We start from the raw sequence: 115,343 nt of genomic DNA, 5'->3' as shown, positions 1-115,343 counted from the left end.
TGGTCGCCAGAGCAGATCGTCGGGCATCTGAGACTGCGCCATGCGAATGAAACTGAGCTGACGATCAGTCACGAGACGATCTATCGCTCGATCTACACCACACGCTGGGGCGTCATTCCGCAGAAGCTGTGCAAGAAACTTCGGACCCGTCGACCGATCCGAAAGAACAAGCGGCACATTGTCAAAGGGCAGTGGCGCTCCCAAATCGTCGATGCACGACCCATCGAGGACCGGCCCGCCGATGCGCAGAACCGCAGCGTCAGCGGCCACTTGGAAGGCGACTTGGTCATTGGTTCGAGAAACAGTCAGGTAGCGACCCTGGTCGATCGCAAGTACCGCTATCTGACCATTGTGCAGACACCAACCCGGCACACGACGTCAGTTGTCCCTGCGCTGGTCAGGGAGTATGCACGGATGAATCCGGTGATGTGCCGGAGTTTGACCTGGGACCGAGGGATGGAACTTGCCGGCCACAAGCTGCTTACCGCCGCGACAGGCATCGAGATGTTCTTCGCTGCACCGCGCAGTCCCTGGCAGTGAGGAACGAACGAGAACACCAATAAGCTCTTGCGCCAATATCTTCCGAAGGGAACATACTTAGGAGATTTGACTCAGCAAGACCTCAATTCCATTGCAGCCAAACTGAACAACCGTCCACGAAAGTGCCTTGGATTCAGGTCACCCGCAGAGTGCCTTGCCGGGGAGCTTGTTGCGTTGACAGGTTGAATTTAAGGCCTCGTACTTCGCGCGGGAGCCACGGTAGTGGCGAAGTACGAGTTCATCGATTCCTATGTCCCCGGCGACTCCGCGAACGTACCTGTCGTCGATCGTTGCCGTTGGCTCGAGGTGTCGACCTCAGGCTTCTATCACTGGCGCAGCCGGCCGCAGTCGGCAACATCGAAACGTCGAGATGCTCTGGCAGGGCAAATTCGTGTGTTTTTCGACGCGGCGCACGGTACCTACGGGTATCGGCGTATCCATGCCGACCTACGCGCCGTCGGCGTCGAATGTTCCGCGGAGTTGGTCCGCTCGATCATGCGTGAACACGAACTCGTCCCGTGTCAGCCGCGTCCGTTTCGGACCACCACCGAATCCGGTGACGACGACTCGGTGCCGGACCTGGTCAAGCGGGATTTCACTGCCGATCGGCCAGGGGCCAAGTTCGTCGGCGACATTACTTACATTCATACCTGGCAGGGGTTCGTGTACTTGGCCACGGTGATCGACTGCTTCTCCCGGAAAGTCGTGGGCTGGTCGATCGCCGATCACATGCGCACCGAGCTCGTCGCGGCCGCACTCAACAATGCTGCTGCGACCAGTCTGATCGAGCCGGGAGCGATTTTTTCACTCCGATCGTGGCAGCGTCTATACCTCTCATATCTACCGGGCCCTGGTGACCGGTTTGATGATGAGGTCCTCGATGGGGCGGACCGGTCAATGTTGGGACAACAGTATGGCCGAAAGTTTCTTCGCTGCACTGAAGAACGAGTGCGTATACCGCACCGTCTACGCCACGAAATCCCAAGCGCGACATGATGTCATCCGCTATATCGAGGGTTTCTACAATCCCCGACGGAGGCATTCAGCACTCGACTACCGCGCTCCGAACGATGTCCATTACAGTTACCGGCAGCACGTCAACGCGGCCTGAAATTAACCATCTCCAGTGTCCGAAATCCCCGCGGCAGATCATACCGACTGGCCATCGGTTAAGTGCGGTCGGACAAAATCTACCGCCTAATCGTTTTCGTAGAGGGTCCGAGAGCAACTGGCTGAACTACCGAGGTCGCGCACGTTGATCGAAGTATCCCTGCCGAAGACTGCTAGCCATGCTCGTCGATCACGACGACACGCTGAGACCACCCTGCTGGGGACAACCTCCGGAGCGCATCCTAAACCTCGATCCACCGATGAATCTGGGAGGTAGTGGGGTGTCGAACTGAAGAAAGTGCCCTCCGACCTGGAATGATTTGAGTTCTCACACAAAAAATCGGACCAGACCAACAGGACACTTCCAGTGCGATCATCCCACACCTTCCACCCTGATTCCGCGAAGTTCGACGACGATCACCTCGTGTCCTGCGCGGGACTGCTGCCGATCATGGCCCTTGCCGACCAGACCGGATTGACCAAACTGCTGGCGGACAAGGTGTCGATCACCGCCCCGAAGATCACATCGGGTACCGCAAATCTGGCACCGAAGTTGACGACGTTGATCGCGGCGATGTGCGCGGGTGCTGACAGTATCGACGACATCGACCTCCTCCGGTCCGGCGGTACGAAACACCTCTTCGACTCCGTCTACGCACCCTCTACCGTCGGAACATTGTTGCGCGAGTTCACGTTCGGCCACAATCGGCAACTCGAATCGGTCCTGCGCGAACACCTCGTTGCTCTCGCTCACCGCACCGAGATCCTGCCCGGCATCGCGGACCGCGCATTCGTCGACATCGACTCGCTCCTGCGCCCGGTCTACGGTCACGCCAAACAAGGTGCCTCCTACGGTCACTCCAAAATCGCGGGCAAGCAGATCCTCCGCAAAGGACTTTCACCGCTCGCGACGATCATCAGTACCGCCGACTCGGCTCCGGTGATCACCGGCATGCGGCTGCGAGCAGGCAAAGCAGGGTCCGGTACCGGAGCCGCTCGGATGGTCGCCCACGCCATCGCCACCGCCCGGATGGCCGGCGCGACGGGAAAGATCATGGTCCGCGGCGACTCCGCCTACGGCAACAGCCGTGTCGTACGTGCCTGCGTCAACGCCTCCGTCGAGTTCTCGTTCGTCCTGATCAAGAACCGCCTCGTCCAACGAGCCATCGATTCCATCACCGACGATGCGTGGACGGCCGTGCGATATCCGGGCGCGGTCCGCGACCCCGATACCGGTGGCTGGATCTCCGACGCAGAGGTCGCTGAAACAGCTTTCACCGCTTTCTCTTCCACCGCTCATCCTGTCACCGCACGGTTGATCGTCCGGCGGGTCAAAGACGCCCGCTACCGCGATGCACTGTTCCCGGTGTGGCGGTATCACCCGTTTTTCACCAACAGCACCCTGCCGACGACGACCGCCGATGTCGTTCACCGGGCACACGCGATCATCGAAACCGTGTTCTCGGATCTGATCGACGGACCGCTCGCGCACATGCCCTCGGGATCGTTCGGCGCGAACTCCGCGTGGGTGCAGTGCGCAGCGATCGCGCACAACCTACTGCGCGCTGCCGGAACCGTGGCAGGCGGGCGGCACGCGAAGGCCCGCGGAATGACGCTACGGCGGAAGATCGTCAACATTCCCGCGCGTTTCGTGCGGCCGCAGCGCGCACCCACGCTGCACCTGCCGCGAAAGTGGCCATGGCTCGACGCATGGCTTCAACTATGGCGCAACATCATTGGGTTCAGTCCACCTTCGACTGCCTGATCCTGACCGACACGCCGACTCGGCCCGAACAACGACAATCGTGGAAACGCTGGGTAGACCAGCGGACGACACACGCCCAGAAGACCCCGACCCCACAATTCAGTCACCGACCACAATGCATCACCTCAGTCGGTGGATCGAGGCTAAATGCTGTCGTACCCCGCCGATACAGTGGCGCTGTCGAATCGATCTAAAGCACAAGGAGACCCGTTGCCCGCTCTCAACGACAACGATGCTGCGCGTAACCTCGGGGGCCGGTCATCTCGATCGCAGCCTCCGGCACCAAAGTCTGTCTGCCCACGTTGGCAATTCGCCTCGACAGTCAATGCAGACCGCTATGCCGTGATTGCCGACCACGACCACGACTACTCCGGATGGGCGGTGGAGATCGCCCACCGGGGTGACACCCATATCGGTCAATTCTCGCCGAAAACTTTGTGGTGCAACGATAAGGAAGACTTCAACCTCCTCGGGCTGGGCCCGTCCGCAGCCGGATGGGCGGCACCCATTGAAGGCGGCGCGATCCTCGAAGCATTCATCACCCCGACTGGCACGCGCATCGAGATCGACAAGTGGGTCTACACAATCGAATGGCTCGTCGAGTCGCTCGCCGACCAGCCCGTCGCGTTGATTATCGACCTCGGTCCGAACGACTACGTTCAGAACGAGGACGATCCCGACGACGTCCCGTGTGCTCAGCTGCAGGTCATGGCCGACGACGTGTACATGGTTCGCCGCTCACGCACCGAACTGGGCCATCTCATGTTGGCCGACTACTCGACTGCCAGCGTCACCCTCGACAAGTGGTACCTCCAGGAGCACTTCGATGACTGCACCGACGGTTACATGTTCACCAGAGATCGCCGCCTGGCCGCGGAAACGTGCGCAACCTGGTTCCGCGACAACCAGGGAGCCAAGATGGCCAGCGAACTCGGTTGCAACTACCGCTACGCCGACGAACTGCTGCCCGAGTATCCGACCTTGTTCTGAGGTGGTCACCTCAGAGGACGCAGCAAACGGCGGTCAGTTACCGCACAGGTTGGGATCGATGATGTAACCAGCCTCGCAGCCAGACTGGGTCTGCTATCGCCCGATGTTGGCGGCTCGCCGCACGCAATACCACACCTATCGGCACCAAAGACGACCGATCCGTCGGGCCTGTAGCAGCTATCGGTGGAGCAGGAGAAACTGCGACTGGACGTAATGCCCACTGGGGCTTGACCGTTGCGGCAAGATCTGGATAGCTCGAGCCATTGGACGAGTTCCGACATGTAGTACCATCACACTGGAAAGTATTGGCTTCTCGCTCCGAGCGGTGGTAGCTCTCGCCGTCGAGCTCGTCGAAGCACCACTGAAAAAAGCACCTTCGGTGGCGGCGATGGTCGCCGAGCGAGACACAACTCAAAACCTGGCGCAGTTCATAGAATCGAACGATCTCACCAGGGTCCGAACCCGCTATTTATTAGACCGATAGCAATGTCGTGGGAAACGCCCCACGGCTTCCACGGTTCAAGTCCTCTCCATTGCCCAGTCACTAGATCAGAGGTGTTCCATCGTCGTAATGTTGGAAATCCTCTCGCCATTCCTGTACCGCGAAGAGTCAGGTACATGATCCGAAGAATGAGAGACACGAACGCTAGAAACGGCATCCAGTCGTTCGACATCTCGAATAGAACAAGTCGAGATCCAGGTCTTCAACTCTGCGTCGTGCTCAAAAGTCCTGACGGTTTCGACTCCGCCAGCAAGGAAGGGCTACCTCGCTGCTAGCACTGAAACTATTCCAACCACGACTTACGCCCGAAGTACCCGTCAACATCGTCCCGCTCATCAATCATGCGGTGGCCGGAAGAGTGCCCTGTCAAACTTTGATATTCCAGGCTGGCCAAGTCAGGCTGACACAACTCGCCAGATAGCGATCCCCGTGTCACAGGCGCGGGTCTTTGATCAGCGTGGGTGTCGGCCGCTGGACTGTTGCCGATGGTCGCGTCTGCGATACGAGCAACGATCGGGTCGTCGCGAAGTTCAGCCATGATCGCTGTCGAGCGTTGACGGACATCGTCGGCGGCCTGTCGGTAGGCGCGCGCAATCAGGTCGGCCAGCGCTTCGGGCCCGCGTGACCACGCGTCGTGAGCGATTGAGAGTTCGGTGAGTCGACCGTTGGCGTCTGTCCGAACGTTGACACCGTCGAGTTGCGTTTTTCCATGGACTTCGGCAACCGCCTGTTGAAGTCGTCGAACTTTGGCACCAAGTTCTTCGCGGGTCACAACGATTGTCTCCTAGGAATCACGTAAGTCATTCGGGGCGTGGTCAATTGCTACCGTCCGGCCATCCTGGGTAGGCCGGCTGCACCGGGGGTGGAGTGTCCCTGGCGTACGCATCGCGAGGGATGACGGTTGGCGCATCCGGATATAGCGACCGCGCCCAAGGGACGCATCGACCAGTTCCTGAAGTGATCGGGTCGATATCGACGAAACCGTCTATTTCCCAACCCCTGAATTCGTTGCCGGTCGGTGCCTGCCAGTTCGGACGATCGGACGCTGGTACCGACGGTGAAGACGAGGGTCCCGATTTGAGGACGCCGGTACGGATGAACCTCGATCGTTGCTCTCCTCCATCACCCTCAGTAATGCGCGACGGAACGAACCGGCCATCCACGAGTTTGTCCAGGCCGACGGCGAGCACGCAAGACAATACGTCGAAACCGACTTCAGTCGGGATAATTTGCTGAATATGACCGTGAATCGTCCCGGCGAATGGGCCTTCTCCTGTGTCATCCTCGAACCCCCCGAACAACCCGCCGCCGCCCCGACTGTTCGAGTTGTCCGCGAAACCGAGATAGGTGTAATCGAGACCGATCATCAGCCCGATAGCAAACGACTCTTCAGATGCGCGAACCAAGGTCCCCTCGGCAGACAAGAGGTCGATTCCGGGTTCAGCAGACCAGACCATCGTGGCGTCACGCAGTTGATCTGGCACTTCGTAGAAATCGGTGGCGGGCCAACGCGGTACCGAAGTTGTTTCTAGGGCCAGGCGGTCATCAACGGCAGAATCGCACGCTGTGACAACGGTGAGCGTCATCGCCAGAACGGCGACGAACATCCGGGGCCATTTAAGTACCCTCATCCGTAAATCCTCGTTGGCCATTTGTTGTTCAAGCTTCGGGATGCTTCATCACTTGCCAACCAATCCAAAATTTCTCCGCTGGTCGGATTATTTCCCACGGGGCGAATCGCTGTCGCGAGAGGGTATCGCTGTCCATCACCTGTAGCAGTACTGACGTATTCGTCAAGATGCGTGATTCCGGCACCGTTGATCAATTTCAAAACGACTTGGGATTGTTCGTAGCGCACCTTCGGCGCGTCCTCGCCAAGATACGCCCTTTCTGCTTCGGAGTACGGAAGTAACGACGCACCGCCGTCGCTCTTGTACACATCTGGTACGTCATTGATGTCGATCCCGCCATTATTGACAAGCGCATCCAGAATATTTAGCGTCCTGAAATCTTCGCTGCCCCAAGTACTTGCCGAGTACGAGTCGCCGCTCGAATCGAACTCGAATTGCGTTGCGTCAAGAGTGATTTCCCGGGCAGCTGGAGCAGCGAGGTCGTCCACAGACAACACATAGGGCTTCAGGAACTCGGAACCAGCTGCGACGGCAATCCCTCCCGGACCCATTCCACCGGCAACTATTTGCCCAGCGGTCCACGCCGCGGTGAACTTCGAGTTCCGTGCTTCGGCGGCTTCCTGCTTGTCGAGCCCGTCTTGCACGCGCTGGTCCATTTCCGTACTGAGACCGTGATCGACGAGCCACTGCAACCGGTAGGCCTGATCTCCGAGATCGCTGTATCCGGTTGTCGCGAATAGTCGATCCATCCGCTGACTCTCGGCCAGCGCAGTGCCGTTGATGATCTGACTGGCCTGATCATCGGTGTCGAGGATGCTGAAAATACGAAGCGGCTCGACGGGTCCGCCAATGTAATCCTTGCTGCCGCCGAACTCACCGAATCCGTTGGTTTGGGTGACGTCGCTGGTCATACCGGTCATGTCGCCGACGAAGGGGGCAAGGGCTTCGGCGACCTGTCCTGCAGTCCCCTCCCCGATCTTCCCTTCACCGGATAAAAGTGTCGTGTAATTGTTCGTTCCATCGGATGATTCGGTACTGGCCAGAATCTCTGCCAAGCCTCGGGCGGCGGACCCAGCGCGCACCGAATTCTCGTATTCCGGTGTCCCTTCGGGCGCGGTCGAGTGTGCCTCGCGCGGAATCCAATCCGTGAGAGATGCCATGGCCGTTCCGTCGTCGCGCTGCAGCAACGGCATCACAGCAGTGTCAGCGTGGTATCCGGATCCGAGGATATCCGGTCCTCCTTCGCCGGTGAGAATCGCGTGCACGCCGTCCGTATTACGGGAACCAAGCTCGATCGCCTTCTCGAGGGTTTCCGCGTGACCAGGATTGTCTACGGGATCGTTGCTGAAGGGCAGGGCTCCGCCATGGGCATCGATCGCCGCAGTGTGCATGCCCTGCCGAATCAGTTCGGTCGACAGCTTCGTCCCGGGCTCATTGCCCGCTTCTGCCAACGCCATGGCGTCGAACAGTTTCCTCTGGCCCTCGACGAAGTTCTTCTGGTCGTCCACGATCGGACCGTCATCGGGATACGTCATCGCGTTGCTGTCCAGGCCGTCGATACCGCGACTTGGACGAGTCGAAATGAGGTCGCGTATGTCCTGCGGCAAGTTTTCGTAACTACCTGCACCCGTCAGATTGCCGTCGGCATCGCGTCCGGTGCCGACCTTCTCGTTGGACAACACCAGGACGCCATTGGCGAGTGAGGCTGCCGCCTGTTGCCCCGCCGGACCTTGCGATTGCAGCTGTTGGCTTGCGGCCGTGAAGCCGTCGACGCCGGCGGTGTTATAAAACTCTTTCAAATATTGCTGGGTGCTCGCCGGGATCGTTGCCGTATCACCGTTGAGGTATGCCTCAAGCTGCGCAGGCTCCACACCTGTGGCACGCAGGTCTTCGATGAGTTCCGCGAGTACGTCCGCGGGGATCGGCTCACCGTCGTCGACGGCGTCTCGGATCTGGGTGCCGATCTCCTTGCCGTCTTCGCCCGACAGCTCTACCGAACCGAGGCTGGTACCGCCGGGCCCACCGTGTTGTTCGAGGTCGGCCAGACCGCCGTCCACCGCCGATTTCAATGCTGTCAGAGCAGATCCACAGTAAGCCAAATTCTCTTTCAGGCTGACCTGGAAGTCTGCTGCTTGCCGGTCGAGTCGGCCCTGCAGCACTAGGCGGAGGACGTCACCGTCGGTACCGGGAACTGTTGGGCTGGAGACAGTTCCACCAGGTCCCACAGACATGCCGTGGCGATCGACTGCCGCGTCCCGGGTGTTGACTATCACCGAACGGGACGCGTCGATCGTCTGCCCCTGGCTGATCAGAGCGTCCCCGACGATGTCCGTGGCGCGTTTCGACTCCGACGCAGTGAGAACTTCCGATACCGCACGCATCGACGCGGCCGCGCTAGCATCCCCTCGCCAAGTACTCGCACTCTTGTCGACTGCGAGGTCCACTTCCGCCAGGCAATCCGTTAGAGCGATCCCCGCCGACTTCATCGCCTCTCCTGCCGTGACCAACGTCAGCGGTTTCCACGATTCGACCTGAGGGATCGTCGGCATCGTCACTGTCCGAGTCCTTCGGTGAACGAGCCGAGCTGTCTACTGAACGCTTCCTCGACCGCTTCGTAAGTGGCCGCGGACGAGGTCGCCCCATCAGCCAGAGCCTGCACAGCGCTGCGGTGTTTGGCCACAGTGGTCTCCAACGTCGTCACTATCCGCACCAGAAGATCGCCGATACCCGCATCGGGCATCACCACCGCTCCAACGCTTACCTTGGCAGGCCCCGCGATGTCCGCGACCGTGTTCGCCTTGGCACTCAGCTGTGCCCCCAGCGACCTGATCTCATCGAGATCCGCTCCCAGCAATTCCCCCAACAGATTCTCTCCCCCAAGAGTTACTTCACGGTGTGGCCGCCACATTCGCCAGAGTTCGACGAAATTGCCCCGGCGATGGCTTTCCCAAGGCAGCAGTCTGCCACAACTACGAGCCGGTGAGCAGTTTCAGTTCTTCATGGACGTGGTGACCACCCCCGCCGGAGTAACAGCCGGTCCCATTGAAGGCCCTGGTCACTGGACGTACCTTCAGCTTGGATCCAGCAGAACAGCAACAACTTTGCACAAGTCACGCACCTCCGCCATCGTCGGTGACAACTCGTACGCATGGTGGTGGCACACGTTGCTCAGTCTGTTCCATGCAACGGCAGCCGCGTCGGCTCGTTCTGTCGTATCCAGTGACCGCAGGATCACCAGCTTCGAGCGCATGTTCGCGCCGGGCACATCCGCACCCAGGGCTCGGCACCGCTCGTCGACCAGCTCTTCGAGCGCTTGCCGGGCGAGGAATGCGGCGAGGCGCGAAGAACTGCCTGCAGCACCGACAGTTCCGTCGAGCAAACGCTCCGCGTTTCGAAGCCCGACTGCAGGTGAAATCGCGGTCGTCATGACGCCAAAATCCCGTCGACCATTCTGCCCAGATCTTTCACGGCGAGGGCATCGACCGTCACCACCTCACCGTGCGTGCCGGCGTTGGCGAGCTTGAGCGTCGGGCCTCGCTCGGCTCGATAGCTCAGCCACCCGCCCAAGCTTCCCTCGGGATCGTCGAGCACCGCTAACTTCAGCCTGTTCGTCGTCTTGTTCGCTGCCGCCCAGCGCTGCTCCGTGTCCTGCCGTCCCATACCCGCACGGTGCTCCTTGGCGTAGAACACCTGCTGCGCTGCGGATTCGATGGCGAGCCGGAACAGACCCGGCGCTACTCGCCGCTTGACCTCGTCAGGCACGCCCTCATCCTTCACCAGCGCACGCACGTCGTCGACGTACCTCTTCGCCTGATTAAGCGTCTCCTTGACGTGAATCTTCGACCCGGTCTCGCGGGTGACCTCGAGCAACCGCGCATCGACGGTGAGTTGCCTTATGGCAGTGGCTAATCGGTCATCGTGCGAGAAGACGACGACTTGCCGAGTCTTGGCCAGGATCGACAGCACCCGGATGAATCCATCGATCTTGGCCGGGTCCATGGCCTGGATCGGATCGTCGAGAACGATGAACCGGAACGGACTGTTCGGCGTCGTCGCACGAGGGATGAACAGCGCCAACGCCAAGGCGTGCAACTCGCCCTGGCTCATCACCGACAACGCCTCCGACGGTTCACCGTCGACCGTTCCCTTCAAAACAGCTTTACGCCGAGTATTGGTTCCCTCCAAGCTGATCGCACCGATATCCACGTTGCTCTCCTGGCGGAGTTCGCTCCAGATGTCCCGCGCCTGCTCGGCAATCGGTTCGAGCCGCTGGTTGCGTAAGTCGATGGCGTGCGACGTCATCCACTTCTTGGCCGCTTCCAGACTGGTGACGGTCGCGTCCGTCTTCGCTGCCGTTTGCTCCATCTGCACCCACGACGCCAACCGTGACGCGATGGGCGCCCAAGTGTCTTCCCGAGCTTTGATAGCCGCTGCTGCCTCATGACGCAGCAGCCCGCCGGACTCGACAACGGCAGGCAACGTCGCACTGAGGTGCTCTGCGAGCTCCGTGACTTCGTCAGGTGCAGACCGGACCTTCAGGACGGCCTCTTGGTACGACTCCAGCGATGGGAGTTCGACGCCGTCGACCGCTGTCGCGTCGGTCAGGTCGTCGATCAGTGCGGTCGCTGCACGGCGAGCGTCCTCGAAGTCGCGACGAGCCTTCTTGAAGAGCGTGAGCTTGTCTTCTTCGTCGGACATGCGCGTCCGGGCGTGTTCGGCCCACGCGTCGTCGAGAGTCCCGGTTTCGCAGACCGGGCAATCGGTGGTGCCGGTGTCGGCGTGCAGTTCCAGGGCGGACATCAGCAGCGCGTTACGTCGTTCGACGATGGCAAGCGCGTCGGAAGCCAGGTCGACGGTGCCAGCTATCGCCTCCCGGAGCGCTACGACGACAGTGTCGACCTGCTCCTTCAACGGGATTGCCAGGCCGACGATGGCTCGGAGGCCGGACAGCGCCGAGGATTGCGTCGGTGCGGAGCCGGTCGCGAGCGCCTGAACCGCATCGACGTCCGGAGCTCGCTTCTTCAACAGGGTTGCGGCCGACTGGGCCCGGTCATCCGTCGATTCTCCGACAATGTGCTTGAGTTGCGCCAGCGCTTCTTTCGCTTGTCCGCGCGGCACTTTCGCGTCCTTCAACGCCGATGCGAGCCGCTTCTCGGCGTCAGCGATCTCGTCGAGCCCGAGCAGTTTGGCAAGCGCGTCGTACAACGTGGAGGGACTGTCCTCGATGAGACCGCCGATCTCGTCGTACGACAGGATCGGGCGGTGCAGTTCGATCGCCGACTTCCACCCGAGCCCGTTGGTGCCGGGCGAACGTTTGGCCTTGCCGATCTGAGTCCACGTCGAGTTGTCGGGGAGCAATGCGTCCGCAGACCAATCGACGCCGACGACGGCGGGTTCTGAGCCCTCGATGGTCAGGCCGACACGGATCTGGCACTGCGACGACTCGTGCAGGTTCCGCCAGGTGTCCTTCCACAGCTTCGCCTTGTTCTCCCACCGGTAGCTCTTGCCGGTGACCGCGAACTCGAGTGCCTCGGCGAAGCTGGACTTGCCGGATCCATTGCGTCCGCTGACGATGGTGATGCCAGGTGCGGGATGCAGCTTCAGTTCGGACTTCGGGCCGATGCCTCGGAAGCCGGCCACCTCGATGGACGTCAGGAATGCTCCGACGGGCTTCTCGATGACTGCCTGCGCCGCGCGCCGAGTCTGCAACAGCGTGACGCCGTCGAGCTGGTCGCTGAGCTGGTCGGTTCCTTCGAGCGCCGCCAGCACCAAGTACTTCGCGTCGTCGGCCAGCCCGTTGTCTGCGTCGATGGCGTCGAATACGACCTCCACGAGCGGTCTGTCCACGGCCTCATCGGTTCCGGTCACGGCACTCCCCTGTCGTTTCGAACGGTCTCCCCAACCAGACCACACAGTTCCATATCGCACCGACAGTTCGCACAGTGTCCACGGATGATCTCGGGCGATGACGGATTCGATCACTGTCGCCACCTGCTGACGGGCGCCCGAGTGCGCGAAGAACGCTTGTCGGCAGCGTGGTCGCCCTGCACTATCCGCACTCTTGACTAACTTTGACTGGGTCAAAGTATACTAACGAAGCCGCTATTCGACGTTCGGACGAGGAGCCGCCTTGACCTGGCCCACACACCGCTACGAGACGCAGGCATGGAATCCGCAGCAACGGCAGGGCTCGAAGGCCGACCGCATGCTCGAAAGCATCGAGGTGTCGATCCCGCCACCCATCGGCGATCTCAATTATTCGTCTTCCGGCAGCATCGCTCAATCCCAAGAGGCCGCCGTCATCGCAGTCGCTCGACTCGAAGCCGGATTCGGCGACCATCTTGCGCCCCTCGCCGACTTCTTGCTTCGGAGCGAGTCTGTAGCTTCGTCGAAGATCGAACGCGTCGACGCCGGTTGGCGTGCGTTCGGTCGCGCATCGGTCGGAGGTAAAGCCAGTACCGATGCTCTGTCCCAGCTGGCCGCCGTAAAGGCGCTGATTGCGATGGTCGATGCAACCGGCCGTGGTCCGATGACGCTCGCAACGCTCCTCGATGCACACCGCTTACTGATGGCCCCAGATTTCTACGCGGCGCGCGACAGCGGCCACCTTCGAGACGTTCAGAACTGGATCGGCGGCAGCGACTACACCCCCATCAACGCGCTGTTTGTCCCTCCACCACCCGAACAAGTTCCCGCCCTGATGGATGACCTGATGGTTTTCGTGAACCGAACCGACGTGCCGATCATTGCGCAAGCCGCAATCGCTCACGCGCAGTTCGAATCCATCCACCCCTTCACAGATGGCAACGGCCGCATCGGCCGTGCACTGATCAGCGCTGTCTTGCGGCGTCGTGGACTCACACGGCGGATCACGGTTCCGCTCGCTTCGGTGATGCTCGCCGACACCAGTCGCTACTTCGATCGACTCACCGAATACCGCGCAGGTCGAGCCGACGAATTCGTCGAGTACCTCGCATCCGCCGCTGTTCACGCCAGCGAAGCTGCAGAAGAGTCCGCGAGGGCACTTTCCGAACTCCCTGCCCGCTGGAAGCAGCTAGCCGCGCCACGCGTGAATTCCGCGGACGAAGCCATAATCTTCCGTCTACTCGACACGCCAATCCTGAACGCGGACATGGCGCAACAGATCACTGGCACTACCGACGCCAGCACCTATCGCGCGCTCGGACGGCTTACCGATGCGGGCGTCCTCGAACTGATCTCCACGAGCAAACGCAACCAGATCTGGGCCGCTACCGACGTGCTCGCCGAATTGGATGCCCTGAGCAACGCAATCGGCCGGCGCACGACAAGTCACCTCTGACCGCCGCTGGTAAGCCCACCCACGGCCTCAGCACGATCCGGGTGAAGACAGCGAGGCGCGGCACGCTTCCCCCACGCCAGCCCTCGCGCGCACGACCGTTCTCGGTCGGTAGGGGAAACACCACGTTGTCGACAGATGGACCAAGATGACCGTGTGACCTTGTGGATACTTGCAGCCGGAGTCGAACTCGCCGCGATCGTGGCGCTCGGCGTTCTCCTCGTCGTGTCCCAGAAAAAGCTTCGTGACACACGGAGCGCGCTCGAGCGCGCCCAGAGCAACTCACCTCGCCGTCGACGACGTGGGCTCGCCCCGCTTGCTATCAAGACGGCATTCGATACTGCGGATTCCCTGTTCCAGAAAGGGTTCGGCGCGACTGTGCGCAACTCCGTCGAAGACCTTGCGGGGTGGGCCAGAGTCGAACGCCCGGATCTGGCGCGAATGATTGCCGACGGCGACATCGTGGTCGTCTTCTCCGACATCGAAGGATCCACTGCACGCAACGAAGAGTTGGGCGACCGCGGGTGGTTGAAGCTGCTCGAACGACACAACAGGCTCATCACCAAGCAGGCTGAGAACCACGGCGGCCACGTCGTGAAAAATCAGGGTGACGGTTTCATGATCGCCTTCTCCGACCCAGCTGAAGCTGTGCGGTGCGGGCTCGAGGTTCAGCAGGCCTTGCGCGAGAAACCCGATCGATGGAACCAAATTCGGGTGCGCATGGGCGTCCACGTGGGTAGTTCGGTGCGCCGAGGTGACGACCTCTTCGGGCTGAACGTCGCTATGGCGGCGCGGGTTGCAGGACACGCGGATGGCGGCGAAATCCTCGTCAGCAAATCAGTGCGAGACGCAATCAGCGCGGCAGAGGACATCACACTCGGCGCACCGCGGACAGTCGAACTCAAAGGCATCAAGGGTAGTCACCAGTTGTATCCAGTCGAGTTACCTACCGCCGACGCCGTACGACAGTTGAAATAGTCCGCAAACTAGCGAACCGCCTCGTTACCCTGCGCTGCCGACACCACGAGATTGCTTGCAGACAAAGCATTTCCGGATTTCACGGCGTCCGTCCAGTCCGACGTCGTAGCGACCGCGGCGAAGTTCGAGTGGTAGAGCACCATCAGTGCCTTGTGCAGCTGTTCAGCCGAGACGGTACCGGCCTCGTTCGATAGATTGATCGCACCGGTGGCGTCGGAGAGAATCTCGGTCGTCACGTCGAGTACCTCGGCGTCTGCTGCGGATGCCAGGTCGCAGTTGTTCGTCATGTAGCCAACGATCGTGACGGTATCGACGCCCTCGGCCGTCAACCATTCAGCGACGCCGGTACCCGCGAAGACACTGCTGAACTTCTTCTCGACACGCTTGAACGACGGCTGAATCTGCGCCTCGATGTCCGGATGCAGTTCGTACGTCGGGGTCCCCTTCACGAACGCAGGCGCTCCGGCCGGCATCTCATGCTGCACGATCGCGACCGGAAGGTCATGGGCAGCAGCCACTTCGAGGGCACTGACGATGTTGGCCAGCGACTCCGCCCTGGGCGGGTACTGGATCTGCAGGACGCCGTCGAAGTATTCCTGCTGGACGTCGACGACGACAAGGGCTCTGCGTGGTCCGGTCATGGCGTTCACTCCTGAAGTAGTTGTCTCGGTTCGGTTCCTATCTTTCGGCAGCGAAGTTGCACGCGCTAGTGGCACAGATGCATACTTTCGATGGATTTGCGCCAAACTTTCTGGAGGCCCAGCATGAAAATCGCGCTGTACGCGTTCGACGACATCACGATGTTTCACCTCGCCGCACCGCTGATGGTCTTCGGCGAGGTCGCGCGGCTCGGCCTCGCATTCGATTGGGAAACACAGCTGTGGTCCGATCGGGGCGGATCGATCCGGACCGCTGAGGGCTATGCACTCGGCGACCTCTCGGGCCCGAGCAGCGTCGACTGGGCCGATATCGTCATCGTCCCATCGTGGCCCGTCACGCTCCCGCCTATCGGAGATGCTCTGCGGGCCCAGCTGCGCGGCGCGCACCAGCGCGGAGCAGAGATCGCCGGCTTGTGCCTCGGTTCGTTCGCCGTCGCGGACACCGGACTACTCGAAGGCCGCTCAGCCGTCACGCACTGGATGAAGATGTCTGAGCTACGCGAGCGGAATTCGCAATTGGAACTCGACGAGTCGGTGCTCTACATCGATCACGGCGATGTCATGACCTCCGCAGGCACGGCGTCGTCGATCGATGCCTGTCTGCACATCGTGCGCAAGCATCTGGGGTCGGGGGCCGCGACACGAGTCGCGCGTAGCCTCGTCGTCGCCCCGCATCGAGAAGGCGGTCAGGCGCAGTACATCGAGCGCCCTCTCACCCGTGCCGCCGAGGACACGGCCATCGCCAACGTTCTCGAATGGTCGCTCGGCCGACTGAACGAACCGTTGCCGATCGAGCGGCTCGCCGAACGGGCTCGAATGAGCCGAAGGAGTTTCGTTCGTCAATTCCAACTCGCTACCGGGGTCACGCCGGCGCGGTGGGTTCTCGAGCAGCGACTCGCCGAATCACGCACTCTTCTCGAAACGACGACCTGGAGTATCGACGAGATATCGGCTGCCTGTGGCTTCGGGAGTGCCGTCACGTTCCGTCAGAATTTCGTAGCAGCGTTCGCGGTGACGCCGACGGCGTATCGGAAGCAGTTCACTCACGATGAAAAAGATGCACGACGCTAGTACCTCTAGCTGAACACCCAGCCCACTACCGCCGCAACCATGCAGAGGAAGAAGACCATCTCGACGATCCCCTCCGCCGCACCGCTGCTGCCCTTCTTGCTCATTCCCCACGCGCCCGGCGACGATCGGCCTCGGAGAAGCCCGCAACCGGTGGGGCCCCGAGTATCTGAGCCCGCTTACGGTCCTGATAGCTCGCCACCGAATCGAAGGCCGCAGTGACTCCGACAGTCGTCGACACGTAGGTCATCGACTTGTCCCGTGCAAAGCCCAGATCGGTGCCGACATCGACGGCATCGATGTTGGACCCGAGGAACACGAAGTCCCACTGGTAGTCCTTCTCCTGCTGCGCGATCAGCTCGCGCACAGCGGTATTGGTCCACTCCTTGCTCGCGTTCTCGTGACCGTCCGTCATCACCACAACGGTGACCGAGCAGGGGCGCTCGTCCTCGGACACTGCAGCGAGTTCGGCGCCGACGTCGGTGATGAGCCGGCCGATGGCGTCGTACAGCGCGGTGGAGCCGCGGGGCCGCAGTACCAGCGGCGGCACTGTTCGGATCGGCTGCGAACTGTAGACCAGCTCGTACTGCTGATCGAATTGCGCCAGCGTCACGACGGTATTTCCGTCCTGCTCGCGCTCTTTTCCGATGAATGAATCGAACCCGCCGCGGGTGTCGTCGGCAATGGAATGCATCGAGCCCGAACGGTCCAGCAGAGCAACGACGAGAGAGAGCTGTGGATTGGTCACATGAGCCTCCTGAAGAAATGCGTCGAAGCGACGCGATGAAGTGATGTCGAAAACGATACCGAGTGGTACCGACAAGAATCGGAGCTCGCAACGTCCGCCCAGGTCAGGCACGGTCGAGCAAGTAGGCCGTCACCTCATCCCAGGTCTTGTACGGTTCCTCCCCGTACTGAAGCCATTCACCTTCGAATGCGCTGGCGCCATTCTTATCTCGGTCGTCGACCAGAAAGTCCCCGCGGTTCAGGTTCTTGTGGTGCGAGAGAATGAGACGCTTGTACGCGACCGATCCGTCCTCGAGTCCAAGGTGCTTCTGGACCCACAGCACCTTGTCGTGCCATGCGCTCGCGTTCTTCCACGGCGCCGTGGACAGGATGTAGGTGTCGAAAACTGCTGCGAGCGTGCGGTATGCGTCGAGCGCACCCTCGATGGGATCCATCTTCGAGAAGATGTGTGGTATCTCGTCGAGGTCGCCCTCGTATTCGACGAGGTCAGCTGGGTCGGTCTGGTCGATGCCGGACTGGAAGTTCACCAGCGTGTTATCGAGATCTATGTAGAGAATTTTCTTGGCCATGGCAGACACCTTTCGTCGACGCACCGAACGAGGTACATCGGGAGGGGAGGAATGGCGGGAACATCACCGCCGAAATGCAGAACCTGAACCCGTTCTGCATTTCAATCATGACACACGGGGCCGACAACATCCGTGGGTAGGCTGATGCACGTGGCCAGCTGGTTGGTAACGCGGGTTCGCCCGTCACCGATTGATCTTTTACCGGGCCGGAGCCCTCGATGATCGGAGCACGAATGCTGAAGAAGACTCTCGCCGCAGCTGCACTCGCAGTAGGGTTCGCCGCACTCGTCGCGACGCCGGCCGCTGCCGAGGGGCCCTACGACAACATCTTCACAACTGAGGTGACGGAGCACTTCGTCAGTGCGTTCGATCCGGCCGCCTACGGATCACGCAGCGGGGACTCCATGATCATCAGCCCGTTCGGGACAAGTCAGCCGATCTGGTGCTTCAGTTTCCACGGACAGGGTTCGTGCTGGCAGACTGATCCGTCGGGCGTCGACCACACCCTGGGGTCGGTCCAGATCCCGACGGGTTCGTCTGCAGGTAGTTTTCGCACGATTGCCATCTACAACCCATTCTGATCGCATGTAGTAGCAGTGGATTTCAAGGCTGTGGCATTGTGCTCGTAGTCGGGCCACGAGCCGGCCTGTGATGTGCTGACTTCCGTCATGGGTCGTTCAGTCGATTGACCGAATCCGGTCTGCAGCCGTGTGGAGCACTCCACGCTGTACTCGATCGAGTACAGCGTGGAGGAAAATCTGGCATGTTGCGCCCGGGTTCAGCCTCAGCATTCTCCGTCGCAGGCGTGTTTTGCGTTGCGTGACCGGTGATTGCGCGTAACCGAGGCTGCAGGAACGTGGATGCCATCTTGTCGGAGCTACCCGCTACAGTAGAGACATCGGGCCGAGCCTCCAGGCCGCCCACATTCCCCGCACCAACTTTGCAAGGACACCTATGACCTTATTTGGAACTGCCGACGTCGTCGGAAAAACCTTTCGGAAATTGCGACCCCACGACATGGACGCCGCGATGCTCACGCTGTCGATCAACTACGAGGTCGCCGATCGCCCCCTCCTACAGACCGCGATGGGTCTCGCATCCCAGGCGCATCGTGACCAGATCCGACCCGGGGAAAACGGTACCGCCGAACCGTACATAACTCATCCACTGCGAAATACACTGCGACTCATACGATTCAACTGCCGCGACGAAGAGGTCCTCGCCGCAGCAGTCTTGCACGACACCGTCGAAGACCAACCCGTGCGACTCGTCGAACTCATGGATGGCGACCACAGCGCGAGTCCGCCCGCCGAAGCCACACGGTTACTTGCAGCGCATTTCAACACAACAGTGTCGGACACCGTCTGGGCCGTCACCAACCCCCCGCGTCCGGCTGGGCTCTCCAAGGAACAGAAGAACACGGCTTACGTCGAGCACGTGAAAGCCGTCATCGCCGATCCGCGAGCCTTTCTGGTGAAAGTCACGGACTTCATCGACAACGCCGGTAGCCTGAGCGCTCTCACCGACCTCGACAAGCGAAATCGATTGCGCGCCAAATACGCACCGCTGGTGCCGATCTTCCAGCAAATGGCACTAAGCCACGGAACCGAGCTTGGACTGCATCCCGAAGGGCGCGAGCGGCTCACCAGTTGCCTCGACGTGCTGGCCGAATCACTGCGTGAGGAATCCGAATCGTCCCAGGGATCCCAATCCGACTGACCCCTCGCCCTCCGGAATCGACCCTGCCCAGTGTGGGATCAACAGTTGTTGGGCTCGCTAAGTTTCACGACAGATAGGACCGCATCGCCTTCTTCGATCGGCATCCCAACAGCCGGTGTCTGGTCGACGACGATCCAATTCGAGTCGTTGACCTGCATGCGGCCGGCACCGGATGCGTCCTCACTCCGGGAAAAGAAGACCCCTGCATCCTGGATCAAGTTCTGGGCGGCTTGAAGATTCATGCACACCACCGGAGGCATCAGAACCGGGGCTGCCACCGCCTCGGGGGTCACGACTGCCGGTGGCGCCTGCGCTGGCTCAGGAGCGACAACAACGGGACGCGTCGTAGTTGTCGTAGTAGGCGCGACGGTGGTTGAAGCGACACTGGTGGTGTCCGAGGCTGCCGTCGTATCTTCGGCGGAACTGCAGGCAGAGACTATTCCTACAAGTCCTACTGCGGCAGCGACGCCGATTGACCTCACCACGCGATTCCGGGTCCGACTAGCAGCAGAACTCGAACTGTGGCTGAACTTCGTCATGCTCGACGCCTTTCTGATGTCCGCACGTTATCGCAGCGGAGTGACGCGAGATAGATCGCAGTTTGCTCCTCACCGTTACACCGAACCGACCGTCACCTTTGGTCGAGAACCCAGGGCGCCTTCGATCTCCGACCATGTGCACACTCGATTCCGAGCCCAACGAATTCGCAGTCAGTTGTCCCGCCACGCCAATGCAAACTCGATTGTGAGCTCATGTGCCCACTCCGTGACCAAATCCAGCAGCACCACGACGCGTGGCAATGGCAATACAACAATTGGGACCGCCACAACAACGGGTACCCGACCCCGCCGCCACCACGAGGCGGAACTCCGTTGTTCGGCAGCTCCTAACCCGTAGACCCGCCCGACCTCCCTGCAGCCGAGTGGCTGCAGGACTGGGTCGTGCTCACCCCATCAACCGAATCCGATGTTGCACTCTGAGATTCAAGTCACCGATACAGACGGCACCGATCCGACTATGGTGAGCAGGAGTCCTGGCATCGGAGGTAAATCGCATCATGGCATCGAAAATTGTCATTCTCGGCGCGGGTTATGCAGGTATCAGTGCAGCGCATCGGCTTTCCCGCCGCGGCGTCGATGCGGATGTCACGATGGTCAATCCACGAGACCAGTTCATCGAACGAATCCGCCTGCATCAGTACATGTCCGGTACCTATACCGCGGCAACGCGGCTCGATTCGATCCTCCCCGCCTCGACCGAACTGAAGGTCGACGCGGCCGAGTCGATCGACATCCATACCCGACGAATTCAACTGTCCGGTGGCGCTCTCGACTACGACTACCTGATCTATGCGGTCGGAAGCCACAGCCGTACCGAGGCAATTCCGGGTTCAGCGACCAACGCAGTCACGATCGGAACGTTCGAACCCGCACAACGCGCACGCTCGCGCCTCCAACAGCTCCCACCTCGCTCGACAGTCACGGTCATCGGCGGCGGACTCACAGGAATCGAAACAGCAGCAGAGCTCGCCGAGAGCACCGGTCACAACATTCGGTTGATTTCCGACCAGCAACTGGCCCCCACCGTCAGCGAACGCGGGCGACGCCGTCTGTATACCCATCTCATCGACGCAGGCGTCGAGATCATCGACAACACGGCTGTGGTCGGTATCGGCGCCGGTAGCGTGGAATTGTCGGGCGGGACTCGCTTGACGAGCGATCTCACGGTAGACGTGGCCGCATTCGGTGTCCCTGACCTCGCCGAGCGCAGTGGGCTGAACACGGACTCGCGCGGAGCCCTGACCGTCGACGACAACCTCATCAGTACCAGCAGTTCGACGGTGATCGGCGCCGGAGATGCCGCAGCAATCAGTAGTTCCCCACTTCGGATGAGCTGCCAAGCTGCAATCCCAACCGGCGTTCACGCTGCGGAGACCGTTCTGCGCCTGGCAGCTGGCACCACACCGAAACAGCTGCGTCCCAAGTTCGCCGGCCAATGCATCAGTCTGGGGAGGCGCGACGGATTACTTCAGCTGACCAACTCTGCCGATGTTCCACGATCACGCGCAATGCTCACTGGGCGTCAAGCCGCGCTGATCAAAGAGCAAATATGCTCATCCACGATGTGGTTCGGCCACCGCGGTCCATTCAGTTACAGCTGGTCGTAGGTGGCAACAAATTTGAACTCGTGAATCGGGAGGTGAACCCGGCGTCGCCGACGGACCATTCAAAGCTAGATGATGCCCCTCCGAATTCGTTCACGCAACGGCGGCGGCATGAATATCGTCTCAGGCCTGATCTCCAAAATTTCCCGTCGGCTCTCATCGCTCACGGCCATCGCCCTCAGTACAGCAATGAGCGTATTGGGCTCTGCCGCCATCCAGCTGGCGGGTAATTGGAGATAGTGGTCTGTATCCCATCCGAGCCTGCCATCCTTGTCGAGAGGTTCACGAACCCCCAGCCGAATCAGAGGGTCACGGGACGTCCACAGTCCAGTCGTATCGAGCCGGACTGCGTCCGCCACATCCACGATGGAGGCCCAGGGCACCACCAGGTCGGCACCGATTCGGACAAAAGGCTGCCTACCTACCGTTCGTATCACAACATCACGGTAGATCTCGATGCCGGTAGCTGGCCGAAAGAGGCTGAACAGCATGGCAACAACCGCAAGAACAACACCGCAGATCGTAGCGAATATCGCATGAGGGGAGCTGTTGCGGGAATCCGGCAGCATCACTTCGATCCCGCTCCAAAAAGTCAGCGCAACAGCCGCGTAGTACACGCTAGAGCAAAGCATTGAAATGATCAGCACTCTCATTGTCAAAGCTTCCGGGCCTACTCGAATTCCTTTCCCGTACAACTTACTTTCGCAACCGGTCAACCGAGAAGATTGCCTGACCCATCTGAAACCCGCCCCACGGAGCGTCAGCCACCCACCACACCCACATAGAACTCCGATACCTGCGAATCCGATCAGACCGACTACTGACTCCGCCTTCCACGCCAGAATGCACCCCACTGCAGCACCCAGCAAGATCACGAGCGAAGCGAGTATCTGCATCGGCCTCAACGTCTGCGGCCACACTGGTAACCATTCGACGGTTCGTACAATGCCAGCTGGTGTTGTATCCATTTCGTCCACTGCGTTACTCCCAGATCCATTGACCGAATTTGGGAACGCCGTAGGCCAGAGCTGCCCCCATCGCCACTCCTACCACCAATCCGGCCGCGGTGCCTGCGCCGGGGATCACGGAACCGACAGCTGAGCCGGCGATCCCAGCTGCGGCGATTTGACCCAACGCTCCCCCCACAACGACTCCGGTCACCGCTCCCGCACCCTCCGTGACGATCGCCTTGGTCGGATCCATACCGCCCTCGATGTCATTCGAAATTGCAGGTATGGTCCCCAACGCTGCTCCCACTGGTCCCAGTCGACGACCGAGCCCCAGTGCCAGATCGTCGGACGAGGCTGCAGCGGCGGTCTTCAAGGCGTGTCCGGTCGCGTCCGAAAGCGTCCCGATCGTGACACCTGCGGTCATAGCTTGAATATCGGGGCGCCACGAAAATCCGTCGTCTTCGCTCAGCGCCAAGTGGCCAACGATCACCTCTGACGAACTATCCTGCAAATCGAAGGTTCGGCCGCGCACTCGGTCACATACTCCGAGTGCAGCGTGGTTTGCTTGCTGAAGAGCATCGAGTACGGAGAGCGTCGCTTCCTGCGTTCTGATCTGCAGAGCGAGGACCGCGTCCTCCCCCAGTGGCCCCGCAATCTGATCCAGGGAGGCAATTGCTCGGTCGGCCGTCACAACGCCGTTGTCAGCGACTTCGAAACCATTGTCGGCAAGTTCATCGATGACGGCCACCAAGTTCGAGCGCACGGAGTCGACTATCGATGCCGAGGCCGAGAACTCCGTAGCCAACGAAGAAAAGGCATCAGCGAGAGCCGACAAGGTCGAACACTCGGATATGACGCGCTCAGCTGCGGCAACGGCGGCGTCACCGTGCCACGGCTCTGCAAGGACGTTCTGCTCTGCCGCGATGCTTCCACACCGCCCGTAGATCACCCTGGAAATACCGCGGAGCCCATGTGAACCAGCGAGCAAAGACTGACTGTTCCAGGCGCGAACATCCCCAATGCTTAGCGTCATTCGCGACTATTCATTGAGCGAAGCTGAACTGCGAACTCATCATCGGCGACGCGATAGTCCTCGGAAGCTCCTCGTGCAGACCGTGCAATTGTGTCCATACGCTGTGACATTCCATCGAGCGCTGTCGAAGAGATACGCTCGCCCTCGGCGCACAGTATTTGTAGATCTGTCCCGGGCAGCGCATTCTGCGCTGACCAGAACGGTCCAAAAACGTCAATACTTCCCACGGTGTCGCTCGCGTCCTGGGCTGCGGAAGCGAAACGCCTCAAAATTTCCGGATCTACTTCCATCACCACACCCATCGTCGGATCTACGTCACCTACCGTTTGGACGCAGCGAAGGAGCGTCTGGTTCCAGGTGCCGTCTCTGAAAGCACGATGACGGGGCGAAGAAGTGGTCCACGTGATTCTGACCGGGTCACAGTTGACGAAACCCGTCACGCAGCCCGCCACCGCGCCCTCGGATCCGACGGTCCGAGGGCGCGGTGGCGACGAGGTCAGAACCTGATGACGCCCCGCAGGTTGAGGCCTGCGTGCATGTCCTCGAAGCCGCGGGCGACGTCGTCGAGCGTGTAGGTCTGAGTGATCAGACCGTCGAGCTCGAGCTTGCCAGCCTTGTATAGGTCGATCATCCAAGGGATGTCAGCGCTCGGTGCTGACGCTCCGAAAAGTGATCCCACCAAGCGCTTTTGGTACAGCGTCAATTCCATCGGGCTGATGGGGATCCCGACGTCGGTCATCTTCCCAAGACCCGTCACCACGCACACGCCGGCCTTGCGGATCGACGAGAAGGCCTGCGCGATATGCTCGCCGGTAGTGACACCGATAGTGACGATGGCTGCGTCGGCACCCTGTCCGTTGGTCAGCGAACGCGCAACATCGGCCGCCTCTTCTAGAGTCGAGAATGCTTGTGTGGCACCGAACTTCAAAGCACTCTCACGCTTGAAGGCAACAGGATCGACGGCCAGGATGTGCGCGGCACCGGCGTGCGCGGCACCCTGGACTGCGTTGATTCCGATCCCGCCGATACCGATGACAATCACGGTCTGGCCCGGGTAGACCTCCGCAGAGTTGACGGCCGCGCCCCAGCCGGTGCCGACGCCGCAGCCGAGCAGGCACAGAGATTCCAGTGACAGGCTCTTGTCGGCCACCTTGATAACGGAATCAGTACTGACAGTGGTGTATTCGCTGAAGGTGGACAAACCGCAGGTCTGCGCCACGACCTCTCCGTCGAGGCTCAACCGAAAACTGTTCGGGTCGTCGGGGCGACCGCCGGTCATGATGGCGGCACCACGATCGCACAGGTTCTGCATGCCCTTTGCGCACCAGCGACACTTTCCGCAACCCGCGATGAACGAGAACAGCACGTGCTCGCCCTCTTCGAAGCCGATGGTCTCCGGACCGACCTCGACGATCACGCCGGCGCCCTCGTGCCCACCACAGATCGGGTAAACACCTACAGCGTGATCACCTTTCGCTATGTGATCGTCGGAGTGACAGATGCCAGAGGCCACCATCTTGACGGTGATCTCGTTTCTACGGGGCGCGTCGAGGTCGAGCTCGACGATTTCGTATGTGCCGGGGGTGCTGCGAATGATCGCGCCACGGGTCTTCACGGTGTGTGCTCCTCGATGAGAGTTCTAAGGGATCGGTGCAGGAAAGAATTACGGGCTGACTTGTGAAGCCATCGCGGTGTAGAAGCCGTCTGCATACGGGGGCAGCACACCCCAATCGCGGCGTAGTTCCACCGCCGAAGCTTCGAACACCGCACGTGCGTGGCTGAACTCCTCGAAGCCCTCACGGCCGTTGTAGTGGCCCATGCCGGAGGCTCCGACACCGCCGAACGGTGCATCCTGAAGGCCGGGGTGCATCATCACGTCATTGATGGTGACGCCGCCGGACAGAGTGTGGTCCAACACCTTTGCCTGTTCCTCAGCATCGGTGCCGAAGTAGTACAGAGCCAGCGGACGTGGGCCCGAGTTGATCTCGGCGAGGACGTCGTCGAGATTGTCGTAGCCGAGAACCACCATGGCAGGACCGAAGATCTCTTCACTACGGATGACCGAGTCGGAAGGTGGATCGACAACCATCCGAAGCGGACGACGTCCACCCTCGCTGGGCATCGCGCCGGCCGGAGCAATCTCGACACGGGCACCGCGGGCAACGGCGTCGTCGATGTAGCCGTCGACGCGGGCAGCATGGCGCTCGTTGACCACGGAGACGGCGTCGGGGTTGCCCTCGATCGTCGGCAGCAGCTCCGCGTATACCTCCGCGGTCGACGCGACGAACTGCTCGAGCAGTTCGCGAGGAACATACGTCGTGTCCGGGTTGACACAAAGTTGGCCGGCGTTGGTGGTCTTGGCGACAGCTATCCGGAAAGCCGCGGCATCGATGTCGGCGCTGCGGCCGATCACTGTCGGGGACTTACCGCCCAGCTCCAGTGTGACCGGAACAAGATTCTTCGCGGCATTCGCCATGACCAGCTTGCCGACCGAGGAGCTGCCGGTGAAGACAAAGTGATCGAACGGGAGCGAAGTCAGCATTTCGGCCACATCAGGTCCACCGGTGACGATGGCGACGACGTCGGGATCCAAGGACTCCTCGACGATTTCGGCGAGGAGTGCGGCGGTGCGAGGCACTACCTCGGATGGTTTGAGGACGGCACGGTTACCGGCAGCGAGTACGCCCGCCAACGGACTGAGAACTGTGAAGAGCGGAGCGTTCCAGGTGCCGAGGATGCCGACAGAGCCCTTCGGCTGATACCGGACGTGGGCCTTGGCGCCGAGCTGGTCATAAGGGGCGAACACAGCCCGATCCTGCGGAGCCATCCACGTCTCGAGGTTGTCACGCGAGTTCTTCAAGCTGGTGATCGTGCCGAGTACGTCGTTCATCAGGGAGTAACCGCGTGGGCGTCCACCGAAGTCCGCGTCTATTGCTTCGACGAGGCCTTCGTGATGCGCGACGAGCATGTCGATGACAGCCTGAATTCGCTGTCGCCGCAGCTCGGCTGAGGGCTGGCCCTCGGTATTCGTTGCCGCGCGCTGACGATCGAGGATGTCGGTAATGCGCGCTGAATTTGTGCTGTTCTGGGCCATGGCCGAACGCTATGAGCTGGGCCACATCACTCGCGCCCAGGTCCCGGTGAGTGGAACTCGAAACTGACCAACCCGAAACCGAAATGGACCACCATCGACGGAACCGAAGCAGGCGTCTGTGCGTCTAACCCAACGACGAGCCGAACAGATGGGGGTCCCGTGCAGCGCCGATGGTTACCACTTCTCGCGGTGGCCGCTGTCCTCACAGCCTGCGGTCAACCCGTCGATGGAACGGCCGTCGCGGGGGTGCCGGGGCTGGCCGAGCAATTCGAACCCTGCAGCATCCCTGACGACGCCATCGCGGCGACGGGGCTGAATCCGAAAACTGGGTCAGGATGGCTGGAAGGGATAAGCGTCAAGGCCTGGACGGCGTGCGGTTGGGACGGCCCGACAATCAATTCCTGGTACCGCTTCAGTGTCCTGTTCTCGATTCAGTTCACCCTCGACGAGGTTCGACAAAACCCTGCATTTCAGGATTTCCAAGACATCAGCTTGGGCGGAAGACCGGCCCTCGAATTCGGACTCGAAGACATGCCCATAGACGAAGGCTGCGGCACCAGCTTCGACACCACAGAGGGCGTTGTGATGTTCACGCTCAGGACCTTCGGAACAGCCTCACCGCCAGGCGACCCGTGTGAGCTCATCCGCCGACACACCGCCGAGCTCAGTCAGTACTTCCCACCCTCGATCTAGCTGGACGGAATCGAAATGGCTCCAAATTCTCCGATCGAGTACTGGAACGGTCTCGCTACCGCAGCTGACGATGGGCATCTACTGCTCGACCCTGCGGCCGCACGACACTGCGACGCGGCATGCACCGAGTATTTGGCGACCCTAAAATCCAACCAAGAGTCAGCGCGCATGCTGGGAGACGTTCGAGGTATGGGTACTTTCGAATCCGGAATCGCGCTCGCCCGCAAATTCTCGCAAAAGGCCGTGGGTGGCCCGAACAACCTCGTCGACGTCATCCAAAGCCACATCGACGTCGTCACGGCGATGCAAGCAGTATTCCGAAAGTTCTTCGATGCAACGGAGGACGTCGACCAGCAAAATGCAATATCGATCGGGCGGAACGGACCGCGGTAACCGAGTCGCTGTCCGATCCGCCCGCCGGCTTCTCGTGTCCAGATCAGTCGCCGCAGAACCCGGCCGGTGACTGTCCACCTTCGATAGTCGCAAGGAATGCGAGGGTGTCCTTTGTTGCAGCACCCACCGTAGGTACATGATCGAGCCCATCGTAGACGGTGTAACCGACCTGAGATCCTTTCGCGCACAATGATTCAGCGAGAGCCGCGGAACCCGGTTCGGTCACCGAAGTATCCCCGCCGCCCTGCAGGATAAGCGTCGGTACACGAGGACTGAGACGATCGGGGTTTTGCTCGGTCAAGTAGGACACCAGCGGAGTGAAGTCAGCCCCGGGACGGATCACCTTGTCCAGCGGAACCGTGTCGGCGAGCGCCCACACAGCGTCGGTGCAACCGACCTTCGCAGCCTCCAAAAGCGGCGTCATCTCGTCTGTGACGTAGTTGTAAGCGTCAAGAGCGGGATCGGCTGCCTGCGCGCCGAGCAATATCAAGGGCAGGTATCCCAGTACCGCGCGAGCTTCGGGACCGCCGGCCACGAAGTACTCGACAGTGTCACCGAGGTTGTTGCCCGGCGAGATCGACACTGCACCACGCAGTTCGAGTTCCGGTGCTAGGTCCGGTCCCTGGTCAGCGGCGAACAATGTTGCATGCCCGCCTTGGCTATGCCCGGCGGCGTACCAGCCTGTGCCGACGCTGGAATCCAGCTGGCGAGCTGCGCGCACGATATCGGTGACGGCTGCTGCTTCGGAGTCTCCGTTGATGTACGGATGAATCCCCGACGTCCCCAGCCCGACGTAATCCGTCTGCGCAACCACGTAGCCGGCGCGCAGGAATTGGTCCAAGGTCTCGTTGACGTAGCGCAAATATTCACCGTCTGACCCGGGCACTGTTCCGGAGGACGGCGCGCATGCGTCCGAAACCCCGGTAGTCCCGTGCGCCCAGCTGATTACCGGCCAGCCGGCTTCCGGAGCCTCGCCTGCGGGGATCGACACCGAGCCGGACACCTCGACGTCATTGCCTTGCGGCCCACGGGACAGGTAGGTGATTTGCTCGCTACGCGCGGCGCCGGGGAGAACGGCGTCGCCGGTAAGTGGCCGAGTAGCCAATAGCGCGCCGTGCTCTTTCGACTGTTCCGCTACCGAGCCCTCGTCGACTGCGGAGCCACAGGCCACCATCAGGCCGGCCGCCGCAAGGACAGCAGCTAAGCGAACTCCCCGGCGCAAGTGTGTGTCCATTCAATTCTCCCAAGCTGGATTCAGCAATTTAGGCCAAGTGACCTAATCGGGACGTTAGCACTCCAGTACTCTCACGTCCATGCCTGCCTCAAGCACCCGCACAGAGCTCTTGGATGCCGCTGAGCGACTGATTGCCGAGCGAGGACTAGCAGGCGTCTCGGTGCGCGAAGTCATTCGAGCTGCCGGGCAACGCAACAACGGTGCAGTGGACTACTACTTCGGGTCCTGGCATGCACTGTTGATCGAGCTGTGGTCGCGTAGGGCCACCAGCGACGGATTGGTCCGTGAGCTTCACACCGCAGCCGGAGACGCGCAAGACCGTCTCGGCGCACTGGTCGAGGCCTATGTGCGCCCGTTCGTCACCGAGGTCGCGGCCAGTTCGCCCTCATACTGGGCTCGGTTCAACGAACAGTGGCTGGCAGGCATCCGCAGCGATTTCGTCGCATCGCCACAGCCGCTGATGCCCGATGACCCGACCTATCCGCCGATTCCCGGACTGGAAAATTTGCAACGTCTACTTATGGACATCGCCACCGAACTCAGACACCTCCCCACCGGAGACCGCCCGGCCCGGGTGGCACTGGCCGCGCGGTTTGTGGTCTCCGCGCTCGCGTCATGGGAGCGCGATCGGGTGGCTGGCGTGTGGCGCGATCTCGACGCCTTCGAGACCGAATTGTGTGCACTGATGCGCGCCCTGCTGCTTACCGGATCACGCGCCCATTGACTGTCACTAGGCAGGGTTCCCGTGTTCGGAATCGGTTGCCCATCCAAACCCTCAGCTGGCCCGCATTTTGTTCCACACGAAAATTGGGATGGAAAGCGTTGCGGTACAGACGTACTCGATTCTGTCTGGCATCGCCGGGGCCCGGAAGCGCAACTGAATTCAGTTTCGCTGCAACTTCCTGTCGGTACGGGATGTCAAAATGACGACATGTCACGACTCGACGAAGGCTTCGCGCCACCAACCGCCTGTGTGCAGTGGTGCCAGCTCCGCACCTACGACCTGAACGTTCTGGACGATGGCGTCGAGGTCGACCTCGACTGGTGGAACAAGCACCTCGATCGCGCAGGTCACGATATTCGACTTCGTGGGCGCAACCTCGACGGGCACATCGTCTCCGACGGAGTGGCGACAGTACAGCGCAACGACCTTCGAATCGACACTGATCTCGCGGACGGCGAACACGACTCGCTCGGCCTCCTCTTTCTCTGTGCCGCCTGGCAGGGCAGCCACAAGAACCGCAAAGCGATACGGCGATTCCCCGACGTCCACAACCCGCACTTGACGCGTCCGGACGAGAATCCAGTTGCAAAAACATTGACGGTGCTCCAACGGTGCATACGTGACCACGCGGTACCCGAACTCCCGAACGGATCCTGGTCCGGATGGCCCGACACCCCAGGTGTTGGAACATCCCTTATGGCCACGTTTCTCTGGGCTGCCAAAGCATCCGTGGACGGTGGGCGCGCTCAGTTGATCGACCAGTACGGGGTGTCCACCCTCATTCACGAGGGGTGGCTGGAAGATCCCGCTGTCACCGGCTTCACGCGGCGTCGCTACGACCGCTACGTCCAACTACTTTCCAACTGGGCTGTCGATATCGGCACCAGCCCAGAACTGATCGAGATGTGGCTCGTTCAACGGTGGAGCGCTCGAAAGTCCGAAGCACGCTTCGGCAGCCACGCGCAGCCGACTCTGTTCTGATCCGCGCACTGCCGCAGATACCTCGATGATGAAATTCGTTGCACCGCGGCCGCCGGAGAATTGTTAGCCAGAGTGGAACCAAAGCTCGGGTTTCGGCGTCTAACCTATCGACGAGTCCAACGGATGGGGGTCCGATGCAACGCCGATGGCTACCACTTTTCGCGGTCGCCGCTGTCCTTACTTCCTGCAGCCAACCCGTCGAGGGAGTAGCCGTCGCGGGAGTGCCAGGGCAGGCCGACCAATTCGACCCGTGCGCCATCCCGGACGACGCCATCGCGGCGACGGGGCTCAAACCGGAGACTGGGTCAGGATGGCTGGAAGGGATGAGCGTCAAGGCCTGGACGAATTGCGGGTGGGAAGGCCCGCAAGAGGATTCCTGGTACCGCTTCGATGTCTTGTTCTCGATTCGATTCACCCTCGACGAGGTTCGTCAAAACGTTGCGTTTCGGGACTTCAAGGAAGTCAGCGTGAGCGGCAGACCTGCCCTCGAGTACCTGTTCGAGGGCAGGCCCTCAGAAGAGGGCTGCGGTACGAGCTTCGATACCGCCGAGGGTGTCGCAATGATCTCGGTCGACGCACTCGGAACGGCCCCACCCCAGGGTGACCCATGTGAGCTGGTCCGCCGACACACCATCGACCTCCAGCAGTACTTTCCTTCGTCGATATAGCTGAGAAGGAACACCATGGCTTTGCAATCTCCGATCGACTATTGGAACGGCCTCGCAACCGCAGCAACCGACGGGCAACTGCAACTCGATCCGACGGCCGCACGGCATTGTGACAAAGCATGCAGCGAGTATCTAGAGACTCTTGAATACAACAAGGCGGCGGCACGCGAACTGGGAAACGTCGAGGGTTTCGGTCCCTTCGATTCCGGAATCGCTCTTGCCCGCAAGTTCTCGCAGAAAGCCGTCGGTGGCCCGAACAACCTCGTCGACGTCCTGCAAAGCCACATCGACGTCGTCACCGCGATGCAAGCAGTGTTCCGAAAATTCCTCGTAGCTACAGAGGACCTCGACCAACAGAACGCAACCTCGATCGGCCAGAACGGGCCGAAGTAGCCGAGCTCATACACGTTTCGCCAGCCGGCTTTCCTCACGTTTTGCCGAAATCCGTTTGACCGTCGCCACAGTCATTGGTCAATTGACGGAACCGAATCCGCACTGCGTGCGTCTAACCTATCGACGAGTCCAACGGATGGGGGTCCGATGCAGCGCCGATGGCTACCACTTCTAGCGGTCGCCGCCGTCCTCACAGCCTGCAGTCAACCCGTCGAAGGAGTAGCCGTCGCAGGGGTGCCAGGGCAGGCCGAGCAATTCGAACCCTGCAGCATCCCGGACGACGCCATCGCGGCGACAGGGCTGAAGCCGGAGACTGGGTCCGGATGGCTGGAAGGAATGACAGCCAAGGCATGGACGGTCTGCGGGTGGGACGGTCCGATAAAGAACGCCTGGTACCACTTCGATGTCCTGTTCTCGGTTCAGTTCACCCTCAACGACGTTCGCCAAAATCCTGCGTTTCAGGATGTCAAGGAAGTCAGCTTGGATGGGAGGCCGGCGCTTGAATACGGGTTTGCGAACCGGTCGCCAGCAGGAAGTTGCGGATCGAGCTTCGACACCATCGAAGGCGTCGCCATGCTCTCCGTCGACGTGCTCGGAACTGGCCCGCCCCAGGGTGACCCGTGTGAAATAGTCCATCGACACACCACCGAACTTCGGCAGTACTTCCCACCCTCGATTTGAATGAAGGGAATCGCAATGGCCTTGGAATCTCCGATCGACTACTGGAACAGCCTCGCAATCGCGGCTGACGATGGGGATCTATTTCTCGATCCCGCCGCTGCACAACACTGCGACAAGGCATGCACAGAGTATCTGTCGACCCTCGAGCGAAATAAGACCGCGGCCTATAGGTTGGAAAACATGGAGGGCATGGGTCCCTTCGAGTCCGGAATCGCACTTGCCCGCAAATTCTCGCAAAAGGCCGTGGGCGGCCCGAACAATCTAGTGGACGTCCTGCAAAGCCATATCGACGTCGTCACGGCGATGCAAGCAGTGTTCCGAAAATTCTTCGTAGCCGCAGAGGACGTCGACCAGCAGAACGCGGCATCGATCGGTCAGAACGGACCGAGGTAGCCGGCACCCTCGTTGTCGCCTCGCTGCGTCGGGAATCGCTGGTTACCAGGAGTTTACGTGCAGAACGGTCTCGATGGGATCGCGCGGTGCTACCTTGAAGGTCTCACCCGTGTAGTAGGCCGTCGGAATCAGCGCACCTTGATGAAATCCCTCCGGAATTCCGAGAATCTCAGCCACCTCAGCTTCGCGCGCGAGATGTATTGTGGTCCAAGCAGTTCCGAGTCCACGCGCCCGTGCAGCAAGGGCATAGTTCCACACAGCGGGTAGCAATGAACCCCATAGTCCGGCTTGATTGCCGCTCGGCAGCTTCTTGCCTGCCTTGATGCAGGGGATCAACAGCACGGGCACTTCACCCATGTGCTCACCTAGCCACCCGGCACTGTCTCCGACACGTTTCTGTATCGGACCTCGTTCGGGGTCGTCGGCGAAAAGAGCGTTCGCCGAGTGTTTGGACGCCTGATATTCGGCGAACAGTTCTCCGTAGATTGCGCCGATCTGTGAACGTAGGTCCGGATCGGTGACCACCACCCACTGCCAACCCTGTTGGTTCGATCCGGACGGACCTTGCAACGCGATCTCCAGACACTCCTTGATCAGGTCCAACGGCACCGGCCGCGTCAGATCCAGACGTTTACGGACGGTACGCGTCGTAGTCAGCAGTTCGTCGGGTGTCAGGTCGAGAGTCGGGTACGAAGTCATCTTTCGATCATGCCCCAGAGCTTGGGTGTCCAGCATTCGCACGGCCGGCGAGCCGGACCACCGGGGGCTGCAGTCACCACCGTCGCGGGGCTCGTAGCCGCCCCAGCACCGGGGCCGTTCACACCCACAGACAGCCGAAGGCGAAGAGGAGCGAGGTGACCCGGTGGATAATTGCAGCCGGAGTCGAGCTTGCCGCGATCATCGCGCTCGGTGTCCTCCTCATCGTCTCGCGTCGAGAGCACCAGGAAACTCGACGCGCACTCGAACGTGCCCAGCGTGGGGTGTCGCCCCGCCGGCGGCGGCGTGGCGTTGCCCCGTTCGCGACCAGGAGGGCCTTCCACACGGCGGACTCGCTGATCAACAAGGGCATCGGCGCGACCGTGCGCAACTCCGTCGAGGACCTCGCCTGCTGGACCAAGGCCGAACGCCCCGAGCTGGCCAAAATGACTGCCGACGGCGATATCGTCGACTTCTTCTCCGACATCGAGGGATCCACCGCGAGCAACGAGGAGTTAGGCGAATCGAGTCTGCATTACTGCGGCCGCGTCCATCGCCCGTCCTCGCGTCGCCATAGTGTCGGCTTGTCCTCGATAGTGGTGACAGCGCGATCGAGCCACCATGTTGCATCTGGATCCCAACCACCGAGGACGGTGGCACCATCACTGTCCGACAACGGAATTGCGAGGCCGGGAGTAGTGAGATAGCCGTGGATGCTGAGATGAACAGCGTCGTAGTCTCCGGCCACAGCCACCCAATCCGGGATGACCCACTGGCGATACACACCTGTGGTGTCGAACCAATCCGATCGTTTGGATTCCGGCACTGCCAGCGGATACGAGTCGGCCAGCCGCGCCCAATCCGTCGGGTTGCTGATCTCGTACACACGTGGTTCGCCGACAACGTGAACCGGCCACACTCGCGCTTCTCCCCCACCGGACGAATCCTCTTCCAACATCAATTCCAACGCACCCAACCCCTCCCTGTCGCGGGTAGTCGACAACGCACTGCTCGGTGACGGAATCGACCACCACTCCCCACCAACCCGAGCGTCCGGTCGTTCGACACGATCCAGGCGATACCGTTCTTCCATCGCCACCACGTGTTCACGCCACCCGTCGAGGCCTGCGGACAGCGGCCGATAAGGCACCGTCGACTCGGGCCACCCGTCGTTCGAATACGGATGGACCACCAAACGCTGATTGTCGAGATCCACCGGATCGGACCACCAGTGGGCATGCGGCGAATGCAGGACTGCGACGGCGATCGGCCGCAGAGCGTTCACTATGTGCGGGTGGGCGAACATCACGTCTTCCTCGTCCGGCGGTTGCCAGTAACGGGCCCAATCCGTCGCGAACGAGAGAGCATCGAGTAAATCCAACTCGGACAGTTGCGCGATCCGTCGAACATCCACAGCTTCGATCACCTCACGAACGTCCTCGGGTGTCGACGGCCTGTAGTAGTAACCCTCGGGATCGTCGGTACTGCACTTGTATGCGACATTCGCGCAGAAGAAGCGCCCCCTAGGTGACGCGAGAACAGATTCGACCACATCCATGGCATCCAAAGTATCGGACCGATTCCGGCTGGACGGGGCGATCGACAACGAATGCCGCCGCGGACAAGAATCATGCGTCGCCGAAAAGCTCTGAGCGTCAAACATTCACCGCGGAACGCGGATTCAGCAAGGCTCTATGTTCTCAGCACGCTGCCTGGTCGAAGCCGAAGAGCTCTCGCACTCCGATGCGCTCGCCCAGTCGCGCTATGCTTCGGCCATGGGAAAGTTCAAGAATGCAGTAGAGGGACTTTTCAAACGGAAGAAGGCTATTCCAGGACCCGCGCCCAAGCAGCTCGATCGTTGGGCCGACGAGGGTGGGGCACTTCCGCCTCAGCCACCCAGAGATCCTGGCACTCGGTAAATGTAAAGCAAACGTAACCGGGCGTTCCACGGATCCCTCGTCTCCATGGCTAGGGTCGAAGTTTCCTGCAATAGAGACACGAGGTTGATCGATGCAACTGGTTCCATCGGACACGGAGAAGTTGCTCCTCAGTGTGGCCGGGATGGTAGCCCGCGACCGACGTGAACGAGGCGTTGTCCTCAACTATCCAGAGGCGACAGCGCTGCTGTCCTGCTGGGTAATGGAGAGAGCCCGCGAGGGTAAACGCGTCGCCGAGCTGATGGCCGAGGGCAGGAACGTGCTCAGCCGGGAAGAGGTCATGGAAGGCGTCCCGGAGATGATCGGTGCAATTCAGGTCGAAGCGACGTTCCCCGACGGGCGCAAGCTGGTCACCATCACGGATCCGATCCAATGATCCCCGGCGAGTTTCGCTTACGCCCCGAGGCTGTGGAACTCAATGCCGGCCGGGAGCGCCGCACTCTCCTGGTGGTCAACGCCGGCGACCGGCCCATTCAGGTCGGCTCGCATGTGCATCTACCCGACGCCAACTCGGCCTTGGAGTTCGACCGTGAACAAGCCGAGGGCTTCCGTCTCGACGTGCCTGCAGGCACGTCGGTGCGGCTCGAACCCGGGGTGAGCCGGATGGTCGACCTCGTGGCGTTGGGCGGCCGCAAACGCGTCCCCGGCCTCCAAATCAAGACCGATACCAACGCTCCGTCGCCGAAAGAGAAGTCATGAGTTGGATCGATCGCCTCAAGTACGTCCAGCTGTACGGCCCGACGACGGGTGACCAGATCCGGTTGGCCGACACCGACCTGTGGATCGAGGTTGCCGAGGATCGCACCGTCGGAGGCGACGAAGCTACGTTCGGCGGAGGCAAGACCATCCGCGAATCCATGGGCCAAGGCCATTCGATGCGTTCCGAGGGCGCGCTCGATGTTGTGATCACCAACGCGGTCGTTCTCGATCACTGGGGCATCGTCCGCGCCGACGTCGGAATCCGTGACGGTCGAATCGTGGCGGTCGCCAAGGCCGGCAACTCCGACATCATGGACGGAATTCGTCCCGACATGCAGATCGGGCCTGCTACCGATGTCATCTCAGGCGAAGGCAAAATACTCACCGCGGGTGCCGTCGACACTCATGTGCACTTTCTCAGTGAAATCGAGATGCGTGAGGCGCTGGCGACCGGAACGACAACGGTGATCGGCGGTGGCACCGGGCCCACCGAAGGATCGAAGGCAACCACGGTCACCGGCGGGGTATGGGCGCTCACGATGATGCACCGTGCACTCGACCACATCCCGCTCAACGTCATCCTCTTCGGCAAGGGCAGCACTGTGTCGCACGGAGCATTGCGTGAAGACGCACTGGCAGGCGCCGGCGGATACAAGATCCACGAGGATTGGGGCGCAACTCCGGCCGCCATCGACGCATCACTGCGCGCCGCCGACGAATTCGGTCTCCAGGTTGCACTCCACGCCGACAGTCTCAACGAGACCGGCTATGTCCAAAGCACTCTCGACGCTATCGCCGGACGTGGCATCCACGCATTTCATTCCGAGGGCGCGGGCGGTGGCCACGCCCCCGACATCATCACTGTGGTCAGTGAGCCGAATGTGATTCCCGCGTCGACCAACCCGACGCTCCCGTACACCGTCAATACCGTCGACGAGCATCTCGACATGTTGATGGTCGTTCACCACCTCAATCCGAAGGTGCCCGAGGATCTGGCATTCGCGGAGTCTCGGATCAGAGCCTCGACAATGGCTGCAGAAGACATTTTGCAGGACATGGGTGCGATGTCGATCACCTCGTCCGACGCGCAGGCGATGGGTCGGATCGGCGAAGTAATCTGCCGTACTTGGCAAGTGGCGCACGTGATGAAGAGCCGCCGCGGTGCACTGGGCTCCTCTGAACCCGCCGACAACGAGCGGGCACGCCGCTATGTAGCGAAGTACACCATCTGCCCCGCCGTCGCGCACGGTATCGATCACGAGATCGGATCGGTGGAGAGCGGCAAGATGGCGGATCTCGTGCTGTGGGATCCGGCCTTCTTCGGGATCCGGCCATGGGCGGTCATAAAATCCGGGGCGATCGTCGCAGCGCCGCTCGGCGACCCGAACGGTGCCGTGCCGAATCCGCAGCCGGTCCTGACCCGCCCGACGCTGCCCGCTCAGGCCGCCTCCGCGGCGCACCTGGCAACAACGTTCGTCTCGCAGGCGGCACTCGACGACGGACTGGCCGACCGACTCGGATTGACCCGAAAGTTGGCCGCTGTGCGTCCGACTCGCGATATCGGCAAAGCGTCCATGCCGAACAACACGACGCTGCCGAAACTTGACATCGACCCAGAAACTTTCGCGATCTCCATCGACGGTGAACTGGTTCGACCGAAGCCGGTGGACGTAGTGCCACTCGCGCAGCGTTACACGATGTTCTAGAAGATCGATGACTGGGCATATAGGGGCGCTCCTCCTGGGCGACGCGCGGCTCCCCACTGGCGGACACATCTATTCGGGCGGTTTGGAGCCGGCTCTAGCGGCGGGCATGCCACCCGAGCGGGTTCCGGACTATATACGAGCGCGTTGCCGGACGGTCGCGACGGTCGAAGCATCGGCTGCTGTATTGGCTTATCGTGCAGCACAATCCGAAGACCCGTCGGGACTCGAATCTGTTCACGATGCTCTTCTCGCCCGGACCACCAGCGAACCGCTGCGCAACGTTTCGGGAATGCTCGGGCGCGGACTGGTCCGGATGGCATTGAGACTGTGGCCCGACCACCCTGCGGTCACTGCACTGGTGGCTATCGACCGCGCACCGATGCGCCCTGTAGCCCTTGGCGCCGTCGCAGCGGTGATGGGTATCGGCGAGGCTGCCGTTGCTCGCGTCTGTTTCTACGACGACATCCAAACTGTTGCCTCGGCAACGCTCAAGCTCGCACCCATCGATCCCGTCGACCCGGTGGCGTGGTTACTTTCTCTCGAACCACTGATCGACACATTGGTCGACAACGTCCTCGCCGTCGAAACCATCGACGACATGCTCGCCGCCACCGCGCCAGAAGCCGAACAGTGGTCGCTGAACCACGCTGGAAAAACAAGGAGAATTTTCATTGCCTGACAAGACAGAACAGACCAACGGCGCCGGGGCGTGCTTTGCGCCTCGGCATCGCGGGCCCCGTCGGCACCGGCAAGAGCACGTTGATCGCCACCATCTGCCGTGCACTCGCCGACGAACTGGAAATCGCCGTCGTCACCAACGATATCTACACCGACGAGGACGCCCGGCTGCTCCGCTCGGCGGGAGTGCTTCCCGTCGAACGCATCCACGCCGTCGAGACCGGAGCATGTCCGCACACTGCGATCCGCGACGACATCACCCCCAACCTCCTTGCGGTCGAGGACCTCGAAGCCGAGTTCGCACCACTCGATCTGGTGATCGTCGAGAGTGGCGGTGACAACCTCACCGCGACGTTCAGCCCCGCTCTCGTGGACGCGCAGATCTTCTGCCTCGACGTCGCAGGAGGTGGCGATGTGGCCCGTAAGGGTGGCCCCGGCATCGAACGCGCAGACCTACTCCTCGTGAACAAAGTGGACCTCGCTCCGTACGTGCGCGTCGACGTCGAGCAGATGGTGGCCGACGCCAAGGAGGCTCGGGACGGGCTTCCAGTGTTGGCGTTGAGCTGGGACGACTCCGACGCGATCGCCAGACTCGCGCAATGGGTACGTCAGATCCTCGACGATCACAGGAACGGCCGTCACGTGCCCCGGGATCCGGGTCCGATGGCCCCGCACAGTCACTCCGACGGCACGCAGCACAGTCATACGTGACCGAAACGGTTACGACGAAGGTCCACGTGGAGTTGGTGCGTGGCCGGGCGCGATTCACCGAAATGCGCTCCGGCACATTCCTTCGCGCGCAACCGTTGCACGTCGACGGACCGGTTGCGCGGCTGGCGCTGATCGGGAGCTACGCGATGCTCCTGGCCGGAGACGACCTCCGACTCGACATCCACGTCGGACCTGGAGTGTGGCTCGAACTGGTCGAACCGTCCGGCACGGTGGCCTATCACGCACAAGGCGGTTCGGCGTCGTGGTCGGCGTCGATTCGGGTCGATGAGAATGCGCAATTGGTATGGCGCTCTGCGCCGTTCGTCGTAACCGCCGGAGCCAACGTAAGAAGGCATACCCGGATCGGACTCGCCGACGGCGCCCGCGCCCTGATCTCGGAAACACTCGTCCTCGGACGCACCTACGAGGACGGAGGCGGGCCCCTACGTTCGACGATGCGGGTTGATCAAATGGACAAGCCCCTGTTGGTCGAGGACCTCGATCTGCGTGACACTGCGCATCGCGACCTGCCAGGGGTGCTCGGTAGCAATCGCACAATGGCGTCAGTGCTACTCGTCGGAGCACGGCCGGGTGCAGCCGAGGGCGTGCACGAGACGCGGCTGGCGGGCGAGGGGGCTCTTGCGCGGGCATTGGCTCCGCAAGCGCACGAAGCTCAGGCCGCAGTCGACCTCTCCTGGGACCGCTGGTCGACGGAGTACCTCGATCCGGCGGACCACCGTCGGACATCGGAAATCATTGCCCCGCAGACCGTTTCGCCGACACACTCGGCTCATTCTGAGTGAGTGTGCCGGCCATGGGTCAAAACTGATCGATACAGATCCGATCTGATCGATAGAGGGGTCCATTCATACGATTGCGTCGTATGAATGGACCATTCAAGCGATCGAATTACTGCTGCGCAGCCGCCAACGCGTCGTTGAACGTCTTGCTCGGCCGCATGACGGCAGCGGTGGCTTCGGGATCCGGGTAGTAGTAACCACCGATCTCGACGGCCTTGCCCTGCGCGTCGTTCAATTCCTTGACGATCGTTTCTTCGTTGTCAGCCAACGCCTTTGCCAATCCAGCGAAGTGCTTCGCCAGTTCCGCATCCTCGGTCTGCTCGGCGAGCTCCTGCGCCCAGTACAGCGCGAGGTAGAACTGGCTGCCACGGTTGTCGAGTTCGCCGGTCTTGCGCGAGGGCCCCTTGCTGTTCTCGAGCAACTTGCCTGTCGCCGCATCCAGGGCCTTGCCCAAAACAGTTGCCTTGCCGCCGGTCTTGCTACCCAGATCTTCCAGGCTGACGGCCAAGGCCAGGTACTCACCGAGCGAGTCCCACCGCAGGTGATTCTCTTCGAGGAGCTGCTTGACGTGCTTCGGCGCCGAGCCACCTGCGCCGGTTTCGTACAGTCCGCCACCTGCCATCAGCGGAACGATGGAGAGCATCTTTGCGCTGGTGCCCAATTCGAGGATCGGGAACAGGTCGGTGAGGTAGTCACGCAGAATGTTGCCCGTCGCGGAGATGGTGTCGAGCCCGCGGACCAGACGCTCCATCGTGTAGCGGATCGCACGAACCTGCGACATGATCTGGATGTCCAGACCCTCGGTGTCATGGTCCTTCAGGTACGTGCGCACCTTGGCGATCAGTTCGTTCTCGTGCGGGCGGTACGGATCGAGCCAGAAGACCACCGGCATTCCCGATTCGCGGGCGCGGCGCACAGCCAGCGCCACCCAGTCCTGGATCGGTGCATCCTTGACGATGCACAGGCGCCAGATGTCGCCCTCTTCCACCGTCTGGGTCAGCAGCACCTCGCCGGTGGCAATATCGGTGATGTTGGCGATGCCGGCCTTCGGTGCCTCGAAAGTCTTGTCGTGTGAGCCGTATTCCTCGGCCTGCTGCGCCATCAGTCCGACGTTGGGGACGGTGCCCATCGTCGTCGGATCGAATGCGCCGTTCGTCTTACAAAAGTTCACCATCTCCTGGTAGATGCGCGCGAACGTGGACTCGGGGTTGACGGCCTTGGTGTCCTTGGGACGACCATCGGCGCCCCACATCTTGCCACCGGCCCGGATCATCGCGGGCATCGATGCGTCGACGATGACGTCACTGGGAGAGTGGAAGTTCGAGATTCCGCGTGCCGAATCCACCATGGCCAGTTCCGGCCGATGCTCATGACACTTGTGCAGATCCTCGATGATCTCGTCACGCGTGGAGGCGGGAAGCGTCTCGATCTTGCTGTACAGATCGGACAGGCCGTTGTTTACGTTGACACCGAGCTCTTCGAAGAGGTCTCCGTGCTTGGCGAATGCGTCTTTGTAGAAGACACGGACAGCATGCCCGAACACGATGGGGTGCGAGACCCGCATCATGGTGGCCTTCACATGCAGCGAAAGCATGACGCCGGTCTCGTAGGCGTCCTGCATCTGCTCTTCGTAGAAGTCGAGCAAGGCCTTCTTGCTCATGAACATGGAGTCGATCACGTCGCCGTCCTTGAGCGACACCTTCGGCTTCAGGACGATCGACTCGCCGTCAGCGGTCAGCAGTTCCATCTTCACTTCACGATCGCCGTCGACGACCGTGGACTTTTCGCCATGATAGAAATCACCGCTGCGCATGTGCGCCACGTGGGTGCGCGATGCCATCGACCATTCGGTCATGCTGTGCGGGTGCTTGCGGGCATACTCCTTCACGGCCTTCGGCGCGCGGCGATCGGAGTTACCCTCGCGGAGAACGGGGTTGACCGCACTGCCGAGGCACTTCGTGTAGCGATCACGAATGATCTTCTCTTCGTCGGTTTTCGGATTTCCCGGGAAGTCCGGGATCGCGAAACCCTTGTCCTGAAGCTCTTTCACGGCCGCGATAAGCTGCGGCACCGAAGCGCTGATATTCGGCAGCTTGATGATGTTGGTGTCGGGCAGTTGCGTCAGGCGACCCAGTTCGGCCAGGTTGTCCGGCACCTTCTGATCCTCGGAGAGGTAATCGGGGAACTCGGCAAGGATGCGGTTGGCCACGGAGATATCGCTCGATGCAACGTCGATGTCGGCCGCACTGGCAAACGCACGCACGACCGGCAGAAACGCATGCGTCGCAAGCATCGGCGCCTCGTCGGTCAGGGTGTATATGATGGTCGGCTGTTTCGCAGTCATGTTTCGCCTTTGCCTCAGTTTTCAACGTCGTCTTTTGGATACGTCCCCCCAACTTTAAGCTTTCGATCCGGCGCCGTGCGGAGCAGTAGCGGGATACGACCCCTACTGACCGGTAGCATCTCGCCGCCGCAGCCGAAATACCGGCACCGCCGATCAGGTGCAGCAATGGGGGTCGAGCACCACACGCAGCGCGTCGAGCGCCTCGGTACGTGCGGAGTAGTAGACATTCATGCCCCGACGGACGGCAACGACCATGCCTGCCTTCTCGAGCTGGCCGAGATGATGGCTGACCGTGGACTCAGCCAGCCCTATCGTTGCCGCGAGGTCGCACGTGCAGATCTCCCCCGCAGCGTCGGTCAGTAGAACCGAGAGCAACTTCAGGCGCGCAGGATCCGCGAGCGCCTTCGACCGCACTGCCAATTCGAGCTCCAGTAAATTCAGCTTTTTCTGAATACAGATTTAGATGTGCCGTGAAGGCGTGGACCTACTGACCCATATCTCGGTGCTGTCCCGCTTCGGACATGCCCTCTCCAACGAGACACGCACCCAGGTGTTGCTCGCACTCAAGACCGAGCCGCGATATCCGGAGCTCGCCGATTCCCTGAGCGTGACCCGCCAGAAGCTGTCCAACCACCTCGCCTGCCTTCGTGGATGCGGTCTGGTGGTGGCAGTTCCCGACGGCCGAAGGACTCGATACAAGTTGGCGGACACCAACCGCGGTCGTGCACTCGAAGACCTGCTCGCCGTTGTACTCGCCGTGGATCCGACATGTTGTTCCAACTCCGCAGTCGACGGATGCTGCTGATGCCCGCAGAACTGGGGATACCCTTTTCCCACAGCTTCTCCGACGGCTCAGCGCCGCGCGGTGCTGGGCCGTCGAATCCGATATTTCGTCGCTGCCACGATCACCTACAACGTGATCGAAGCCGCGGTCGCCCTCATCGAGGGCGCACGAGTGTCCTCCACCGCGTTGATCGGTTTCGGCTTGGACTCGATCATCGAGGTCTCGTCCGCCGCAGCAGTGGCATGGCAATGCTCGGCCACGAACCCGGAGTCCCGGGAGAAGATCACGCTCCGCATCATCGCCTTCTCGTTCTTCGCACTCGCTGTCTATGTGGCGATGAATGCGATGCGGGCACTGTTCGGATCGGAAGTGGCGACGCACTCGAAGGTCGGTATCACTCTGGCCGCCGTGAGTGTGGCCGTCATGCCCGTGCTGTCCTGGGCACAGCGTCGGGCCGGCCGGGAGTTGGGATCGGCAACTGCAGTCGCCGATGCCAAACAGACTCTCCTGTGCACGTACCTCTCGGCCGTGGTGCTCGTCGGGCTGCTTCTCAACAGTTTTTTCGGCTGGTCTTGGGCCGACCCCATTGCAGCCTTAGTCGTCGCAGGTCTCGCCGTCAAGGAAGGCCTCGGCGCGTGGAAGGGCGATACCTGCTGCGCAACACCTATATCTGGCCGACTCACCCTGACGGGAAAGGAAACGACTGCTGCGACTGACTCATTTCGTGCTCAGATGCTCGACAGCCGAAATGTCTATGAGTGGCAGCAATTCTGACCAGGACATGCCGATCGTTACCCGTTCGTGTCGAGACCAGCCAATATATGCATTGGTCAGGCATTTCGATGCATCCCAACGCTCGCGAAGCCGTAGGAAACGATCCCAATGACCCGATGAACAACCTGTGAGCATGTTAAGTTTCGTCAACCGAAGAACATTCAATGGGTCGGTAAAAATGCGCGAAATCAGCGGCGCCGCTTCCCGCCGGGGAACTCATCGGCGGTAGTGGCCTCTGTATCCGTGTCGTTGCCGATCGGTGATCGGAAGGCCTCTCCACATGGCACGAACAGTGCGTCACGACATTTCGAACAGAAGGCTCGTCGCAACGCTTGCCGGGGTCTCACTGGCCGCCGCCTCGCTCGTCGGCTGCACGTCGACCGACTCCACCAGCAGCGAGGATCGACTTCAGTCCCTGCAGGACAAGGGAACGATCACAGTCGGATTCGCGGGTGAAGCCCCGTACAGCTTCGAAGAGAACGGTCAGCTGACCGGTGCAACCGTCGCTCTGCACCGCGAGATCTTCGGCAAGCTCGGTATCGACAACGTCGAAGGCGTCAATGCCGACTTCGGTGCACTCATTCCAGGCTTGCAGGCCAACAGATTCGATGTGGTCAGCGCCGGAATGTCGATTCTCCCCCAGCGCTGTGAGCAGGCAGCATTCGGCGATCCCGAGTTCAATTACACGACGGCACTGATGGTCCCTGCCGGAAACCCGGCCAAGCTGACGGACATGCAGTCGGTCAAGGACAGTGGCCTGAAGCTGTCGACGATGACCGGTGCAGTGGAGTCCGATTACGCGGCGGCTCTCGATATCCCGTCCACTCAGGTCGCCACCCCGCAGGACGGGATGGATGCGGTGACTTCCGGTCGCGCAGATGTCTTCGCACTCACCGCGATCTCACTGAACTGGATGAAGGCGAACAATCCAGACGCTCCCGTCGACGTCACCGAGTCCTTCGTTGCCGTCATCGATGGCAAGCCTCAGGTCGGCGCGGGTGCAACCGTGTTCCGCACCAATGACACCGAACTGCTCGCCGCTTACAACGAAGAACTTGCGAAGATCACCTCCGATCCCGACAAGTACCTCTCCATCGTCGGCGAGTACGGATTCACGGCGGAAGAATTGCCCGACCCGTCGCTGACCACCGCGAAACTCTGCGAGGCGGACTCCTGATCGCAGGCCGAGTAATTCGATCGTGAAAGACAACATCGAGACCTTCCTGGATTCGTGGCCACGAATCCAGGAAGGCATCACCACCACCGTTTTCCTGACGCTCGGCGGGGCGGCATTGGCCTTCGTTCTTGCCTTGATTCTCGGACTTGCCGGAGGCAGTCGACTCAAGTCGGTTCGAGCTCCCGCACGTGTGATCGTCGAATTCTTTCGCGGCACATCGCTTCTGGTCCAGTTGTTCTGGCTCTTCTACGTATTGCCACTGTTCGGCTACCAGCTGGATGCGACATTCTGTGCGATCCTGGCACTCGGTCTGAACTACGGCGCCTACGGCGCGGAAGTCGTCCGGGGTTCGATCGCAGCCGTTCCGGCACCGCAGTGGGAAGCCGCGCTCGCCCTCAACTTCTCCTCGGCCCAACGGCTTCGCAGAGTTGTCTTCCCACAGGCGTGGGTACAGATGCTCCCGCCGCTGACCAACCTTCTGATTCAACTGCTCAAAGGCAGTGCTCTCGCGAGTTTCGTTCTCCTCCAAGATCTCACGTACCAGATCGAACAACTCAGACGAGGCACCGGCGACACCCTTTTTGCGTTCGGAATCGGGCTCGTTCTGTACTTCATCATCGCCTACATCCTGACCTTGCTGATGAACGTTCTCGAAGTGCGTGCGAAGGGAAAGCTCGGCACCGGACCTTCGCTGCGTGAAGTGCTGAGCCTGAGGCCGGAGAACATCAACGAGAATGTGGGGGTGGGCCGATGAGCGTGGAATGGAGTTGGGAACGAGCATGGGACTCGCTCCCCTACCTGCTCGAAGGATTCAAAATCACGGTTCTCGCTACCGTGATCGGCTTTTTCGTGGCGGCAGTCCTCGGGCTGATGATTGCTGTCGTACGTCACGCGGCACCCAAGTTCGTGACGGTGCCGCTACGCATGATCTCGGAATTCATCCGGCTCACGCCTCTGGTGGTGCAACTGCTGTTCGTTTACTATCTGCTGCCGCAATTCTCTGCACTGCAGATCGGTATCGCCGTGCTGGGCATCCACTATTCGACCTACATGGCCGAGGTCTACCGAGCCGGCATCGATGCAGTGCCACCTGGCCAATGGGAAGCGGCGCGTGCGTTGTCGCTGCCGACCACTCGCACGTGGCGCGGCGTGGTACTTCCCCAAGCAATTCGCATCACCATCCCTGCCCTGGGCAATTACGCAATCTCGATGTTCAAGGACACGCCGTTCTTGTTCGCGATCACCGTCGTCGAAATGGTCACAGCGGCTCAGCAATACGGAGCGCGAACCTTCCAGTATTTGGAGCCGATCACGATGGCCGGTGTCATCTTCCTGATCGCGAGCTACCCGACGTCGATCCTCATCAGAAGACTGGAGAAGAGACTTGCCTACTGACGGCACGCAGACCATGATCTCGTTCGACAAGGTCGTCAAACAATTCGGCAGTCACGTCGTGTTGGACCACTTGGACTTTCGCGTCGCACGTGGCGAGCGCGTCGCACTGATCGGTCCCAGTGGATCCGGAAAGACCACGATCCTTCGCCTGCTCATGACTATCGAGAAAGTCAACGAAGGCGTGATCTGGATCGAGGATCAACCGCTGAGTCACCAGTACAAAGGTGACAAGCTCGTCGTCGCCTCCGAAAAGCATCTCCGATCCGTGCGCACCAAGATCGGCATGGTGTTCCAGCAATTCAATCTTTTCCCCAACATGACGGTGCTGGAAAACATCACCGAAGCACCGATTCACGTTCTCGGGAAAAGCAAAGCCGACGCGATCGCCCGGGCCCGCGAACTTCTCGAAACAGTGGGCCTCGCGGACAAGGAAAACAGTCATCCCACCAAGCTGTCCGGTGGTCAGCAACAGCGCGTCGCCATCGCCCGTGCACTCGCGATGGATCCTGACATTCTGCTCCTCGACGAGGTGACCTCGGCACTCGATCCCGAGCTGGTCGCCGACGTACTCGACGTGCTGCGCACCATCGCCGAAACAACGGACATCACGATGCTCATCGTGACCCACGAAATGGGCTTCGCACGTGACGTCGCAGATCGGGTGCTCGTCTTCGACAACGGAAGAATCCTCGAAGAAGGCACCCCCGAGGACATCTTCACGAACCCGAAGCAGGAGCGAACAAAGGCATTTCTCAAGGCAGTGCTTTCCAACTGACGCAGCAGGGCTCTCGATGTGCTCGCGCGCGTCGGGGAATCATCAACGCCGAGTGAACAATCGACCAATCAGCCATGGTGGTTCCACCGACACGCCTACCCTCGAAACATGAATTCCTCCGCGGAAGTTCCTGCCGGTTACAACACTCCCGTCCCTGACCAGATCATGACGCCCGACAGCGTCGAGACGCGGCTCGGGACTCTCGAGTTCGCCGACGGCTTCCCCAGTGACGAGACTGCGGCAAAAGTGTTCGATCATCTCGACTTTTCCCGTGCGGTGGAGGTGTTCTTGCAGTGCATTCCGGCGGCCTCGATGGAGGGTCTCCGCCGGGGTTTGAACGAAGTGGGTTGCGTTGCGGCCCACAGAGTCGCGCTCGCAGACCAGTTGTTGGATTCCAGCCCGCTGTTTTTGACGGGCAACACCGACACCGTCTACGCGTTGGCGATGCTCGATCTCGATCGCGACGGCCCGACCGTCGTCGAGATTCCGCCGGGTTGCGGGCCCGGCACCGTCAACGACACCTGGTTCCGGTTCGTGACGGATATGGGTGCGCCCGGTCCCGACCGCGGGGCCGGCGGCAACTACCTGCTGGTTCCTACCGGATACGCCGGTGAAATTCCGGACGGCTACTTCGTGGCCGAGTCCCCGAGCGGCGTCAACTTGCTTGCGCTGCGCGGATTTCTGGTCGACGGCAAGACCGACGCCGCGAAAGCGATGTTCGAGGACGGGGTCAAGATCTACCCGTTGTCGACTGCCGACGATCAGCCGAAGATGGAGTTCACCTCGATCTCCGGCAAGACATTCAACACGATCCACGCCAACGACAAAGATTTCTACGAAGAGCTCGCAGCCGTGATCACGCGCGAACCGATCGAGATGATCGATCCCGAGACCAGGGGCCTGCTCGCATCGATCGGCATCCACAAGGACCTGCCATTCGATCCCGACGAGCGGATGCGCGGCATACTTCGCGACGGCGCTGCGGTCGGCAATGCCACCGCTCGCGCAATCTGCTTCAAGACGAGGGATCCTCGCGCGTACTACTACGCGGATAGGAAGTGGAAGACGGGCTTCGTGGGCGGCGACTATCGGTGGCTCGACGGCGATGGCAGAGGGGGACGCAACTTCGACGCACGGACGCTCTTCTTCTACCAGGCGACGCTGAATACGCCGGCGATGGCGCTGGAGATGGTCGGTGTCGGTTCTCAATACGCGATCTCCGAGCACGATGCATCGGGTGAGTACCTGAGCGGGAGCAACACCTACCGGCTCACCCTTCCGGCGGGCATTCCAGCCAAAGATTTCTGGTCGCTGATCGTCTACGACCCCCAGACCCGCTCGGAGCTGCAGACCGGCCAGCCGTTTCCGAGCCGGAGCAGTGAGAAGAACAAGGATGAGCTCACGTACAACAGCGACGGCTCGATCGATCTGACCTTCGGTTCCCAGCAACCGAGTGAGCGCTGGGGCAACTGGATCGAGACGGTGCCCGGCAAGAGCTGGTACGCCATCCTTCGTTTGTACGGTCCGCTTGAGCCCTGGTTCGACAAGACCTGGGTCCCAAGCGATATCGAGCGCCTTTGATTTGTGCCGCACTCGCTCCCGGACAGGTAGGTTCGAAAACCATGAGCAGCCACACCGATACCTCGCTGTCGACGATCGCCCGCGCCGCCTACACGACGTTCGAGCCGTACCACCTCACCTCGTATTTCAATCCACAGCTGAAGTCGGCCGGTGAGGACACCGGCCTCGACGGCCACGCCTGGTACGTCGGCGCGCGGGCGGCACCGCTGGGTGAGACCACGGCAAGCGTCGTTGCGGCGGCCTTCTACAACTTCAATCCCGCGCTGATCGAACGGGTGTGGCCGCTCGCGGTTGCAGCGGGTTTGGAGACGGTGTCGGATCGACGGTGGTCGATGCTCGACTCAGTTCTCGGCGATGCCCTCGGTTCGCTGGCCACCGATGCCGAACTCGTCGAGCTGGCGAAACGACTACACGATGTCGGCGACACCGCAGTTTTCGCCGGACGCACTCTCTCGGCAGCATGGCACTCGGCGGTCGCCCCGGATGTGCCGCATCTCGAGCTCTGGCACGCCATCGCCGTCATCCGCGAGTGGCGGGGCGACGGGCATCTCGCAGCGCTCATCGACGCCGAGCTGGATCCGGCTGAAGCCATGGTCTTCCATGAAGCCGTCCACCCTGACCCGAATGCTCGCAAAGTGCTCGGCAAGCGCATCACTCAGCTCACCCGGCAATGGTCGGACGACGATTGGTCCGCTGCCGCCGACCGCCTCGCGTCCCGGGGTCTGGTCACGCGATCAGACAAGAACGAAGCTCTCACCGACGACGGGGTTGCACTCGATGCTCACATCGAAGCCCGCACCGACGCCATGGCCTCGGCCATCTGGCGCAACGTTCCTGATGCCGAGGAGCTGATCTCTCGAGTGCGGCCCTACGTCAAAGCGATGATCGTCGCCGGGATTCTGCCGGGAACGAAGAAACGCGAAAAGTAGCGCAGCTCGATCATCGGCCGAGTCGATCGTCGACCAGGTCTTTCGCGTCCTTCAGGCCGAGACCGGGATGGTGCTTGCGGAGTAGTTTGATGGCCGGGATCCGACTGTCCGTCGCGCTGATGGCAGCGAGGACATCATCCGCGGGCACCATCGACGGGTCGACGGGCTCGACCGCTTCCGAGGTCGGCCGGAGCCAGTCGAGCAGCATGACCGCTGCGAAAACGGCGAACGCGACTGCATACCAGTTGCCGTTCGTCAGCCCGTCGAAGGCCAAGAACGCTGCACAGAGCGCGACGACGGCCACGACGATGCGCCTGAGGACCTTGCGCTGAGGGCTGGACACCAGTCGACCTTAGCAAGCGGTCAGGCGGGGTCGGGCGGGCGAAAAATGCCTTCGGGAATTGAATCACTCCTACGCATGTTAGTTGAGTCGAAGACGCTCACCCTTTGTAGGAGGAACTCAATGCCGGCTTACTTTGGACCAGAAGGTCCTCGTCGCATCGATATCAGCCGTCTGATGAGCAGGTCCACCCAGTCCCTCATCGGCGACGCAGCCACGTTCGCAGCAGGTCGCGGCGACGCTGAGTTGGATGCGCTCCACGTTCTGCACGTCATGGCGCAGAACGACCCCATCCGGAACCTGATGCAGCGCGCAGGTTCCCAGCCCGACGCCGTCGTCGACGCCGTCGAACTCCGCCTACCGCAGTCGCGCGCTCAAACACCCGCCAACGCCACCGGATTGAGCAGCACCCTCAAGACCGCCATCCTCGAGGCCCATCACATTGCCCTGACACTGGGCTCGACGTACATCGACCCCGAGCATCTCTTCGTGTCCTTCGCAGCCGACCTCGAGCAGATCGCCGGACGACTACTCGCCTCGGAGGGCATCACACCCGAAGGGCTGCAAACTGCGCTCAAGGGTGGCTCGGTGGCTTCCGAATCGAACTCCGACACCCCGACCCTCGACAAGTACGGCGTCGACCTGACCCAACGCGCTCGCGACGGCGGGATCGACCCGGTCATCGGACGCTCCGACGAGATTCAACAAACCATCGAGATCCTCTCGCGTCGCACCAAGAACAATCCTGTTCTCGTCGGCGAAGCAGGCGTCGGTAAGACAGCCGTCGTCGAAGGGCTTGCACAACGCATCGTCGACGGTGACGTCCCCGATCGCCTGAGCGGCAAGCGAATCGTGCAACTCGACCTGTCGTCCATGGTGGCGGGCACTCGGTACCGCGGTGACTTCGAGGAACGGCTCACCAAGGTGATAGACGAAATCGTCGCGCACAAAGACGAACTCATCGTCTTCATCGACGAGGTCCACACGATCGCCGGGGCAGGCGGTGGCGCCGAAGGCGCCATGGATGCCGGAAACATCCTCAAGCCCAAGCTCGCTCGCGGTGAGCTACACATCGTCGGGGCAACCACACTCGATGAATACCGCACCCACATCGAGAAGGATCCGGCTCTCGAACGCCGATTCCAACCCGTCACGGTTCCCGAACCGAGCGTCGAGGACGCTGTTGCGATCCTGACCGGCCTACGGACCCGCTACGAAGAACACCACGGCGTCCGCTACACCGACGACGCGATCACTGCTGCCGTCGAATTGTCCGATCGCTACATCGGCGACCGGTTCCTGCCGGACAAGGCGATCGATCTGATCGACCAGGCAGGTGCGCGCATGCAGTTGAGCACCCCGAGCATCGACAAGGAAGCGATCGAAAAGCAGCTTGCCGCTTTGGAAGTCGACAAGGGTAAGGCGATATCCGACGAGGACTACGAACTGGCGTCGCAGATCCGCGACGAAGCCGTGAAACTGCAGGGACGCCTGAACGGCACCAAGTCCGACGAGGACGTACCCGAGGTGACGGCGACCGACATCGCCTTCGTGGTTTCCCGTTCGACGGGTATCCCCGCGAGCCAGATGACGCAGGCGGAGAAGGAACGGCTGCGGTTGCTCGAATCGGAATTGCACGAGCGCGTCGTCGGACAGGACGAGGCCGTCAAGTCGATCTCACGTGCGGTGCGCCGCAGCCGGACCGGCATGAGCGACCCGAACCGGCCCGTCGGCAGCTTTCTGTTCCTCGGTCCGACCGGGGTCGGAAAGACCGAGCTGGCAAAGGCATTGGCCGCATCATTGTTCGGTGACGAGAAGAAGATGGTGCGTCTGGACATGAGTGAGTTCGGCGAACGCCACACCGTGAGCCGACTCGTCGGGGCTCCTCCCGGATACGTCGGCTACGGCGAGGCTGGGCAGCTCACCGAGCAGGTCCGGCGCAATCCGTATTCGGTAATTCTTCTCGACGAGATCGAGAAGGCACACCCGGACGTGTTCGACACGTTGCTACAGGTGCTCGACGACGGCCGTCTGACCGATGGCCAGGGTCGCACGGTCAACTTCCGCAACACTGTGGTGATCATGACCAGCAACTTGGGGTCGGAATTCATCTCGAGCAAGTCGGGCGGACTGGGCTTCACCACCGGCGCTCAGGACGAGAAGCCGATTCGAGATCGGGTGATGGGGCGGCTACGGGAAGCAATGCGCCCCGAGTTCCTCAACCGGATCGACGAAATCGTCGTCTTCCGCAAGCTCGACACCGAGCAGCTGCATACCATCACCGATCTGATGCTGCAGGAGAGCCGAGAGCGTCTGTCGGCCAGGGGTATCGAGATCAAGTTCAGCGACGCGGCCGTCGACTGGCTCGCCTCGAACGGGCATCAACCCGAGTTCGGTGCGCGTCCGTTGCGTCGGTCGATCCAACGCTCGCTGGATGACCGTATCGCCGACCTGCTGCTCGACGACGTTCTTGCCGAGGGCGGCTCGGTGTCGGTCGACGTAGCCGATGACGAATTGGCCCTGACCGTAGGTTGATTCCACTCCCCCGCCGGTGGTCGCGTAGTCGGTCTACGCGACCACCGGCGGGTTTGTCGCTATTGACATATATGACTCTTTGTCTCACTATCGATACATGACGACCACAATGTCTTCGAAGGCCTCGTACGTGCCCCCCACCGGCGAGGCCTGGCGAAACCCTTTCGACATGTACGCCGCTCTGCGCGAGCATGACCCCGTCCACCGGGTCGTGCCGGCAGAATCACCCGACAACGATTACTGGGTGCTGACCCGACATGCCGATGTGTACGCCGCCGCCCGCGATCACGAGACTTTCTCCTCCGCGGATGGCCTGACCACCCAGTACGGTGAGCTGGACCGAATCGGATTGCGCGACAACCCGCCGATGGTGATGCAGGACCCGCCGCAGCACACCGACTTTCGGCGCCTCGTCGCCCGCGGGTTCACTCCACGGCAGGTCAGTTCCGTCGAACCTCAGGTCCGCGAGTTCGTCATCGAGCGCCTGGAGGAACTCCGCGCGGCCGGCAGCGGAGATATCGTCACGGCACTGTTCAAACCGCTACCGAGCATGGTCGTCGCACACTACCTGGGCGTCCCGGCCGAAGACCGTGGCAAATTCGATGGCTGGACCGACTCGATCGTCACGGCTACCGCCACCGGAAAAACCCTCCATGAGGCCTCCGCTGTGGGAGATCTGATGGGGTACTTCGCCGACCTGATCAATCGCCGTCGCGCCGAAGCGGCCGGGGGTAACACCGGCGAGGACACCATCTCGCATCTGGTCGCAGCCGGAGTCGGCGCGGACGGAGACATCTCCGGGCTGATGTCCATCCTCGGGTTCGCCTTCACCATGGTTACCGGCGGCAACGACACCACGACCGGGATGCTCGGTGGCGCTGTCCAATTGCTGACCCAGCGACTCGACCAACGGGCGTTACTGCTCGAGGACCCGTCTCGCATTCCTGACGCCATCGAGGAACTGCTCCGCCTGACCTCACCGGTGCAAGGACTGGCCCGCACCACCACGCGCGACGTCACCATCGAGGGCGTCACTATTCCAGCGGGACGTAAGGTACTACTGGTCTATGGGTCCGCAAATCGCGACTCGCGTGCCTACGGCCCCGATGCGGAGGAGTTCGACGTGCTGCGTGCCCCACGTCAAATTTTGACCTTCAGCCACGGAGCTCACCACTGCCTCGGCGCAGCCGCCGCAAGAATGCAGGCCCGCGTCGCGCTCGAGGAACTACTGCTGAGATATCCGGACTTCACCGTCGACATCGACGCCGTGGAGTACGCACCCGGCAACTATGTGCGGCGGCCCACCCACGTGCCGTTCGCGGTCCACTGATGGCAGGACCCGATGCAGCGACCTCATCCTGGCTACGTGATGAGCGCACCGAGATCGCGGCAGAGCGAATCCTCGACGCTGCCGCGGAGCTTTTCGTGGTGCGCGGCGTGGCGAGCACCGGCATGGCCGAGATCGCCAAGGCTGCAGGATGTTCGCGGGCAACGCTGTACCGGTACTTCGAGAACCGTCGGGCACTGCACCTGGCGTTCGTACACCGTGAAGCTCGACGGTTGGGTGAGCGGCTCGGGAAGCAGGTCGCGGTCCTCGAGGACCCTCGACGACGCGTCGTCGAGGGAATCCTCGGCGCGTTGAGAGAGGTACGCGCGACACCGATCCTGGCCGCCTGGTTCGGACTCGGCGATGCAGCCATCGCCTCCGAAATCGCCAACACCTCGGAGGTTATAGAGGTGCTGGGCGCAGAATTGCTCGCCGACGCCGGAACCATTGACCAGCAAGAGCTTTCACGGCGCGCCCGGTGGCTGGTTCGGGTGATCGTTTCGCTGCTCACCGTCCCCGGCGCCGACGAGGCCGACGAGCGCGCCATGATCGAACAGTTCGTGGTGCCGGCCTTGCTGGCACCGTTCTGACCGCATCGCATCGCATCGCATCGCATCGAGGGAGCAATCGTGAACCGGCAGTCCCAGCAGGCTCTGTTCCTTTTCGCACTCACCTTCGTCCTGATAGCCACCGTCGGTGGCGGTGTCGCTTCGGCGCAGACCACTTGGGGTCCCCTCGCCCCTGCCAACCCATTCCTCGGGCCCGTCGGTACATCCACGATGCATGGCGATGCCGGCTCCTCCGACGCAACGCATCTCGCCGGTCCCAGCGGACCACTCACGGTGGACTCACTGCCGTTGGCTGCCGCCTGCCCAACCCTGTTGGAAAGTTCCGATGGGATGGTGCTCGCTCTGTGCACCGCAATCCTCGACCAGACACCGATCGTGCACCTGATCGACACCTCGATGCTCGGCAGCGGTGCAGCGGCCTCGGTCGCGAACCTCGCACTTCCGAAGGGCAGCCTCCTCGGGGGCGTATATGCCTTCCTGGACAACGCCGATCGACTCGTCGCTGTGGGCGGTGACCGCATGCTCGTCCGAGTGGGGCACCACCGGACGCCGCTGGGCGCCTGGACGCTGACCATCGATCAGTCCGTCGACTTGACCGCGTCAATCCCCAACGGCGACAACGTCACCGGGCTTGCCCCCGATTGGGAGGGCAACATCTGGTTCGCCACTGGCGCCGGCCGAATCGGGATCGTGGACGACGCTGACACCATACGAACTCTGCAGCTCCCCGCGGGCGAGCACGTGGCAAACAGCATCTCCAGCTCCACCAGCGGGATTGCCGTCGCCACCACCCACGCGCTCTACCAGCTCAGCGTCGACGGCGGCGCTCCGAAGATCGATTGGCGTGCATCCTACGATCGCGGTAGCGCTCGCAAGCCCGGCCAACTGAGCTGGGGTACCGGCTCCACACCGACATACTTCGGCCCGACCACCGGAGCCGACTACCTGACCATCGTCGACAATGCCGACGCTCAGGTAGCGCTGCAGGTATATCGCGCTTCGACCGGAGAGCTCGTGTGCTCGCAACCCGTCCTCACCACCGGAGGCCCTGGTAGCGAGAACTCACCGATCGGCGTCGGTAACTCGGTATTCGTGGCGAGCACCTATGGATACCCGTACCCCAGGGTGCCCGAGGACGCCGGCCCCGCGATGCCGGCCACGGCACCCTTCACCGGAGGGATGACCAGGGTCGACCTCGACGGCTCCGACTGCCACACAGTGTGGGACAACAAGGTGCGTAGCGCCGCCTTGCCGCGCCTGTCCACAGCGGACGGCCACCTGTATACCGTCGTCCGTCAGGAGCTTCCCCTGTCCTCCGCCGCTACCTCGGCTTTGGACGGATTCGAGTACACGGTGATCGATCCGAGCACCGGTTCGGTGCTGGACACTCAGCAGTTGCCGGGCTCGGTCGTGAACGACACACTGCAGACGTCAGGACTCATCACCTCGAGGGGCGAGTATCTGCAGGGCACTCTCAGTGGGCTGATCCGGGTGCGTTCCCTGTGAAACTTCATGACCCGATCACCCCCACCGACCAGCTGTGCGGCAATCGACGCGATCGAATTGGAACAACGAGGTACCCCCATCCTGTTGAAGCCGGTATGACAACCTACAAAACTGTCAATCCTGCCAACGGCACAACCGTGAAGGAATTCGAGACCCTCGACACTGCCGGTGTCGAGCGAGTGCTCGCCGCTGCACACTCCGGCTACCTGACGTGGAGCAAGACGTCGCCGAAGCATCGTGCAGAGATCCTGCACAAAGTTGCCGACCTCTATGTCGAACGATCCGACGAGTTGGCTCGAAGCATTGCCGTCGAGATGGGCAAGCCGCTCGCCCAAGCGAAGGGCGAGGTTCAGTTGTCCTCGGCCATCTACCAGTACTACGCCGACAACGGCCCGACGTTGCTCGAGGACGAGAAACTCGACGTCCCCGGGGCCGAGGAGTCCGTGCTTCAGCGCAAGCCGATCGGTGCGCTCATCGGCGTCATGCCGTGGAACTTCCCGTATTACCAAGTTGCTCGGTTCGCCGGCCCGAATCTGATGCTCGGTAACACGATCCTGCTCAAGCACGCACCGAACTGTCCGCAGTCGGCTCTGCTCATGGAGGAAATCTTCCAGCAGGCGGGTCTGCCCGCAGATGCGTACATCAACATCTTCGCGAGCAACGAGCAGATCGCAGACATGATTGCCGATCCGCGGGTCCAGGGCGTATCACTCACCGGTAGCGAGCGCGCCGGCACTTCGGTGGGCGAGACAGCCGGCCGTAACCTCAAGAAGGTCGTGCTGGAACTGGGAGGTTCCGATGCGTTCATCCTCCTCGACACTGACGACATGGATGCCACCGTCCAATCGGCAACGCGTGCGCGGCTGTCCAATGCCGGTCAGGCATGCAACTCCGCCAAGCGCCTCATCGTCACCGAGCAGTACTTCGACGAGTTCGTCACCAAGCTGACCGCGTCGTTCGGCGCAACTACCACAGGTGATCCGCTGGATGAGAACACTGTCCTCGGACCGTTGTCCTCGCAGACGGCCGCAGACACACTCATCGAGCAGATCGAGGACGCCGTCGCCAAGGGAGCCACCTTGCTCACCGGCGGTAAGAAGGTCGACGGACCAGGCGCGTACGTCGAGCCGACACTGTTGACCAATGTCACCCCGGATATGCGCGCGTACAGCGAAGAGCTGTTCGGGCCCGCAGGGGTGATCTACAAGGTGAAGGATGCCGAGGAAGCGATCGAGTTGGCCAACGCGTCCGCATACGGGTTGAGTGGCTCGGTGTGGAGCACCGACCTCGACAACGCGCGGACAGTGGCAAACCAACTCGACGTGGGAATGGCCTTCGTCAACGAGCACGGCACCACGCTCCCCGGCCTACCGTTCGGTGGGGTCAAGCGCTCCGGCGTCGGCCGCGAACTGGGTCCGTGGGGCATGGACGAGTTCGTGAACAAGAAGCTCGTTCGCGTCTCCAAGAAGTAAACAGTCGATCTGATGGGCCGCGCCGGAATTCCTTTCCGGCGCGGCTTTTCGCGTTGGTAGGAACACATCAGTGTTCGACACGCCGCAAACGAACCAACCCCGAAAGTCATGTCATTCGATTGAATGACATGGCCAATTAGATTGCAGCGCGGGATTTTTCGCTTCCGATGCATTTTCCGGCCGCCGTCGCGCATGATTCGACCAGTTCGACGGTCTGCAATGTCGGAGCAGACTACTAAGGTGAATTCGCAAGGCAAGAACGAACCCACATCGGGCACCTCCCGATGGCGGTAACCAGCTACATCCACGGTTCCGCGTGCGATCAAGGAGGTACCACGTGTCCGAGGAACTCGAGTTCGATTCCGGACTCGACGCGGCATGGCTCCGATTCACTGTTCGCCTAGGTTGCTACTTTGCCGCGATGCGATGCGGCGACACACTCTCGATCTGCACCACGACCACACGCGACAGGTTGAGCGAGAACGACCTGTTCCTGACGGTCACCGGACGTATGGATGGGTCCGTTCGCGTCGACGTGACGATTCAGCACGCGATCGTTCGAGTAATGACGACTGAAGATCGCATCATGTTGGCGCACGCGGGGTGGGACGGAGTCGACAGCGGCTCCCCCTCCGCGCACCACTCACTCGACTTGTACGTCCTTGCCGCAGCCGAGGACACCGAATTTGCATCGGCCGCGATCACCACCCTGTTGCGCGAGATCCGCGGCGTCAGGCATCCATCTCTTCTCGCTGCCTGGGCCGACGGCAGTCCGCCGTCCACAGTTTTCGACACCGAGTCCGCCTTGGAAGGCTGGGATGCGCCGAGTCCCTACGATCGACTTTCGTCACAGGTCGACGCGATACTCGACTCGATCATGTTCGCTGAGCCGACCAAGGATGCCGACGGAAACATAGCTTTCCCATTCGACTGCGGGACTGCCTACTTACGAGTGTTGGATGCCGAACCCGTCGTAGAGCTGTTCATTGCTTTCGACGTCGATCCGCAGTGTCGAGCAGCAGTGCCGAGAACTCAGCGCCTCGCACTTTCCTGGCCCGATATCAATTTCCGATTCACCGATGACACGGTGGTCGCGACTACGAGAATCGACTGCTCACCATTGGTCGAGGAGCACCTCGGGCGTGGGCTCGGGATGTTCGTTCGTTTCATCTCCGAGTGCGGCGAAGCCCTGGCAGCCCAGCTGCAGCAGCGGTCCAACGATGAGACGATCCTCCCCGAAGAGCTGAGGGCGCTAATCTACTCGGACCTGCCGGACCTGCCGGGCCAGGCGCCCGACTCGCGGCACGTGGCCTCGGTCTGCGGGCATGATCGACTCACCATCCTGGAACTTCTACGGGCATGTGGGAGCGAGCACTTCAGCTGGGTCCAACTTGCGGATAATGCCATCGCAGTGGGCAACACCGATTCGGTGCTCCGCCGTAAAGCCGAAGCGTGGCGTCGAGCCGAGGAATCCATGCGGGCCGCGCTGCGCTTCGTCGTCGACGGTCCCGGCCATCGAACCGTCGGATCCGGACGACAAGCGCGGGCGTTTCCTGCGCACTCCCGGTCGCAAGATGATCCAATACGCGACTAGTCTGGATGGAAATACGCAAACCGGACAGGCACGACGCAGCGCGAAAGGTTTCATCCATGGCCATCGACTACACCCGCAAGCCCACGACACCGCCGGCGGCGGCAGTGAGCCTGAGCAAGGTGACCTTGTCCAAGGCCGCACCCACCATCAGCCTGACGAAGTCCGGTGAGAAACAAGGCGCGATGCGCGTAAATCTCAACTGGTCGAGCGGCGCGGCCGCGCCGCAGCCTAAGAAGAAGGGTTTCCTCGCCAAGCTCGCTGCCGCCTCGTACGGCAGCGGCGGAGTCGACCTCGACCTCGGATGCTTGTACGAGCTGGCCGACGGCACCAAGGGTGTTATCCAAGCACTCGGAAAAAGCTTCGGCTCCCTCGACACAGCGCCCTACATCGCGCTCGATGGCGACGACCGTTCAGGCACTGTGACCGGCGGCGAGAACATGCATATCAACCTCGCGCGGCCGGAGAATTTCAAGCGGATACTGATCTTCGCCATGATCTACGACGGCGCACCCAACTGGGCCGCAGTCGACGGCGTCGTCACCCTCTTCCCCACTACCGGACCCCAGGTAGAGGTTCGGCTCGACTCCGACAACAACTCCGCCCGCATCTGCTCGATCGCACTGCTGGAGAACACCAAGCAGGGTATTACCGTAACCCGCGAGGTCGAGTACATCGAGGGCAGCCAGTCGGACCTGGACAAGAAGTACGGGTGGGGCATGAAGTGGGCAGCAGGACGAAAGTAGCTATCCCACTGCCCCTTTACCAATTCTCCGAGTCAGGGAACGATCCAGGATCCGCGGCCGGTGATGATCGTCAGGCTTAAGTTGCCATCGATTCGGGCAGTCGCTTCGATGCGCCCGACACCGGTCGGCTTCCACGGATCCCATTCCGCCACCCCCACCGGCATCGACCACGACCCGGTGGCGCCGGTGTCGAGGTTGCGCCAGTTCACGGTGCAACCACAGTGGGTACCGTTCCGAAGGAAGAGCGTTTTACCCGGCTGGCTGGGATCTGTCCGCGCGACCAGTGTCGAGTAAACGAAAAGGTTTTCGCTGCCCGCATAACCGTCACTCTTAATATTGAGACCGACGACCGGTGACGAGAAATTCGTCGAACCGACACTCGGCTGAGCCCCCGCGGACGGTGTCACCACGAACATCACCGCCAAAGCCGCGAACGAAATTGCGATGCCCTTGCCGATTTTCGAAGTTACACCGGTAATACCCGTGCGTTTGTTCATGGCTCCCCCGAAGTAGACGACTCGTGTCGGGAGAGATATCGACCGCCGCATTTGTCGCGTTACAAACCATTGCCTCGATCTACTTGCCGTCGGGGATGAGAATTTCCGGCGCGACGGGCTTACTCATCAGATGTGGACGGCGAGGTGAAACATCAACGCGCACTGGACAAGAAGTACGGGTCGGGCATGAAGTGGACAGCAGGACGAAAGTAGCTATCCCACTGCCCCTTTACGAATTCTCCGAGTCAGGGAACGATCCAGGATCCGCGGCCGGTGATGATCGTCAGGCTGAAGTTGCCATTAATTCGGGCAGTCGCTTCGATGCGCCCGACACCGGTCGGCTTCCAAGCATCCGCTTCCCACACCGGCGGCATGGTCCACGACCCGGTGGCCCCGGTATCGAGATTGCGCCAGTTCACGGTGCAACCGCAGTGGCTGCCGTTGTGAAGAAAGCGCGTCTTACCTGGCTGGCTGGAATCCGTCTGCGCGACCAGTGTCGAGTAGACGAAGGGAGTTTCGCCGCCCGCATAGCCGGTATTTTGAACATTGAGACCGACGACTGGTGACGAGAAGTCGCTCGAACCGACACCCGGCTGGGCCCCCGCAGATGGTGTCACCACGAACATCACCGCCAAAGCCGCGAACGAAATTGCGATGGCCCTGCCAACTCGCGAAGTTCCACCGGTAATACCTGTGCGTTTGTTCATGGCTCCCCCGAAGTAGACGATTCGTATCGGGAGAGATATCGACTGCCACGTCGGTCGCGTTACTAATCGACCGTCACTTCACCGGCGACCTCAGTTCACGCTTGAGGAGCTTGCCACTTTGGTTGCGCGGCAACTCGTCGACGAACACCACGTTCTTGGGAACCTTGAACGGCGCGATCAATCCCTTCACATGGGCGATGAGTGCATCGGCGGTGGCGTCGTGGCCGTCCTTGAGCACGACGACAGCGGTGACAGCCTCGATCCACTTGTCGTCGGGGGTCCCGATGACGGCGACCTCGGCGACGGCAGGGTGCGTATAGATCGCGTCCTCGACTTCACGCGACGCGACGAGGATACCGCCGGTGTTGATGACGTCTTTGATGCGATCGACGACGGTAATGAAGCCCTCCGAGTCGCGCGTCACCAGGTCCCCGGAATGAAACCACCCGTCGCGGAATGCATCTGCCGTCGCATCCGGGTTGTCCCAGTAGCCGTCGCACAGCTGCGGCGATCGATACAGCACCTCACCAGGTTCGCCGTCGGGAACGTCGTTACCGTCGGCGTCGACGACACGAGTCTCGACGAAGAACACGGCCCTCCCGCAGGAAGCCGGCCGGTCCTCGTGCTCCTCAGGTTGCAATACCGTTGCCAGCGGCCCGATTTCGGACTGACCGAAGCAGTTGTAGAACTCGATGTTCGGGTACTTCGCGCGTAATCGGTTGAGGACCGTCACCGGCATGATCGACGCCCCGTACTGCGCTTTGGTCAAGGAAGACAGGTCACGGGTCTCGAGATCTGGATGATTGGCGAGCGGGACCCAGACCGTGGGCGCCAAGAACAACGAGCCGATCCGATCAGCTTCGATCCTCCGCAGAATTTCCGGCACGACGGGCTTGCTCATCAGATGTATCGTTGCGCCGACCGACAGATACGGCAGCGTGAATACATGCATTCCCGCCGAGTGGTAGAGCGGCATCACCACGAGCGGATTGTCGTCTCGTCCTAGACCGAGAGCAATTACCGAGGACACGTACTCGGCTACCAGTGCGCCATGAGACATCATGGCGCCCTTGGGCTTCGACGTCGTTCCTGAGGTGTAGAGAAGCTGTGCGAGATCGCCGGATTCGACAGCGGAGTCGAGTTCGGACGCATCCTCGTCGAACGCCAGATCCACCAAGTCCGCAAGGGAAAGAACGACATCGATATCGTGTTCACGCCGAACCGACTGCAAGACGTCGGCGAGTTCGGGATCGACCAGTGCGGCGCGCGCCCCCGACTGAGCAATGAGGTAGCCGAGCTCGTTCCCCACCAATGCGTAGTTCACCGGGACGTGAATCAGTCCCGCCCTTGCACACGCCAAGAAACCGACGAGATACGCGTCCGAGTTGACCCCGTAGGCTGCGACGCGGTCGCCCTTCACCAGGCCTAAAGAGAGCAGATACCGGGCCACCCGACTGACGGTCTCGTCGAGGTGACGGTAGGTAAGGCTTCGGCCGTCGAAGACTACGGCTGGGCGGTTCGGAAATCGGGCGGCCGACCGCCGCAAGATGCCATCGACAGTGTTGACGCGCGTACCGGTGCTCATCACGCAAGGTTATAGGACGTCCAAGCAATTTAGTAGGTCTGTGACCGCCGGCCCGGATGCGTCGGTACTTCAGCTCCATCGATGGGCATCTGGCCTACAACCAGGACACGGACTGTAGTTAGATCAGAACCATGAACTCTCCTTCGTTCGATCTCACCCGTTTCGACGTATCGGAATTGGGTTCGATCTCAGCCCTCTTCGCAGCGAAAGGATTCACCAGCGGTCTGTACGTACTGCACTTCGCGAACAACGAGGCCTACGCGGGCCGATCTCTGGACGTCGCTGCACGGTTCCTCGATGACCGTCGTGAGTGGTCCGATATCGAGTTTCTCGAGTTTGCGTCCTGGCCCGCAGACGATGCCGAACGTGCGCTCGCCGAGTTGCAGGAACTTCTCGCCCGGACCTCCGTGCTCAGAGCACGGACGGCGCAGACGTCGGATGCAGTTGCCGGTCCGTCGCCGTTTCCGTCCGATCGCAGTGAGCGAATCACCATCACCGCCGGTGCGACCACCTCAGCTCGGTCACGCTTCTGGGAGTTGTCCGATCATATTGCGTATCAGGATATTCGGAGCATAGTCGCCGACTACATCAACGCGTCGATCTCCGATCCCGCGAACACTGCGCGCTACCTCTGGAATATCACCGCGCTGCCCTCGACTGCGAAAGCCGAAGGCAGTCGGCGACTTCTGACGTTGAACTGCGGCAGCCTGGAGACGTTGTTCGTCACGGAGTACACCAACGACGACGATGATTCGATCGAGCTGGTCATGACCGTCAATACCGATATTCCGACCGGTTACTCCGACACCCAACTCGAGTTCGCGAACGATGTCGTCACGGCGGCGCGAGGGGAATACGAGAGCCATGATGTGTGGTCATGGCAGATCGACATCGGGGCACTGTTGTCCGGCGACGCCGAGGTCGACTTCGGGGTCGCAGATGATGTGTTCGACGATCTCGCGTACAACCTCAACACCCGCCTCATGAACCAGCACGACTCGCCGTACGCCGACCATCACAACAACGATCTCGCGAACGACCTTGTTGCCGAGGCATATCGACAGCTCCTCGACGCCGAGTAGCTCTAGCTGCTGTGGGGCACGAGGACATGTAACGCCCGTGGCACCGACTCGACTTCGGCGGGAAGCCTGCCGACGCGTTCGCCGTCTGCATAGGCGTTGATTCCGGGCGAGTCGACAGTGATGGATCGGGCTCGGTAGGTGCTCACCTCTTCCCGCTCGACGTGAGTACCGCGAAATACGCTGGGGAAGAATCGAATCAGCCGCATGCGCGAACCTGAAGCGACAACAGTGATGTCGAGCAGTCCGTCGGTTCGGTCGGCTTCGGGACAGATGAGCATGCCGCCGCCGTAAGAGCGGGTGTTACCGACCGCCACCAGGGTCACGTCGAGTTCGAGGACCTCGTTGCCGTCGAGCACCAGCCGAAACGGCAACGGTTTCAAGTTCAGGAACTCGGCGACGATGGCAACGTTGTAGCGCATTCGCCCGTGTGGCCAGCGCATCCGATTGGTGCGATCGCTGACCAGTGAATCGAAACCGGACGCCATGACGGTGCCGAACCAGCGTTCGGTGCCGTCCTGCGTGCGGATACGTCCGAGGTCGACATGTTCGGTCCAGCCATCGGCCACGATCTCGGCTGCCGCCTCGGGATCATTTGTGGGCAAATGGTATTCACGGGCGTGGTCGTTTCCGGTTCCGGCTGGAATGATCCCCAGCGGGACGTCGGTGCCGGCGAGGACCTGCAAGGCGATGGAGATGACTCCGTCTCCGCCCACGACGACGAATGCATCGGTACCGAGTTCGAGTGCCTCACGCGCCAGGGCCAGTGCATGTGTGCTGTCGATTCCGACGATGGCGCGCACGTCGATCCCCAACTGCTGAAACCGTGTCACTGCGCGGCTGGCTGCGTGCGGCGCATTACCGTGCCCAGCTGCGGGGTTGGCCAGGAGCGTGATGCGGCGAATTTCGCGTTGGCGTCGTTCACCGTCCCGGGTCACGGGATCAGCTTACCCGGGTTGAGGATGCCTGCAGGGTCCAATGTTCTCTTCACCGCGCGCAGCACCTCGATTCCGAGGTCACCTATTTCCTCGGTCATCCAGGCCCGATGGTCGGCGCCGACTGCGTGATGATGAGTGATGGTGCCGCCGTTGCTCACGATCGATTGCGACACAGCAGCTTTCACGGTCTTCCACTGGTCGATGGCATCGCCACGCTGACCTGCGACCACGGTGAAGTACAGCGACGCACCGGTGCGGTACACGTGCGAAATATGGCACAGAACCAAGGCGGGGGTACCGGTTTCACTCAGTGCGGAGGTCAAGGACTCGGTGACGGTGGCTTTGAGGTGAAGCAAGTTGGACCACGTAGTAGCGGTCTCCAGCGTCTCGCACAATGCGCCCGAGTCGAGAAGTGCATCCCGCAAGTACGGTGCCCCGAACCGGCCGTGCTGCCAATCACGCGCAATGTCCTCGCCGAGAGAGGTTCCACCGTGAGCCACGAGCAGGTCGCGGGCCTCCGCGTGCCGGCTGGCAGAGTGCGCGGCGGTCCCTTCGAACAGGGTGATTGCCAGACATCCACCGGCGACCTGTTCACCACCGATCTTGTCCGAGGTCGCGAGGTTGACGCCTGTTTCTGCCTCGTCGGACAGTCGGATGACAGTGGGTCCGCTGTCGGTCTGCTCGACCGCGCGCAACGCTGCTGCGCCTGTTGCAAAATCCGGGAAGTTCCAGGCCTCGTATCGCGTGGTATCTGGGACACGATGCACCTGCACGCGAACCTGAGTAATGATCCCGAAGATGCCCTCGGATCCGACAATCAACTGACGCAGATCAGGACCCGCCGCCGACGCAGGCGCACGGCCGACATCGAGAACTCCGGCGGGAGTGACCATCCGAAGACCTAGAATCATGTCGTCGAAACGGCCGTACCCAGCCGAATTCTGACCGGAGGATCGCGTCGCCGCGAATCCCCCGATGGTCGCGAACTCGAAGCTCTGCGGGAAGTGCCCCAGCGAAAAGCCCTTGGCCCGCAACAACTCCTCGGCGTTCGGCCCGGTCACACCGGCGCCGAGAACGGCCTCTCCGGACACCTCGTCGAGCGAATGGAGTTCGTCGAAGCGTCGCAGATCCACTGAGACGACTGCCTTGCACTGTCCTCGTTCGGGGTCGAGACCGCCGACCACGCTGGTTCCTCCGCCGAAGGGAACGACCGCCACCCGCGCGGACGAGCAATAGGCAAGAACGGCAGCGATCTCGTCCTCACTGGAAGGCGCGAGCACCGCGTCCGGCGCATCCTGCTCGTCGGTGCTTTTTCGGCGCAGCAGATCCATGGTGGACTTTCCGCCTGCTCGGTACAGGCGGTCGGCGTCTGCCGTACTGATGTGCTCTTCGCCGACGATCTCGGCCAGTGCCGCGCGATCATTCTCCGTGATCGCGGTCGACCGTAGCCGTACCTGCTCCACACCGGGACCGTTGGCGTCTGCCTTGTGCACGCCGAGCACCTGCTCGAGCAAGTTGCTGATGTTTGCGGAGAGAGGCTTCGCGGCATTCGCGCTTCCCCATGCATTCCACTTCATCGGGGGTAGCGGCAGTCCGCCCATACGGGAGTCCGAGGTAGTCACGTGTTACATTGTTACACATGCTGTCAACCTGTAACGATGCCATCGACGCAGTCGAGGCTCAGGTGCTCGACGCTGCGGCGCAGTGCGTCGTCGACTACGGTTTCGCGAGGGTCACACTCGCCGAAATCGCCCGCCGCGCCGAAGTGAGCCGACCGACGATCTACCGAAGATGGCCTGACATGAACTCCGTGTTGGCCGCGGTCTTGACCGACCGAATCACCGGGGCCGTCGTTCACGTTCCCGAGCGCGGCGATTCGCGTGAGCAGTTGGTGGAGAGAATCGTGTCCATCGCAGGCCTGCTGCGCAGTGACGCGGTAGTGATGTCGGTGCTGCACACTGCACCCGAATTCTTGATGGTCTACATCACCGGAAGACTCGGCACCAGTCAGCACTTCGCGATCGCAGCACTCGAAGGCGGGATCGCGCGAGGTCAAGCTCACGGCAGCATCCGCAACGGCAATACCCGCGAACTGGCCGCTATGGTGCTGCTCACCGTGCAGTCCGTCCTCCAGTCAGGACAGCTCGTCGAGTCGATTCTCGACGGCGATTCACTCGCAACGGAACTCGCCTACATGTTGAACGGATACCTCACCTCGTGACTACTTTGTCCGCATCGCTCGATCGCGCGCGCCGCACGAATGACCTGGCCGTACTCGGCAACACCACCGAGCCTGTCGACGTCGTCGTCATCGGTGGCGGTATCACCGGTACCGGAGTTGCGCTCGATGCAGCATCTCGTGGGCTCAGCGTGGTTCTCGTGGAGAAGCACGATCTGGCTTTCGGCACCAGCCGGTGGAGCTCCAAACTCGTCCATGGAGGTCTGCGCTATCTCGCCACCGGCAACGTCGGGATAGCACGACGCAGCTCCGTCGAACGCGGTTTGCTGATGACGCGCAACGCACCTCACCTGGTGACGGCAATGCCACAGTTGGTGCCCCTGTTGCCATCGATGTCGGCCGGGTCGAAAGCGTTGGTGCGGACGGGGTTTATCGCTGGAGATGTGCTGAGATTCGCCGCGCGCACCCCGGCGTCGACGCTGCCTCGCTCGCGTAAGGTCAGCGCCGCGCGGGCAATCGGACTGGTGCCTGCTGTGGAAAGGGACGGGCTTACCGGCGGTTTGCTCGCTTACGACGGACAGCTGATCGACGACGCCCGCCTCGTCGTGGCGGTTGCTCGCACGGCAGCTCAGCACGGCGCGCGAATTCTCACCAAAGTCGCGGCGTCGCAGGCCACTGGTTCATCGGTGCGATTGACCGACCAACTGACCGGGGAGGGCTTCGATCTCGCGGCTCGTCTCGTCATCAACGCGACCGGCGTATGGGCCAGCGAGGTCGATACCTCCATCCGTCTACGCCCCAGTCGTGGAACACATCTGGTGTTCGACGCGAAGTCTTTTGGGAACCCGACAGCAGCATTGACGGTGCCGATCCCCGGTGAGACGAACCGATTCGTCTTCGCGATGCCGGAGCAGTTGGGCCGGGTGTACGTGGGCCTCACCGACGAAGAGGCCCCAGGCCCGATCCCCGACGAACCGGTAGCGACGGACAAGGAGATCGACTTTCTGCTCGCTACCGTGAACACCGCACTCGGCACTGCAGTCACCCGAAAGGATGTGCTGGGAAGTTTCGCAGGTCTACGGCCGTTGATCGATACCGGCGAGGGTCGAACTTCGGATGTGTCTCGCAACCATGCGGTGCTGGAGTCCCCGAACGGCGTCTTCAGCGTGGTCGGCGGGAAGCTTACCGAGTTCCGGCATATGGCGCAGGACGTCCTCGACCGCGCCGGGCGGGCCCGGGGTCTCGAGCTCGCGCCGTGTCGGACTCGTTCGTTGCCGCTGGTAGGTGCTCCTGGAAATCCGGCGACGCCACTCGCTCCCCCGCGGGACGATGTACCGGCATCCATCGTCGCACGGTATGGAGGCGAGGCCTCGGCAGTCATCGAGAATGCAACGTGCGAACGCCCCCTCGAGCGGGTTGCCGACGGGATCGACGTCACCCGCGCCGAGTTCGAGTTCGCAGTGCGGTATGAAGGCGCACTCGACGTGTCCGACATCGTCGACCGTCGCACCCGAATCGGTCTGGTCGCCGCGGATCGTGCGGCAGTGGTCGACGTCGCCGCAACGTTCGTCCACTAGCCGTCGCGCAGCCGATCTACAGTGGATGAGGTGGCCCACAAGAAGCGCGCAGAGCCGTCACCAGAGGACAAGACTTGTAAGTCCTGCGGGCGGCGCATCGAATGGCGCAAGAAATGGGCGAACAACTTCGATGACGTCGAATACTGTAGCGCCGCATGCCGAACGAACAAGGTGAGCGGCACCGACCTCCGAATCGAGCAGAAGATCAAAGAGCTACTCGACGCGCGGGCTCGGGACGCGACGATCTGTCCGTCCGATGTTGCCCGGGCGATGTCCGACAACGACTGGCGGGATCTGATGGAACCGGTGCGGAAAGCCGCCAGGCGAATGGTCGACGCCGGCGAGGTGGAGGTCACTCAGAAGGGCTCGGTGGTGGACCCGTCGACGGCAAAGGGACCAATTCGAATTCGTTGGGCTCGTTAGCTAAGGACTGTCAGTGAGCGAGTGCGTCGAGGTTGGTCTCGAGCAACAGTACGTTGTAGTCCGACCATCTCGAGGCCGTGAAGTAGAGCTTGTTGCCACTAGTCACCGGATGGATGAAGGGTGCGTAGATGCCGCCTGCCGTCTGCCGCGAGTCCAGCAACGTGGTCGGCCCGCTCCACGGGCCTTCGGGCTTCTCGGCGGTGCGCGCCAACAGAGTTCGATCGTTTTCGTTGCCGTACATCATCACGTACCGCTGCAAGTGATCGTTCCACGCAACGGACATCTCACTGACCGGCTCCTTGACGGTGGAAACGGAGTCGGCGACATTCTTCGACCATGGCTTGGCCGGATCCTGCGTCGAGTATTCGTAGGCACCGAGGTCCAGAATTTTGTCGGGCATCACGCGTGCCACGAAGGCTGCGCCGAAACGTCCGTTGGGCGTACCGAATTGGTAGATGTACCCATCCTGACCCTTCGCGTACGCATTCATCTGATACTTGCCATTGCTCTCCTCGACCTGCGCAAGTCCCGGGACCGTGACGCCCGCATTGGCTCGAATGGTGGGCAATGACGTCGTCCAGGTCTGTCCGTTGTCGGTGGAGGTTGCGATCGCCGAGAAGTTGGTGACCCACCGTCCCGGTGCACCCCATTCCCGGACCGACATGTAGTTCATGTACTGCACACCCTCGATGGAGATGGCCGCAGTGGGAATGACGGTGTCCTCGACGCCTGCCACTCCGAGGCTCGGCACAACCTCGGTCGCAAATCTTGGCGCTCCGGGTTCGACGACGGCACCGGAATTCGTGTCGAGAGGTACTCCGTCGGTGATGGTGATGCCGTCGGACAGATTCGTGTCGCTGGATCGCATCAGTACGTTGCTGCGCCACTCCGACCCTGGCAAAGAGCAGTTGCCGAACGTGTCACCGAACGCCATCAACGTCTGCCCGGCACCGTTGTCCCAGCTGATGCCGAGGTCGGTCCCGGAAATGCCGAATCGGTCGTAGGTGTTGTTGGGGCTGACCGGGCCGGTCACCCACGCTACCGAGGAGGTATTGCCCGAGATCGCAGGCAAAGGGCCTTGAGGTCCTGCGGGAGCCTTGCCCGGTCCACCGCGCGAGCTACCCGAAGAGCCGAACAGCGGCGACGATCCTGAGCCTCCGGCGCCGCCACACGGTTCGGCGGTCGCAGTAGGTGAGGAGAGAATGCTGAGCCCACTGGCCAGCAGGGTCATCGCTGCCCCCACCGCGATCTGCCGACTACGTGCGCGCATTAACGCTCCCCCCTCGTTGGTGTGCACTTCGCTGGTGTTACTGGTGTTACCCCTGAGACTGTTGGGGAGAGTGTTACTCATATCCATTGATCACGCAAGAAATCGAGACGTGTCATTACTTGACAAATTGGTGATTTGCAGAATTACAAGCGTGGAATTCGGCATGGTCCAGCGCGAGGATGCCCGACTCGAGGTAATTGTTACGATCCCATCGGTAAAAGACCGCATGGTCTTGGATGTAGAAGGGTGACGAAATGCCGTATTTCGGATTACTGGTGACGCTGCTGTGGGTGTTCTGTCTCATCGACGTGATCACCGCGCACGACGGCGGGGTGCGTTACTTGCCGAAGATGGTGTGGTTGCTACTCGTGGTCTTCGTTCCATTGGCGGGGTCGGTGGTGTGGCTGGTGGCGGGCCGACCTATCGGTGGCGGGATCTGGGGCGGCGCCGGCGGCGGAAGTATCGCGCGGCGGCAGAACTCGTCCGAGTTCCCGGAGTACGAAACCCGCCCGGGTCGTCATCTTGCGCAAGACCCGGCGGCAGATGAGGAGTTTCTGCGCCAGTGCCGGGCGAGAGCCGAGGGTCAACGTCGGACCGAGCGCGAGCGGCGTCAACGAGAAGCCGGCAACTGAACGCCAGGCGGGCGAACTACAGGCGGGCGAGTACGCATCACTACTAGCGTCACCGTACAGCGTACGGTAGGATGGCGAGCTGCACGCTTCGAGTGCGAGACCATCCGGCTCCGCGAAAGGTGACACTCCCATCACAACCTCGGCCGACCCACTGTCCACCATCCTTGTGCGCGGAGCACGCGAGAACAATCTCCGCGAGGTCGATCTGGACCTTCCGAAGCGAAAGCTCGTAGTCTTCGCGGGAGTTTCCGGATCGGGCAAGTCCTCCCTCGTGTTCGACACCATTGCCGCCGAAGCGCAACGGCAGATCAACTCGACGTTCACCGCCTTCGCACAGACGTTCCTCCCGTCCTACGGACGGCCCGACGCGGACCTCATCGCCAATCTCTCGGCGGTCATCATCGTCGACCAGAAGCGGCTCTTCGGTGGGCCCCGCTCCACGGTCGGCACGATCACCGACATCGGGGACTGGCTACGGATGCTGTTCTCTCGCGGAATCACCCCATCCATCGGCTATGCCAACGCCTTCTCATTCAACGACCCTGCCGGTATGTGCCAGGAATGCGAGGGGCTCGGCGAGGCCAAGGTCGTCGATCGCGACGAACTCGTCGACGAGTCGAAGTCTTTGCGCGAGGGACCTTTCAAACATCCGGATTTCGAACCCGGCAAATGGCCGTACCGAGTTTTCGCGGATTCCGGATTGTTCGATCTCGATGTGCCCGTGGAGCAATACTCTGCCCGCGAACGCCACATCTTCTTCGACGCCGAACCAGGCGAGATCGACGTGCTCAACCCCGAAGCCGTGATGAAGAGCTACGAGGGGATCATCTCTCGGTTCCGGCGCAGCTATCTGTCCAAGGATGCCGACGCGCTCAAGGGTAAAGCGAAGCTCGCCTACGATCGCATCGTCACTCGCGGTACCTGCACGGAGTGCGGAGGCACTCGGTACAACGAAACAATCCGCACCGCGACACTGGAAGGCCTCTCCCTGCCCGACGCGTTTGCCATGCAGGTCTCCGATCTCGCGGACCGTATCGACACGTGGAGGCTCAAAGATCTCGATGGTCCACGTACGGAGATCGTGACTCAGCTGCGCAGACTCGTCGACCTCGGTCTGGGCTACCTCAGCCTCGACAGGGCCACGGCTTCGCTTTCCGGTGGCGAGTCGCAGCGAATCAAGATGGTCCGGCACCTCGGCGCCACGCTCAACGACATGCTCTACGTCTTCGACGAGCCCACCACGGGGTTGCATCCACGCGACGTGCATCGACTCGACGAGATGCTGCTTGCATTGCGAGACAAGGGAAATACCGTCCTCGTGGTCGAACACGATCCCGAGGTCATGTCGATTGCAGATCGCATCGTCGAAATCGGTCCCGGTGCAGGTAAAGCCGGCGGGACGGTCGTATTCGAGGGCACGTACGAAGAGCTCACCAAGGCCGATACACGTACGGGCGTCGCCCTGCGACGCGAGAATGCCACGCTCCGCACACCCAGGCTACCGACCGGTCACCTGCACATCAGTGGGGCGAACACCCACAATCTGCAGAACGTCAGCGTCGAGATACCTCTCGGGGTGATGACTGCCGTCACCGGCGTCGCCGGCTCCGGCAAGTCGAGTCTCGTTCACGGGCATCTTCGCGAAGTTGCACCCGATGCCGTCATCATCGACCAGGCACCGATTCGCGGGTCCAGAAGATCCTCCCCTGCCACGTACACGGGCCTGCTCGATCCCATCCGCGCGTACTTCGCCAAGAAGACCGGCCAACCGGCGTCGTTGTTCTCCCCCAACTCCGATGGCGCGTGCTCCGATTGTCAGGGAAGCGGTGTGATCTTCACCGACCTCGGATTCACCGATCCTGTGTCGAGCACGTGCGAAACGTGTCAGGGCAGACGCTTCCGCCCCGGAGCCATCCGGCACCGCGTCGACGGCGTCAGCATCGCCGACATCTTCGAGATGTCCGTCGAAGATGCTCAGGACTTCTTCGACGTCAAGAAGATTCGCGACATTCTTCGTCGATGCATGGACGTCGGCCTCGGCTATCTTTCGCTCGGCCAGAACCTGTCGTCGTTGTCCGGTGGCGAACGCCAGCGCCTCAAACTGGCGGCAGAACTCGTCGGGTCTTCGCCGATTCTGGTGTTGGACGAACCGACTACGGGCTTGCATCCGTCGGATGTGGCCAACCTGATCGAACTGCTGTCCGGCATGGTCGACGAGGGACGCACCGTCATCGTCATCGAACACAATCTCGACGTCGTCGCTGCTGCGGACTGGATCATCGACCTCGGCCCGGAAGGCGGCCACAACGGCGGGCTGATCACCTTCACCGGAACTGTGGCAGACCTGGTGCAGACCGAGACGCATACCGGGACATACTTGGCACGTAGTCTCGGGCGTTAATTCATCTCGTCCGACGAGCTGGAGGTCAAATTTTCGTGCACACGCGGCAAGCGTTCAAGGTTCTGCTCGGCACTGCAGTACTCGCCCTGGTGGTGGGCGGATGCAGTGGGACAGCAGACGACCGACCGGACACATCGGCGCCGGATTCGTCGACGTCTTCGGCCGACGGGTCGTTTCCTAAAACTGTGGTTTCCGGTCCCGCCGATTCCGGAGTCGACATCACCATCGAGTCCCGCCCGAAGTCGATCGTGTCGCTCAGTCCGACTGCCACCGAGACATTGTTCGCCATAGGTGCGGGCGATCAGGTGGTTGCCGTCGACAGCCAGTCGGACTACCCGACCGATGCGCCGAAGACCGACTTGTCGGCCTACACCCCCAGTCTCGAAGCGATCGTGGGATACGAACCAGACCTCGTCATCGCCTCGGACGATATCGGCGGGTTGGTCTCCGGCCTCGTAACGGCACAGATTCCGACGCTGCTGCTGCCTGCCGCAACGAGCATCGACGACGCATACTCCCAGATCGAGCGAGTCGGTGACGCCACCGGTCACGAAACAGAGGCCGAAGCGGTGGTCGAGCAGACTCGGACCCGCATCGAGGACGCTGTCGCCAGCGTCCCCTCCGGCGAGCTCACCTATTTTCACGAACTCGACTCCGAGCTGTACACCGTGACGAGCCAGAGTTTCGTCGGCCGGCTCTACGGACTGTTCGGACTCACGAGCATCGCTGACGGCGCGGCAAGCAACTACCCACAGCTCGCCGCCGAGTCGGTGGTGACGGACGATCCCGACATCATCTTCCTGGCGGATTCGCAGTGCTGCGGCGTCACCGCGGAATCCGTTGTAGCACGGCCAGGGTGGAGTTCGATGCGCGCTGTGCGTGATGGACGCATCTACACGATGGACGAGGATCTCTCGAGCCGCTGGGGCCCACGTATCGCAGATCAGGTCGAGGCAATTGCCGCGGTGCTCACCGGCAACAAGTAACCCCGAAACTTTTCGACGCCGTTGCCAGGTCCACTCACGGATCGGAGGTCACCTGAGCGGAAGGCGCCTCTCGCGGGACGCTACCGGTGAAGAACAGGGCGCACACGCCGATCAGTGCGGCAATGGACAAGGCCACACGTAGGGCCTCGAGGCGAGCATCGGAATTGACGTCGACGATCTGCGCGGCACTCGACTGCGGGACCGCCGCGTCGGCCAGTGCCGCCTCGAGCTGCGTGTCCGAGAGAAATGGAACGCCGCTCGCGAGTTCGGTGGTCGCCTGCGCTTTCACAGACTCTGGCACGCCGGGGTTCGTCTGCACGCCGGCAACGATCGCCGCGCTCAGGGTGGCAATGAGGACCGACCCGATCAGTGCAGTTCCGAGCGATGCTCCGAGGTTCGTTGCAGTGTTCTGTATCCCGCCGACTTCCGCGCTCTGCTCATCCGGCACGGCGGAGACGGTGATGGCGCCGAGTTGGGAGGCCAGCGCCCCGAGTCCCAGCCCCAGCAGGACCATCGGCACCGCCACGATGCTCGCATTGGCTCCGGGATCCAATCCGGTGACCAGTACGAGAATGCCGACGATCATCGCCCCCCAGCCCAATCGGACTACGCGACGAGGGTTGGCGCGGGGCCAAAGCTTGGGAATCCCTGCGGCCGCGAGGAGGAGTGCGACCGAGAGTGGGAGGATTCGAAGTCCGGTCTGCAGTGCACTCAGTTCCAGGACCACGGACAGGAACAACGGCACCGTGAAGAAGACGCCGGCTTGAACCGTGAACTGCGCGAAGAACATCGTGAGTCCGCCCGAAAGTTGCCGGTTGCGAAGCAGCTTCGGATCGATCAGCGGCTCCCGTCCGGTCTCGGCAAGGTGCGTCTGCCATCTCATGAACACGTACAGGAGCAACGCGCCGGTCATCAGCAGCCAGATCACCGGGGACAGTCCTGCTATCTGGGCGCCGCCCGGGGTGGGACGAATCCACCCCCACTCCCCCGATCTGAGAACTCCGAAGACGAGCATTCCCAGGCTTGCCACCGACAGTGCGGAGCCGACGAGATCGAGTCGGACGCGGACCGGCGGAACATCATTGATGCGGCGCAACACCAGCAGGATTGCCACGACCAGAAATGCCTCGCCGACGAAGACATATCGCCACGACGCGAACGTGGTGACCGCACCACCGATCAGCGGGCCGGCTGCCACCGCCATGGCACCTGCGGCGGCAACCAAACCGTATGCGGCAGCTCGCTTTTCCGGCGGAAAATTCGCCGCGACCAAAGCCACGATCGCCGGCATGATCAGTGCCGCGCCCACGCCTTCGAAGAGCGCCCACCCGACCAACAGCACCGGAAGATTGGGAGCCGCTGCGGTGGTCAACGTCCCGACCCCGTAGATCACGAGTCCGAGTGCGAAAGCTCTTCGCCTTCCCACAATGGTGCCGATCTTGCCGCCGGTGATCATCAGCGTCGCCATGACCAGCGTGTACAGCGTGATCGCGGTTTGAATACCCGTAATCGTGGTGTCGAGATCCTCGGCCACCGTAGCCATCGACACGTTCATGACCGAACTGTCCAGAGTCATCAGGAACTGGCTCGACGCCAGCACCGTCAGCACCAGACCCGAGCCAGTCTTCGTTGTGGCAGTCATGGACACCCCTGTTGTAGGGGCCCAGTATTGCGCAGCTGAATCCGCCGGAGATCACCCGTTAGAGGTGACCAAGGCCGACACCCGCCACCGCATCGCACAGGTTGATCGATTCACTCCACCCGGCCGTGTACCGGTCTGGCGTTCGCCGGGGGTTCTCCGACCTCGTCGATGGTATGGCCGCTGCAGGCCGTCCTCGTTACGGTGGCCCGCTCTACGCGCGAGAGCGCAAACCATCGCATTGCGTCGCGCTTTCGGCACCATCCGATCAAGTACCACTGGCCGTTCGTGGAGGCGAACAGCACGGGCTCGACGTCGCGGGTGGTCGTGGCGCCGTCTCTCGATGTGTAGCGAATACGGATCACTCGCTGCTCGGCCATCGCCTCTTCCATGGCCGATTTCGTTGCGCGTGAAGATGAAAAACCCTCGTCTACCCACACCCGACGAGCTAAATTTTCGGCCCTTGCACGCGTGATGAGATCGAGAACATCCATGACCTTTCGGATGCCGGCTGCTGCCAGATCGGAGTAGGGGGCATCGGCCGCAGCGGACACAGCCGCCATGAGCGCCACAGCCTGCGCTGGAGACAGACTGACAGGTGGCAAGAACGCGCCTTTGGCCATTCCGTATCCACCGCCCGGACCTGGGCGCGACCATAGCGGACTGCCGCTGTTCTCCAACGCGTCGAGGTCTCTTTTGATTGTCCGCACGGACACTTCGAACTCTCTCGCCAACCGTTCGGCGGATACCCCACGCGCGCCACTGCGGTGCAACATCTCTGACAGAGCATGGAGCCGTTCTGCTCGCTTCACTAATCGGACCGCGGCCAATTCATGACACAAATAGTGACATACCACTGTCCATCGGGCCTGCGAGAGTTGTGGCATGTCGACCACTATCAGCAGTCCGACCATCATCCTTGTTGCCGGCCACTGGCTGGGTGCCTGGGCGTGGGACGAAGTCCTCGAACACCTGAAAACAGACCAGTCTCGTGCGCTCGCAATAACACTGCCTGGCCTCGACAGGGACGATCCGGAGCGTGCGACAAGGACTCTCGACGATCAAGTCGAAGCGATCCTCGACGTCATTGCTCGACACGGGAATCAGCCCGTGATTCTCGTCGCTCACAGTGGGGCCAACGCTCCTGTCAGCCTCGTCATCGACCGACATCCGGAGCTTGTCCAGCGGGTGGTGTGGGTCGACTCCGGCCCCGTGGCAACCGGAAGTGTCCACGCCCCAGAACTTCCGGAGGGGTTGGAGGAGCTTGCGCTGCCGCCATTCGACGTCCTCGCGCAGCAGGCGAGCCTCGAAGGCCTGAGTGCAGCGGTACTCGAGCGTTTTCGGGCCCGGGCCGTCCCAGAGCCCGGCCCCGTACTTCGTCAATCCGTCGAGCTCACGAACGACGCCCGCCGCAAGGTTCAGACCACCCTGGTGTGCTGCTCGATCTCTGGCGCGCAGGTGCTCGAATTGGCCCGATCAGGCCATGCCATGTTCGCCGAGGTCGCGAAGCTCGAACAATTCGACGTCATCGACCTCCCCACGGGTCATTGGCCTATGTGGAGCCGTCCCCTCGACCTCGCCAAGGCGATTCACTCAGCGGTTTCTCGAACCAACTGAACCGCAGGCGCAGTACGGAGGGGCCAGCCGAATCCGGCTGGCCCCTCCGAATGCTTTCACCGCACTCCGGCCCGCAGCTATACCTCCGAGGCTGCAGCCCTTTCTACGATTCGATACAGCTAGACGACGCCGGACCTGTGCAGTTCCTCGATCGAATCCACACTGCAACCCAACTCCGCGAGGACCTCGTCGGTGTCGGCGCCGTGCGCGCGCCCGGTATGCCGGATGCTGCCGGGACTGTCACCCATGCGCCACATCACGTTCTGCATGCGGACAGGACCCAGATCCTCGTCCTCGACGGTGGTCACCATCTCTATCGCGTTCACCTGGGGATCATCGAGTAGTTCACTCGGTTTGTACACCGGAGCCACCGCAGCACCGGCCTTTTCGAACTCGGCAACGACTTCGTCACGGGTTCGATCTCCGATCCAGCCGCCCACGTATCCGTCGAGTAGATCGGCGTGCGCGGCACGTTCACGCCCCGTCGCGAACCACGGTTCGTCGATAACCTCCGCGTGTCCGACCAACCGCAGTACCCGCTCGGCGATGGAGTTCGCGCTCGTGGAGATGGCGAGCCAGAAACCATCGGAGGTCTTGTAGAGATTTCGCGGTGCATTGTTGCTCGATCGATTGCCCGTGCGTTCGAGATCGATCCCGAGCTGATCCGCGTAGATGATCCCCGGCCCCACCGCCGTCATGATCGGACTCAGCAAGTCCAAGTCGATGACCTGGCCTTTGCCGCCATTGTTCGTTCGATGCAGCAGTGCCATGGATACCGCCGAAGAGCCTGCGATTCCGGCCAGTGAATCGGCCAGGCCGAAGGCCGGCAACGTCGGCGGCCCGTCGGCAGGACCGGTCAAGTGCGCGAATCCGCTCATCGATTCGACGAGAGTTCCGAATGCAGGCCGCTTCGCGTAGGGCCCGGTCTGGCCGAAACCTGTCACGCGCAACAGAATCAAACCTGGGTTGTCTGCCGACAACACGTCGTAGCCGAGTCCCCAGCGCTCCAACGTGCCAGGCCGGAAGTTCTCGACCACGACGTCGGCCTCGGCGGCAAGACGGCGAAAGATCTCTGCACCTTTCTCCTCACCCAGGTTCAACGTCATGGTGCGCTTGTTTCGGCTCACCATCGTCCACCAGAGCGGGTGACCGTCCTTGTCCAACCCGTGCCCGCGCATGCCGTCGGGCCGGGTCGGATGTTCGATCTTGACGACCTCGGCACCGAAGTCGCCGAGGATCTGCGCCACCAAGGGGCCGGCGAGAATCGTGGAGATGTCGAGGACTTTGATGCCCTCGAGTGGGCCGGTCACTTGTACGGGCGATGCAGGTAGCGACCGGCCGGGCTGCCGGATACCGAGCCGTCGGCCAGCACACGCTGTCCCCGGACGAAGGTGTCGGTCACCTTCGCTCCCAGCTCGAAGCCCTCGAACGGGGTGTACTCCTGAGTCGACTCCGAATCTTCCGGACGCACGGTCCACGTGTGATCCGGGTCCACCAGTGCGATGTCCGCATCCATGCCGACAGCGATATCGCCCTTACCCGGAAGTCCGTAGCGCGAAGCTGGATTGAGCGAAGTGAGCTCGGCGATGCGACGCCAGCTGAGTCCACGCTTACGGCCTTCGGAGACCAAACCTGGGAGCAGGTACTCGGCACCACCGAATCCGGATTTCGCGGCGAAGATGTCGCCACGATCCTCGGCGAACTTCTTCTCGTCCTTGCAGCATGCATGATCGCTGACTACCCAGTCGATGTCACCGGCGAGCAGATGCTCCCACAGTGCTTCGACGTCGTCTCGGGGGCGAAGTGGCGGGTTGACCTTACCGCCGAGTCCGTAGGCGGTCTCGATATCGGCCAGCAGGTGCCCGATGGTGACCTCACGACGGAAGTTGACGTGCGGGAACGCTTTCGCCATCCGCATCGCGGCCGTCATTGCCTTACGCGAGGACAGGTGCAGCAAGTTGATGTTCGGCAACTGTGTCTCGTCTGCCAGGAACGCCGCGATGGTGACCGCAAGTCCCTCGGAATGTGGCGGGCGGGACGCACTGTAGGCGGCGAGGCCCTGCAGGGTTCCTTCTTCTTCGACGATCTTGGTGTAGGCACTCATGATCTCGGCGGTCTCACAGTGCAGCGACAGCGAGATGTGCTCGGCCTTGTCGCCCAACTGTTCGCGGGCGGCCTGGATTCCACGCATGACGAATTCGAAATGCGCCAGGTCGTAACGCTCGCCTTCCGGCGTCATCAGGAACTCGCTCTGATCGACGCTGCGCCCGTGCAAGCCATGGCTGCCGTAGAACATGAAGATTTTGAACGAGGTCACGCCGTGGTCGGCGATGAGCGACGGGATCTCCGCGATGTGCTCCTTCGACATCGGCGCCAGGTGATACGCGTAGTCGACGTACGGGCGCCCCTCGGTTGCTTCGAGGACCTTCGGAAACACGTCCGCATAGGACCCACCGGTGTTCATGTAGTACTGCCCGGTGCGCATGTAGGACAACGACGTCGTGACGCCGCCCTGCACGCAGGCTCGAGACTCGGTTTCGGCGTCTTCACCGAGCGGGTTGTAAATTCCCCAATGCTGGTGTGCATCGACCACTCCGGGGAAGGCGATCTTGCCTGCAGCATCGATCACGGTGTCCGCCGCGTCGGCAGAAATCCCGGCCTCGATTCGAGTGAACTTGCCGTCTTCGATGAGCAGGTCGAGGAGCTCACCGTCTTCGGGGGCATCCGAGCCTGGACGGACTACACGTGCATTGGTGATCAACGTAGACATCTGGTGGATCCTTTCGAAATGGGGAGAAAATCAGATGTAGCCGGCAGCGAGGTATGCCAGGCCGAGAGCAGGTAGCAATCCGTTACCCGCAAGGTAGCCGGCGGCACCGTGACCGGAAATTCCCATCGCCGCACCGCCCGACGCGAACAGCCCGTCGATAGGCGTGCCCGACGGCCGCAGCACCCGAGCGTTCTCGTCGACGACGAGTCCACCTTGGGTGTGGAACAACGCTGGCACGATCTTGATCGCTGCATACGGCGCCGCCAGCGTGTGCTCGAAAGAGGTGCGACCGTATGGATCTGCGACTATGCCCCGGGCAACGCTGTCGAGAGTGGAAAGTTCGTCCACGACTGCGTCCGACGGTAGGCCCGTCGCCTCGGCAAGCTCCGCGGCGCCGTCCGCCCAGACGAGCGCACCGGACTCTACAGTCTGCCGAAAGTCTTTGAAGGACAAACACTTGTCATAGATCGAGTGGTCGATGATAATCCAACCCTCGGAGTGTGGTCGGGCAGCGAGGGCAGCCGCGTACTCGGAGTAGCCGGTGGTCTCGTCGCCGAACCGTCGGCCTTCCAGATCGAGCACGACACCACCGTGCATCACCGTTGCCCAACCGACGAGTGTTCCGGCCTTCTTCGACAGCGCTGCATGCCCTTGGTAGGAGTCGAGGAACTTCGATTCGGCACCAAGGCGTGCACCGATACTCAGCGCATCGCCCACCGAATATTCGCTACCGTGATATCGAGCCGCCGCAATCTCCGGAACGTAATCTGCAACGAGATCGGGGTCGGCACCGTAACCATTGGTGGCCAACAGCACAGCCTTCGTCGGTATCGATTCGGTGCTGCCGTCGGGCAGTGCGATCACCACACCGTCGACTCTGCCTTCGACATCGACCGTGACCTCGGTGAGCCGAGCCGGCACCAACAGATCGATCCTCGGCTCGTCGGCGACTGCGCGGACGAGATGATCGACGATCGCGGTACCGTGACGGCCCTCGACTGTGTGGCAACGCAATTGCGAGTGACCTGGATAGGAAAAGTCGGTGACGAGCTCCAGCGGCATCTTCAGGTAGTCGGCCAACCATTCCACCAGTTGCGCGCTGACATTCGCCAAGGCGTGAGCAAGGCGTTCGTCGGCCGTACCCTTGGTTTTACGGAGGATGTCGTCGACGAATTGTCCTGGCGAATCGTCGATCCCGGACTCACGCTGCCATCGCGATCCGGCCCCTGGAATCATGGCCGTCGACATCGCGGTGTTGTTGCCGCGCTTGAAGTGCTCGCTCGCCTCGACGACCAAGACATCGAGCCCACGTTGGGCGGCCCGAAGCGCAGCGACGAGACCGCCGCCCGCTCCTGCCACGACGAGGTCGGGTCCGTTCTCGCTCATGCCTGCGTTACCCATCTCGACTGCAGCCCCAGGAGTTGGAGCGCAATCGCGGTCGGGTCGACGACCAGTGGTCGCGCGGGGGGATCAGCCAGTTCCACCGCCGAGCAGGCGTTGATGGCGACGTCGCAGGTCATCGATGCCGCACGCTCGGTCACCGCGCGGCCCCAGGCCTGTGAGTCGGCGATATCGGCGACATCGAGGCCGAGGACTTTCGTCGGATCGGCAATTATGTCGTAGGACGCCAGTCGAGAGTCCAATTCTGCTGCGATGGCACCGTTTCGAGCCAGTGCGCCGACGTGCAATCCCTGTGAGAGGAAGAACGAAGCTGTCAATCGCGACAATCCATACAGCGGACGTGCGAACGAATCCGCTTCTTCCGCACATGGATCGAGAACGCAGTCTGGTAGAAACCCGTCGAATCCGGTCGGATCGACTGTCCGAAATGCCTCTGCAAGAACCTTTTCCGATGCTCGGATCTCTTCCTCGGTGTCGAGTGCCGAAGGTGCAACTGCACCGATGTTTCGTAGTTCGACGGACACTGTCTCGGGTGCGAGCTGATCGTAGCGTTCCTGTCGACGACGCAGTTCTGTGTCGTCGACATCGATGGGGGTGAATGCCAAGAGGCGCATGTGGGCGTAACTCCTAAATTCCGAGGTAGGCGGCCTTGACGCGATCGTCGTGAGCAAGCTCGGATCCCGTGCCTGTGAGCACGATCGAGCCGCTCTCGATCACGTAGGCGCGATCGGAGATGTCGAGCGCTTGTGCAGCGTTCTGTTCGACGATGAGCACTGTCACACCGGTATCGCGGATACGCACAATTGCGTCCAAAACCTGAGCGGCCAGTTTAGGGGCCAACCCCACCGATGGTTCGTCGAGCGTGAGAAGCCGAGGCTTCGCCATCAACGCACGACCGATGGCAAGCATCTGTTGCTGTCCGCCGGACATGGTGGCGGCGAGCTGATCACGACGCTCGGCGAGGATGGGAAACAGATCGTATACCTGGTCCAGGGACTCCTTGACCGTAGTGCGCTTCTGTGTGTACGCACCCATTTCGAGATTCTCGAAGACCGGCAGGGCACCGAACAGTGCACGGTCCTGTGCGACATGGACCAAGCCCGCCTTGACGATCCGGTCGGCTCGCATCCCGTGAATAGGGACCCCGTCCAACATGATTCGGCCGCCGGTCGGTGAGACCAGTCCGGACAATGCTCGCAAGGTCGTCGTCTTGCCTGCACCGTTCGCGCCGATGAGCGAAACGATCTCGTTCTTTGCGATGGACATATCCAGTCCATGCAGAATTTCCAAACGCCGATATCCGGCGTGCAAGTTGTCGATCTCGAGCATCATGCCGTCTTCTCCTCACCGAGATATGCCTCGACGACGCGGCTGTCCTCGATGACCGTGCGTGGATCCCCCGAGGTCAACACCGCACCTTCGTGCATGACGACGAGGCGCTCGGAAAGCGCCATGACAGCCGCCATGATGTGTTCGACGAACAACACGGTCTGGCCCTCGTCGTGCAGGGTGCGCAGCAACTCGATCATCGGGGCCCGCTCGGCTGGTACCAATCCGGCGAGTACCTCGTCGAGCAGCACGACACGTGGCTCCATAGCCAGCGCGCGTGCCAGCTCGAGCCGTTTGAGACCGGCGGTGGACATGGTCGACACTGTGCCGCCGACCTGGTCCGAAAGCTGCACTCGATCGAGTACCTCGAGTGCATGTCGGCGCGCGTCCTTACGCGATCGACGCTTGCTCAGCGCTGCGACGGTGACGTTCTCGAGCACCGACATCGATTCGAACGGTCGCATGAGCTGGAAAGTCCGAACTAGTCCGCTGCGTGCGATCTTGTTGGCAGGCCAACCGGTGATGTCTTTGCCGTCGAAAACGATTCGCCCCTCGGTGGGCGGTTGCTCACCGGACAGAAGTGAGAACAGTGTGGTCTTGCCCGCACCGTTGGGGCCGATGATGCCCAGAAATTCGTGCTCGGAAACGTCGAGGGTGACGTTTCGTACGGCATGAATCCCGGAGAAGGATTTACTCAGACCTTCGATGCTCAGCAGGCTCATCGAAACCACCTCTCACGGATAGTGCCGAAGATCCCCTTGGGGAGGAATATGACGATCAGGATCAAGATCACCGAGTACACCGCTACGTCTAGACCGATTGCACCATCGAGAAATCCGAGAAATCCCGGCGGGTTGCGCAGGAGTTCGTTGATGATCTCCGACAGTGGCCCGATCACTGCGGCGCCGAGGACCGGGCCCCAGATGGTGCCGATCCCACCGATGACGGCGGGAACGATGGCTTCAACCGATACCGCGGATCCGAAGGCCTGTTCCGGACCGACGAAAAAGTAGTACTGCGTGTAGTACACGCCGGCGACCGCGATCAGTGCACAGCTGGACGCGACCGCGATGAGGCGGTATTTCATCGTATCGATGCCAAGTGACGCGGCTGCGGTCTCGTCGTCGCGCACCGCTTGGACGAACTGGCCGGCTCGGGAACGCACGTAGAAGATAGTGCCGAGCACGGCAAGCGCGAGAATCACCAATGGGATCCAGATGTAGTTGGGACTTCCTTTCTCGAACTGCAGCATCCACCACGAATCACGTGGTAGAAGCGGCACATTGAATCCTTCGGTCTTGTGGAAGACCTCCAGGTTCTGCACCAGCAACAGGAACATCTGAGCAAAGGCGAAGGTAGCCAACGCGAAATAGGAACCGGCAAGCCGGTAGCGCAGACACAGATAGGCGAGCAGCGTTCCGACCGAGGCCGAGATCACCGCGGCGACCGCCATCGAGATCCAGGGCGAGATTCCATAGTCCACCAGCAGGTAGGCCCCGGTGTACGCACCGATACCGAAGAACGCGGCGTGGCCGAAGCTGAACATCCCGCCGAAGCCGCTCATGATGTTCCACGCCACTGCCATGAGGGCGAAGATCAGCGTCCGAACGGCAACGGTCTGAGCTTGCTCACCGAGAATCAGTGGCAACGCAGCTACGACGACGAAGCCGATGACGAGCGTGATGAGCTGCCGTTTCAGCCAGGTGTCTTTCAGTCGAGAATCTTCTGGCACCGATGTCGGTGCTGTCACAGTGTCGGTCATCGGCGGGCTCCGTACAATCCTTCGGGCTTGAGAAACAGGACGAGGATGAACACCGCGAACACCAGAATGAGTGATCCGGTACCGGGGAGGAAGAGAGCTCCGACCGTCTGCACCAGGCCGATCACCAAACCGCCGATCACGGCACCGACAACGCTTCCGAGACCACCGAGCACGACGATGACGAATGCGAGGATGGTGAACTGCTCTCCCACCGACGGGGTGAGACTGGTGAACGGGGTCATCAATCCCCCGGCGACGGCGACACATGCCGCACCGATGCCGAAGGTCAGGGCGTAGACGCGGCCGATGTCGACTCCGACGAGTTTGGCTCCTTCGGAGTTCGACGCCACTGCGCGAATGGACAGCCCGAGCGGGGTGCGCTTGAGCACGGCAGTCAATGCGACGGCGACGAGAGCGGCTCCGATGAAGGCCAGAACCCGCGGCCACGACGCCACGGCTCCGAGGATCGAGACCGAACCGTCGATCGGGGCTTGAACCGATTTGGGCCTTCCCCCGAAGATCATCAGCAAGACGTTGATGATGAGCAGGGACAGACCGAGCGTGACCAGTAGTGGACCGTCGTGGCTGCCGCTGATCGTCAGCTTCGTCAACAGCGTTGCCTGCACGATCATGCCGAACACGAACATCAGCGGCACCGCGATGACGGTGGCGAGATACACCGGTAGCCCGGCGGTGGACAGCGCATACACGATGTACATCGCCATCGTCAGCATCGCGCCCTGGGCGAAGTTCACGATGCCCAAGACTCCGAAAATCAGTGTCAGACCGACCGAGATCAGCGCGTACACGCCGCCGAGAAGCAATCCTGAAACCAGCGACTGGGTCACCAGTCCTTGATCTTTGCCGCCCACCAGATAAATGACGGCCATGATCACCACCACGACGGTCGCCACGCCCACCGCGGGGTTCATCCCCGACAGCGTGCGCCGCTTGACCGGTGCCGTCGCAGTTGCTGCGTCGGTCACTGCCCGGCCCCGACTGGGAATTCGATTGCGTCCGTGGCGAATTCCGCGGGGAAGACCTGCGCTACTGCACCATCGCGGACCTGCATGACGATGACCGTTGCGTTCTTGTTCTGACCGGTCTCGTCGAACTCGATGGGTCCGTCGAACGCGAGCAGTGGATCTTCGATGGAGACACCGGAAATGGCGTCGCGCAGAGCCTCTGGATCGGTGTCCTTGCCGTCCTCGAGACCTGCAGCGATGACCTCGACGGCCTGGTAGGACAGCATTGCTGCGGTCTCCATCGGGCGGCCGAACTGCTGCTGGAAGCGGCCTCGAATCTCGTTGGTGCGCTCGCTCGTCGCGTCGAAGTGGTAATTGGCGCTGAGCACGCCCTCACCGGCAGCTCCGGCCGCCGCAGGGAAGGAGCTGTCGTCGAACGCGCCGTTGGCAATTCCGTAGACGCCCTTGACCTTCAAGTTCAGCTGCTGCACCGCTTTGGCGATGAGGAGACCATCCGGGTAGTAACCGGTGGCGACGATGACGTCGGGGTTACTGACGGCTGCTTCCCGAACCTGAGTGGTTGCGTCGGAGAAGTTCGTTGCGGGATAGGTGATTTCCTGCACCGAGGAGATGCCCTGGTTGGCAGCTTCCGCTTCGAATGCGTTGAAGACGCTGTCTCCGAACGATCCTTCGATGTGCAGGTAGGACACCTTGTCGATGGACTGTCCGGTCTGCTGTCCGATCGCCGCCAATGCCTTGGCGCCGTCGGTTCCCATGCTGGACGCGTTGGGCTGCATACGGAACGAGTACTGATAGCCCTGATCGAGAATCTTGTCGTCCACGGCGACATCGATGACGAGCGGCACGCGGGACCGTTCGGCTACCGAGGCGACATTCTGCGTGACGTCGCTCTGATAGGTGCCGACCAGTGCGACGGCACCCTCGTCGATCAATCGCTGCGCCTCACTCTGCCCGACCTCGGCCTTGCCCTGACTGTCACCGGAGACTAGCTCCAACTGACGGCCTTCGAGTGAGGAGATTCCGCCGGCGGCGTTGATATCGGCAACCGCCAATGCGGCGCCGTCGTTCATCAATCCACCGACCCCCGCGAGGGCACCGGTGGTGGGATGAACGGAGCCGATCTTGATGGAACCCGAGTCGTCGGACCCCGAAGAGGATCCACACGCTGCTGCACCCATTACCGCGACGGCTGTCAGCACGCCTACAAGCTTCTTCATTGTCTGCCTTTCGCGCCCACGAGGCGTCGAGTCGAACCGTCTCTCACTGCGTCAAGCGTTCCGCTCAGCGCACCAGGGAATCGGTGATCTATTCGCGTAAAACCGAGTATGGCACGCATCACGTCCATAGAACAGCATCTTTGATGAAATTCTTGTTACGCGTACGGTTCGCTCAGCGGAACGCTAGAGTCGACTCTCTTTGGAGAACTACATTTTCCCCCTAATTCCGGAAGGATGGCCGAATGGTCACGCCGCCCAGCTCCACCTCACTGGCCGAAACATCCACCGGCACAGAGTCAGCAGATCGTGTGGCAGATGTGCTCCTCGCATTCGCACAGTCCGATCGCGCGCTCGGAGTATCCGAGATCGCCCGACGCCTGCACCTGAGCAAGGCCGTCGTGCATCGGATTCTGCAGTCGCTGGCCTCACGCTCGATCGTGCAGCCGATGGCCGGCGAATCGACGTACTCGCTCGGCCCGGCTGCAATAGGCCTCGGCACGAAGGCATGGAGCCAACTCGACGTCCGATCGATCGCCGCCCCGGTGCTTCGGACACTGCGCGCGGAAACCCGTGAGACGGCGACCCTGTCCGTTCTCGTCGGCCACCGGCGCGTCTATCTCGATCAGTACGAAAGTCCGCAGGAAGTGAAGATGGTTGTCGAGATCGGTCCCCAGTTCCCGCTGCACTCAGGGGCATCGAGCCGCGCAATCCTCGCCTTCCTGCCGGACCACTTCGCCGTCGAAGCACTCGAGGAGCTTCAGGGAACCACTCCCGACGTCGACGCTGTGTCCTTTCGTGAGCGTCTCGCCGAGATCCGCGACATCGGATACGCGACATCGATCAACGAACGAAACACTGGCGCGGCCTCCATCGCTGCGCCGTTCTTCGACGCGTCCAATCATGTTCTGGGCTCGGTCAGTTCCTCCGGCCCGGCTTTCCGCTATGCCTCGACCGCGGACGAGAAACATGCCATCCATGCCCGCCAGGTGGTCACCGCAGCTCGGTCGATCACCCAGATCCTGGAAGCTCGTGCTACTCGATGACTCGCACAGATTCTCGCTCGTTCCTCTATGTCCCCGCAATCAAGCCCGCACTCTTCGACAAAGCTGTCCGCGGTGACACCGATGCCGTCATCATCGACCTCGAAGATGCGGTGCCCCTGTCCCAGAAGGCAAGTGCACGAGAAGCCGTCAGCGACTGGTTGATGACGCGCGAGCCTTCGGGCACCGAGATATGGGTCCGGATCACTCCCGAATTTCTGGCAGAAGACCTCGACGCGGCCGCTCAGTCCGGTGTCGCGGGCATAATGATCGCCAAATGCTCGACCGCCACGCTGGCCCGCGCGGATGCGCTCCTCACCGAACTCGAGTCGACACGCATGATGGAACCCCTCGCCGTGATCGGGCTATTAGAAACTGCCGACGCCTTACGCTCCATTGCTGCGATGGCCGAATACGCGCGTGTTCGCACCTTCGGAATCGGCGAGGTGGACCTGCTCGCCGACCTGCGCATCGCGCGCACCCCGGAAACCGAAGCCGTGATCGACACCATCCGCATGCAGGTCGTCATAGGTTGCGCTGCAGCGTCTCTGGCCGCTCCCGTTGCCCCGACTTCGACAGACTTCCGCGACCTTGACGGCTTCGTGACCACCACCCAGCACTTCGTGAACATGGGCTTCCGCGCCCGAACAGCACTGCACCCGAGCCAGGTTCCCATCATCAACGCGGCCTTGACGCCGTCGGACGAAACAATCGCCTCGGCCCGCCGATTGGTGGAACTGTACGAACTGTCCGATGGCGGTCCGACTGTGGACGACCATGGCCGCTTCGTCGACGAAGCCGTGATGCGCGGGGCGCGGGAAGTCCTGGCTCGGGCGTAGTCACTACCGAGTGGCAGTACCGATTCTCCTCAGCGGGGCGAGCAGGGTGCCGATGTCCGTCAGATCGGGCAGTCCATGGCACCGCTCGGCCAGCTGGGCCACATCCGATTCGGACATGAACGGTCCGGCGTTCGCACGGAACTTCGCCGAGACCTCCTCGAAGGACAGTGGTCGCTCGGGGCCACCTCGGGTGGTGAGGACTTCCTCGACCACCGTGGTTCCATCCGTCAACGTCGCGGTCAGCACTGCCGGGAACTGGTGCGGGAAGATGGCGTCGCAGCGAGCATCCGGAACCACATCGACCTTGGCCATCAACGCTCGGCGGTCCTCGGCATTGGCCAGTTCGTCCGAATAGTCTTCCAACGCTGCACCGAGCCCGCCGCCGCCGAACATGCCCACTGCAAGTGCGTACGGCCCACTGAACTGCGCCATGTATCCGGTCGTCGGTGTGCGTTTGACCTCGATCGGCTCACCGATGGTTCGCAGGTTCGCCGCGGGCACGCCGAGAACCAACTTCTCCACATCGGACGGTGCGATGCCGCGATTGCGGAGCGCAGCACCCGCGTCGACCGCAGCATGGGTGAAGTGATTCGCCGGGTAAGGCTTGAAGAAGATGTTGGGCACAGCCCATTCCGTTCCGAGGCCGTCGACGATCTCCGACGCCCGGCCCGGTTGATGCAGCCACGCTTCGAAGAAGCCGAATCGGCCTTCGAGCACGGTCGGCGGGCCGGTGATGCCGTGACGCGCAAGTCCCGCAGCAGCCAATGCCGAATGTGCTGCCCACCCGCAGTGCATGCGCTTGACGGTGCCGCCGGTGCGGTTCGCCTCGATGATTCCCGACGCCATCGACGCAGCGATTCCGAGAGTGTCGACGATCGTTGCTTCCGATGCGCCGCCGATGACGGCAGCTGCTACCGCTCCACCCATGGCGCCGCAGATCGACGTCGCGTGCTGACCGTGTTCGAAGAACACCGAGTTCTGGGTCTCGGGGTCGAAACCTGCCATCCCGATCCGGACACAGACTTCCAAGCCGATCGCTATGCCACGAACCAACGTTCGCCCGTCGGCGCCGTGTTGCTGGGCCGCGGCCAAGGCTGCAGGTACGACGGTGGCGCTCGGGTGCAGGATCGAGGGCAGGTGGGTGTCGTCGAAGTCGAGAGAATGTGCCAGCACGCCGTTGACGAATGCAGCCATCGGTCCCGGGAGCGCAGCCTCGACGCCTACCGCGAAAGCCTTTGCCGCTCCGCCTTGCTCGGTTGCCCAGGCTATTGCGGCGCGGCTGGTATCGAGATCGGTTGCCGCAATGGCGATACCCAACGTGTCGAGTACGCGCATTCCGACGCTGTCCACGACTGCGTCGGGCAGGTCCTCGAACGTGGTCGCGGCTGCAAAGCGCGCCAGGTGCTGGGCAAGAGTGGTATCGGTCATGAGTTGGTCACGGCCAACGGTCGAACCGGGGAGCCTGTCGCACCGAAGATATTGAGCGGGACCAGCACGAAAGTGAACTCGTACTGCTTCTTCGTGGACAGTTCTTCGAGGTCGAGCGCTTCGATGATGTAGATCCCGCTCTCTACGAGAAGAACTCGGTGGGCAGGAAGAAGTGCGTGCCCACCACCTGGCGCGAGCTGTTCGAACGCGATCGTGTCGGCACCTGCGGCATGCACCTTCTTGGATGCGAGCCACTGCGCGCCTGCTTCGCTGACGCCGGGAACTCCCGAAGGACCCCCAACGTAGGGTTGCCCCTCGTCGAACAATTGACCCCAACCGCTGCGGATCAGTACGACGTCCCCCTCGGACACCGCTACGCCCTCCGCGCTCGCGGCCGCTTCCAAGTCGGCAACGGTGATCTCGTAACCGCCTTCACAGCGGTCGATTCCGAGCACCGATGGAATGTCCAGTAGGACGCCGCGCCTCACCATCGGTGCAATGGTATGAACCCCGTGCTCGACATATTTTCCACCGATGCAGGACTGGCCTGCATCGGCGCCGCCGTGCAATTTGCCGTCGTGTGAGACATGCGCAAGCGCGTCGATGTGGGTGCCGACGTGCGTGCCGGTCGTGATCATGTCGTTGGCAGCGCTACCGCCGTCCGATCGCGTCATGTCGCCGTGACGGCGAGGCAACGTATGCCAGAACTGTGGGTGATTGGGCGATTGCGGCATTCCCACGCGCAATTGCCGACCCAGGTCGACGATCTGTACCCCGGCTTCAACTGCCTGGAGAAGTTGATCGGACATTGCGTATGTCTCCTTCGCTCGCAACATGAACGGTTCATGAGTCGTGCCGTTCCGCTCAACGAAACGACGCATTGAGGGTGGCTGCAGTGCCTCACAGGCTAGCATTGCTGGACTTTCAATCTCCGTTCATTGACCACACGAATCAAAATTCATACAGTCGACCGATGACGACCGACTCTATGTTCCTTTCAGCGGAACGTTCGACAGCATCACTGGCAAGGATCGTGTGCGAACTGCGCGACGGGGACATCCCACCCGAACTCACCGAGCGCGCTCGGTCGATCCTGCTCGATCTGCTCGGCGTCACCATTGCCGGCGCGCGCACGAACGAGCTGCGAGCATTGTCGGCCACCTGGCGACTGGAAGAAGGAAAAACCCGCACTCTGGGAAGCAGAATCGCAACTACGATCTCCGCCGCCGCCGAACTCGACGCAATAGCAGCGTGCTGCCTCGAACTCGACGAGGGCAACAAGTACGCCGCAGGGCACCCGGCCGCCCACGTGGTTCCCGCTGCCATAGCCGCGACCCGGCTGTCTTCGACGCCCGTCGACGGTCACACATTTCTCGCGGCGATCGTCGCAGGCTACGAGGTCGCGGCAAGATTCGGCCACGCACTCACCCGGGACTCGCGATGGCACACGCACGGCCATTGGGGTGCGACGGGAGCAGCTGCCGCTGCCGCATCCATCTGGGGCGCCGACGTCGACCGAGTCGCCGCCGCGATCGACTCATCGGCGGCGTTGATCCACGTATCTCCCTGGGGCGTCGTGTTGGAGGGAAACTTTGCTCGAAACCTCTGGATCGCAGGCGCAGTTCGTGCCGGACTCGATGCCGCACGGCTGTCCGAGGCTGCGCTGGTAGACAACTCGGGGGCGCTTGTGCACTCTCTCGGAGACATCGTCGGCACCCTCGACTACCCCCGCCTCACCGAAGACCTCGGCACGCGCTGGCTCACCATGGAGGGTTACGCGAAACAACACGCAAGCTGTTCCTACACCCATGCCGCCATCGACACCGTGCAGAGCCTGCGGGCCCATGCACCATGGAACGCCGAAGACGTCGAACAGGTTCGGGTACGGACACATTCACTGGCAGCACCACTATTCCAACGTCATCCCACAACACGGCTCGGTGCGATGTTCTCCCTACCGTTCGCGGTCGCAGCCGCATTCGTCACAGACAGAATCGACACCGAAGCCCTCGACCCCGCCGGGCCGGTGTTCACTATCGCCGAAGAATTCAGCAATCGAGTTGACGTAACCGCAGCAACAGAATTGGACGAGCTGCTGCCCGGACGTCGAGCCGCCGAGGTCACGGTCGTCCTACGCAGCGGAGAGAAAATATCCGCGATGACACCGAATCCGGTCGGCGACGTCGACCATTTTCCGATGGACCACGCCGCGATCGAGGCAAAGATCGCGCGCCTCATCGGCGAAGACACCGCCGGGAAGCTCGCGACTCTGATCGATCTGTTGCCGCACACCAGTGATGTCGAACTGCTCCTCGACACACTGCAGTGAGGCCTCGGAATGTGACGCTCTTCGCTGTAGCGCTGACGAACACATGACTTACGCCGGCGCGGAGGTCACCGTCACGAATCTGCTCACATCTGCACACTCCGGACTTACGATGGAATTCGTTCCCCACGAACAAGTTGCCGGCGGGAAGGTGTTTTCGCGTGAACGAAGCAACTCTGGCCGAGATCGGCAGCGACGCTCAGCGCTGGTGGGCACGTGCAGTCTTCGTGTTCTTCGTCGGTGCAGCTGCTGCGCCCGTACTTCTGGCCGGTGCGTTCGGTACCGTCGCTTTGCTCGTCGTCGGAACTGGCGGAGTCGTGATCACAGTGGCAGCGTTGTACTGGTTCCTCACCCGCCGCGGCACGCTCAGATGGATATCGATGGCAGTGGCAATCGCCGCACCCATCGTCGTCCTCGTACTGTTCATCCGCGCCCACCTACTGTGGGTTGTACTGCTCTCCTGCGCATGTGCGCTGTTGGCTGTCGTCTGCGCCCGCGCCGCGCTGCGAAGCCGAACTGCGGATAGGTCGATGCCCGAATATTCGGCCTCACCGTCCCACCATCCGTTCGTGATCATGAATCCTCATTCTGGAGGTGGAAAGGTTGCAAAATTCGGCCTGAAGCACAAAGCCGAGGAATTGGGTGCCGAGGTCGTACTGCTCGACGGTCCGGACCTGGTCGACGTCGTCGCGCTTGCCAGGCAAGCAGTGCTGGACGGGGCGGATCTACTGGGAGTCGCAGGCGGTGACGGCACTCAGGCACTGGTCGCTGCGGTGGCGGCCGAAAACGACCTGCCGTTTCTCGTGATCAGCGCCGGAACCCGTAACCACTTTGCAATGGATCTCGGACTCGATCGCGACGATCCGACCCGGTCCCTCGATGCTCTGAGCGACGGTGTCGAGCTACGTGTGGACCTCGGCACGATCAACGGTCGCCCCTTCGTCAACAACGCCTCGTTCGGGGTCTACGCAGAGATCGTACGCAGGCCCGACTACCGCGACGACAAGACTGCCACCATGCTCGAAGTATTCCCCGATCTACTCACCGGGCATGCCGGACCTCGGTTGGAAGCACAGATCGGAGACTCTGTGATGACGGAGCCGCAGGCGGTACTGGTGAGCAACAATGCGTACGGCGCCGGCGATCTGGCAGGCCTGAGCCGCCGCAGCCGTCTCGACCGAGGCGTACTCGGCGCCATCACGGTGTCGGTGGCGAATACTCGACAGGCCGTCGGGCTGTTGCGCCGCACGCGTACTAGTGGTCTGACTCAGCAGACGGCCTCCGAGGTTGTCGTCCGGGCTGATGCCCCGGATATCCCCGTGGGAGTCGATGGTGAATCTCTTGTGCTGCGCACACCTGTGCGATGCTCAATCGAGCCGAAAGCTCTACGGGTGCGTGTTCCTCGAAACAGACCCGGAGTACGCACGGCGGCGCCGACCTTCGACTGGGTTCAGTTGCGGCGGCTGGCGTTCCGCTCACATAGCGCGCCCGGATCGACTACTCCAAATTGATTCTCGGCGGATCATCTTCAACGGATCGATCCTGAAAAGCCGTGACAGCGGATTCGAGTGTGGGATAGAAATGCGACGAGTCGAACCTCTCGCCGACGCCGAACCGGATGAGCCGGTCTTTGATCGGACCCTTCATTTCGGCGAATGCCAGGCGAATGCCGTTGCTGTGGAGATAGATATCGAGGTCGACGAGTTCGTCGACCGCGGTGGTGTCGAGACCGGTGATCGGCTCCGCGGCCACAACCACCCACTCGACGGTGCTCGGCGCGGCGGCGACCACGGAACGCACGTACGAGTCGAAGATCTCGCCGTTGGCGAAAAACAGGGCTGCATCGAATCGCACCAAGACAAGACCCGGAAAGCGGTGGCCACCAGGGTGGCGTTCGAGGTCGTGGAATCCCGGGCGGTCGGCTACCTGGACGAGTTCGGTCCGGTATGGCTGCCATGCCCTGGCAACTACAGCTACGAAGGACAACCCGATCGCAACAAGGATTCCCTGGAGCACGCCCACCAGAGCGACTCCGAGGAATGCCGCGATCGCCAGAGCGAACTCGACGGCACTCATGCGCCACATCCGAACCATGCCGCTTACATCCACGAGCGCGGTAGCCGCGACGATCACCACTGCGCCAAGTGTCGCATCGGGTAGGTATGCAGTGACTCCGGGTGCGAGGAGAACGAAGATCAGAACCGCGAGCGCTCCGACGACACAAGCCAACTGCGTTCGCGCGCCGCTCTGTTCGGCGACGGGCGTCCGAGAGCCGCTCGCAGAGATGGGGAACCCACCGAACAGTCCACCAGCGATGTTGGCTATGCCCACCGCCTTCATCTCCGTGCTGCCGTTCACGTCTTCGCCGTGACGCGCAGCAAACGTACGTGAGAGCACCCCGGTGTCTGCAAATGCGATCAGTGCTATCCCGGCTGCGGGACCGACGAGGCTGCCCACGTCCCCCCAATCGACACCACCGAACGAAGGCAACGGAAGACCTGCAGGCAAGGCACCCACCATCCCGATGTCTTCGTCGAGGCCGAGTGCCGCGGAAACGATCATGGCGCCGACCACAGCCACGAGTACGCCAGGAATACGGGGCACCCAGATACGAAACACGACGATGACGGCGAGGGAGCCGACGCCCACCGCCGCGGCAACCGGGTCGACGTCTCCCGCCACCAAGGACTGTCCTATCGCCCCGATCTCCCTGATGAGGCCGGTGGCGTCGACCGAGAACCCCAGCATTTTGGGCAGTTGTCCGACCACGACGATGAGCGCGATTGCATTGAGATACCCGAGTCGGATGGGTTTCGAGAGCAGTTCGGTTACGAAACCCAGGCGCAGGAACCCGCCCACCAAAAGAATCAGACCGACCAAAACGCCCAGAATGCCCGCGAGAGCCAGCGCGCTCTCCGGATCGTCGGCTACCGCCAGCGGCAGAACTGCCACTGCAATGAGTGGGGCAAGCGACGAGTCCGGGCCGAGCACAAGAATTTTCGACGGCCCGACCACGGCGTAGGTGAGGAGCGGAACGATCGTGGCGTACAGGCCCGCGTAGGCAGGAAGCCCCGCAGCCTCCGCATATCCCATGCCTGCGGGGATAAGCAGGGCGGTGAGGACGAGGCCCGCTATGGCGTCCGAACGTAGCCACTCGCGGCGGTATGTCCGCACCGTAGCGATCCCTGGTAGCCGCGCCAAGCTCGCTGCTCCGTACATTCGAGTCAACGCCCGTGGTCCGCGCGTGCACGTTCGGGATCTACTGTGACGCTTACAGGCAGCGCTTCGGGTCGCACCCTTTCCCGTTCGATCGAATGTACGACCCCGGAATCCAGCGCAGTGGCTGCCGGGGTTGCTAGTACGCAACCCAGTCCGGGCGCGGATTCGCACTCGAGATCCCGTCTGCACGCCTTCTTCACGAGCAGGGCAACGAAATTCCGATTCCGACACTCATCGAAGCGTTTGTGCTCGATGCGCACCGCGCCTTCGATCACGCCCGCCGAAACGAACGGATGGCCGGCTATCAACCGCACGATGACCTGTTCGATCTGCAGTCTTTCGTCGTCACCGGTCATGAAGTCATCGTCTGCCTTCGGGTAGCATGCGTCAAGATTCGACGCCCGGGGAACCCTCCTCGCTTACGGCAACGACGATGACAACCGTACCTCGTCACAAGGCGTAGCGGTGGGTCAGTGTAGGAAATTCATCGTGTGCGAACACGTGAGCAGATTGCTACGCTTCGATTTTCGGATGCAGTTCGAAGACGGCGTCGATTTCTCGCGATCTCCGACCTCGCGTTCACTCGTACCATGAAGCACCTGCCCCCGCCTGCCCTGTGAACGTCGTCGGCGCAGGATGACCACCAGCCACGACATCATGCTCGACGGCAGTAGTGATGGCAGCCGCGTCCGCCGCAGGTACGACAGCGATGACGCATCCGCCGAAGCCACCGCCGGTCATCCGCGCGCCGAGTGCCCCGTGACGAACCGCAGATTCGACGATGAGATCGATGTTAAGCGTGGTGATCTCGAAGTCGTCCCGCATCGAGGCATGCGACTGCGTCATCAATTCACCGACTCGTCGAAAATCTCCGGTAGTCAATGCTTCTGCACAATCGAGAACTCGTTGGTTCTCGCTCAGGACGTGTCGGACTCGGCAGCGGTCGGTCGGATCGTCGATACGGTCCAGAACCCCTTCTCGGCCTTGCACATCCCGCAAGGATTCGACGCCCAACACTGCGGCCGCCCGCGTACACGATTCGCGGCGCGACGCATATTCCCCGGTGGAATGATGATGTGCCGCATTGGAGTTGATTACCAGCAAGCTGAGCCCATGACTGGCGAGATCAAAGACCACCGGACTGACGGAGAAGTCCTCGAAATCGATGAGCAGTGCTCGATCGACTTCACCGTGGAGGGACGCCAACTGGTCCATCAATCCGGTGGGGGCCCCGACGAACTCGTTCTCCGCGCGTTGCGCGACAAGGGCTACTTCGAGCAGATCCAGATCCGTCCCGGTGGCGGCAGTGATGGCAAGTAGCACAGCACATTCCAACGCAGCGGAAGAAGACAGCCCAGCACCGATCGGCACATCACTCGTCACCGACATCGTGCCACCGACTACCGGGTGCCCTGCCGCCCGTAGCGCCCACACCACTCCTGCAGGGTAGGAGGACCATCCATCGACCTCACCGGGTTGCACGTGCACCGCGAAAGTGGACCCGATGCTCTCCCGAGTACTGCGCACGGTGATGACATCGGAGCCATCCGGCTCGAATCGGACCGTGGTGCGCTCTTCGAGGGCAATCGGCATTGCGAAGCCCTGGTTGTAGTCGGTGTGCTCACCGATCAGATTGATCCGCCCGGGCGCCCGCGCCACCACTACGTTCACGAAGCCAACCCCTTCAATCGATCCGCCATCTGTTCCGGAGTGACATCTGTGATGAAGGCATCCATTGCCGATTCCGACCCAGCCAGAAACTTGAGCTTGTTCGCAGCTCTTCGCACCGACATCAATTCGATATGGAAGTACCCACGTTGCTGACCACGGTCGGACCGGAACTGATGCAGTGCTGAAATGTATGGCAGCGGAGTTCGATACATTCGATCGAATCTGCCGAGCACATCGAGATAGACGGCAGTGAGATCTTCCAATTCATCCCCCGACAGCTCTGTCAGGTTGTGCACGTGTCTGTTCGGGAAAATATGCACTTCCACTGGCCATCGCGCTGCGAACGGAACGAACGCCGTGAAGTGCTCGGTTTCGACAATGACCCTTGCGCCATCGTCGAGTTCGCGAGCGAGTATGTCGGCAAACAGATTTGCGTCCGAGTTCGCCTCCGCGAAAAGTTCCGCTTGGCGCAACATCGACGTGCTTCGAGGCGTCAGGTACGGGTAGCCGTAGATTTGCCCGTGCGGATGCGACAGCGTCACGCCGATTTCCTCGCCTCGATTCTCGAAGCAGAAGACCTGTTCGATGCCGTCCAAGTCGAACAATGCTTCGGTACGTCGACGCCACACGTCGACCACCAGTCGAGCGTGCTGGTGACTCAACTCGGCGAACGACGTCGTGTGATCGCTGGAGAAACAAATGACCTCGCACCGGCCGACTCCTGGCGAAACCACCGATCCCGGCACCAGTACCTCAGCCCCATCCCCAGCATGAGACAAGCTCGGAAATCGATTCTCGAACACGACGACGTCGTAGTCCGCCGCAGGCACCTCACTCGAATCACCTCGAGGTGATGGGCACAACGGGCACTGATCTGCCGGCGGCTTGTACGTCCGATCCTGCCTCAGTGCGGCCACCGTAACCCAGTCGCCGGTCTGTCGGTCCAGGCGAACTTCCGACGCTGTGGTCGCGGATCTCGCCGCCAGGGGACGCAGATCCGGTACCGGGTGAGGAGTGTGACCGGGCAGCGAGAAGAACAGAATTTCTCGGCCGTCGGCGAGCACGCTGCTGACGGGCTCCCTGCGCTCGCTCATAACTTCTCCGTCTCGGCCACGAGGATGGTCTCTAGATGTGGTGCAAGCAGAGCGCGGTCGGACGCGCCGAGCCCATCGTCGACGACGAGGGTGTTCACCGCCGAGATCGGTGCGAACACGTTGGTCCCTACCTCGCGGTGTTTGGTGTTGTCGGCAAGTACGAACAGACGCCGACCGGTTGCGATGAGCCTCCGATTGGTCTCTGCTTCAGCAATGTTCGGTGTGGTCAGGCCAGATTCGACGTCGAATCCATGAACGCCCAGATAGACGGCGTCGACACGAAAAGCGGCGAGGGCGGCGTCAGCTATCGGTCCGACGAGCGCGTCCGACGGTGTCCGAGAGCCACCCGTCAAATAGACGATCGGGTTGGGTTCCGAGTGGTGACCTGTCAGCTCCTGAAAGATCGAAATCGAGTTCGTGACAACGGTGATCGATGCCCGGCCGCGCAGCAGACGAGCAAGTTCGAGTGTTGTCGTCCCAGCACTGACGGCGATCGTCATACCGTCCTCGACCGTATCGACTGCAGCCCGCCCGATGGCGACCTTTTCGGCATGTTGACGGGCGGCTTTGGCCGTCGAGAGTGGTTCCTCTCCGCGATTGTTTCTGGCGATCGCGCCACCGTGGACCTTCCGCAGAAGTTCCCGCTCGTCGAGAACGTCGAGATCGCGTCGGATCGTCATCTCGGAGACATCGAGCAGTTCGGCGAAATCGACCACTTTCACTGCACCGTCGCTGCGAAGCGCAGCGAGAATCTTGGCGTGCCGCTCGGCTGCTAGCATCCGCACCTACCTCTGGATCGGGTGAAACGAACATTACCAAACATTACTTCTTGAAATATCCACTCTTGATGTAAGTAATTGTTTAGACCTGTTACTTTGTGTTCAGATCGCTCACGCCCGTGAGCCAGCTCACTCAACCAGGGAGGTTGACGCGTGACGTCGAACCTTGCGGCAGAAGGCGCGCTTTCGTTCAACACGAACGCGCTGGACTACGTACTCATCGCCGTGTATTTCGTGTTCGTTCTCGGTATCGGCTATGTCGCTCGCCGCCAACTGTCGACGAGCCTCGACTTCTTTCTTTCCGGACGCAGGTTGCCGGCCTGGGTTACCGGTATCGCCTTCGTCTCGGCAAATCTCGGCGCCGTCGAGATCATGGGTATGTCGGCCAATGGCGCACAGCTCGGTATCGCGACGATGCACTACTACTGGATCGGCGCCATTCCGGCCATGCTGTTCCTCGGCATCGTCATGATGCCGTTCTACTACGGCTCGAAAGTACGAAGCGTTCCCGAGTTCATGCGCAAGCGATTCGATACCAAGGCGCATCTCGTCAATGCCATCAGCTTCGCCGTCGCACAGATCCTCATCGCCGGAGTCAATCTCTTCCTGCTAGCAACGGTCGTGAAAGTGCTTCTGGGATGGTCGCTCTGGGTGTCGCTGATCGTCGCCGCCGCAATCGTACTGACTTACACCGTGCTCGGTGGATTGTCTGCCGCCATTTACAACGAGGTCCTGCAGTTCTTCGTCATCCTTGCCGCACTCGTGCCTCTGACGATCATCGGTCTGATCAAGGTCGGCGGGTGGTCCGGCCTCAAGGACAAGGTTGTACCCACTGTCACCGACGGGTCGGTCACAGCCTCGACGAGTGAGCAACTTTCGTCGTGGCCGGGACAAGCACTCAGCGGTTTCGAATCCCCGATTCTCTCGGTCGTAGGTATCGTGTTCGGACTCGGCTTCGTCCTCTCCTTCGGTTACTGGACCACCAACTTCGTCGAGGTCCAGCGCGCTATGGCTTCGAGCTCGATGTCTGCAGCCAGGCGCGCCCCGATCATCGGCGCAATCCCGAAGATGTTGGTGCCCTTCGTCGTCGTTGTCCCCGGCATGATCGCCGCCGCCGCAATCGGCGACATGATCAACCTCAAAGAGAACGGCACAGGCGACATCACCTACAACGACGCCATGCTGTTGATGATGCGCGACATCCTCCCCAACGGCCTGTTGGGCGTCGCGATCGCCGGTCTCATGGCAGCATTCATGGCCGGTATGGCAGCCAACATCTCGGCCTTCAACACAGTATTCAGTTACGACCTGTGGCAGCAATACATCGTCAAGGGTCGCGAAGACAAGTACTACATCTCGGTTGGTCGCGTGGCGACAGTAGCTGCGACTGTCCTCGCGATTTTCACCGCGCTGATAGCCTCGGGTTACTCCAACCTGATGGACTACTTGCAGACGCTGTTCGGTTTCTTCAACGCTCCACTGTTCGCGACGTTCATTCTCGGTATGTTCTGGAAGAAGATGACCCCCGCAGCAGGTTGGATCGGACTCGTATCCGGTACCGGTGCGGCCGTTTTCGTCTTCATTCTCTCCCAGGTCGGCGTTATCAACCTGCCTGGCCAAGGAATGCCGTTCGTAGCGGCCTCCGCGGCGTTCGTTGTCGACATCGTCGTCAGCATCGTCGTCAGCATGGTGACGCAGCCGAAGCCGGCGAAGGAACTGGTCGGCTTCGTTTACTCGGAGACACCGCGCGAGATGTTCACCGATCCCCAGGACGCCACCAACCCGTGGTACCGACGCCCAGTCCCATTGGCAGGATTCGCCCTCGGTCTGGTCGTCATCCTCAACGTCGTCTTCCACTGACATTCGATTCGAGAAGGTAACTGACATGACCACTCCCGAGAAGACATCACCAGGGTTAGTCGCAAGACTGTTCGACATCCGATCCGTCATCGGCGCGCTACTGGGTATCTACGGAATTCTGCTCACACTCGCAGGCCTGTTTCCCTCGGTATTCGGCAACAAGACACACTCGTCTCCCTCGAACAACGTCGTAGATATGAGCGTAGGAACAAGCGCCAACCTGTGGGTCGGACTTGTCATGCTCGCCGCCGCGCTCATCTTCGCTGCATGGGCTATCGCGCGACCCGCAGTCGTGGGCGAGGCGACCGAGTAATTTACGCACATCGACGCTTCGGGATCCTTGTCTCTTTCGAGGGTTGTGGCCCCAAACCAGAGGGAACATGTAACAGTCGAGCACAGTGTTTGGAATGTGGAAGATACGTCAATCCACTCGCTGGAACGGGCTAGACCCGTCGATCCTTCATTACCGTCGAGCGAAAGGTATTCGATGAACATCAACGACGACGACATCACCACAACCGGCGGAGCAGGCGAAGGCCCAGCCGACGGCGGCTCCAACCCCAACGGACATGACGGCGGCGCCGACGGCACGGCTGGCCCCGGCGAAGGCCCAGCCGACGGCGGCTCCAATCCAGGTGGCCACGACGGTGGCGCCGACGGTGCTGCAGGATCCGGTGAGGGTCCAGCCGATGGCGGATCGAACCCCAATGGCCACGACGGCGGTGCGGACGGCGCGGCTTGAGCCTGACAGATGTCGACCAGCGCGGACCGGAATTCCGGTCCGCGCTCGGTCGTTTGATATCCGTCGACGGGCGAACCTTCGCCGATGAGTACTGGGGGAAGAAGCCACTGCTCTCGCGGGCATCCGACCTCACCGCCTCGTTCGACGATTTGATGACGCCCTCGGCCGCGGACGGATTGATATCGCGTCGCGGGGTGCGCACTCCCTTCGCGAGGATGGCCAAAGATGGCTCACTGCTGGACGAATCCCAGTTCACTTCGTCCGGTGGTTTCGGCGCCGAGATGCCCGATCAGCTCGACTCCGCGGCGATTCTGTCCGCGTTCGCCGGAGGTCACACTCTTGTTCTACAAGGCCTGCATCGACTGTGGCCTCCCCTGATCGACTTCGTTCGCGATCTGGTCGACGACATCGGTCACCCGTCACAGGTCAACGCCTACATCACCCCGGCCTCGTCTCGGGGATTCGATCCACACTACGACGTGCACGATGTATTCGTCCTCCAGATCAGCGGTGAGAAGCGGTGGATTCTCCATCCGCCCGTGCACACGCACCCCTTGGCCGATCAGCCCTGGTCCGACCGGCGCAGTGCCGTCGAGCAGCAGGCACTCGAGGCGCCCGCTGTCGATACAGTGCTCGAGCCCGGTGACGCACTGTATTTACCTCGTGGGTGGATACACTCGGCAGAAGCATTGGGCGATACAACCATTCACCTCACCATCGGCGTTGCATCGTTCAATCGATTCGACGTAGCGACCCAGCTGATCGGTCTGCTCGCGGATGACGCCGGTCTTCGTGAACCGCTGCCCGCCGGCATCGATCTCACCGACTCCGACGCTCTCGCACCGCATATCGACCGAGTGCTCGACTCCATCGGATCCATCGTCGCCGACATCCAAGGCGACCCCGAGTTCCGACGCCGTATCGCCAGAGGACTCGCAAAACGCTTCGTCTCCGCCACGCGACCCGAACCAGTGCAGCCGCTGAAGACTGTCGCCTTCATGACCTCGCTCGACGCCGACAGTTCGGTGGTGTGGCGTCGCGGATTGACTGCCTCCATCGACGTCGACGGAGGCAAAGTTCGTCTCGGTCTTCGCGGTACGACGATCTCGCTCCCTGCCGAATGTTCGGCCGCGGTGATCCAACTTCGCGCAGGGAAGGTCTGCCGCGTCGGCGACCTGGCCGGCCTGAACACCGAGAGTGCCATCGTCGTGACTCGCCGTCTTCTCCGCGAGGGAGTACTGGTACCGGCAGTATGAGCGGGCATGCCTGCAGCGACCGCGCCCGCGAGCGCGGTGACGCCTTGGCAGGATCCGGGTCGCCGGGAAGCCGATGGTTTCTCGTCGAGATCGACGGACCCTGGGGACACTCTGCTTTCCTGAATTCGGCCAGGGTGATCGATCCGGACCTGGGTTTGCGCATCGTTCGCCGTATCGAAGGGGCCGGCATGCGCACCCTTGCCATCCGGCGACCTGCTCGGCGGCTGAGCGAGGCCCGAATGAGATGGGCCATTGTCGACTGCGAGGTAGGTTCGGAGTCCATCCGATGGGGCGAGGTCGAGGCATACGAGGAGCTTCTCGACGTTCCACTCGACGGATCGACCGGAGAACCCTCGCCGGATCCGATCGTTGCTGTCTGCACTCACGGCCGCCACGACCGATGCTGCGCCGTGCGCGGACGGAAGGTGCTCCCGGCATTGAGGGAACACCACGAGTCGGTGACCTGGGAGTGCTCTCACCTGGGCGGCGACCGCTTCGCCGGAACGATGATCGTGTTTCCGCAGGGCCTTTACTACGGCAACGTCGACGACGCCGACGTCGCGACGATCGTCGACCGGCACCGGGATGGATTTCTCGAGCCGCGCTTCCTCCGGGGCCGAAGCTCACAATCGGCGCCGGTACAGGTTGCCCAGCATCATGCCCGTGCGGCATTGCGCGAGGAAAGAATCGACACGTTGAGTCCGCTGTCGACGACGCAACACGGCAGCACATGGACCGTAGAACTGGACCACGACGGTGCTCGAATCGTCGTGACGCTGGAGCAGGGCGTGTCCGAGCCCATCACCACGACCTGCGCGGCAGTGCGCGCCGGTGCAGTCAGAACATTCGAGTTGATCGACATCGCAATGCGGTAGCACAAATCCTCGTCGGCTGCTCTTCCCCCTGCCTACGATGGTCGACGAACCCATCGACAGAGGAGGACACATGCCTACTCGACTCAATCCCTACCTGAATTTCCGCGGGCAAGCGCGCGAGGCGCTGGAGTTTTATAAGCACGTGCTCGGGGGTGAATTGACGTTGAGCACCTTCGGCGACTTCGGGGCCGTCGCCGACCCTTCCGAAAAGGACCAGATCATGCATGGCCAACTCGACTCGCCGAGTGGGCTGACCCTGATGTGTTCCGACACCCCCGCAAGCATGGCGTTGAGCGTCGGCGACAACATTTCCGTCTCCCTCAGCGGCGAAGACGAAGCGGAACTGCGGGGCTATTGGGACAAACTCGTCGTCGGCGCGAAGCATACGATGGGGCTCGAGAAGGCACCGTGGGGCGATACCTTCGGCATGCTCACCGACAAATTCGGCATCAGCTGGTTGGTCAACATCACCGGTACCCACTCTTGATCGGATAGCACTGGGTGCACGATGAACCGATGAAGACGATTGCACGTATTCTGCTCGGTTCGTTCTTGACGTTCGCCGGTCTGAGTCACCTGTTCTGGGCGCGTGAGGCGTTTCACGCGCAGGTGCCTTCGTGGGTGCTGTTCGACGCGGACCTCGTGGTGCTGGCCTCCGGCGTCGTGGAGATCGCCCTCGGCCTGGCCCTTGTCGTGCTGGTACGTCGGCGAGTAGCTCTCGGCTGGATCGTCGCGGCATTCTTCGTTGCGGTCTTCCCTGGCAATATTTCGCAATTTCTCACTCACAGTGATGCTTTCGGCCTCGATACCGATGCAGCTCGCGGTATCCGATTGCTCTTCCAACCGATACTCGTTGCATGGGCGTTGTGGTGTACAGGTGCGTGGGGCGCCTGGCGATCGCGGCGATCGGGTGCCCGGCTGCGGTAGTTAGAACAGCACCCGGATGCGACCGCTCGTAACCGCACGGTCAGTATGGAGGTAAGTACAACTGATTACATGAACTAAGCAACGAGGTGGCGTAGTGAGCGACGCAGCAGCAATCGGCGACGGTATCTTTCAGATCCCGGTCCCCATCACGGACAATCCGCTGGGTAACACCCTCGTATACGCAATGGAATCCCCCGGCGGTTTGATCCTGGTCGACGCAGGGTGGGACGACGACAACGCATGGAATGGTCTGACCACCGGCCTCGAATCGCTGGGACACTCGATCACCGACGTCGAAGGCGTCGTGCTGACGCACTTTCATCCCGATCACACCGGGCTGTGCGGTCGAGTCCGGGAAGCCTCCGGCGCGTGGATCGCAATGCACGAGGCCGATCACACGTACTTCGAGGCCATGACTGCCGATCGCGGCCCGGAGTGGATCAATCTGCAGCTCGACAACCTCGTGGCTGCGGGCGCCCCCGATGTCGACATCGAGGCATGGCAGAAAAATGCCCCATCGGCCCCTACCGGACCGAAGTCAGCCCCGGACCGCGTGCTCACCGACGGCGAGATCATCAAGCTCGCCGGCCGCGAACTCGAAGTCGTCTACACCCCCGGGCACACCCCCGGCCATGTGTGCTTCTATCTACCCGAATCCGACGTCATGTTCACCGGCGACCACGTTCTTCAGAAGACGACGCCACACGTCGGGAACTTCGTCTATCCGCTGGAAGAACGCGACGCGCTCGCTGAGTTCATGGACTCACTTCGACGCGTCCAAACGCTGGACATCACCCGTGGCCTCGGGGCGCACGGCATCCCGATCGACGACGTTGCAGGCCGTGCCGGTGAATTGATCAACCATCACGGGGAGCGCCTCGATCACCTGTACGAGGCATTCGGCGACAACGAGATCACCGTGTGGCAGGTTGCCGAACGAATGAAGTGGTACAAGCCGTGGGCTGATATCTCTCCGTTCGGCAAGACCATGGCACTGTCGGAGGCCGCTGCTCACCTCCGCCATTTGGTGGCACTGAACCGAGTTGCTCAGGTACCGGAATCCTCGCCTGCACTGTTCGCCAGAGTCTGATCATTCGGCGGAGTCATCTTGAGCCGAACACCCAATAGCCTGACCTCTCTCGCATGATCCAGGCGATCGACGAGAGCAGCCGCCGCGCCGACGATCGTGTCCCCATCGAGCGTCGGCGCGGCGAGTGCTGCTGTGGCCGTGTGGGTTTCGAAGGGTGCGTACCGAACCTTCAGGGCGACGCGCACCGCCTGCCTCTTCTCGGCGAGTAGATCGTCGCGAACGAGGCGGGCGAGTCGGCGCACTTCCTGGCGCACCGCCACCCAATCGGTCAAATTCTGTTGAAATGTCGCTTCGCGACTGTGCGAGCGCGCAACCCACGGCTCCGCCGACACCGGCGAGTCGTCGACGCCGCGGCCCTTCGTCCCGATCCACGGACCAGTTTTCGGGCCGAACGCGGCGGCAAGTAGCTCATCGTCCGTCGCCGCCAGTTCCGCTACCGTGGTGATCCCCAGCACCGCCAGTTTCTTCGCAGTCTTGTTTCCGATTCCCCACAGTGCATCGGTTGTTCGCTCCCCCATCACCTCGAACCAATTTTCGTTCGTGAGCGTATAAATGCCCTCGGGTTTACCGAAGTCCGTGGCAATTTTGGCCCGCAACTTGTTGTCGCCGATACCCACCGAACAATGCAGCCCTGTCGCCGCGAACACGGCATCGTGCACCGACCGAGCAAACGACACAGGATCCGCGGTTTCGACCCCGAGAAATGCTTCATCCCAACCCATTACCTCGACAATGACACCCAGCGATCGAAGCGTGTCCATGACGGTCTTCGACGCGGCGGTGTATGCCTCGGCGTCGACAGGCAGGAATATCGCATCAGGTAGTTTTCGCACAGCGACTCGTAGCGGCATCCCGGATCCGACACCGAAGGCCCGGGCCTCGTACGACGCGGTGGCGACCACCCCGCGTTCGGTCGGATCGCCGCGGCCGCCGACGACCACCTGTTTGCCGGCCAGTGCTGGATTACGAAGCACCTCCACCGCGGCGATGAACTGATCCATATCGACGTGCATGACCCATCGTCGGCGCGCCGAGATCGTCATAAGTTCATTGTGACCCGTATACCGGTGCACGCGCGTTCCTTTGCAGCGACGAACCTCCAGCGCTGTGAAACACTCACAACCATGGACTCGAACCCCGTCGAAATCACCGTCCTCGGACAGGGCCAGGCCACATTCGCACCGGAACGCTGCACGATATCGCTGACGGTGAGGTCCGACGGGCGCTCGGCGGAGGCTGCTACCGAGCCCGCCCACCGGTTGGTCCGCGAGCTGACCGAACTCATCGATCCCCTCTACAACCAGAAATTCGGCCCGATCGACAGGTGGTCGCTCGATCAGGTGCGGCACAGCCGAAATCGGCCGTTCAATCACGATGGTGAGCAACTCCCCTACGTTTATCAGGCCGTAGCCTCCATCGACGTCGAGTTCAGCCAGCTAGATGTCATCGACGCATTCGTCTATGCGGTGACCGCGCTCGACGGCGTCGACATCGGCAGCTTCGACTGGACGCTGACCGAGGAGAGCGTCCAGGACAACACGCGACACGTTCGCAAGCTGGCAGTACAGGACGCTCTCAGCAAGGCCGAGGTGTACGCCCAGAGCGTCGGACTCGCGTCGGTGAAGGCACTGGCCATCGCCGACCCCGGTTTGCTCGGCGTTACCGCAGGACATCAGGACTACGGGATGGCCACACGCGCCTACGCCGGCCGAGAAGCCGAGGGGTTCGAATTGAAGCCCCAGGACATCGTCCTACGGGCCGAAGTGCACGCGCGGTTCGCCGCCAACTGATCGGACCGTGTTCGCATCACTCCACGAAGGGCCGCATGAAGACCGCAGGGACGCACAGCTCGAAGTGGTCGACAGCCGCAGTCATTTTCGCGATTTTCGCCGCAGGTACCGCCGTAGCGGGCGTGCTCGATGATCCCGCTACCGACATTGCGGGGTGCGAAGAGGTCGTCCAACCCGCGAAAGCACAGCGGATCAACTTCACATTCGTCGGCGAAGAGTCCTACGACAACCCCGACCACCCCTGGTTCACCGAAACCAAGGCAACCGCGATGTCCGAGGCTCTGGCACAGTCCTTACCACCCGGAACAGATGTGGCCTTCGATGCTCCAGCACGCGCGCTGTACTTCGGACCGATCGGCAGCCAGGAAGGAAACCCGGCCGGTGGCATCACGACGGCCCGCGGCACAATCGCCGTCGGCGGCAAGACCGGCCCGTTGACAGTCTCGGTCCAGAAGTCCGAGGAGCCGCCCGGCCCCTGCTTCGAGGGATACGTCGACGAGCGACGCACCCTAGACGACGGCACCGTCGTCGATCTCCGCGAGGGCGGAGTTCGCGCATACACGCCGGATGGAACCTCGATCGACGCCTCGGCCGACGACACGCTGACCACCGAGCAACTCCTCGACCTGGTCACCGCGCCCGGCTTGCGAGTGTCGACGCCGGTTCCTGCTGCGACCGCAGGAGCGCTCGGCATCTGCACGATCGAGTCCTTCTCCTCGACCGCACCACCGATCGACGAAGAAACCACCGGGCGACTCAACGACGTACTCGACGCAATTCCTTTGAGCGGCTTGCAATTCGACCGGCGTCTCGGATCGTTGCTTCCGGACGAATGGATGACCGGAGGAGTGTGCGAGTCTCTGCACGCCGTCGGTGCCGCGATGGAACTGACAGTAGAAGTGATCGGTGGTCAACCATTTCCGCCGGCAGTAGACGGGGTTGTTCCGCACATCCCGCCCGACGGACTCGTCGTCGAACGCTCCACGAAGTCGTCGACTGGGCAAGGAAACGACGTGACACCGCGAACCGACACAGTGACAGTAACCAGAGCGTCCGGGACGCGAATTGTCGTCCGTTCTTCCGGCGCCGATCCCCTCCCCTTCGACGTACTCGAAACGATCGCCACTGCTGACGGCCTCGATGTGACCTGAGCCTGCGACCTGTCGGAGATCACGCCTACGATGGGTAACCGTGACCATTCCTACCATGGACGAGCTTGAAGTCGACGCCCTCGAAATCCGCTTCGGGACCGACACGTTCACGCGCGGATCGAAATACTTCGATGAGGGCAGAGTTGGGCAGGTCACGTGGGATCGACGGGCGTCGACACTGTCCTCGCAAGTACGGGGTAACCGCGCCACCCCGTATTCGACAGTAGCCACCATGTCGACACGGATGGGCAGCATCGTGGCCGTGGAATACGGCCGCTGCAATTGCCCCGTGGTCTTCAACTGCAAACACGCCGTCGCACTGATTCTGCAGGCGAAGGCGGACAGCGTCCGGACGCCCGCGCGCGGGCCGGTGAACACCGCGGGCCATTGGTCTCAGGCCCTTGCATCAGTCATCTCCGCCAAGCCCGCCGAGCTCGACGGGCCGAGCAGCGGGCGCATTCGTGTCGGGCTTCAGTTGGGCTTGGAACCGTCGGTCGACCGCGCCGACGCAATTCGACTACTGGCCCGCCCGGTGATGTTCAACGAGCGTAAAGCCTGGGTCGGCGGCGGCGTCTCGTGGTCGTCGCTGCCGTCCACCACGGATCGACGCGTCGCGCGTCAGGTCGACATTCTGCGGGAGCTGTATGCGCTGCATCAAGTGCGCTCGCGTGGGCGCTCGGCATACTCGTTCCAACGGACCGACTCCGCGACGATCGACCTCGCAGACATATCCGGTCGGCTGCTGTGGGATCTGCTGGGTGAGGCACGCGAAGTCGGACTTCCGTTGATCAACGCACATCGGATACTCGGTGAAATCCCTTGGCCAGGAGAAGGGGAGTTCACCGTCGACATCACTTCCGGTGATTCCGGATCCCTTTTCGTGGTCGGCCGAATCACCCTCGACGGCAACATAATTCCACCCAACCGTCGGAGCTTTCTCGGCAATGACGGTTCAGGGATTGTGTACTGGGACGACGAAGCGCACACAAACCACGCAACCCGCGAGTTTCGACTCGCGCGGTTGTCGAGGCCGGTCCCGTCCGCGCTTCGACGGATCACCACCACCATCGATCCCATCGAGATACCGTCCTCGGATCGTGCGGACTTCACGACGACGTACCTACCCGCACTCGAGCGTGCCAGCGATGTCGTATCCTCGGACGGCTCGTACACCGCACCCGTCGTCACCGGCCCCGAACTCCACATCACGGTGACTCACACCGGAGACAACCGACTGACGTTCTCCGGCCAGTGGCGCTACTACCTCGACAGTACCGAAATCGACTATCCCGCCGACGTTTACAGATCAGCCGAGGGAATTCGCGATCCCGACTCGGAGGTTGCGCTGCTGCGCAGAGTCCTTCCGGTACTGGGTCGACCCCCTGTCAATGAATTCATCTCGTTCACTGCCGTCGGGATCTCGGCCGGCATACTCGTCACCGACCAGCTACCGCTCCTGGTCGAGTACGACGACGTGCATGTGACGACTGTCGGTGAGCTTCCAGATTTCCGCAATGTCAGCGACGACGTCGGCATATCGTTGTCCACCAAAGCGATTCGAGGCGACAACGATTGGTTCGATCTCGGCATCGCAGTCACCGTCGACGGCACCGACGTCGAACTTGCCACAGTCATTACTGCCATTGCTCGCGGCGAGACCCACCTGATGCTCTCCGATGGCCGGTTCTTCTCCCTGGAGCGCTCTTCGTTGCTCACCCTTCGACGGTTGGTGGAAGAAGCCCGGTCGTTGCAGGACAACGTGAACGGACCGTTGAGAATCAGCCGATACCAAGCCTCGCTGTGGGAGGAGCTCGCCGAACTCGGTGAAGTGACTCGGCAGGCAACAGCGTGGCGCGAGCAGGTCACGGCGCTGTTGAAACTCGATTCGATCCCGCCCCAGCCCGCTCCTGCGGGTATAGGCGCTCAGTTGCGGCCGTACCAGCTCGAAGGCTACTCATGGCTGCTCTTCCTGTGGACCCACGGTCTCGGAGGAATCCTCGCCGACGATATGGGCCTCGGCAAAACAATCCAGGCGCTGGCGATGATCACCAAGATTCGAGAGAGCGGACCATTGCCGGCCCCGTTCCTCATCGTGGCCCCTACGAGTGTGGTGCACAACTGGGCCAAAGAAGCAGAAAAGTTCGCGCCGGACCTCAGCGTGGTCACTGCCGGCGAAACGCGCGCACGGCGGCGAGGCCCGGTGGGCGACATCGCTCTCGGTGCCGACATCGTCGTAACGTCCTACACAGTCTTTCGCCTCGACTACGAAGACTTCGAAGCGGTGTCGTGGTCAGGGCTCATCCTCGACGAGGCGCAATACGTCAAGAACCACAAGAGCAAGTCCTACCAGTGCGCTCGGCGGCTGTCCGCTCCATACAAGCTCGCCATCACCGGCACCCCGATGGAGAACAACGTTATGGAGCTGTGGTCCCTGTTGTCGATCACCGCACCCGGACTATTTCCCTCACCTAAGAAGTTCACCGACAACTACCGCAATCCCATCGAAAAAGACGGTGACACCGACCAACTGAGAACCCTTCGGCGACGCATCAAGCCGCTGGTGCTTCGGAGGTCGAAAGATACTGTGGTGCAGGACCTACCCCCGAAGCAGGAGCAGACCGTCGAAGTCGACCTCCATCCACGCCATCAGCGCGTCTACGAAACGCGATTGGCCCGGGAGCGTCAGAAGATACTCGGGCTGCTCGACGACTTTCAACGCAACCGGGTCACGATCTTGCAATCACTGACCACTCTGCGTCAGCTCAGCTTGGATGCGTCTCTGGTCGATGAGAAGCACTCGGATATACCCAGCGCCAAGATCGACGAGTTGGTCGATCAGTTACACGAGATCATCGAAGGCGGCCACCGAGCGCTCGTCTTCAGCCAGTTCACCAGGTTTCTGTCGTTGGTGCGAGATCGCCTCGAATCCGAAGGCATTGCTCTCGTCTACCTCGATGGGAGTACCCGAAACCGCGGCGATGTCGTCGAACGTTTCCGTAGCGGGGAAGCACCTGTGTTCCTGATAAGCCTCAAGGCCGGCGGCGTAGGCCTCACGCTCACCGAAGCGGACTACTGTTTCGTACTCGATCCCTGGTGGAATCCCGCGACCGAGGCGCAAGCAGTCGACCGTGCTCATCGTATCGGTCAGGCGCGCACCGTGTTCGTCAACCGCTACGTCGCACGCGGCACCATCGAGGAAAAGGTAATGCAACTCAAGGAGCGCAAAGCCAAACTCTTCGCAAGTGTCATGGACGACGGCGGCGCCTTTGCCGGCGGACTCACAGCAGACGACATTCGAGGGTTGATCGAGTAAGCGCCGGCGGAGGGGAGTGCTTTGGTAGGTTCCTTCCCCTCCGCTTCAATGGTCCATTCATACGATCAGATAGCTTGTGGGCTCCATTCAAGCGGCAACACATCACGATCGACACCGACAAACGATCAGATTGACCGCTGAACACGGCCGGAGTTCGTCACCGTCTCGTTCACGCCTAGGCTCGAGATGTGGACCGACATAGTGCACAACGCCTCTGGCCTCGGCCACCGATTCTCCCGCGACCGATCATGATGGACCAGCGCTGGGAACGTGTGGTCTTCTTGCATTGGAAGGTCCCCAGCGCCGTCGTCTCACCGCTACTGCCCCGAGGCTGCACCCCGGACGAATTCGACGGCTCGTCTTGGGTCGGTCTGATCGGGTTCGAGATGGTCGGCGCCGGATTCGGATACCGCCATCCAGTCCCCTACTTCGGGACCTTCGCCGAAATCAACGTTCGACTGTACTCCATTGATGGCGAGGGACGACGGGGAGTGGTTTTTCGATCACTGGAAGCTAGCCGACTCGCAGTCGTCATGGGAACCAACCTCGCTCGCGTTCCGTATCGATGGGCATCGATGACAATCTATGACGACAGATCCACCGTCAGATACCGAAGTAGACGCATCGCTCCACCCCACCGCGGAGTTTCGACCGACTTCGCCGTCGTGCGCGGGTCACGGGATATGTCAAACGACCCGTTAGCCCAATTCCTCACAGCACGTTGGGGTTTACATACATCGGCCGCTGGACGGCTCATGTACGCACCGAACCTGCACAGCCGGTGGAAACTTCTCGACGCCGAGTTGACTCATTGCTCGGATCAGCTGATCGAGGCTGCAGGTCTACCGAACCTCGCCGGCAGATCACCGGACTCGGTGCTGTACTCGGATCACGTCGCAACACAGTTCGGACGGCCCTATGCGGTGCGTGCGGTCGGCTGATTGGCCCGCCGGCGATTTCCAAACGAAGGCTACTGGCTCCCCGCTGATCGCTTGAATGGTCCACTCATACGATCAGATAGCATCAGTGCGCCATCGAAGCAGTGCCGTCACCCACACAAAAAAGACATGAAACGCAGCAAAGCCCCCAACCAACAGGTTGGGGGCTTCACTGGAAAAGGTGTTCGGCGGTGACCTACTCTCCCACACCCTGTCGAGTGCAGTACCATCGGCGCTGGAGGGCTTAGCTTCCGGGTTCGGAATGGGACCGGGCGTTTCCCCTCCGCTATGGCCGCCGTAACTCTATGAAACAGTTACACACGGAACACAACGGACTATTCACACAGTGGTGAATAGTGTTGGTTCATTCAATTTTGTAACACTGAAACGTGTGCTGTTTCAGATATTGCACAGTGGACGCGTAGCTTCTTTGTGGTAAGTCCTCGGCCTATTAGTACCAGTCACCTACATCGGTTACCCGACTTCCAGTTCTGGCCTATCAACCCGGTGGTCTGCCGGGGGCCTTACCCCCTCGAGGGGGTGAGAAACCTCATCTTGGAACAGGCTTCCCGCTTAGATGCTTTCAGCGGTTATCCCTTCCGAACGTAGCTAACCAGCGGTGCTCCTGGTGGAACAACTGGCACACCAGAGGTTCGTCCGTCCCGGTCCTCTCGTACTAGGGACAGCCTTCCTCAAGTTTCTTACGCGCGCGGCGGATAGAGACCGAACTGTCTCACGACGTTCTAAACCCAGCTCGCGTGCCGCTTTAATGGGCGAACAGCCCAACCCTTGGGACCTACTCCAGCCCCAGGATGCGACGAGCCGACATCGAGGTGCCAAACCATCCCGTCGATATGGACTCTTGGGGAAGATCAGCCTGTTATCCCCGGGGTACCTTTTATCCGTTGAGCGACACCGCTTCCACATGCCGGTGCCGGATCACTAGTCCCGACTTTCGTCCCTGCTCGACGTGTCAGTCTCACAGTCAAGCTCCCTTGTGCACTTGCACTCGACACCTGATTGCCAACCAGGCTGAGGGAACCTTTGGGCGCCTCCGTTACATTTTAGGAGGCAACCGCCCCAGTTAAACTACCCACCAGGCACTGTCCCTGAACCAGATCATGGTCCGAGGTTAAGGTATCCAATACGATCAGAGTGGTATTTCAACAACGACTCCACAGTAACTGGCGTCACCGCTTCACAGTCTCCCACCTATCCTACACAAACCGAACCGAACACCAATACCAAGCTATAGTGAAGGTCCCGGGGTCTTTTCGTCCTGCCGCGCGTAACGAGCATCTTTACTCGTAATGCAATTTCGCCGAGTCTATGGTTGAGACAGCTGAGAAGTCGTTACGCCATTCGTGCAGGTCGGAACTTACCCGACAAGGAATTTCGCTACCTTAGGATGGTTATAGTTACCACCGCCGTTTACTGGGGCTTAAATTCTCAGCTTCGCCACCGAAGTGACTAACCGGTCCTCTTAACCTTCCAGCACCGGGCAGGCGTCAGTCCGTATACATCGTCTTACGACTTCGCACGGACCTGTGTTTTTAGTAAACAGTCGCTTCTCACTGGTCTCTGCGACCCCACCCAGCTCAGAACGAAAAGTTCATCACCAGACAGGGTCCCCCTTCTCCCGAAGTTACGGGGGCATTTTGCCGAGTTCCTTAACCATAGTTATCTCGATCGCCTTAGTATTCTCTACCTGACCACCTGTGTCGGTTTGGGGTACGGGCCGTGTGAAAGCTCGCTAGAGGCTTTTCTCGGCAGCATAGGATCACTGAATTCGCCTCAATCGGCTACGCATCACCTCTCAGGCATCATGAACGGCGGATTTGCCTACCGTTCGCCCTACAGGCTTACACCAGTATTACCACTGACTGGCCCAGCTACCTTCCTGCGTCACCCCATCGCTTGGCTACTACCAGATCAGGTCCT

At 61.5% G+C, this 115,343-nt stretch carries 108 protein-coding genes, 2 rRNA genes and 3 pseudogenes (2 of these 113 running past the window's edge); 65 read left to right on the top strand and 48 right to left on the bottom strand.

Annotated elements, in window-relative coordinates; all coding sequences use genetic code 11:
* From E5720_RS22080 to E5720_RS22075, 4 genes and pseudogenes are all read left to right on the top strand, one after another.
* On the top strand, positions 1–540 hold the 3' portion of the coding sequence (locus tag E5720_RS22080) for an IS30 family transposase (RefSeq protein ID WP_247596343.1). The gene continues 156 nt to the left of window position 1, outside the view; the window shows 540 of its 696 coding nt (coding positions 157–696); its start codon lies beyond the left edge, outside the window; the stop codon is at positions 538–540.
* Positions 541–732: 192 nt separating this feature from the next.
* Positions 733–1,651, top strand: a pseudogene (locus E5720_RS16350) (IS3 family transposase); the annotation flags it as partial.
* A 366-nt stretch (positions 1,652–2,017) separates the two neighbouring features.
* Positions 2,018–3,415 carry an IS1380 family transposase gene (locus E5720_RS16345; protein WP_136169214.1) on the top strand — a complete coding sequence of 466 codons (1,398 nt, stop codon included), beginning with the start codon at positions 2,018–2,020 and terminating at the stop codon, positions 3,413–3,415.
* Between the two features lie 210 nt (positions 3,416–3,625).
* Entirely contained in the window at positions 3,626–4,405 is a 780-nt protein-coding gene (locus E5720_RS22075) for a hypothetical protein (protein ID WP_247596000.1), read from the top strand.
* A gap of 785 nt (positions 4,406–5,190) precedes the next feature.
* Here the strand turns inward: E5720_RS22075 and E5720_RS16335 are convergent.
* From E5720_RS16335 to E5720_RS16310, 6 genes are all read right to left on the bottom strand, one after another.
* On the bottom strand, positions 5,191–5,679 hold the full coding sequence (locus tag E5720_RS16335) for a YbaB/EbfC family nucleoid-associated protein (RefSeq protein ID WP_168708365.1): 489 nt from the start codon (positions 5,677–5,679) through the stop codon (positions 5,191–5,193).
* 43 nt (positions 5,680–5,722) lie between these two features.
* Positions 5,723–6,538, bottom strand: a complete 816-nt coding sequence (locus E5720_RS16330) for a hypothetical protein (protein ID WP_136171518.1) — start codon at positions 6,536–6,538, stop codon at positions 5,723–5,725.
* Positions 6,535–9,093, bottom strand: a complete 2,559-nt coding sequence (locus E5720_RS16325; RefSeq protein WP_136171517.1) for a hypothetical protein — start codon at positions 9,091–9,093, stop codon at positions 6,535–6,537. The genes E5720_RS16330 and E5720_RS16325 overlap by 4 nt, the downstream gene beginning before the upstream one ends.
* Positions 9,090–9,401: a hypothetical protein gene (locus tag E5720_RS16320; protein ID WP_136171516.1), complete on the bottom strand. Its 312-nt coding sequence runs from the start codon at positions 9,399–9,401 to the stop codon at positions 9,090–9,092. The genes E5720_RS16325 and E5720_RS16320 overlap by 4 nt, the downstream gene beginning before the upstream one ends.
* A gap of 207 nt (positions 9,402–9,608) precedes the next feature.
* Positions 9,609–9,965 (bottom strand): hypothetical protein, encoded by a 357-nt coding sequence (locus tag E5720_RS16315; RefSeq protein ID WP_136171515.1) that lies wholly within the window; start codon positions 9,963–9,965, stop codon positions 9,609–9,611.
* Positions 9,962–12,406 carry an AAA family ATPase gene (locus E5720_RS16310; protein WP_136171514.1) on the bottom strand — a complete coding sequence of 815 codons (2,445 nt, stop codon included), beginning with the start codon at positions 12,404–12,406 and terminating at the stop codon, positions 9,962–9,964. The genes E5720_RS16315 and E5720_RS16310 overlap by 4 nt, the downstream gene beginning before the upstream one ends.
* A gap of 262 nt (positions 12,407–12,668) precedes the next feature.
* Between E5720_RS16310 and E5720_RS16305 the strand changes: the two genes are divergently transcribed.
* Entirely contained in the window at positions 12,669–13,859 is a 1,191-nt protein-coding gene (locus E5720_RS16305; protein ID WP_136171513.1) for a Fic family protein, read from the top strand.
* Positions 13,860–14,012: 153 nt separating this feature from the next.
* Positions 14,013–14,834, top strand: coding sequence for an adenylate/guanylate cyclase domain-containing protein (locus E5720_RS16300; RefSeq protein WP_136171512.1), 822 nt, complete (start codon positions 14,013–14,015; stop codon positions 14,832–14,834).
* 8 nt (positions 14,835–14,842) lie between these two features.
* Here E5720_RS16300 and E5720_RS16295 read toward each other — a convergent pair whose 3' ends face one another.
* Positions 14,843–15,475, bottom strand: a complete 633-nt coding sequence (locus E5720_RS16295) for an isochorismatase family protein (RefSeq protein ID WP_136171511.1) — start codon at positions 15,473–15,475, stop codon at positions 14,843–14,845.
* A gap of 123 nt (positions 15,476–15,598) precedes the next feature.
* On the opposite strand from E5720_RS16295, the gene E5720_RS16290 reads away from it, so the two are divergent.
* Positions 15,599–16,564 (top strand): helix-turn-helix domain-containing protein, encoded by a 966-nt coding sequence (locus E5720_RS16290; RefSeq protein WP_136171510.1) that lies wholly within the window; start codon positions 15,599–15,601, stop codon positions 16,562–16,564.
* 100 nt (positions 16,565–16,664) lie between these two features.
* Here the strand turns inward: E5720_RS16290 and E5720_RS16285 are convergent, their stop codons facing one another.
* Entirely contained in the window at positions 16,665–17,309 is a 645-nt protein-coding gene (locus E5720_RS16285; RefSeq protein ID WP_247595999.1) for a VWA domain-containing protein, read from the bottom strand.
* Positions 17,310–17,412: 103 nt separating this feature from the next.
* A complete protein-coding gene (locus E5720_RS16280) occupies positions 17,413–17,877 on the bottom strand; it encodes a hypothetical protein (RefSeq protein ID WP_136171509.1) in 465 nt (154 codons plus the stop codon).
* Between the two features lie 218 nt (positions 17,878–18,095).
* Between E5720_RS16280 and E5720_RS16275 the strand changes: the two genes are divergently transcribed.
* Positions 18,096–18,458 (top strand): hypothetical protein, encoded by a 363-nt coding sequence (locus E5720_RS16275; RefSeq protein ID WP_247595998.1) that lies wholly within the window; start codon positions 18,096–18,098, stop codon positions 18,456–18,458.
* Between the two features lie 373 nt (positions 18,459–18,831).
* Positions 18,832–19,596 carry an HD domain-containing protein gene (locus E5720_RS16270; protein WP_136171508.1) on the top strand — a complete coding sequence of 255 codons (765 nt, stop codon included), beginning with the start codon at positions 18,832–18,834 and terminating at the stop codon, positions 19,594–19,596.
* A gap of 38 nt (positions 19,597–19,634) precedes the next feature.
* Here E5720_RS16270 and E5720_RS16265 read toward each other — a convergent pair whose 3' ends face one another.
* Positions 19,635–20,078: a hypothetical protein gene (locus tag E5720_RS16265; protein ID WP_247595997.1), complete on the bottom strand. Its 444-nt coding sequence runs from the start codon at positions 20,076–20,078 to the stop codon at positions 19,635–19,637.
* Positions 20,079–20,653: 575 nt separating this feature from the next.
* On the opposite strand from E5720_RS16265, the gene E5720_RS16260 reads away from it, so the two are divergent.
* On the top strand, positions 20,654–21,763 hold the full coding sequence (locus tag E5720_RS16260; RefSeq protein ID WP_136171507.1) for an FAD-dependent oxidoreductase: 1,110 nt from the start codon (positions 20,654–20,656) through the stop codon (positions 21,761–21,763).
* 65 nt (positions 21,764–21,828) lie between these two features.
* Here the strand turns inward: E5720_RS16260 and E5720_RS16255 are convergent, their stop codons facing one another.
* From E5720_RS16255 to E5720_RS16240, 4 genes are all read right to left on the bottom strand, one after another.
* The gene (locus E5720_RS16255) at positions 21,829–22,413 is read right to left on the bottom strand and encodes a hypothetical protein (protein ID WP_136171506.1); all 585 of its coding nucleotides are present in this window, start codon (positions 22,411–22,413) and stop codon (positions 21,829–21,831) included.
* 328 nt (positions 22,414–22,741) lie between these two features.
* Positions 22,742–23,743: a hypothetical protein gene (locus E5720_RS16250; protein WP_136171505.1), complete on the bottom strand. Its 1,002-nt coding sequence runs from the start codon at positions 23,741–23,743 to the stop codon at positions 22,742–22,744.
* Positions 23,744–24,239: 496 nt separating this feature from the next.
* Positions 24,240–25,358: an NDMA-dependent alcohol dehydrogenase gene (locus tag E5720_RS16245; protein WP_136171504.1), complete on the bottom strand. Its 1,119-nt coding sequence runs from the start codon at positions 25,356–25,358 to the stop codon at positions 24,240–24,242.
* 48 nt (positions 25,359–25,406) lie between these two features.
* Positions 25,407–26,837 carry a coniferyl aldehyde dehydrogenase gene (locus E5720_RS16240; RefSeq protein ID WP_136171503.1) on the bottom strand — a complete coding sequence of 477 codons (1,431 nt, stop codon included), beginning with the start codon at positions 26,835–26,837 and terminating at the stop codon, positions 25,407–25,409.
* Positions 26,838–26,996: 159 nt separating this feature from the next.
* On the opposite strand from E5720_RS16240, the gene E5720_RS16235 reads away from it, so the two are divergent.
* Positions 26,997–27,530, top strand: coding sequence for a DUF3558 domain-containing protein (locus E5720_RS16235; RefSeq protein WP_168708364.1), 534 nt, complete (start codon positions 26,997–26,999; stop codon positions 27,528–27,530).
* A gap of 15 nt (positions 27,531–27,545) precedes the next feature.
* On the top strand, positions 27,546–27,923 hold the full coding sequence (locus tag E5720_RS16230) for a hypothetical protein (RefSeq protein ID WP_136171501.1): 378 nt from the start codon (positions 27,546–27,548) through the stop codon (positions 27,921–27,923).
* A 43-nt stretch (positions 27,924–27,966) separates the two neighbouring features.
* Here E5720_RS16230 and E5720_RS16225 read toward each other — a convergent pair whose 3' ends face one another.
* A complete protein-coding gene (locus E5720_RS16225) occupies positions 27,967–29,157 on the bottom strand; it encodes a lipase family protein (RefSeq protein ID WP_136171500.1) in 1,191 nt (396 codons plus the stop codon).
* A gap of 79 nt (positions 29,158–29,236) precedes the next feature.
* Between E5720_RS16225 and E5720_RS16220 the strand changes: the two genes are divergently transcribed.
* The 6 genes from E5720_RS16220 to E5720_RS16195 all read left to right on the top strand — a co-directional run bounded on the left by E5720_RS16220 (position 29,237) and on the right by E5720_RS16195 (position 32,997).
* The gene (locus tag E5720_RS16220; RefSeq protein ID WP_136171499.1) at positions 29,237–29,881 is read left to right on the top strand and encodes a TetR/AcrR family transcriptional regulator; all 645 of its coding nucleotides are present in this window, start codon (positions 29,237–29,239) and stop codon (positions 29,879–29,881) included.
* Positions 29,882–30,088: 207 nt separating this feature from the next.
* Positions 30,089–30,862 carry a hypothetical protein gene (locus E5720_RS16215; protein ID WP_136171498.1) on the top strand — a complete coding sequence of 258 codons (774 nt, stop codon included), beginning with the start codon at positions 30,089–30,091 and terminating at the stop codon, positions 30,860–30,862.
* A gap of 134 nt (positions 30,863–30,996) precedes the next feature.
* Positions 30,997–31,530 (top strand): DUF3558 domain-containing protein, encoded by a 534-nt coding sequence (locus E5720_RS16210; protein ID WP_136171497.1) that lies wholly within the window; start codon positions 30,997–30,999, stop codon positions 31,528–31,530.
* A gap of 15 nt (positions 31,531–31,545) precedes the next feature.
* On the top strand, positions 31,546–31,923 hold the full coding sequence (locus tag E5720_RS16205; protein WP_136171496.1) for a hypothetical protein: 378 nt from the start codon (positions 31,546–31,548) through the stop codon (positions 31,921–31,923).
* A 147-nt stretch (positions 31,924–32,070) separates the two neighbouring features.
* On the top strand, positions 32,071–32,604 hold the full coding sequence (locus tag E5720_RS16200) for a DUF3558 domain-containing protein (RefSeq protein ID WP_136171495.1): 534 nt from the start codon (positions 32,071–32,073) through the stop codon (positions 32,602–32,604).
* Positions 32,605–32,997 (top strand): hypothetical protein, encoded by a 393-nt coding sequence (locus E5720_RS16195; RefSeq protein ID WP_247595996.1) that lies wholly within the window; start codon positions 32,605–32,607, stop codon positions 32,995–32,997.
* 42 nt (positions 32,998–33,039) lie between these two features.
* On the opposite strand, the gene E5720_RS16190 is transcribed toward E5720_RS16195, so the two are convergent.
* From E5720_RS16190 to E5720_RS16180, 3 genes are all read right to left on the bottom strand, one after another.
* Positions 33,040–33,696 (bottom strand): nitroreductase family protein, encoded by a 657-nt coding sequence (locus E5720_RS16190; RefSeq protein ID WP_136171494.1) that lies wholly within the window; start codon positions 33,694–33,696, stop codon positions 33,040–33,042.
* Positions 33,697–33,814: 118 nt separating this feature from the next.
* The gene (locus E5720_RS21730; RefSeq protein WP_168708363.1) at positions 33,815–34,180 is read right to left on the bottom strand and encodes a hypothetical protein; all 366 of its coding nucleotides are present in this window, start codon (positions 34,178–34,180) and stop codon (positions 33,815–33,817) included.
* 48 nt (positions 34,181–34,228) lie between these two features.
* Positions 34,229–35,251, bottom strand: a complete 1,023-nt coding sequence (locus tag E5720_RS16180) for a hypothetical protein (RefSeq protein WP_136171493.1) — start codon at positions 35,249–35,251, stop codon at positions 34,229–34,231.
* 136 nt (positions 35,252–35,387) lie between these two features.
* Between E5720_RS16180 and E5720_RS16175 the strand changes: the two genes are divergently transcribed.
* The 7 genes from E5720_RS16175 to E5720_RS16145 all read left to right on the top strand — a co-directional run bounded on the left by E5720_RS16175 (position 35,388) and on the right by E5720_RS16145 (position 40,227).
* Positions 35,388–35,612 (top strand): hypothetical protein, encoded by a 225-nt coding sequence (locus tag E5720_RS16175; RefSeq protein WP_136171492.1) that lies wholly within the window; start codon positions 35,388–35,390, stop codon positions 35,610–35,612.
* Between the two features lie 91 nt (positions 35,613–35,703).
* Positions 35,704–36,006 carry an urease subunit gamma gene (locus E5720_RS16170; RefSeq protein ID WP_136171491.1) on the top strand — a complete coding sequence of 101 codons (303 nt, stop codon included), beginning with the start codon at positions 35,704–35,706 and terminating at the stop codon, positions 36,004–36,006.
* Positions 36,003–36,329, top strand: a complete 327-nt coding sequence (locus E5720_RS16165; RefSeq protein WP_136171490.1) for an urease subunit beta — start codon at positions 36,003–36,005, stop codon at positions 36,327–36,329. The genes E5720_RS16170 and E5720_RS16165 overlap by 4 nt, the downstream gene beginning before the upstream one ends.
* The gene (locus E5720_RS16160) at positions 36,326–38,035 is read left to right on the top strand and encodes an urease subunit alpha (protein WP_136171489.1); all 1,710 of its coding nucleotides are present in this window, start codon (positions 36,326–36,328) and stop codon (positions 38,033–38,035) included. The genes E5720_RS16165 and E5720_RS16160 overlap by 4 nt, the downstream gene beginning before the upstream one ends.
* 7 nt (positions 38,036–38,042) lie before the next feature.
* Positions 38,043–38,714 (top strand): urease accessory UreF family protein, encoded by a 672-nt coding sequence (locus E5720_RS16155; protein WP_136171488.1) that lies wholly within the window; start codon positions 38,043–38,045, stop codon positions 38,712–38,714.
* Positions 38,711–39,424 (top strand): urease accessory protein UreG, encoded by a 714-nt coding sequence (gene ureG, locus E5720_RS16150; RefSeq protein WP_136172749.1) that lies wholly within the window; start codon positions 38,711–38,713, stop codon positions 39,422–39,424. The genes E5720_RS16155 and ureG overlap by 4 nt, the downstream gene beginning before the upstream one ends.
* On the top strand, positions 39,421–40,227 hold the full coding sequence (locus E5720_RS16145; protein WP_136171487.1) for an urease accessory protein UreD: 807 nt from the start codon (positions 39,421–39,423) through the stop codon (positions 40,225–40,227). The genes ureG and E5720_RS16145 overlap by 4 nt, the downstream gene beginning before the upstream one ends.
* 106 nt (positions 40,228–40,333) lie before the next feature.
* Here E5720_RS16145 and E5720_RS16140 read toward each other — a convergent pair whose 3' ends face one another.
* Together E5720_RS16140 and E5720_RS16135 are read right to left on the bottom strand one after the other, a co-directional pair.
* The gene (locus tag E5720_RS16140; RefSeq protein ID WP_136171486.1) at positions 40,334–42,568 is read right to left on the bottom strand and encodes an NADP-dependent isocitrate dehydrogenase; all 2,235 of its coding nucleotides are present in this window, start codon (positions 42,566–42,568) and stop codon (positions 40,334–40,336) included.
* A gap of 153 nt (positions 42,569–42,721) precedes the next feature.
* Positions 42,722–42,994, bottom strand: a pseudogene (locus tag E5720_RS16135) (metalloregulator ArsR/SmtB family transcription factor); the annotation flags it as partial.
* Positions 42,995–43,031: 37 nt separating this feature from the next.
* On the opposite strand from E5720_RS16135, the gene E5720_RS16130 reads away from it, so the two are divergent.
* The 8 genes from E5720_RS16130 to E5720_RS16095 all read left to right on the top strand — a co-directional run bounded on the left by E5720_RS16130 (position 43,032) and on the right by E5720_RS16095 (position 49,983).
* The gene (locus E5720_RS16130) at positions 43,032–43,373 is read left to right on the top strand and encodes a metalloregulator ArsR/SmtB family transcription factor (RefSeq protein ID WP_136171484.1); all 342 of its coding nucleotides are present in this window, start codon (positions 43,032–43,034) and stop codon (positions 43,371–43,373) included.
* Positions 43,374–43,433: 60 nt separating this feature from the next.
* The gene (locus E5720_RS16125; RefSeq protein ID WP_136171483.1) at positions 43,434–44,126 is read left to right on the top strand and encodes a cation transporter; all 693 of its coding nucleotides are present in this window, start codon (positions 43,434–43,436) and stop codon (positions 44,124–44,126) included.
* Positions 44,127–44,406: 280 nt separating this feature from the next.
* Positions 44,407–45,303, top strand: a complete 897-nt coding sequence (ehuB, locus tag E5720_RS16120; protein WP_136171482.1) for an ectoine/hydroxyectoine ABC transporter substrate-binding protein EhuB — start codon at positions 44,407–44,409, stop codon at positions 45,301–45,303.
* Between the two features lie 22 nt (positions 45,304–45,325).
* Complete coding sequence (gene ehuC / locus E5720_RS16115) at positions 45,326–46,057, top strand: ectoine/hydroxyectoine ABC transporter permease subunit EhuC (protein WP_136171481.1); 732 nt, start codon at positions 45,326–45,328, stop codon at positions 46,055–46,057.
* Positions 46,054–46,698, top strand: coding sequence for an ectoine/hydroxyectoine ABC transporter permease subunit EhuD (gene ehuD / locus E5720_RS16110; protein WP_136171480.1), 645 nt, complete (start codon positions 46,054–46,056; stop codon positions 46,696–46,698). The genes ehuC and ehuD overlap by 4 nt, the downstream gene beginning before the upstream one ends.
* A gap of 13 nt (positions 46,699–46,711) precedes the next feature.
* Positions 46,712–47,473: an ectoine/hydroxyectoine ABC transporter ATP-binding protein EhuA gene (gene ehuA / locus E5720_RS16105; RefSeq protein WP_136172748.1), complete on the top strand. Its 762-nt coding sequence runs from the start codon at positions 46,712–46,714 to the stop codon at positions 47,471–47,473.
* 108 nt (positions 47,474–47,581) lie between these two features.
* On the top strand, positions 47,582–49,054 hold the full coding sequence (locus E5720_RS16100) for a DUF1254 domain-containing protein (RefSeq protein ID WP_136171479.1): 1,473 nt from the start codon (positions 47,582–47,584) through the stop codon (positions 49,052–49,054).
* A gap of 41 nt (positions 49,055–49,095) precedes the next feature.
* Positions 49,096–49,983, top strand: a complete 888-nt coding sequence (locus tag E5720_RS16095) for a hypothetical protein (protein WP_136171478.1) — start codon at positions 49,096–49,098, stop codon at positions 49,981–49,983.
* A 10-nt stretch (positions 49,984–49,993) separates the two neighbouring features.
* On the opposite strand, the gene E5720_RS21725 is transcribed toward E5720_RS16095, so the two are convergent.
* Positions 49,994–50,326, bottom strand: a complete 333-nt coding sequence (locus E5720_RS21725) for a ribosomal protein L7/L12 (protein WP_168708362.1) — start codon at positions 50,324–50,326, stop codon at positions 49,994–49,996.
* Between the two features lie 120 nt (positions 50,327–50,446).
* Between E5720_RS21725 and E5720_RS16085 the strand changes: the two genes are divergently transcribed.
* From E5720_RS16085 to E5720_RS16055, 7 genes are all read left to right on the top strand, one after another.
* Entirely contained in the window at positions 50,447–52,858 is a 2,412-nt protein-coding gene (locus E5720_RS16085; RefSeq protein ID WP_136171477.1) for an ATP-dependent Clp protease ATP-binding subunit, read from the top strand.
* A gap of 97 nt (positions 52,859–52,955) precedes the next feature.
* Positions 52,956–54,188, top strand: a complete 1,233-nt coding sequence (locus E5720_RS16080; protein WP_136171476.1) for a cytochrome P450 — start codon at positions 52,956–52,958, stop codon at positions 54,186–54,188.
* On the top strand, positions 54,188–54,775 hold the full coding sequence (locus E5720_RS16075) for a TetR/AcrR family transcriptional regulator (RefSeq protein ID WP_136171475.1): 588 nt from the start codon (positions 54,188–54,190) through the stop codon (positions 54,773–54,775). The genes E5720_RS16080 and E5720_RS16075 overlap by 1 nt, the downstream gene beginning before the upstream one ends.
* A gap of 39 nt (positions 54,776–54,814) precedes the next feature.
* Complete coding sequence (locus tag E5720_RS16070) at positions 54,815–56,260, top strand: hypothetical protein (RefSeq protein WP_136171474.1); 1,446 nt, start codon at positions 54,815–54,817, stop codon at positions 56,258–56,260.
* A gap of 95 nt (positions 56,261–56,355) precedes the next feature.
* Positions 56,356–57,732 carry an NAD-dependent succinate-semialdehyde dehydrogenase gene (locus E5720_RS16065; protein WP_136171473.1) on the top strand — a complete coding sequence of 459 codons (1,377 nt, stop codon included), beginning with the start codon at positions 56,356–56,358 and terminating at the stop codon, positions 57,730–57,732.
* A gap of 337 nt (positions 57,733–58,069) precedes the next feature.
* Positions 58,070–59,326, top strand: coding sequence for a hypothetical protein (locus E5720_RS16060; protein WP_136171472.1), 1,257 nt, complete (start codon positions 58,070–58,072; stop codon positions 59,324–59,326).
* A 56-nt stretch (positions 59,327–59,382) separates the two neighbouring features.
* Positions 59,383–60,069 carry a tellurium resistance protein gene (locus E5720_RS16055; RefSeq protein ID WP_136171471.1) on the top strand — a complete coding sequence of 229 codons (687 nt, stop codon included), beginning with the start codon at positions 59,383–59,385 and terminating at the stop codon, positions 60,067–60,069.
* Positions 60,070–60,101: 32 nt separating this feature from the next.
* Here the strand turns inward: E5720_RS16055 and E5720_RS16050 are convergent, their stop codons facing one another.
* The 3 genes from E5720_RS16050 to E5720_RS16040 form a co-directional block, all read right to left on the bottom strand.
* Positions 60,102–60,566: a hypothetical protein gene (locus tag E5720_RS16050; RefSeq protein ID WP_136171470.1), complete on the bottom strand. Its 465-nt coding sequence runs from the start codon at positions 60,564–60,566 to the stop codon at positions 60,102–60,104.
* Between the two features lie 245 nt (positions 60,567–60,811).
* Positions 60,812–61,273, bottom strand: coding sequence for a hypothetical protein (locus E5720_RS16045; RefSeq protein WP_136171469.1), 462 nt, complete (start codon positions 61,271–61,273; stop codon positions 60,812–60,814).
* 73 nt (positions 61,274–61,346) lie between these two features.
* On the bottom strand, positions 61,347–62,858 hold the full coding sequence (locus E5720_RS16040) for an acyl-CoA synthetase (RefSeq protein ID WP_136171468.1): 1,512 nt from the start codon (positions 62,856–62,858) through the stop codon (positions 61,347–61,349).
* Between the two features lie 131 nt (positions 62,859–62,989).
* Here E5720_RS16040 and E5720_RS16035 point away from each other — a divergent pair, with 131 nt between their 5' ends.
* Entirely contained in the window at positions 62,990–63,940 is a 951-nt protein-coding gene (locus E5720_RS16035) for a hypothetical protein (protein WP_247595995.1), read from the top strand.
* Positions 63,941–63,942: 2 nt separating this feature from the next.
* Here E5720_RS16035 and E5720_RS16030 read toward each other — a convergent pair whose 3' ends face one another.
* Together E5720_RS16030 and E5720_RS16025 are read right to left on the bottom strand one after the other, a co-directional pair.
* Positions 63,943–64,875: a diacylglycerol kinase gene (locus E5720_RS16030; protein ID WP_247595994.1), complete on the bottom strand. Its 933-nt coding sequence runs from the start codon at positions 64,873–64,875 to the stop codon at positions 63,943–63,945.
* Positions 64,872–66,452 (bottom strand): FAD-binding oxidoreductase, encoded by a 1,581-nt coding sequence (locus E5720_RS16025; RefSeq protein WP_136172744.1) that lies wholly within the window; start codon positions 66,450–66,452, stop codon positions 64,872–64,874. The genes E5720_RS16030 and E5720_RS16025 overlap by 4 nt, the downstream gene beginning before the upstream one ends.
* Positions 66,453–66,514: 62 nt before the next feature.
* Between E5720_RS16025 and E5720_RS16020 the strand changes: the two genes are divergently transcribed.
* From E5720_RS16020 to E5720_RS22065, 4 genes and pseudogenes are all read left to right on the top strand, one after another.
* Positions 66,515–67,096, top strand: a complete 582-nt coding sequence (locus E5720_RS16020) for a TetR/AcrR family transcriptional regulator (protein ID WP_136171467.1) — start codon at positions 66,515–66,517, stop codon at positions 67,094–67,096.
* Entirely contained in the window at positions 67,093–68,631 is a 1,539-nt protein-coding gene (locus E5720_RS16015; RefSeq protein WP_136171466.1) for a glycerol-3-phosphate dehydrogenase/oxidase, read from the top strand. The genes E5720_RS16020 and E5720_RS16015 overlap by 4 nt, the downstream gene beginning before the upstream one ends.
* Positions 68,632–68,652: 21 nt before the next feature.
* Positions 68,653–68,750: pseudogene (locus tag E5720_RS22070) on the top strand (DUF2256 domain-containing protein); the annotation flags it as partial.
* Between the two features lie 52 nt (positions 68,751–68,802).
* Positions 68,803–69,054: a DUF3253 domain-containing protein gene (locus E5720_RS22065; RefSeq protein WP_247596342.1), complete on the top strand. Its 252-nt coding sequence runs from the start codon at positions 68,803–68,805 to the stop codon at positions 69,052–69,054.
* Between the two features lie 10 nt (positions 69,055–69,064).
* On the opposite strand, the gene E5720_RS16005 is transcribed toward E5720_RS22065, so the two are convergent.
* Positions 69,065–70,324 (bottom strand): DUF4185 domain-containing protein, encoded by a 1,260-nt coding sequence (locus E5720_RS16005; protein ID WP_136171464.1) that lies wholly within the window; start codon positions 70,322–70,324, stop codon positions 69,065–69,067.
* A 254-nt stretch (positions 70,325–70,578) separates the two neighbouring features.
* Between E5720_RS16005 and E5720_RS16000 the strand changes: the two genes are divergently transcribed.
* The 3 genes from E5720_RS16000 (at position 70,579) to E5720_RS15990 (ending at position 74,343) form a co-directional block, all read left to right on the top strand.
* Positions 70,579–70,956 carry a PLD nuclease N-terminal domain-containing protein gene (locus E5720_RS16000; protein ID WP_136171463.1) on the top strand — a complete coding sequence of 126 codons (378 nt, stop codon included), beginning with the start codon at positions 70,579–70,581 and terminating at the stop codon, positions 70,954–70,956.
* A 166-nt stretch (positions 70,957–71,122) separates the two neighbouring features.
* Positions 71,123–73,357, top strand: coding sequence for an excinuclease ABC subunit UvrA (locus tag E5720_RS15995; protein WP_247595993.1), 2,235 nt, complete (start codon positions 71,123–71,125; stop codon positions 73,355–73,357).
* 35 nt (positions 73,358–73,392) lie between these two features.
* Positions 73,393–74,343 carry an ABC transporter substrate-binding protein gene (locus tag E5720_RS15990; RefSeq protein ID WP_247595992.1) on the top strand — a complete coding sequence of 317 codons (951 nt, stop codon included), beginning with the start codon at positions 73,393–73,395 and terminating at the stop codon, positions 74,341–74,343.
* A gap of 34 nt (positions 74,344–74,377) precedes the next feature.
* On the opposite strand, the gene E5720_RS15985 is transcribed toward E5720_RS15990, so the two are convergent.
* Positions 74,378–75,985 (bottom strand): MFS transporter, encoded by a 1,608-nt coding sequence (locus E5720_RS15985; RefSeq protein ID WP_136171460.1) that lies wholly within the window; start codon positions 75,983–75,985, stop codon positions 74,378–74,380.
* 110 nt (positions 75,986–76,095) lie between these two features.
* Entirely contained in the window at positions 76,096–76,758 is a 663-nt protein-coding gene (locus E5720_RS15980) for a WYL domain-containing protein (protein ID WP_247595991.1), read from the bottom strand.
* A 109-nt stretch (positions 76,759–76,867) separates the two neighbouring features.
* Between E5720_RS15980 and E5720_RS15975 the strand changes: the two genes are divergently transcribed.
* Positions 76,868–77,599 carry an alpha/beta hydrolase gene (locus E5720_RS15975; RefSeq protein WP_136171458.1) on the top strand — a complete coding sequence of 244 codons (732 nt, stop codon included), beginning with the start codon at positions 76,868–76,870 and terminating at the stop codon, positions 77,597–77,599.
* A 119-nt stretch (positions 77,600–77,718) separates the two neighbouring features.
* Here the strand turns inward: E5720_RS15975 and E5720_RS15970 are convergent, their stop codons facing one another.
* Genes E5720_RS15970 through E5720_RS15930 form a run of 9 tightly spaced genes read right to left on the bottom strand, consistent with a single transcriptional unit; the run spans position 77,719 to position 87,064 of the window.
* Positions 77,719–78,909, bottom strand: a complete 1,191-nt coding sequence (locus tag E5720_RS15970) for a CoA transferase (RefSeq protein ID WP_136171457.1) — start codon at positions 78,907–78,909, stop codon at positions 77,719–77,721.
* On the bottom strand, positions 78,906–80,369 hold the full coding sequence (locus E5720_RS15965; protein ID WP_136171456.1) for a dihydroorotase family protein: 1,464 nt from the start codon (positions 80,367–80,369) through the stop codon (positions 78,906–78,908). Before E5720_RS15965 ends, E5720_RS15970 begins: the two co-directional genes overlap by 4 nt.
* Before the next feature lie 30 nt (positions 80,370–80,399).
* Positions 80,400–81,755 (bottom strand): FAD-binding protein, encoded by a 1,356-nt coding sequence (locus E5720_RS15960; RefSeq protein WP_136171455.1) that lies wholly within the window; start codon positions 81,753–81,755, stop codon positions 80,400–80,402.
* Complete coding sequence (locus E5720_RS15955; RefSeq protein ID WP_136171454.1) at positions 81,752–82,384, bottom strand: hydantoin racemase; 633 nt, start codon at positions 82,382–82,384, stop codon at positions 81,752–81,754. The genes E5720_RS15960 and E5720_RS15955 overlap by 4 nt, the downstream gene beginning before the upstream one ends.
* Before the next feature lie 13 nt (positions 82,385–82,397).
* Entirely contained in the window at positions 82,398–83,102 is a 705-nt protein-coding gene (locus E5720_RS15950; RefSeq protein ID WP_210729884.1) for an ABC transporter ATP-binding protein, read from the bottom strand.
* The gene (locus E5720_RS15945; protein ID WP_136171453.1) at positions 83,099–83,821 is read right to left on the bottom strand and encodes an ABC transporter ATP-binding protein; all 723 of its coding nucleotides are present in this window, start codon (positions 83,819–83,821) and stop codon (positions 83,099–83,101) included. The genes E5720_RS15950 and E5720_RS15945 overlap by 4 nt, the downstream gene beginning before the upstream one ends.
* A complete protein-coding gene (locus E5720_RS15940; protein ID WP_136171452.1) occupies positions 83,818–84,861 on the bottom strand; it encodes a branched-chain amino acid ABC transporter permease in 1,044 nt (347 codons plus the stop codon). Before E5720_RS15940 ends, E5720_RS15945 begins: the two co-directional genes overlap by 4 nt.
* Positions 84,858–85,847 (bottom strand): branched-chain amino acid ABC transporter permease, encoded by a 990-nt coding sequence (locus E5720_RS15935; protein WP_136171451.1) that lies wholly within the window; start codon positions 85,845–85,847, stop codon positions 84,858–84,860. Before E5720_RS15935 ends, E5720_RS15940 begins: the two co-directional genes overlap by 4 nt.
* Positions 85,844–87,064: an ABC transporter substrate-binding protein gene (locus E5720_RS15930; RefSeq protein WP_136171450.1), complete on the bottom strand. Its 1,221-nt coding sequence runs from the start codon at positions 87,062–87,064 to the stop codon at positions 85,844–85,846. The genes E5720_RS15935 and E5720_RS15930 overlap by 4 nt, the downstream gene beginning before the upstream one ends.
* Positions 87,065–87,306: 242 nt before the next feature.
* Between E5720_RS15930 and E5720_RS15925 the strand changes: the two genes are divergently transcribed.
* Positions 87,307–88,107, top strand: coding sequence for an IclR family transcriptional regulator (locus tag E5720_RS15925; RefSeq protein ID WP_136171449.1), 801 nt, complete (start codon positions 87,307–87,309; stop codon positions 88,105–88,107).
* A complete protein-coding gene (locus E5720_RS15920) occupies positions 88,104–88,943 on the top strand; it encodes a CoA ester lyase (RefSeq protein WP_136171448.1) in 840 nt (279 codons plus the stop codon). Before E5720_RS15925 ends, E5720_RS15920 begins: the two co-directional genes overlap by 4 nt.
* Before the next feature lie 3 nt (positions 88,944–88,946).
* Here E5720_RS15920 and E5720_RS15915 read toward each other — a convergent pair whose 3' ends face one another.
* The gene (locus E5720_RS15915; protein ID WP_136171447.1) at positions 88,947–90,371 is read right to left on the bottom strand and encodes an MmgE/PrpD family protein; all 1,425 of its coding nucleotides are present in this window, start codon (positions 90,369–90,371) and stop codon (positions 88,947–88,949) included.
* Positions 90,368–91,180: a cyclase family protein gene (locus tag E5720_RS15910; protein ID WP_136171446.1), complete on the bottom strand. Its 813-nt coding sequence runs from the start codon at positions 91,178–91,180 to the stop codon at positions 90,368–90,370. The genes E5720_RS15915 and E5720_RS15910 overlap by 4 nt, the downstream gene beginning before the upstream one ends.
* A gap of 164 nt (positions 91,181–91,344) precedes the next feature.
* On the opposite strand from E5720_RS15910, the gene E5720_RS15905 reads away from it, so the two are divergent.
* Complete coding sequence (locus E5720_RS15905; protein WP_136171445.1) at positions 91,345–92,700, top strand: MmgE/PrpD family protein; 1,356 nt, start codon at positions 91,345–91,347, stop codon at positions 92,698–92,700.
* Positions 92,701–92,873: 173 nt separating this feature from the next.
* Positions 92,874–94,208, top strand: coding sequence for a diacylglycerol kinase family protein (locus E5720_RS15900; protein ID WP_247596341.1), 1,335 nt, complete (start codon positions 92,874–92,876; stop codon positions 94,206–94,208).
* Here E5720_RS15900 and E5720_RS15895 read toward each other — a convergent pair.
* The 5 genes from E5720_RS15895 to E5720_RS15875 all read right to left on the bottom strand — a co-directional run bounded on the left by E5720_RS15895 (position 94,195) and on the right by E5720_RS15875 (position 99,460).
* Positions 94,195–95,916, bottom strand: coding sequence for a SulP family inorganic anion transporter (locus tag E5720_RS15895; protein ID WP_136172742.1), 1,722 nt, complete (start codon positions 95,914–95,916; stop codon positions 94,195–94,197). The two genes, E5720_RS15900 and E5720_RS15895, sit on opposite strands and share 14 nt — an antisense overlap.
* 5 nt (positions 95,917–95,921) lie before the next feature.
* Complete coding sequence (locus tag E5720_RS22060) at positions 95,922–96,272, bottom strand: hypothetical protein (protein ID WP_247595990.1); 351 nt, start codon at positions 96,270–96,272, stop codon at positions 95,922–95,924.
* Positions 96,273–96,495: 223 nt separating this feature from the next.
* Complete coding sequence (locus E5720_RS15885) at positions 96,496–97,587, bottom strand: galactokinase (protein WP_136171443.1); 1,092 nt, start codon at positions 97,585–97,587, stop codon at positions 96,496–96,498.
* Positions 97,584–98,681, bottom strand: coding sequence for a galactose-1-phosphate uridylyltransferase (galT, locus tag E5720_RS15880; protein WP_136171442.1), 1,098 nt, complete (start codon positions 98,679–98,681; stop codon positions 97,584–97,586). The genes E5720_RS15885 and galT overlap by 4 nt, the downstream gene beginning before the upstream one ends.
* On the bottom strand, positions 98,678–99,460 hold the full coding sequence (locus E5720_RS15875; RefSeq protein ID WP_136171441.1) for a DeoR/GlpR family DNA-binding transcription regulator: 783 nt from the start codon (positions 99,458–99,460) through the stop codon (positions 98,678–98,680). The genes galT and E5720_RS15875 overlap by 4 nt, the downstream gene beginning before the upstream one ends.
* Positions 99,461–99,613: 153 nt before the next feature.
* On the opposite strand from E5720_RS15875, the gene E5720_RS15870 reads away from it, so the two are divergent.
* The 8 genes from E5720_RS15870 to E5720_RS15835 all read left to right on the top strand — a co-directional run bounded on the left by E5720_RS15870 (position 99,614) and on the right by E5720_RS15835 (position 106,210).
* Positions 99,614–101,320: a sodium:solute symporter family protein gene (locus E5720_RS15870; protein WP_136171440.1), complete on the top strand. Its 1,707-nt coding sequence runs from the start codon at positions 99,614–99,616 to the stop codon at positions 101,318–101,320.
* 25 nt (positions 101,321–101,345) lie between these two features.
* Positions 101,346–101,633, top strand: a complete 288-nt coding sequence (locus E5720_RS15865; protein WP_136171439.1) for a hypothetical protein — start codon at positions 101,346–101,348, stop codon at positions 101,631–101,633.
* A gap of 174 nt (positions 101,634–101,807) precedes the next feature.
* On the top strand, positions 101,808–102,062 hold the full coding sequence (locus E5720_RS15860; RefSeq protein ID WP_136171438.1) for a BatC protein: 255 nt from the start codon (positions 101,808–101,810) through the stop codon (positions 102,060–102,062).
* Positions 102,063–102,115: 53 nt separating this feature from the next.
* Positions 102,116–103,318 carry a cupin domain-containing protein gene (locus E5720_RS15855; RefSeq protein WP_247596340.1) on the top strand — a complete coding sequence of 401 codons (1,203 nt, stop codon included), beginning with the start codon at positions 102,116–102,118 and terminating at the stop codon, positions 103,316–103,318.
* Positions 103,315–104,193 (top strand): sucrase ferredoxin, encoded by an 879-nt coding sequence (locus tag E5720_RS15850; protein ID WP_136171437.1) that lies wholly within the window; start codon positions 103,315–103,317, stop codon positions 104,191–104,193. Before E5720_RS15855 ends, E5720_RS15850 begins: the two co-directional genes overlap by 4 nt.
* A gap of 70 nt (positions 104,194–104,263) precedes the next feature.
* Entirely contained in the window at positions 104,264–104,680 is a 417-nt protein-coding gene (locus tag E5720_RS15845) for a VOC family protein (RefSeq protein WP_136171436.1), read from the top strand.
* A gap of 29 nt (positions 104,681–104,709) precedes the next feature.
* Positions 104,710–105,120: a hypothetical protein gene (locus tag E5720_RS15840; RefSeq protein ID WP_136171435.1), complete on the top strand. Its 411-nt coding sequence runs from the start codon at positions 104,710–104,712 to the stop codon at positions 105,118–105,120.
* Positions 105,121–105,214: 94 nt separating this feature from the next.
* Complete coding sequence (locus E5720_RS15835; protein WP_136171434.1) at positions 105,215–106,210, top strand: MBL fold metallo-hydrolase; 996 nt, start codon at positions 105,215–105,217, stop codon at positions 106,208–106,210.
* On the opposite strand, the gene E5720_RS15830 is transcribed toward E5720_RS15835, so the two are convergent.
* Positions 106,168–107,253 carry a DNA polymerase IV gene (locus tag E5720_RS15830; protein ID WP_136171433.1) on the bottom strand — a complete coding sequence of 362 codons (1,086 nt, stop codon included), beginning with the start codon at positions 107,251–107,253 and terminating at the stop codon, positions 106,168–106,170. The two genes, E5720_RS15835 and E5720_RS15830, sit on opposite strands and share 43 nt — an antisense overlap.
* A gap of 81 nt (positions 107,254–107,334) precedes the next feature.
* Between E5720_RS15830 and E5720_RS15825 the strand changes: the two genes are divergently transcribed.
* From E5720_RS15825 to E5720_RS15810, 4 genes are all read left to right on the top strand, one after another.
* Complete coding sequence (locus E5720_RS15825; RefSeq protein ID WP_136171432.1) at positions 107,335–108,000, top strand: SIMPL domain-containing protein; 666 nt, start codon at positions 107,335–107,337, stop codon at positions 107,998–108,000.
* Between the two features lie 35 nt (positions 108,001–108,035).
* On the top strand, positions 108,036–109,151 hold the full coding sequence (locus E5720_RS15820) for a hypothetical protein (protein WP_136171431.1): 1,116 nt from the start codon (positions 108,036–108,038) through the stop codon (positions 109,149–109,151).
* A 55-nt stretch (positions 109,152–109,206) separates the two neighbouring features.
* Positions 109,207–112,464: a DEAD/DEAH box helicase gene (locus E5720_RS15815; protein ID WP_136171430.1), complete on the top strand. Its 3,258-nt coding sequence runs from the start codon at positions 109,207–109,209 to the stop codon at positions 112,462–112,464.
* Positions 112,465–112,652: 188 nt separating this feature from the next.
* A complete protein-coding gene (locus tag E5720_RS15810) occupies positions 112,653–113,405 on the top strand; it encodes a DUF2071 domain-containing protein (RefSeq protein ID WP_247595989.1) in 753 nt (250 codons plus the stop codon).
* 180 nt (positions 113,406–113,585) lie between these two features.
* Here E5720_RS15810 and rrf read toward each other — a convergent pair.
* A 5S ribosomal RNA gene (rrf, locus tag E5720_RS15805) occupies positions 113,586–113,702 on the bottom strand.
* Positions 113,703–113,833: 131 nt separating this feature from the next.
* Positions 113,834–115,343 (bottom strand): 23S ribosomal RNA (locus E5720_RS15800) (it continues 1,649 nt past the right edge of the window).

It is taken from the genome of Rhodococcus sp. PAMC28707 (assembly GCF_004795915.1).
In the GTDB taxonomy this organism is placed as follows: Bacteria; Actinomycetota; Actinomycetes; order Mycobacteriales; family Mycobacteriaceae; genus Rhodococcoides.
The sequence above is the reverse complement of the archived record's forward strand: the minus strand, read 5'-3'. Positions and strand labels throughout refer to the sequence as shown.

Coding starts and splice junctions, on each gene's coding strand:
- E5720_RS16290 (WP_136171510.1), top strand. CDS start 15,599: ATGAAAATCGCGCTGTACGCGTTCGACGACATCACGATGTTTCACCTC.
- E5720_RS16140 (WP_136171486.1), bottom strand. CDS start 42,568: ATGACTGCGAAACAGCCGACCATCATATACACCCTGACCGACGAGGCG.
- E5720_RS16200 (WP_136171495.1), top strand. CDS start 32,071: ATGCAGCGCCGATGGCTACCACTTCTAGCGGTCGCCGCCGTCCTCACA.
- E5720_RS16040 (WP_136171468.1), bottom strand. CDS start 62,858: ATGAGCACCGGTACGCGCGTCAACACTGTCGATGGCATCTTGCGGCGG.
- E5720_RS16035 (WP_247595995.1), top strand. CDS start 62,990: ATGAACTCTCCTTCGTTCGATCTCACCCGTTTCGACGTATCGGAATTG.
- E5720_RS15930 (WP_136171450.1), bottom strand. CDS start 87,064: ATGAAGAAGCTTGTAGGCGTGCTGACAGCCGTCGCGGTAATGGGTGCA.
- ehuD (WP_136171480.1), top strand. CDS start 46,054: ATGAGCGTGGAATGGAGTTGGGAACGAGCATGGGACTCGCTCCCCTAC.
- E5720_RS16130 (WP_136171484.1), top strand. CDS start 43,032: ATGTGCCGTGAAGGCGTGGACCTACTGACCCATATCTCGGTGCTGTCC.
- E5720_RS15955 (WP_136171454.1), bottom strand. CDS start 82,384: ATGCGCCTCTTGGCATTCACCCCCATCGATGTCGACGACACAGAACTG.
- E5720_RS16160 (WP_136171489.1), top strand. CDS start 36,326: ATGAGTTGGATCGATCGCCTCAAGTACGTCCAGCTGTACGGCCCGACG.
- E5720_RS16295 (WP_136171511.1), bottom strand. CDS start 15,475: ATGACCGGACCACGCAGAGCCCTTGTCGTCGTCGACGTCCAGCAGGAA.
- E5720_RS15815 (WP_136171430.1), top strand. CDS start 109,207: ATGGACGAGCTTGAAGTCGACGCCCTCGAAATCCGCTTCGGGACCGAC.
- E5720_RS16085 (WP_136171477.1), top strand. CDS start 50,447: ATGCCGGCTTACTTTGGACCAGAAGGTCCTCGTCGCATCGATATCAGC.
- E5720_RS15905 (WP_136171445.1), top strand. CDS start 91,345: ATGACGACCGACTCTATGTTCCTTTCAGCGGAACGTTCGACAGCATCA.
- E5720_RS15920 (WP_136171448.1), top strand. CDS start 88,104: ATGACTCGCACAGATTCTCGCTCGTTCCTCTATGTCCCCGCAATCAAG.
- E5720_RS16020 (WP_136171467.1), top strand. CDS start 66,515: ATGCTGTCAACCTGTAACGATGCCATCGACGCAGTCGAGGCTCAGGTG.
- E5720_RS16255 (WP_136171506.1), bottom strand. CDS start 22,413: ATGAGAGTGCTGATCATTTCAATGCTTTGCTCTAGCGTGTACTACGCG.
- E5720_RS16220 (WP_136171499.1), top strand. CDS start 29,237: ATGCCTGCCTCAAGCACCCGCACAGAGCTCTTGGATGCCGCTGAGCGA.
- E5720_RS15940 (WP_136171452.1), bottom strand. CDS start 84,861: ATGACCGACACTGTGACAGCACCGACATCGGTGCCAGAAGATTCTCGA.
- E5720_RS15865 (WP_136171439.1), top strand. CDS start 101,346: ATGACCACTCCCGAGAAGACATCACCAGGGTTAGTCGCAAGACTGTTC.
- E5720_RS15915 (WP_136171447.1), bottom strand. CDS start 90,371: ATGACCGATACCACTCTTGCCCAGCACCTGGCGCGCTTTGCAGCCGCG.
- E5720_RS16330 (WP_136171518.1), bottom strand. CDS start 6,538: ATGAGGGTACTTAAATGGCCCCGGATGTTCGTCGCCGTTCTGGCGATG.
- E5720_RS16250 (WP_136171505.1), bottom strand. CDS start 23,743: ATGACGCTAAGCATTGGGGATGTTCGCGCCTGGAACAGTCAGTCTTTG.
- E5720_RS16005 (WP_136171464.1), bottom strand. CDS start 70,324: ATGCGCGCACGTAGTCGGCAGATCGCGGTGGGGGCAGCGATGACCCTG.
- E5720_RS15860 (WP_136171438.1), top strand. CDS start 101,808: ATGAACATCAACGACGACGACATCACCACAACCGGCGGAGCAGGCGAA.
- E5720_RS16100 (WP_136171479.1), top strand. CDS start 47,582: ATGAATTCCTCCGCGGAAGTTCCTGCCGGTTACAACACTCCCGTCCCT.
- E5720_RS16190 (WP_136171494.1), bottom strand. CDS start 33,696: ATGACTTCGTACCCGACTCTCGACCTGACACCCGACGAACTGCTGACT.
- E5720_RS16280 (WP_136171509.1), bottom strand. CDS start 17,877: ATGGCCAAGAAAATTCTCTACATAGATCTCGATAACACGCTGGTGAAC.
- E5720_RS16170 (WP_136171491.1), top strand. CDS start 35,704: ATGCAACTGGTTCCATCGGACACGGAGAAGTTGCTCCTCAGTGTGGCC.
- E5720_RS16165 (WP_136171490.1), top strand. CDS start 36,003: ATGATCCCCGGCGAGTTTCGCTTACGCCCCGAGGCTGTGGAACTCAAT.
- E5720_RS15875 (WP_136171441.1), bottom strand. CDS start 99,460: ATGCTAGCAGCCGAGCGGCACGCCAAGATTCTCGCTGCGCTTCGCAGC.
- E5720_RS16260 (WP_136171507.1), top strand. CDS start 20,654: ATGGCATCGAAAATTGTCATTCTCGGCGCGGGTTATGCAGGTATCAGT.
- E5720_RS15975 (WP_136171458.1), top strand. CDS start 76,868: ATGTCGACCACTATCAGCAGTCCGACCATCATCCTTGTTGCCGGCCAC.
- E5720_RS16075 (WP_136171475.1), top strand. CDS start 54,188: ATGGCAGGACCCGATGCAGCGACCTCATCCTGGCTACGTGATGAGCGC.
- E5720_RS15825 (WP_136171432.1), top strand. CDS start 107,335: ATGGACTCGAACCCCGTCGAAATCACCGTCCTCGGACAGGGCCAGGCC.
- E5720_RS16055 (WP_136171471.1), top strand. CDS start 59,383: ATGGCCATCGACTACACCCGCAAGCCCACGACACCGCCGGCGGCGGCA.
- E5720_RS15910 (WP_136171446.1), bottom strand. CDS start 91,180: ATGTCCGATCAACTTCTCCAGGCAGTTGAAGCCGGGGTACAGATCGTC.
- galT (WP_136171442.1), bottom strand. CDS start 98,681: ATGAGCGAGCGCAGGGAGCCCGTCAGCAGCGTGCTCGCCGACGGCCGA.
- E5720_RS15925 (WP_136171449.1), top strand. CDS start 87,307: ATGGTCACGCCGCCCAGCTCCACCTCACTGGCCGAAACATCCACCGGC.
- E5720_RS15850 (WP_136171437.1), top strand. CDS start 103,315: ATGAGCGGGCATGCCTGCAGCGACCGCGCCCGCGAGCGCGGTGACGCC.
- E5720_RS21730 (WP_168708363.1), bottom strand. CDS start 34,180: ATGTCGGAGAAGAAGTCGACGATATCGCCGTCGGCAGTCATTTTGGCC.
- E5720_RS16210 (WP_136171497.1), top strand. CDS start 30,997: ATGCAACGCCGATGGCTACCACTTTTCGCGGTCGCCGCTGTCCTTACT.
- E5720_RS15820 (WP_136171431.1), top strand. CDS start 108,036: ATGAAGACCGCAGGGACGCACAGCTCGAAGTGGTCGACAGCCGCAGTC.
- E5720_RS16080 (WP_136171476.1), top strand. CDS start 52,956: ATGACGACCACAATGTCTTCGAAGGCCTCGTACGTGCCCCCCACCGGC.
- E5720_RS15830 (WP_136171433.1), bottom strand. CDS start 107,253: ATGACGATCTCGGCGCGCCGACGATGGGTCATGCACGTCGATATGGAT.
- E5720_RS15985 (WP_136171460.1), bottom strand. CDS start 75,985: ATGACTGCCACAACGAAGACTGGCTCGGGTCTGGTGCTGACGGTGCTG.
- E5720_RS16050 (WP_136171470.1), bottom strand. CDS start 60,566: ATGAACAAACGCACGGGTATTACCGGTGTAACTTCGAAAATCGGCAAG.
- E5720_RS15950 (WP_210729884.1), bottom strand. CDS start 83,102: ATGATGCTCGAGATCGACAACTTGCACGCCGGATATCGGCGTTTGGAA.
- E5720_RS16270 (WP_136171508.1), top strand. CDS start 18,832: ATGACCTTATTTGGAACTGCCGACGTCGTCGGAAAAACCTTTCGGAAA.
- E5720_RS16025 (WP_136172744.1), bottom strand. CDS start 66,452: ATGAAGTGGAATGCATGGGGAAGCGCGAATGCCGCGAAGCCTCTCTCC.
- E5720_RS16215 (WP_136171498.1), top strand. CDS start 30,089: ATGTCACGACTCGACGAAGGCTTCGCGCCACCAACCGCCTGTGTGCAG.
- ehuA (WP_136172748.1), top strand. CDS start 46,712: ATGATCTCGTTCGACAAGGTCGTCAAACAATTCGGCAGTCACGTCGTG.
- E5720_RS16195 (WP_247595996.1), top strand. CDS start 32,605: ATGAAGGGAATCGCAATGGCCTTGGAATCTCCGATCGACTACTGGAAC.
- E5720_RS15960 (WP_136171455.1), bottom strand. CDS start 81,755: ATGAGCGAGAACGGACCCGACCTCGTCGTGGCAGGAGCGGGCGGCGGT.
- E5720_RS16155 (WP_136171488.1), top strand. CDS start 38,043: ATGACTGGGCATATAGGGGCGCTCCTCCTGGGCGACGCGCGGCTCCCC.
- E5720_RS16000 (WP_136171463.1), top strand. CDS start 70,579: ATGCCGTATTTCGGATTACTGGTGACGCTGCTGTGGGTGTTCTGTCTC.
- E5720_RS22060 (WP_247595990.1), bottom strand. CDS start 96,272: ATGACCGGTGACGACGAAAGACTGCAGATCGAACAGGTCATCGTGCGG.
- E5720_RS16225 (WP_136171500.1), bottom strand. CDS start 29,157: ATGGACACACACTTGCGCCGGGGAGTTCGCTTAGCTGCTGTCCTTGCG.
- E5720_RS16095 (WP_136171478.1), top strand. CDS start 49,096: ATGAGCAGCCACACCGATACCTCGCTGTCGACGATCGCCCGCGCCGCC.
- E5720_RS15840 (WP_136171435.1), top strand. CDS start 104,710: ATGAAGACGATTGCACGTATTCTGCTCGGTTCGTTCTTGACGTTCGCC.
- E5720_RS16175 (WP_136171492.1), top strand. CDS start 35,388: ATGTTCTCAGCACGCTGCCTGGTCGAAGCCGAAGAGCTCTCGCACTCC.
- E5720_RS16045 (WP_136171469.1), bottom strand. CDS start 61,273: ATGAACAAACGCACAGGTATTACCGGTGGAACTTCGCGAGTTGGCAGG.
- ehuB (WP_136171482.1), top strand. CDS start 44,407: ATGGCACGAACAGTGCGTCACGACATTTCGAACAGAAGGCTCGTCGCA.
- E5720_RS15965 (WP_136171456.1), bottom strand. CDS start 80,369: ATGTCTACGTTGATCACCAATGCACGTGTAGTCCGTCCAGGCTCGGAT.
- E5720_RS16205 (WP_136171496.1), top strand. CDS start 31,546: ATGGCTTTGCAATCTCCGATCGACTATTGGAACGGCCTCGCAACCGCA.
- E5720_RS15895 (WP_136172742.1), bottom strand. CDS start 95,916: ATGTACGGAGCAGCGAGCTTGGCGCGGCTACCAGGGATCGCTACGGTG.
- E5720_RS15845 (WP_136171436.1), top strand. CDS start 104,264: ATGCCTACTCGACTCAATCCCTACCTGAATTTCCGCGGGCAAGCGCGC.
- E5720_RS15945 (WP_136171453.1), bottom strand. CDS start 83,821: ATGAGCCTGCTGAGCATCGAAGGTCTGAGTAAATCCTTCTCCGGGATT.
- E5720_RS16230 (WP_136171501.1), top strand. CDS start 27,546: ATGGCTCCAAATTCTCCGATCGAGTACTGGAACGGTCTCGCTACCGCA.
- E5720_RS16065 (WP_136171473.1), top strand. CDS start 56,356: ATGACAACCTACAAAACTGTCAATCCTGCCAACGGCACAACCGTGAAG.
- E5720_RS16240 (WP_136171503.1), bottom strand. CDS start 26,837: ATGGCCCAGAACAGCACAAATTCAGCGCGCATTACCGACATCCTCGAT.
- E5720_RS16180 (WP_136171493.1), bottom strand. CDS start 35,251: ATGGATGTGGTCGAATCTGTTCTCGCGTCACCTAGGGGGCGCTTCTTC.
- E5720_RS15980 (WP_247595991.1), bottom strand. CDS start 76,758: ATGTTGCACCGCAGTGGCGCGCGTGGGGTATCCGCCGAACGGTTGGCG.
- E5720_RS16315 (WP_136171515.1), bottom strand. CDS start 9,965: ATGACGACCGCGATTTCACCTGCAGTCGGGCTTCGAAACGCGGAGCGT.
- E5720_RS16275 (WP_247595998.1), top strand. CDS start 18,096: ATGATCGGAGCACGAATGCTGAAGAAGACTCTCGCCGCAGCTGCACTC.